Consider the following 110,779-nt stretch of genomic DNA (forward strand, 5'->3'; position numbering starts at 1 on the left):
CTGGTTGCCCATGGGTGGCCTCCCCGGCGTCACATCCGGCTGACGATGAGCTTTTTCCAGAGGGAATAGGCGTTTTTGGTCAGATGGATGCCGTCGTCGGTAAAATTGGAGCCGAGCTTGCCGTCCTCGGCCAGAAACGGATCGTAGATGTCGAGATAGCGCACAAAGCCGTTTTTGCGGTCGCAAAGGGCCCGCAACCGCGCATTGGTGGCCACGATGCCGGCGTTGTCGATGGACTGGCTGCGGGTGGGCAGAATGCTTTGCACGTAAATAAGCGTGTAGGGCGAGATGGTCTGGATGGTGCTTATGATCTTGTCGTAATTGGCCAGGATGCGATCCGGGGCAGCAATTTCGTTGATGCCGATCATGAGAAAGAGTTTGTGCGGCTTTTGGCGGGCAATGGGCTCGATACGTTTGAGCAGGTCGGCGCTGGTGGAGGACTCCACGCCGCTGACGAAGATCTTTTGGGGCTGGTCGAAGAGATTATAGATTTCCCAACCCTTGGTGATGCTGTCGCCGCAAAAGACGATCTGCATGGCGAGCAGGACGGGAAGGGCGGGGTTCACGCTCGGTACCCTCCAACCGATGGCGATGTCGGCCAGTGTTGGTTGCGCAGCTGCGGCGGGCAGGCTGTCGGACACATCCGGTCAAGGCGTGGCGGCGGCCCCAAAGAGAGGCCGCCGCCGACTCATCAGGCCGTGGGATCAGCGTTCCAGGGCAATGAGGTCGTCGTAGCTCTCGCGGCGGCGGGCCACGATGACCTCATCGCCGTCAACCAGAATCTCAGCCGCCCGGGGGCGGGAGTTGTAGTTCGAGGACATGGTGAAGCCGTAGGCGCCGGCCGAGTACACGGCCAGCAGTTCGCCCGGGGCCACGGCCGGCAGATTGCGGTCGCGGGCCAGGAAGTCGCCGGATTCGCAGATGGGGCCGACCACATCCACGTTGAGTTCGGGACGGTGGGCCGGGCGCACCTCGCGGATGGCGTGGTAGGAATCATACAGCGAAGGCCGGATCAGGTCGTTCATACCCGCGTCGACAATGATGAAATCCTTGCTCGGCGTTTTTTTGGTGTAGACCGCCTCGGTGACCAGGATGCCGGCATTGCCGACGATGACCCGGCCGGGTTCGAGGATGAGGGTGATGGGCAGATCGCCGAGCACCTTGGTCAGGGCCTGGCCGAACTCGCTTGGGTGCGGCGGCTCCTCCTCGTTGTACTGGATGCCAAGGCCGCCGCCGAGGTCGAGGTAGGTGGTCTCGATGCCCATGGCGGTCAGTTTGTCCCGGAAGGCCAGGATCTTGTCCAGGGCTTCGAGGAAGGGTGAAATGGAGGTGAGCTGGGAGCCGATGTGGCAGTCAATGCCGATCGGGGTCACACCCGGCAGCTCCATGGCCTTGGCGTAGGCGGCCAGGGAATGCTCGATATCCAGGCCGAATTTGTTCTTTTTAAGGCCCGTGGAGATGTAGGGATGGGTCTTGGGATCCACGTCGGGGTTGATGCGAATGCTCACCTTGGCCGTCTTGCCCAGGCGGGTGGCAATGGCGCTTAACCGCTCCAGTTCGCCGGTGGACTCCACGTTGAACATGAGGATGCCGGCGGTGAGCGCCTCTTCGATCTCCTTGGCCCGCTTGCCCACGCCCGAATAGACGATCTTGGCCGGATCGACGCCGGCGGCCAGGGCGCGATACAGTTCGCCGCCGGAGACAATGTCCATGCCGGCACCCTGGGCGGCCAGGGTTTTGAGCACCGACAGGTTGGAATTGGCCTTGACCGAATAGCAGGTGAGATGCGGCAGACCGGCAAAGGCCGAATCAAAGGCCGTGAAATGGCGGCGCAGGGTGGCAGCGCTGTAGACGTAGAGCGGGGTGCCGTAGGCAGCGACCAGGGTCGAGACAGGCACGTCTTCGGCGTACAGTTCGTCGCCCCGGTACTCGAAATGATGCATGGTGAAAATCTCCTTAGCAGGCATTGCCGCCATAGCGGCCTTTCCAGTCGCAAAGCAGGGTCAGAGCCTCAAGGGGCGTCATCCGGTCTAGTTCGAGGCGCGACAGTTCGTCAAGAAGCAGGCCGGCGGTTTGCGGCATGTCCGGGGTGTGCGGTCCGGCCTCGGCCGGCGGCACGGCAAAAAGTCCGGGCAGCGAGGGTTGGCCCCGTTCCCGCGAGGCCCGGCCATCGCGAGCCGGATCGCGGCTGCGCTCCAGTTCTTCCAGGAGTTCCCTGGCCCGTTTGACCACGTTGCGCGGCACCCCGGCCAGCCGGGCCACTTCCACGCCGTAGCTGCGGTCGGCCGGTCCGGGGAGCAGGCGGCGCAGGAAAATGATGTCGCCCTTCCATTCCTTGACCGCGATATTGAAGTTGCGAAGCCCGGGCAGCCGGCCTTCCAGGGCGGTCAGCTCATGGTAGTGGGTGGCAAAAAGGGTGCGTACGCCCTGGCCGTCGTCGCGGTTGCACAGTTCCTCGACAACGGCCCAGGCCAGGGCCAGTCCGTCGAAGGTGGCTGTGCCGCGTCCGATCTCATCTAAAATGACCAGACTGCGTTTGCCGGCTTGGCGCAGGATGCGGGCGGTTTCCATCATTTCCACCATGAAGGTGGACTGGCCCTGGGCCAGATTGTCCGAGGCCCCGACCCGGCAAAAGACCCGGTCCACCAGACCGATGGCGGCCTTGGCCGCCGGTACGAAGGAGCCGATCTGGGCCAGGATGGCGATGATGGCGGTCTGGCGCAGCACCGTCGATTTTCCGGCCATGTTGGGACCGGTTATGAGGAGCACCTTGGTGGCTTCGTCAAGGCTGACGTCGTTTGGGATGTAGTTGCCAACGCCCTGGACAGCCTCGACCACGGGATGGCGGCCGGAACGGATGGTGATGGCCAGGCCGGTATGGAGTTCCGGCCGGGTCCAGTCGCCAATGACGGCGGCCTCGGCCAGCCCCTGCCAGACGTCGAAACGGGCCACCCGGGCGGCGGTGTCCATGACGCGCTCGCGAAGGGCGGCGATATGGTCGCGCAGTTCACGGAACAGATTGTATTCCAGGGTTTTGCGTTTTTCCCCGGAGGCCAGGATCTTTTCTTCGAGGGTTTTGAGCGTGGGCGTGACGTAGCGTTCGCAGTTGGCCAGGGTCTGGCGGCGCTCGAAATGGGCCGGGGGGTAGCCGGCGGATTTGGTCAGCTCGAAATAATAGCCAAAGACCCGGTTGTAGCCGAGCTTGAGCTTGGGCAGACTGCCGTCGGCCTGTTCCTGGGCCAGGAGCTCCTGGAGCTTTTGCTCTCCGTGCTCGGCCAGATCAAGCAACTCGTCGAGTTCGGGATGGTAGCCGGGCCGAAAAAGTCCACCCTCGGTGACGAGCACCGGCGGCGAATCGACCAGGGCGCGCGCAAGCAGCTGACAGACGTCTTCGAGGTCGTCCCAGCCCGAGAGGAGATCGGTCGTCGCCTTGGGCGCTTGGGCATTGGCCGCGGCCAGCAGCGTGCGCAACCGGGGCAGGGCGGCCAGGGACTGGCGCAGGGCCGTGAAGTCGCGCGGCACGGCCCGGCCGAGAAAGATGCGGGTAATAAGCCGCTCCAGGTCGTAGACCCCGGCCAGGGCTTCGCGGCTCTCCCGGCGAAGGCCCTCGTCCTCGACAAAAAGGGCCACTGCGGCCTGAGTGTCGTGGATGGGGGCCAGATCAAGCCAGGGCTGGCGCAGCATGGTTTCCAGGAGCCGCCCGCCCATGGGCGTCTGGGTCCGGTCCAGGACATGCCATAAGGTGCCCTGGCCCTTGCGGCCGTCCAGGCGGCGAAAGATTTCGAGATTGCGCTCGGTGACCTCGTCAAGGAGCATATGCCGGCCGAGGTTTACGGGCTTAAATGGAGCCAAATGGCCCAGGTCGCGCATGTAGGTGGCGCTTAAAAAGGTCAAAAGCGCGCCCATGGCCCGCACGAGTTGGGGCTTGTCGCTGCAGTCAAGTGCGGCCAGATCGGCCACGGACTGGGCCGAGAGCACCTTGTCGCGGCCGGCGGCGAAATCGAAATGGGGCCGCAGGGGAACGCGGGTGATCTGCACCCCGGAAAGGGGCGTTTCGCGCGGCGGCACAAGACCGTCCGGCAACAGCAGTTCCCGGGGGCCGATCTTGGCCGTCCACTGCCACAACCGGGCGGCGTCGCGGGAAAAGAGCCCGGACCATTCGCCGGTGGAGCAGTCCACCCAGGCCAGTCCGCCGGCCCGTTCGTCGTGGTCATAATACAAAGCGGCCAGGAAATTGTGTTCCTTGGCCTTGAGGTTGCCGTCTTCGACCGCCGTGCCCGGGGTAAGCACCCTGGTGACGGCCCGTTTGACCAGCCCCTTGGCCTGCTTGGGGTCTTCGATCTGGTCACACACGGCCACGGAAAAACCGCGCTCGAGCAGCACGGTCAGATACCCCTCGGCGGCGTGGTGGGGCACGCCGCACATGGGGATCGGGGATTCGGCCCCGGGGTTGCGCGTGGTCAGGGTGATTTGCAGTTCCCGGGCCGCCGTATGGGCGTCCTCGAAGAACAACTCGTAGAAATCCCCCATGCGGTAAAACAGCAGCGCATCCGGATGCTCGGACTTGGCGCGCAGATACTGCTCCAGCATGGGGGTCATCTTGAAATCCCCCACGGCAGACAAGGTCGGGCCGGCCTAGGCTTCGGCCTTTTTGGCCGGCTCGGCCATGGCCGCGGCCGGGCTCACCGTGGGCGCGGCAGCGACGTAGCTCGGCGGCGTGGCAACGGTGGATTTTTTCTGCTGGGCCATCTGTTTTTCCAGGGCGTTGACCTTGTTTTGCAGGCTGCGCATTCCGGCGGCCAGGCGAACCTTCTCGGCCAGGAAGTAGAGGGTGCAAAACAGGCCGCCGGCCACAAAGCTGAGCAGCAGCACGACATAGAAGGGAACCCCGGGGGTCTGGACCTGGTAGCCGAAGGCACCGAGTTTGAGCAGCAGCGGGGTTTCTAAAATGGCGGTGTTCTGCACGAAAAAGAGCATGCAGACGAAGAAGAAAGCCAGCAGGAAAAGCACTTTGATCACGCGCATCGAGGCCTCCTTGTCACGACGTGACGGTTGCGAGGTAATCCGAAAAAAACGGTACGAGCCGGTCGTAAGTGGAAACGAGCAACTGCGGCATGACCCGCGTTTCGCTAAAAACAGCCATGAACGAAGAGTCGCCGTTCCACCGGGGCACCATCTGGTAGTGCAGGTGGGCGGCGATGCCGGAGCCGGCGGCTTCGCCCAGGTTAAGGCCGATATTGATGCCCTGGGGCTTCATGCACTCTTTGATCACCCGGGTGCAGTAGGCAAGGCCCCTGGTCAATTCCAGGTTTTCCTCCCCCGAAAGCTCCGTCAGACAGCGGGCATGACGCAAGGGGGTGACCATGAGGTGGCCGGAATTATAGGGAAATTTGTTCATGATCACGAAGCTGTACCGCCCCCGGGCCAGCACCAGCCGCTCCCGATCCTCGTCCCGGGTCTGGGGCAGGCAGAACACGCAGGCATCGGGCTTGGGTCCGAGAATATAATCCATGCGCCACGGCGCCCACAACACATCCATCAAGACGACCCCGCATGATCCTTGCCGGTCAGAAGGGACTTGACCAGGGAAACCGCCTGCTGCGGTGTTGCGGCCGGCACAACGCCGGCCAGCGTATCGAAATGTCCCAGGACCACGACCGGACGCCCGATCTTAAGCGCCAGCCCGATTTCCGAAAGCGTTCCGGCTCCGCCGGAAACAGCCACCGTTGCCTCGCCGTTTTTGACCACCAGCACGTTTCGGGCGATGCCAAGGCCGGTGACGACAGGCACATCCACAAACGGGTTGGCGGCTGCCGCGTCGTCGCCGGGCAGGATGCCGATGGTGTCGCCGCCGGCCTCTTTGGCCCCCTGGCAAACAGCCGTCATCACGCCGCCAAGGCCTCCGCACACGACCGTAAAGCCGCTGTCGGCCAACAGGGCACCAAGCGTGCGGGCCGTCTCGTAAAGAGCCGGGTCGCAGGTGCCTGCGCCGATGACCGAAACCCGCCTGGGCCGTTGCTCGTTCATGTCCGCCATTGCTTACACGCGTCTTTGTCCAAGAGCAAGGGAGCCTTAGCAGTCAGGTGACAACTCCACGTCCCGGGGCTTGAGTCGACGGGGCCGTCAGGGTAGCATCCCCGCCTATGTTCACCTTTGATCCAAAAAATTTCCCAACGTCCCCAGGCGTTTATTTGATGAAGGGGAGTCGCGGGAAAATCCTTTACGTTGGCAAAGCAAAAAATCTGCGAGCCCGTCTTTCCTCCTATTTTCGAAACGACGCTGGCCACACCGTCAAGACCACGGCCCTGGTGGCGCGCATCGAGGGTGTGGACGTACTCATGACCGCCTCGGAGAAAGAGGCGCTGCTGCTTGAATCGAGCCTGATCAAAAAACACCGGCCCCGCTACAATGTGGTCCTCAAAGACGATAAGAACTACATTCTTTTCAAGCTCGACAAACGCTCGGCCTTCCCGCGCCTGGCCTTTACCCGCCGCGTCGAGCGCGACGGCGCAGCCTACTTCGGCCCGTTCACCTCGGCCTCGGCTGCCCGGGCCACCTGGAAGGAACTGGGCCGGGTCTTTCCCCTGCGCAAATGCGGCGACCGGGCCCTGGCCAACCGGGTGCGGCCGTGCCTGTACCACTTCATCGGCCAGTGTCTGGCCCCGTGCGTGCTGGCTGTGGATGCCGGGGAATACGGGGCGCTGGTGCGCCGGGTGGAAGCGTTTTTAACCGGCCGTTCGGCCGAGGTGCTCAAGGCCGTACAGCGGGAGATGGAGCAGGCGGCCGAGGAACTGGCGTTTGAAAAAGCGGCCGGTTTGCGCGATCTGCTCAGAGCCATGCGCAAGACCGTGGAGGGGCAGGCCACCGTGCTCACCCGGTTGGTGGACATGGATGTGGTCAATCTGGCCATTGCCGATTCCGGGGTCGGGCTTTGCGTGCTGTTTGTGCGCCAGGGGCGGCTCCTTGACCGCAAGACGTTTTTTTTCCCAGGCGTGGAAGCGGGCGAGGCGGTCTCGGCCGCGCTGACGGCCCTCCTGCAGTTCTACCGGCCGGAAAGCTTCATTCCGCCCCGGATCGTGGTTCCCGAAGGCCTGGCTCCGGGCGGCGGCGAAGGCGAGGCGGCCGGCGACGGGCAGGCCCTGGCTGAAATTCTCGAAGAGCGCCGGGGGATGGCCCTTCGTCTGGGACCGGCCCGGGGCCGCGAGGAACGCCAGCTTCTGGAGATGGCCGGGGTCAACGCGGCCCGGGCCGCCGAGGAAGCGGCCAAGGCCGCCGAGAACGATATTTTGCCGACCTTGGCCCGGACTTTCGGCCTGCCCGGTCTGTCGCGCCTGGAAGCCGTGGATGTGTCGCATCTGGGCGGCAAGGGCGTGCGGGTGGGGCTGGTGGTTTTTGAAGACGGCGTGGCGAAAAAAAGCGACTACCGGACCTACGCCTTTGCCGAGGCCGAAGGGACGTCGGATGACTACCTGACTCTGGCCGCTTTTGCCGCGAAACGGGCTGCGGCCGGGCCGCCCTGGCCCGATCTGCTGCTGATCGACGGCGGCAAGGGGCAGCTTGCCGCCGTTGGCCGGGCTCTGGACGAGGCCGGCGTTGGCGGGGCCTTTGCCCTGGCCTCCATCGCCAAAGGCGACCGTCGTTCCCAAAATGAAATGGATGACGTGATATTTGTGCCGGGCCGCAAAAATCCCCTGGCCCTGCGCTCGGGATCGCCGGAGCTGCTGTTTTTGCAGCGGGTGCGCGACACGGTCCACGACTATTCCATCGGCCGCCAGCGTCTGGCCCGGAACAAGGCCGGGCTTGCCAGCGATCTGCTGGCCCTGCCGGGGGTGGGACCGAAGACGGCCAAGCTCCTGTGGGACGCCTTCGGATCGGTGCCGGCCATGCGGGCGGCCTCGCTCGACGACATTCGGGCCGGGACCGGGCTTGGCCCCGGACGGGCGGCTGTGGTCCTGGCTGCCCTGGCCAGTCTTGGCCATTGATTTTTTCAAGTTTGTCAGGAAGTATAGCCGATCTTTTTGGAGTGGAGACCCCATGCCCCTGCAGCAATTCCTGGCCCTGGCCCATGGCATCGAACCCGAGCACCGCTACCGCACGGTCTACGATGCGGATTTCTCCGTGCTTGTCCCCGGCAAGGAAAGCATCGACCCGGATACGCTGGCCGCTTTTTCCCGCATCGACTTCGCCGGCCGCACGGTGGTGGACCTCGGCTGCAACTTCGGTTTCTTCACCTTCCAGGCCAGACGCCTGGGCGCGGCCGAGGTGGTGGGGGTGGACCGCGAGTCCCGGGTTCTTGATGGCTGCGAACTGCTCAAGAGCCATTTTGCCATCGACGGGGTGGCCTTTGCCTGCCACGACATCGACGACCCGGCCTGTTCCCTGCTTTCGCGCCGGTTCGACATTGCCATGCTCGTGGAATTTATCGGCAAAACATTTATTCTGGAAAATCGGGTGGGGCCGGCCCTGGCCTTTCTGGAGCGCCTGTCCGATCGGGAACTGATCGTGTCGGTGCAAAAGATCTACTGGATCAGGAAGGAGCTCGGCACCACGCCCGAGAAGCTCAAAGAACTGTATCCGGCCAAGTACATCGTTGGCGGCGATTTTTTGCTGCTTGACTACGTCTGCGACGCCCTGGGCCCGCGCTGGCGCATGGAGGCTTTGTCCCCCATGGTAGACGGCTACGAAAAACCGCGCAAATTCCTGCGCTTCGTACCGGCCTGACGCCATGGCCGATCCTACCAAACGGGCCGACATCCGGCCCGGGCTGGCCGTGGCCATCGTGCTTAAAAAAGACCAGCGCACCGGAGTGCTCACCCGGGGCGTGGTCAAGGATCTGCTGACCAAGTCCCCGGTCCATACCCGGGGCATCAAGGTGCGCCTCACCGATGGCCAGGTCGGCCGGGTGCACCAGATTCTCGACCAGCCCGCCTGACGGCCGTTTCCCAGCCGCGGTTGCCCATCCCGCCGTCCTGCCGGCGATTCGCGCGGACCGGCCGGGATGGGCCTGTGCCGTCCCGGGCCAAGGCCATGCCGCCAAGGGCCAGGGCAAAGCCGACTGCCTGGAGCGCGTCCAGCCCCGCCTCGAAAAAGACCCAGGACCACACCGCCGCCAGCGGCGGCACCAGAAAGAGCAAGGCCACGGCCCGGGCCGCCTCGCCCTGGCGCACCAGCCACACGAGCAGGGTCGTTGCCCCAAGGGAAAGCCCGGCAACGCTCCAGGCCAGGGCTGTAACAACGGTGGCCGACAGGACGAAACGCTCTTCTCCCCACACGACAGCCAGCACCAGCGTGACCAGGGCTGCGCCGCAATGCTGCAACGCACCGGCCGGACGCAGGTCCGTGGCCGCAAGCCCGGTCTTTTGCGCCAAGGCGCCAAGGGTGGCGGCCAGGACGCTGCCCCCGGCCAGAGCCAGGGCTGCCGGCGGCAGTGGCGTTTCCCCGCTCGCAGCCAGGGCCGGCCAGACCGCCAGCCCGACTCCGGCCAGGGCTGTGCCCATGCCGGCAGCCCGTCGAAACGAGAACGATTCTCCCAGGAACATCGCGGCCAAAAAAGCGGTCAGGGGCGGCTGCAGCGCGCCGGCCAGGGCCATGAGGCCCGGAGACAGCCCGAAGGCCACGGCCTGATAGCCGGCGGCCAGATACAGGCCGTTGGAGAGTCCTCCGGCCGCCAGATGCCCGAGCGTCAGACGCATTCCCGGCCAGGGCAGGCCGAAAGACCGGGCCAGGGCGGCCAGCACCAGGGCGGTTACGGCGAAGCGGGCTGTGAGAAACAGGCAGGGATCGGCCCAGGGGGCGATGGACCGGGCCACGATAAACCCGGTGGACCAGAGGCAGACAAAGACAAGGGGGGCGCAGCGTTTTGGCATGGAGCGGCTTTACGCCAGCCGATCCATAAGGTACAACGAAGACAATTTGTGTCAGGATAAATTCAATTTATGGATAAAAGCCCCTTTGACCTCCAGGCCCTGCGCACCCTGGTGGCTGTGGCCGATACCGGCGGATTCACCAAGGCGGCTTGTGTGCTGCACCGAACCCAGGCTGCGGTGAGCGCTGCCGTGGCCCTGCTCGAACAGGGGGCCGGGTGCCGCCTCTTTGACCGTTCACGCCAGGGTTGCCGGCCAACGCCGGCCGGCGATGTGCTTCTGGGCCATGCCCGGGAGATTTTGCTGCGGGTGGAAGCGGCGGCATCGGCCCTGGCATCGGCCCGGCCGGCCGGCCGGGTGCGCCTTGGCATCCCGGACGACGTGGTTTTGGGACTGGGCCTCCTGTTTGTCCGCCGGCTGGCCGAGGACAACCCGGAGGTCTTGGTCGATTTGCGTTGCGACCTGTCGGTCGCCCTGGAAGCGGCCTTGTGGGCCGGGGAGCTGGACCTGGCGGTGGTGGTGCGGGAGCCGGGGGGGCAGCAAGGGCACTTGCTTTTCCGCGATCCCCTGGTCTGGTGCGTCCCTCCGGGCTGCCGGCCGCACATGGAGCGGCCCTTGCCGGTGGCTCTTTTTGCCGAGGGCTGCCGTACCCGGCCCATGGCGCTTTCCGCCCTTACCAGCGCCGGCATCGCCTGGACTGAAGTCTGCCGCGCCTCCCAGGCGGCCGCATTGACGGCCATGGCTGCCGCGTGCCGGGCCGTGGTCGCCCTGGCTAGGCGGGCCGTGCCCCAGGACTGGCGCATTCTGGCCCCGGGGGAGGCCGGGTTGCCGTGGCTGCCCGATTATGCGGCTGCGCTGCTTTTGCCGCCGCAGCCGACGTCCCTGGCCAGCCTTGTGGCCGGGCTGCTCCTGGCCCTGGCCCGGGAGGGGGAAGACGCCGGGATTACAGCGCCTTCCACAACGTCTGCACCGGGGTGAAGGCCGCGTCCAGGGCCGGGCTTATTTCCACCAGCACCTCGCCGCCAGCCCGCACCACCCGTACATGGGCTTCCCCGTCAACCCCGGCCTCCCGGGCGGCCTCATGCCAGCGGTCCACATCCGCCGCCACGATGGCCTCGAAATCCGCTTCGGTCTGCAGCGGAGCGATAAAGCTTGAAACTGTCACCCAGGCACTCGTCACGACAATTCTCCTTGCAGTTGCGGCCAGTCCGGGCTGCACCGCCATCTATGACCCAGCCAGGGCGTCATGCGCCCGGCAGCCACGGGACAAATTCGATTCGTCATTGGTTGCGCATCCGGTGCATTGCCGGCGTTGCCGGCGCAGGCCGTGTCGCCGGCTTGCCGCGCCAACAAAGGCAGCGTGTCGGCTTCATTGCGGGTCCCGGTCGGCCAGGACGCAGGCCAGGGCGAAATCGTTCCAGGCCGGGGTGTGGGGCTCCAGCCGGCCATCGCCCCGGATATGCACCACCTTGGCCCCCCGGGCCAGGAGTTCCGGCGCGATGCGCCCGGCCCGGTGGCACCGTCTGGGGTCTTCCTCGGCGCACAGCAGAACCAGCCGCCAGGCCTGACGCCAGCAGTCCATGACCCGGTCGACTCCCCGGGAAAATGAGACTGCCGCGGCAATGGGCTCCCCCTGTCCCCGGCCGCCAAGCTCCCGGCCCAGATACACATAGGAAACCCCCCACAGCCCAAGGGAGGCGGCCAGGGCGTCCTTGGAAAATTGCGGCATGTAGCGGGAGACCGGGTGGGAGCGCACGTCGATGACCATATTGACGCCCTGGCGGGCCAGCAGGCTTAAAAACGTGGCCCGTTCATGGCCGCTGTGCCCGATGGTGTAGATGGGCGGGCGGGAAAGCGGTCCCGCCTGCATCAGGCTTCCCCGGCCAGCTCCCGGAACCGGAAGCAGTCGCGCAGGTGGTCGTTGACGAGTCCGGCGGCCTGCAGGAAGGCGTAGACAATGGTGGGGCCGACAAACCCGAAGCCACGGGCCTTGAGGTCGCGGCTGACGGTTTCGGCCAGCGGCGTGACTGCCGGAACCTGGCTGATGTGCTCCCAACCGCCGACCACGGGCCTCCCGTCCACAAAGCGCCATAGGTAGGCGTCAAAAGAACCAAACGCGTCGGCTGTCGCCAGAAAAGCCCGGGCGTTTTTCACCGAGGCCGCCACCTTGGCCCGGTTGCGGATGATGCCGGCGTCGGCGACCAGTTCGGCCATTTTGGCGTCGTCGTAGGCGGCCACGCGGGCCGGATCAAAGCCGTCGTAGGCCAGCCGGTAGCCCTCGCGGCGCTTGAGCACCGTCAGCCACGACAACCCGGCCTGCGCCCCTTCGAGGAGCAGCAGTTCAAAAAGCGCCCGGTCGTCATGGAGGGGCACGCCCCATTCCTCGTCATGATAGCGGACGTAGAGCGGCAACTCGCCGCACCATGGACACCGAAGCGTATCGCGCATCACGCCCATCCCCATCTTCCCCTTTGCAGGGGTCCGGGGGCTACCCTCCCCCGGCCGCCGGAGCAACGGTGGTTCCCGCCAAACGCAACAAGCAATATTCGCGTCTCGACTTGGCAACGCACCCGGTCAAATCAAATTTCCCCCAGGTGGGATTCCAAAGGGCTCAGCCCGTTGGCCGCCGGAGGCATTCTTCCCTCTTACAACCCAAGTTCGCCCCACAGGGCGTCGATGCGGGCCTTGGTGGTCTCGTCCATGGTGAGCGAATCGGGCCAGCCGCGCATGTGGCCTTCCTCGGGACCCTTCTTGGTGGCGTCGATGCCCATCTTGCCGCCATAGCAGGGCATGGGCGCGGCATGGTCCAGGGCGTCGAGCGGCCCGTCCACGATGATGACGTCGCGCCTGGGATCGACGTTGTTGCCCACGCGCCACAGCACCTCGGCCGTGTTTTGCACGTTGACCCCGGCATCCACCACCACGATGATTTTGGTGAACATCATCTGGCCCAGTCCCCAAATGGCGTACATGATCTTGCGCGTCTGGCCCGGGTAGCGTTTGTCGATGGAGACAAAGCAGAAGTTGTGGAACACGCCTTCGACCGGCAGGCTCAGGTCCACGATTTCCGGCAGCTGTTTTTTTATGAGCGGCAAGAACAGGCGTTCGGTGGCCTTGCCCATGTAGGTGTCTTCCATGGGCGGCGGGCCGACCAGGGTGGCCGGATAGACGGCGTCCTTGCGGTGGGTGATGGCGGTCACGTGAAAGACCGGATAGTCGTCGGCCAGGGAATAATAGCCGGTGTGGTCGCCAAAGGGGCCTTCGCGGCGACGCTCGCCCGGCTCGACATAGCCTTCCAGGACAAACTGGCTGTTGGCCGGCACCTGCAGGTCCACGGTCTTGCACTGGACGAGTTCCACGGCTTTCTGGCGCAGGAACCCGGCGAACAGGAATTCGTCGATGTCGTCGGGCAGCGGGGCGGTGGCGGCATAGGTGCAGGCCGGGTCCGGGCCGATGGCCACGGCCACGGGCAGGCGTTCGCCGCGTTTTTCGGCCAGATAGTAGTGGGCGGCGCTGCCTTTGTGACGGTGCCAGTGCATGCCGGTGGTGTTTTTGTCAAACACCTGCATCCGGTACATGCCGACGTTGCGCTTGCCGGACTCCGGGTCCCTGGTCACCACCACGGGGAAGGTGATAAACGGGCCGGCGTCGCCGGGCCAGGTGGTCAGCACCGGCAGGATGGACAGGTCCACGTCGTCGCCGGTCAGCACCACATCCTGGCAGGGGGCGCTGTCCACGGTTTTGGGAAAAATGCCGGCCATCTTGGCCAGCTTGGGCAACAGCTTGAGCTTTTCGATCAGCCCCTCGGGCTTTTCCATCTCCAAAATATCATCGATGCGCTGGCCCAGGCGTCCAGGTCGGTGCATTCCAGGGCCAGATGCATCCGGTCAAAGGAGCCGAAGGCGTTGGTCACCACCGGAAACCGCGATCCTTTGGGATTTTCAAAGAAAAGGGCCGGTCCCACGGCCTTGGAGACGCGGTCGGTGACCTCGGCGATCTCCAGATACGGGTCAAGCGTGGGCTTGATGCGTTTGAGTTCGCCTTTTTTCTCCAGCAGCCGCAAAAATTTCCTGCAAATCCTTGTACGCCATGAGGGAACGCTCCGGGTGTGGTCGATCCGGCAGAGCCTGCCGGTCCGCATATTTATACCCGAAGCCGCAGCCCCGTAAAGGGCCGGGCCGCACCGGCCAAAATCCTGGCCCAGAATCCCGAGGCCGCCTCGGCCGGGAGCCCGCCGGCAAAGAGGCAGACCGGGGCCAGCTCGCGCCGGCCAAAGCGCACCCGGGCCAGGCTGGCGATGACGGTATCGGCCAGGGCCGGGTTTTCCAGCATGAGGCGATAGCCGGCATGGGAGGCGTCCAGGGTGAACACTGCGGCAAGGCGTCCGACTTCCGGCAACCGGCCAAAGAGGCGCAGGGACCAGGACGTGGCGGTGCGCAGGGCCAGGACTTCGGACTGGCCAAGGCCCGGATATATCCAGGGCACATAGAGCGGCCGGCCCTGGGCCTTGGGAATGACCAGCCCGGCCAGTCGGACCAGTTCCCGGACCCGGGCCAGGGCTTGGCCGGCCTCGGGGTCGGCGTGGCACAGAGCCTGAAAGTCCGCCCGGGCCCGGGTGAGGTCCAGAAGCGGGCCGGACGCCGTCCCGGCCGGGCTTCCGGTGACCGCCGCATCAGGTTCGCCGGCAGACGCACCGGGAGCTTGTTCGGGAGAACTGCCGGGAAAAACGTCAGAGGGAAGGTCGGAAGGCGGCGCGTCGACCGGGGGCAACCGATGGAGCAGCGCCTCGAATTTCGACCGGGCGTCGGTCAGGGCCGCCAGCAGCAACACCGGGTCGTCGGCGGCCGACGGCGGCGGGGTGATGTCGCGCAGGAGAAGGTCAGGCTCCAGGCCTTCGATGCGAAAGACCAGTTCCCGGCCAGGGGCAGGCTCGTGGTCCAGGGCGGCCAGCAGCTTATGCCCGGCCACCACCACCCAGAACAGCCCGCCCGGTCCTGGCGAGACAAGCCGGCCGCGCACGATCTGCCCCACCCGCCGGCCGCGCCGGAAGGCCTGGGGATCGGAGCGGTCCTTGCCGCCGCTTGAAGGCTGGCCGCTGCCGCCGTATCCGCCTGTGACCCGCATACGGTCCCTTTATCGTTGACGATGTGGATGTTGGGCTGCCAGCCATGGTACGCCATGCAGCAGTCAAAGGGAGCATTACGAGGAACGGGCTGTTTTACCAATTCAAACAACAGGACGTCCTGCCCCGCTCCATGACCGACCGGATCTCGCGAGAGCGCAAACCCCTGTTTCTCCATTTTCCCCTTTGCAGGGGTCCGGGGGGATCATCCCCCCGGCCGCCGGAGGCATCTTCTCTTTCTTCTCGCCCTCCCGTCTATCGGCCGGTCAGCTCGAAATAGTCGGTGAGGTCGATGCCGGGAAAGACGTGGACCACGGGCGTGCAGGTTCCCTGGCGGATGATGTGGACTTGGCAGGGCACGGCCTTGCCGGGTGCAATGGCGTATTTGGCGATAAATTTCGGCCCGGGCGGCATACTGTTGACCAGGGTCAGGGTGAAGAGCTTGTCGGGCGCGTAGAGTGGTTCGCCGACGATGGGGGTGTCGGGGGTGAACCGGTAGGTGACGGCCAGGGGCGGGTAGGGTGTGGGAATGCCTTCGGTTGGCGAGGACGGCTGCCAGGGAGCCACGGAGACAAAGACGGCGGTGCCGGGAAAGACGTCGTAGCGGCAGGGGCCGCCGCGAACCGGCGACTCGGCGGTGTTTCCCATGGCCGGCAGCAGAAACCCGGCGGCCAGGGCGCACAGGACAATGAGGCGGATGGCGTTGGAGAGCATGGGGAGTCTCCTTTGCTTGGTGTCGAGAGGGTTATTTGGCCAGGAGCCGGAGATAGAGATCGCCGCGCATGGGGCCGATGCGCCGGCCCATGCCTTTGAGGCGGATGGGACGTCCCACGATGAAATCCGGAGGCAGGGTGACTTCCACCATGGTGGGTTTGGCGTTGCCCAGGCCATGGCGGATGCCCACGCGGATTCGGGTTCCCGGGAGCAGGCTGGTGCTTGGCAGGCGCACGGTCTGTTCGTCGTCGAGCTGTTTCCTCAAGTAGTCCTTGAGAGATCCAAAAAATCCCTTGGACATGTCGATAGATACTGCTCTATCCCCCCAGCTGAACGAGACCTCGCGCGCGCCTTTGGCGGCCACTTTCTGCTGCCGTTTCGGGCCATTCTTCACTTGCCGGTAAATGTCCTCGAAGACCTGCCGGGCAAAGGGGTCCTTGAGCAGATCCTGGAGCACTTCCTCGCGGCGGAAATAAAACCCGGCGTCGGCGTTGTCCTTGGAGGCCTTGGTATAGGCCTCTTTGGCTTTTTGCTGGTTGTGGGCCGCGCCGGGTTCGGGTCCCGGAGGCGGGCCGGGGCGGGTGGTGGTGCGGGCCTTGGCCTGCTCGTCCGGACCCTGGGGCCGGCCTGGGCCGGCGGTCCGGGATTCTTCCTTGGCCGAGGGGCCGGGGCCGCGGTCATCCCGGTCGGCCAGGTAGTGGCGCAGGAGGAGATAGGCTTCGTTTAACCGCTGGAACTTGCGTTTGGCGGCGGGATCATCGGGATGCAGGTCCGGGTGGAGCTTGAAGGCGAGCTTGCGATAGGCGGATTTGACGGCCTCAATGCCGTCGCCGGGTGAAACCCCGAGCAGCGAACGCGCCTGGTCAAGACGCATCGAAGCCGGGCCGGCCATGCTCCGCTTCCTCTGGGGTGTCCGGGTTCGTGTCGCTCACCAGGGCTTCGGGAACGTCCTCGCCCCGGGGGCGGCACAGATCATTGGCTACGAGATAGTCCCTGCCCTGGCGGGCAAACTCGGAGTGGGGGGCCTGGCGGTTGATGCCGGGGCAGTCTTCGGCAGCCATGGCGTGGCTGTCGGCGTCGATGATGTTGCCCCGAAAATAGGGCCAGGCCCGACAGACATCCGGCCGGGCCGGATGCACCGCGCAGCCAGCGGCGTAAAAGATGCAGTAGTCATCCGTGCCGGTCACCAGTCGATGGCGGCCGCCGACATGTTCGGTAAAGCGTTCGAGCAGCGTGTTGCGGTCAAGTCCCAGGTGGTCGCCCAGGCGCTTGATATCGAAAGCGGACATGACAATGCCGCCCACTCCTTCACAGCAGTGGCCGCAGCGTTGACAGGCAAAAGCAATGACAGACGGCATTTCCACACCCTATCCCCAAAGGCGACGGTATTCAACCATGATGCAACGATCTTCCACCACGCAGACTCCGGCCGGGGCCAGGGTCTTCCGGGCCTCGGGGCTGGCGATCCCGGACTGCATCCAGAAACAGGCCGGCCGCCGGGGCAGGGCCAGCACTTCATCGGCATGGGCCGGACAGCTGGCCGGGGCGCGGAACAGATTGACGATGTCGATGGGTTCGTCAATTTCCGCCAGGGTCTTGCAGGTGGCAAGGCCCCAGACCGTGGCCCGGGCCGGGTGGACGGGTATGACGCGGAAGCCGGCGTCGATCATGAAACGGCCAACCATGTCGACCTCGGTGCCGGGGCGGTCTTTGGCCCCGACCAGGGCAATGGTTTTGCCTGGGACAAGCAGCGCTTTGAGTGTGGTGTCGGCGTAGAGCATGGTTTCCGGGTGGTTTTCGTTTGCGGCAAAAAAGTGTATCGCCGTGGCGGCATCCCTGCCTGGAGGTCAATAGCACAATGCCAGATCGCGCCATAAGCCGTTTGCGGGTGGATGAGGCCCGGGCCCTGTGGGAGGGCGAGGACGTTTTTTCCCTGGGAAAAAAGGCCCACGCCGCCCGGCTGGCCCTGCATCCCGAACCGGTGGTCACCTATATCGTTGACCGTAATATCAATTATACCAATATTTGCGCCTGCGGCTGTCGGTTCTGCGCCTTTTTCAAGGCGCCGGGACAGCCCGGAGGCTACGTGCTTGGCCCGCAGGAGCTGGCGACCAAGGTGGCCGAGACCGTGGAACTCGGCGGCTACCAGATCCTGCTCCAGGGCGGGATGCATCCTGATCTGCACCTGGATTTCTACACCGGGATGCTGTCCTCGCTGCGGGACGGCTTTCCGGGCGTGGCCGTGCACGGGTTTTCCCCGCCGGAAATTGTCTTCCTGGCCAAAATGGAAGGGCTGTCCATAGCCGAGGTCCTGGCCGAACTCAAGGCTTCCGGACTGGCCTCGCTGCCCGGCGGCGGCGCGGAAATCCTGTCCGATCCCATCCGCAGCCATGTTTCGCCCAACAAGTGCCCGGCCGACCAATGGATCGAGGTCATGGCCACGGCCCATGGCCTGGGGCTTCGCAGCACGGCCACCATGGTCATCGGCCTGGGCGAAACCATCGAGCACCGGCTGGAACATCTCTCCCGGTTGCGCGACCTCCAGGATAAAACCGGCGGATTTACCGCCTTTATTCCCTGGACCTTTCAGCCCGGCAACACGGCCCTGGCCGTGCCCGAGGCCTCGTCCTGGGAGTATTTGCGGATGTTGGCCCTGTCCCGGCTTTTCCTGGACAACATCCCCAACATCCAGGCCTCCTGGGTCACCCAGGGGCCGATGGTGGGGCAGATGGCCCTTTATTTCGGGGCCAACGACTTCGGCTCCACCATGATCGAGGAAAATGTGGTGGCCGCTGCCGGAGTGCGCTTTTCCATGGAAGAGGACGACCTGCGCCGGCTGGTGGTCAAGGCCGGGTTCGAGCCGGTGCGGCGCAACATGGACTATTCCCGGCGCGAGGGCTGAACCCGTTTGGCCGGCCGGGCGCTTACGGCCACGCCGACAAGGGTCGTCGCGCCGCCGAGCCACTGGCCCGGGGTCAGGGTTTCGTCAAGAAAAAAGCGCGACAAGAGGCAGGTCACCACCGGAATGAGATTGATAAAGGCCGCTGCCTTGGCTGCCGGGGCACGGCTTACGCCGTAGTTGTACAGGCCGTAGGCCACGAAGGTGACGCCAAGGCCGAGAAAGACAATGGCCAGGACCGGCCCGAGGGTCAGGCGTTCGGGAAAGGGCGCAAAGACCAGGGCCGGTGAGAAAAAGATCATGCCGAGAAAGCTCTGGGCCGCGGTGAGATAGAGCGGCTTGTGGCGCACGGCCAGGCGCTTGCAGGTGATGATGTAGCCAACAGCACAGCACATGGCCACAAACTCCAGAAAATTCCCCAGGATGGGGCGCGGCGCGGCCGGGCTGTCCTCGCCCGTGACGCTCATGACGGCCACGCCGGCCACGGCCAGGAGCAGTCCGGCCATGGTTCGTTGTTCAAGTTTTTCTTTAAGAAAGAGGGCGGCGGCCACGGCCGTCATCACCGGCAACAGCGACGTGATCATCCCGGCCTGGGAGGCCTGCGTATAGGTCAGGGCCTGGGATTCGAAGATGAAATACAGGCACGGTTCGCAAAAGGCCATGAAGGCAATCCATTTCCAGTCGCCCCGGCCGGCGGCCAGCCCGCCCATGCGCCGCCACAGCAGTCCGAAGACCACCGAGGCCACGGCCATGCGGGAAAAAACGACCAACAGCGGCGAAACCTCGCGCATGGCGATCTTCATGGCGATAAACGAACTGCCCCATAAAATGGTCGCCCCGATAAGGGCGAAAAAAGCGGCCCAGGACAGCTCGCGGCGACTGCTTGGCATGGTCGCAATTCCTTTCCGGAGGGCTGTTTGGCTCGGCTTCGGCGCTGGTTGCCAAAGCTGGCCTGACCGCCCTCGGATGGCCGCTATGCCCGCCCCGGCCGCAGAAAGCAACCCCAACCGGAGTACCCCATGTTTGAAGCGCTTGAACGCCTGCCGGAATCGGAAATGCACGCCCGCCACGAAACCGTGCGGGCCCTGCTGGCCAAAACTGCCCCCGAAGCCGGCGGACTGCTCGTTTTCTCGCGACTGGCGTTGTATTACCTGACCGGTTCCTGGGCCAATGGCCTCCTGTGGCTGCCACTTGCCGGCGAACCGGTGCTGTTGTGCCGCAAGGGCCGGGAGCGGGCGGTCCTGGAATCGCCTTTGCCGACCATCCGCAGCTTTCGCTCCTTCGGCGACATCGCCCCCCTTTGCCGCGAGGCCGGCAGCCCGCTGACCGCGACCTGCGCCGCCGAGCAGGCCGGGCTGCCCTGGAATCTGGCTTCGCTGCTCACGTCCCGGCTGCCGGACACGGTTTTTGTGGCCGGCGACGCCGCCCTGGCCATGGCCCAGGCCTATAAGTCCGAGTGGGAACTGGCCAAGATGCGGTTGTGCGGGGCGCGCCACGCCCGGGGGCTGGCCGAGCTTGTGCCGCAGCGTATCCGGCCGGGCATGACCGAGCGGGAGATCGCCGGGCAGTGCTGGGACGCCTTTTTCGAGCTTGGGCACCAGGGCCAGTTGCGCATGGGCAGTTATGGCGAGGAAATCTTCCTCGGCCATATCGCGGTCGGGGATTCGGCCAACTATCCGAGCGTGTTCAACGGCCCGGTCGGGCTTCGCGGCGAACACCCGGCCCTGCCCTTTTCCGGCTACGCCGGCACGGTCTGGAAAAAGGGGCAGGTGCTCACCATCGACAACGGCTTTTCCCTGGAAGGCTACAGCACCGACAAGACGCAGGTCTATTTTGCCGGCAAGGCGGCCGAGGTGCCGGATGCGGCCAGACGCGGCCATGACCTGTGTGTGGCCGTGCAACAGGCCGTGGCCGAGCGGCTGGTGCCGGGAGCCATTCCCTCCGAACTCTATGCCCTGGCCCTGTCCATGGCCGAGACGGCCGGCCTGTCCGAAGGCTTCATGGGGCTTGGGGAAAATCAGGTGCGCTTTCTCGGCCACGGCATCGGGCTGACCATCGACGGCTGGCCGGTGTTGGCCAAGGGCTTTGACGCACCGTTGGCCGCCGGCATGACCCTGGCCCTGGAGCCCAAGTTCGGCATCCGGGAGTTCGGGATGGTCGGCGTGGAAAATACCTTCGAAGTGACTCCGGCCGGCGGCGTGTGCCTGACCGGCCGGGACTACGACATCATTTGCATCGAGTAGGGCTTGCCTCAGCTGGTCTGGGCACCCGCATCGTCGAGTAAAACGGCCCGGACCGGTGAGGCTTCGGCGTCGGCCACGGCCAGGGGTAGGCAGACCAGTCGGTATCGCCCGGGCCGGACCTGGGCAAGGTCAAGCCCTTCCAGGATGAGAATATCGGCGGCCAGCAACAGATGGTGAACCGGGTAGGCTGGATCGTCGAGGGGTTCGATGCTCATGGCGTCGATGCCGACGAGTCGCAGGTCGCGGGCCGCCAGTTCCCGGGCCAGTTGTGGGGCAAGCGCGGCGAAGTCGGCTGGAAAATCCGGGCCGGCAAAGCGGCGGGTGCGGGAATTACTGGTTTTAAACAGCACGGCGTCGCCGGCAGCGAGGGCCGTGCCGGACAGGACGTCCGGACCAAGGCGCATGGCTTCGCCGCAGTCGATGACCACGGCCGCCAGAAAAAAGGCTGCGGCCGGGTAGTCCCCGGCCCGTTTGCCGCCGGCCAGGAAATGGGCCGGGAAATCAATGTGGGCGGCGCTGTGGGCGCTTAGGTTCAAGGCCGCCACCTCGCACCCGTCGGCCGCCTGGGACAGGACGAGGCGGCGGGTGAAGGGCGGGTCGCCGGGCACGGCCGGCGTTTGGGGAGACAGGGGCAGGGAGATGTCGATGACCGGGGAGGGCGTCTTCATGGGCGCTCCGTAGGGGCATGGCTGGGCCGCGGCCTGAGGATTATCAGGGCCAAGCTGACAAGCGTTGCCCATAAAAAAAACGCCCCCGCGCAGGGCGGGGCGTTTTCAAAGGCGGCGTCCTGCGTACCCGTGGTTACTTCGCGGCCACGTGGCAGCCATTGTTGGAGCAGGGAGCCACGGAAAGGGGCTTCTGGCCCTTTTCCTTGCGAACCACATTCATCTTCATGTGGCAGCCCAGGCAGCTGTTCTCGGAATTCTTGTCGTGGAAAGCGCGGAAGTAGGACGTCGCTTCCTGGCGATCCTTCAGATTGTCGTGGCAGCCGGCATCGGCGCAGCCCTGGATCTCGCCCTTGCCGTCCCACATGTGGTGGCAGGTGACGCAGGCGACGGAAGCGTGTTGCCCGTGGGAAAACTTGACCGGGGCAAAACTGGTTTTGAGCACCCCGGACGGGCGCTTGAACGTGAGTTCGAGGGGGTAGCACAGCGTGGACTTGGCTTCCACGATACTGCTGAACTTGCCGCCCTCGCAAAAAGCCGCCGTGGCCATGGCCAAGCTGCACACCATAACGATCAACCCGGAAAGCATGACCTTGGAACGCATCCAACTCCCTCCTTGAGCTCCAGAAAACGGTGAAAGTGACCTTGCCGCTGCGAATACACAGGCGGCTCCTCAGGCTACTGCCCCGCCGCCGTAATTCAGTAGAAAAGCGTAAAATTTCACAAGCCGGAAGTCAATAGTCTTTTGACAAAAAGCGTTGTCGTTCAAAAGACGGGCAGCCAGCATGTGCGCGCCTTCCCAAGCGAATCGGGCGGTTATTCGTCCTCTTCGGCGCACTCGAGGCGCTCGGAAGCTTCCAGGGCGTCCATGAGTTCAAGGCTCAGGCGAATGAAATCGGAGGCGGTGAGGATGCCGACCAGCTTGCCGCACTCAACCACGGGCAGGCAGCCGTATTTCTGGGTCAGCAGCACTTCGGCGGCCTGGCGCAGGGGCAGCTCCGGAGTGGCCATGGCCACGTCGGAGCGCATGACCTCGGCCAGGGGGATGCCGGCATAGATGTCTTCCTGGGTCTGGGCGTCGATGTCGGCCAGGCGGGACACGGAGGCGGCCAGCAGGTCGCGGTGGGTCAGCAGGCCCACGAACGCCCCGGCTGCGTCCACAATGGGCAGATGGCGGATGCGGGCGTCTTCCATGGTCTGCTTGGCGGCAAGCAGGGTGTCGTCAAGGTGCAGGGCGATAAGGTCTTCGGTCATGAGATCGCGGGTGGTCAGCATGGGAGCCTCCTTTTGTCCCCCAAAGTTCACATTGGGCCGGTTGGCCTGTCAAGGCGCAAGGCGTTGACTTGAAGCGAAAATTCTGTTTTCCAGGTAGGATCGAGCAAGCGTGCAGGTCTTCTTGGGAAACTGGCGCGAAGGGTGCAGATGAACGGATCGGGGCCAAAGACGGATTTGAGGCGCAGCCGCGAACGTATGGTCCGCGACCAGATCGAGGCCCGGGGCGTGAGCCAGCCCGAGGTGCTGCGGGCCATGCGCAAGGTTCCCCGGCACTTGTTCGTGGAAGAGGCCCTCATTCCCCAGGCCTACGAGGACCATCCGCTGCCCATCGGCCACGGCCAGACTATTTCCCAACCCTACGTCGTGGCCTGGATGACGGAGCTTTTGGCCGTGGCCCCGGGCCACAAGGTCCTGGAGATCGGAACCGGTTCCGGCTACCAGGCCGCTGTGTTGGCCGAACTTGGGGCAGACGTGTTCACGGTCGAGCGGGTCAAACCCCTCTACGAACTGGCCCGCGCCCGGATGGACGCCTTGCGCTACCGCCGGGTGCGCCTTAAACTCGACGACGGGACCCTGGGTTGGCCTGAGGAGGCCCCCTTTGACCGCATTCTGGTTGCGGCCGGCGGTCCCAGGATTCCCGCCCCGCTCGTGGGCCAGTTGTCCGAAACCGGGCGTATGGTCATCCCCGTGGGTGCCTCCCGGCGCAGCCAGACGTTGTGTCTGGTCCGTCGGGAAAACGGCCGCGTCATCGTACGCGAACTTGGCGGGGTCATGTTTGTAGACCTCGTCGGCACCCACGGCTGGTAGGCTCAAAGGAACAGGCGCATAGCATGGCACAATCCGATTCCTGCCGCAGTTGCCCGGGCCGGGGCGCGGCTCCCGAAGCGGCCACCAAACCCGATGTCCGCGACGTGCGCATCGGGGAGACGCTGGGGCGCATCCGCTACAAGCTTGTGGTCATGAGTGGCAAAGGCGGGGTGGGCAAAAGCTCGGTGGCCGTCAATGTGGCCTGCGCCCTGGCTGCCGACGGAGCCAGAGTCGGACTCCTCGACGTCGACCTGCATGGCCCGAGCGTCCCGCGCATGTTGGGACTGACCGGGGCCATGGGGGCCGGGGCCGAGGCGGCCATCGCGCCCAAACGGTTTGGCGACAACCTGCTTGTGGTCTCCATGCAGTCGCTGCTTTCCGACCCGGATTCGGCCGTGCTGTGGCGCGGCCCCATGAAAACCACCGCCATCCGCCAGTTCATTGCCGATGTGGACTGGGGCGAACTCGACTATCTGGTGATCGACTCGCCCCCGGGCACCGGCGACGAGCACCTGACGGTCCTTAAAACCGTGCCCGACGCCCTGTGCCTGCTGGTCACCACGCCCCAGGAAATATCCTTGGCCGATGTGCGAAAGACCATCAATTTCCTGCAGTACGCCAATGCCAATATTCTCGGCGTGGTGGAAAACATGAGCGGGCTGGCCTGTCCCTACTGCCACAAAGAGATCGAGCTGTTTAAAAAGGGCGGCGGCGAAGCCATGGCCAGGGACTACGGCCTGGATTTTCTTGGCGCGGTGCCGCTTGATCCGGCCACGGTGGTGGCTGGCGATCTGGGCCGGCCGGTGGTGCTTTTGGAGGGGGAAAGCCCGGCCCGCCAGGCATTTTTGGCCTTGGCCCAGGCCGTGGCCCAGGCCTGCCGCACAAGCCTTGAAGCGGCGGCCTATCCTCGACCCTGAACATGGCCTCTGGCCGCCCGGACCAGGGCATAAGGCTTTGACGCCGGCCGGGTATTGCTTTAATTGCCTGCCTGCGCCGGGAAATCTTCGAAAGGCTTAGTCACGCATGTTTAATCTTGCCAATAATCTGACCCTTGCCCGTATCGGGGCTGTGCCGATCCTCGTGATCCTGCTCTATTTCCCGGGCCGGGGGGCCTGCTTCGCCGCCATGCTGGTTTTTATGGCCGCGGCGGTGACGGATATTGCAGACGGCGTGGTGGCCAGACGCCAGAACCTTGTCACCACCCTGGGCAAGTTTCTCGATCCCCTGGCCGACAAACTGCTCATCTGCGCAGCGCTTATCATGCTCACCCATCTGGGCTGGGTGGAAGCCTGGGTGGCGGTGATCATCATCTGCCGGGAAATCGCGGTTACCGGACTTCGGGCCGTGGCCATCGATTACGGCGTGGTGATTGCCGCCGACCGTTTCGGCAAGCTCAAGACCATTTTGCAGATGATGGCCCTGTGCCCGCTCCTGCTGCATTATCCCATCCAGGGCTTTGACCCCGCGCCGCTTGGCAGCGGGCTTTTGTATCTGGCCCTGGTTTTGACCCTTGTATCCGGCGTCAATTACTTTTATGGATTCGGCAAGAAAGTCATGTGGTCGGACAAGGCGGCCCGGTAACCGGGGACGCGTTGCGGCCGACTATGGGTAACCCCTTTTACGACAAGGCGATATGAAAGCCAAAAACATCTCCAAGCTGGCCAGACGCCGGGTGCGCCCCGCCCGTCCGGGGCTGGGCAAGGGAGCGTGGGCCGGCCAACGACTCGACGACAACCTCGCCGCCCGCATAGAAAACTGCCTGCACACCATTTTGGAACTTGAACCGGATCTGGAACGACTCCAGTTCGGACACTATCTGCTGCGCGATTTCAAGGTCCTCAAGATGTTCCTGTCCCATGTCGAAGACATTGAAGTGGAGGAGCAAGACGTGCTGCGTATCGAGGCCGCCACTGAGAATTTTCTTCGGGAATTGCGGGAGCCCCTGGCCCAGTCCGATTCCAAACGTCCGAAGAAATACGTCGTGCAATGACATGATCTGGCGACGCTTCCTGCTGACGGCGCTGATTTTTTTCAATGTTTTCCTGCTCTACAACCTGATCTGGAGCGATAACGGCATTTTTGCCTATCTCGAACTCAAGTCCCGCCACGAGCAGCTCAAGCAGCGCCTGGAATCCGTCAACGACCGTTCCCTGGACCTCAGCCAGGAAATCCGCTGGCTCAAGACGGATCAGGCCTTTACCGAGAAAATGGCCCGGGCCCAGATGAACTATCTCAAGGAAAACGAGATTCTCTACCAGTTTCCAAAAGACCCTCCAGCCGCCAAGGAGCCGGACCGGGACAAGGAAGGGAAGCGGGCCGATGCTCAGCAAAATTGAACTCTACCGGGAAGTCCTGGAAATTGAGCCGAATTCCAAGGTCTTTTTTCCGCTTGCCCGCCAGTTGGCGACAGAGGAGCGGCGCGATGAGGCCGTTGCCGTCCTGACCCGGGGCATCGGTTTTCATCCCGACCACCTGGAAGCCAAGTTCCTGCTTATCGAACTCTTAAGCCGCCAGGGCCGGGAGGAGCAGGCCGAGGAGATTTTCGCCGATGTCGGGTCCATGCTCGCCCGCTATCCCTCGGTGTGGTTGTTGTGGTCCAAAACTGCGGCCGCCCGTTCCAAAGACCCTTCCCTGGCCATGCTCTTTCTGGCCCATTATTTCCAGGACCAGACCCTGACCTGGGCCGATGTCATGGAACGGGGCCTGAAAAGCCTCACCCAGGCCGGGCTCCCGCCCCAGGTCGAGGATGCGGCCGAGCCGCCCGCGAAGGAGATTCCGATCCCGGCCGTCCCGGAGGCGGGGCCCGTGGTCCGGGCCGAGCAACCGGCTCCGCCGGCGTTTGTCGTTTCCCCGGTTGCGGCGACATCCCCGGCACAAGCGCCGGAAGAACCCGAAACGCCGGCCACCGCCCGAAGCGATGCCAGGGAACCGGCCGACGGCCCGCAATTGCGTGGGGCCAGGGAAGTGCTGGCCCTGGCCGATATTCTCGACGCCCCGCAGGAGCCGGTCGAACGCAGCCGCACCCGCCCGGCCAAGGCCCGGGACCAGGCTGTTCGCACCAAAACCATGGCCGCTGTGCTGGCCGGGCAGGGTGATACGGCCGGAGCCTTGGAAATCTATGAGGATCTTCTGGCCGTCGCCTCGGACGGCCCTGAACGCGAGGAACTGGCCGGACTGATGGCAGCCTTGTCGCCTGCCGCTGCCGGGCCGGGTCCGCAGGAAACCGCCGCCCCTGACCATGACGGGCCCTTGCCCCGGGAGGCCGACGCCACCGGCCCCAAGGGATCGGCCCGGTTGGCAAGCTTTCTGGAAGCCCTGGCCGGACGCCTGGAAGCCCGGGCCGGATCGTGACCTCCCAGGCAACGATGCCTGGAAGATTTCTCCCACAAATCAGGAACAGCAAGAGGATACGGCCTTGAAACGTACTGCCCTCGCGGCCATGACCGCCTTATTGTGCCTTGTCACGCTCACCGGCTGCGGCTCCATGAAAACCAAGTGGCGCGAAACCCGCAAGCTCTACCGCGAATACATCAACACCGACCCCACCATTGATTTCAGCGATCAGGGCATAACCGACAAAGGACTGCAGCGTCTGGCTGCCCTTTTCATGCCCGTGGACGAGCGTCTGCTGGGCATGCTGCGTGTCCTTGGCAGCCAGGATACGCCTCCGGAACAGGAGTGGGCCCAGCAGTTGCTGACCACCCACAACTGGCTCTCCGGCGTGGTCGTGGTGGACACCTCCGGCGTCACCCTTGGGCAGGTCCCGTCGGTGCCCATGCGTCCCCTGGATTTCGCCCCTCTGCTGGAGCAGGCGGAACGCTACAAGGTGCGCAAGATGGGCGCCCGGGTCGTGACCGACGAAATGGGCACCGTGGTCCTGGTGGCCGCGCCCTTTTTCAAGGAAAACGAGTGGGCCGGCCTTGTGGTTGCCTACTTTGATCCGCGAAACCTCGTCCGCTTTTCCTCCGATCCCGGGGCGCTGGTCGTCGTCTCCACCGATGGTTTGGTGTGGCCCGGCGCAAACGGGCAGGGAGAGGCCCTGGCTGCCCTCAAGTGGACGGATATGCTCAAGGATTCCGTGCAGGGCGACATCAATGCCGCTGGCGGCCAGTATGTCTGGCAGGCGCGCTACCTTGGCCAGCTCGAACTGGTCTACTTGACCGATGCCCGGGAAGTGCGCAACCAAAAGCCCGAACCCAAAAAGGAAGCCGCTCCCGAGGCCAAATCCGACGTCAGAATTCCGTCCACCGAGCCGCTCCCGGTTCCGGCTGACCCGACGGCCAATCCCTGAGCAAGCGACGAACCCATGGGCCGGCGGTTTGGGCCGCCGGCTTTTTTTGTTTCCAACCCCGGAAAATCTTGTGGGAATTTTTCACTGATTGTACGATAGTCAAAGGCCGTATGCCCACGAGCCGCACGCCCGGCGTACCCACGCCTTGACGGCGGGAGGAGAAACCTATGCCGCAGATCACCGTCATCGAACACCTGCTGTTGCACCAAAAAGAATCCCCCATGGCCACCGGTCGGTTCACCCGGCTGCTCAATGATCTCATTTTGGCCGCCAAGATCATCTCCCGGGAAGTCAGCAAGGCCGGTCTGGTCGATGTCCTGGGCTTTACCGGCGAGATCAACGTCCAGGGCGAAGAGGTCCAAAAGCTCGACGAGTACGCCAACAAGGTGCTCATTCACCGCATGGAGCGGGCCGGGGTGTTGTGCGCCATTGCTTCCGAAGAAAACGCCGACCTCGTAGCCATTCCGGACCAGTTTCCCAAGGGTGACTACTTCCTCATTTTCGATCCCCTGGACGGGTCCTCGAACATCGACGCCAACGTCAATGTCGGCACCATTTTTTCCATCTACCGCGTGCCTGACGGCTGTTCCGGCGACAACCTGTGCGACCTGCTCATGGCCGGGGCCAAACAGGTGGCGGCCGGCTACTTCCTCTATGGCCCCTCCACCATGATGGTGTATACCACCGGCAAGGGCGTGCACGGCTTCACGCTTGACCCCAGTGTCGGGGAATTCCTGCTGTCCCATCCCGACATCCGCACCCCGGAAACCGGCAAAGTCTATTCCGTCAATGAAGCCTATTGGTCCTACTGGGATGCGCCGACCCGGGAAATCGTCAATGCCTTCAAGGGCACGGACAACCCCCGGGGCAAGCCCTACGGCGGCCGCTACATCGGTTCCCTGGTGGCCGATTTCCACCGCAACCTGCTCTACGGCGGCATCTTCCTCTATCCGGCTGACCGGCGCGACCCGGCCAAGCCCACGGGCAAGCTGCGGCTTTTGTGCGAAGCCAATCCCCTGGCCTATGTCATCACCCAGGCCGGGGGCGCAGCCACCGACGGCGAGCGCGATATCCTGTCCATTGTGCCCGATGATCTGCATCAGCGTGTGCCGCTTTTTATCGGCAGCAAAAATGATGTGGCCAAGGTGATGGAAGTCTACGACCGCGCCCGCAAGTCCTGATCCTGTATGTTGTGTCTCGGCATTGAGACGTCGTGCGACGAGACGGCTGTCGCCCTTTGCGACGACGGCCGTCCGGTCCTGGAGAAGCTGGCTTCCCAGGCCGGGCTGCATGCGGTCTATGGCGGTGTTGTGCCGGAGCTGGCCTCACGCGAGCATTTGCGCCGCATGGGACCGCTGTTGCAAGCGCTGTGGGCCGAGTCCGGGCGTACCATGGCCGATGTGGACGCCGTGGCCGTGGCCCGGGGCCCGGGGCTGCTTGGCAGCTTGCTGGTGGGGCTGGCTGCGGCCAAGGGCCTGTGCCTGGGCGCGGGCAAGCCGCTTATTGGCGTGGACCATCTCCATGCCCACCTGATGGCCGCCACCCTGGGCCATGCGGTCGCCTATCCGGCCCTGGGACTGCTGGTCTCCGGAGGCCACACCCAGATCGTTTCCCTGGCCTCTCCCCTGGAGATGACCGTCCTTGGCCGCACCATCGACGACGCGGCCGGCGAGGCCTTTGACAAGGCGGCCAAGTCGCTCAATCTGCCCTATCCGGGCGGCGTCTATATCGACGTGCTCGGCCGGGGCATCGCACCGGACCGCAGCCTGTTCCCGCGTCCCTATCTGGATAACGAGCACCTCGATTTCAGCTTCAGCGGCCTCAAAACCGCCGTGGCCACCTATGTGGCCGCCAACCCCGGACTGCGCGTGGCGGCCATGCCCGAGTCCGGCGGTCCCATCGACCCGGAGTCCTGGCCCATGGACCTTCGCGTGGTGTGCGCTTCGATCAATTTCGCCATCGCCGACACGTTGCGGGTCAAGCTGGAACGGGCCCTGACCACCGCGTCCAGGCGTCCGGCCTCGCTTTTGGCTGCCGGCGGGGTGGCGGCCAACGGCCCTATCCGGGCCATGCTGGCCGAGCTGGCCGTCCGGCGTCGGTTGCCGCTTTTCCTGCCCGAGCCGGCCCTTTGCGCCGACAACGCCACCATGGTTGCGGCCACGGGCTGCCTGCTGGGCCGGGCCGGCCTGACCCACGACCTGACCCTGGCCCCCATTCCCCGGGGCCGCAAAGTGCCCTGGGATTACCAGGCCGGAGCGCCCCTTGGGCGGGGATCGGTTGACAGCCGGTCCTTGCCGCAATAGGTTTAAACGATTACGGACCCTGTCCACAGGGAACACGCGGTCGGCCATGACCGCCTGCCAAACGGATAAAAACCCGGCCGCTGCGGCGGTCGGCCAAGCCCACGAAAGGAGAGCATCCATGGCCATCCAACTGAGCGACGCGAACTTCGAAGCCGAAGCCCTGCAGTGCGACCTGCCCGTCCTGGTGGATTTCTGGGCGCCCTGGTGCGGGCCGTGCCGCGCCATGGGCCCCGTCATCGATGAACTGGCCAACGAGTATACCGGCCAGGTCAAGGTGGCCAAGATGAACGTGGACGAGAACCCCAGCACGCCGAGCAAGTACGGCATCCGCGCCATCCCCACCCTGATCCTTTTCAAGGGCGGCGAAGTGGTGGAACAGATCACCGGTGCTGTGTCCAAAAGCAGCATCAAGGAAATGCTTACCCAGAAGGCGCTCTAATCCATGAAATGTTTCGACGCTGTCGTGATCGGGGGCGGTCCGGCTGGCATAACGGCCGCCCTGTATCTGGCCCGGTCCGACGTGTCCGTGGCTTTGGTGGAGAAGCTCTCGCCAGGCGGGCAGATGCTCATGACGCATCTGATCGAGAACTATCCCGGCTTTCCGGACGGGATCGAGGGCTGGAAATTGTCCGATGCCATGGCCGCCCATCTCGGGCATTATGCCATTGACCGGATCAATGACGAAGTCACGGCCATTGAGTCTGTCGGCGGCCTTCACCGCGTCCATGTGGGCGGGGAGATCGTCGAGGCCAAGGCCGTGATTCTCTGCACCGGCGCGCGTTACAAACGCGTGGGCATCCCGGGCGAGAAGGAATTCGTCGGGCGGGGTGTGTCCTACTGTGCCCTGTGTGACGGAAACTTCTTCCGGGACCAGACCGTGGCTGTCATCGGCGGCGGCAACTCGGCCCTGGAGGAATCCCTCTATCTGGCCCGGCTGGTCAAAAAGCTCTACCTCATCCACCGCCGCGATGATTTTCGCGGCCAGAAATGTTATCAGAACCGCTGCGCGACCAATTCGGTTATCGAGATATTGCGCTCGACGGTTGTGTGTTCCATCTCCGGCAATGACGGTGTGACCGGCATCGAGGTGCGCGACGTCAAGTCCGGCGATTGCCATACCATTCCCGTCGATGGTGTTTTCGTGTTTGTCGGCTTCGAGCCGCAGGGTGATTTCTATCCCAGGGGGCTTACGCGCGACGATCAGGGATTCATCCTGGCCGATGCGGAGATGCGCACGAGCATCGAGGGCATCTTCGCTGCCGGCGATATTCGTTCAAAGTCCTGCCGCCAAGTGGCCACTGCCGTCGGTGACGGTGCCGTGGCTGCACACGCTGCCTACACCTATATCAGTTCGCGGTTTCCGCAAGACTGACGGCCAAACCCGTTCGACCGGGCTGCCTGGGCAGTGGGTCGGACGGGTTCGGCTTTTTTCCGTTGTGCCCGTCTGGGCCATTTGGTAAGAGGACGCGCATCGAGACGCCGGGAACTGTCGCTGCCAAAGGGCGGTATCCCGTTCGCCGCATGGCGCCCGGCCAGGACCGGGCCATATCCGGGAATATACCATGAATGTGATGTTGCGCCGTTTCCTGCCCTTGGGCTGCCTGCTGCTGTTCCTTGGCGGTTGTGCCGGCTTGGTTGATTACTACTTCCTGCCGCCGCCCGAGGACACTGCCCAGGAGCTCTATGAGGCCGGTCGGCAGTCCATGTCGGAAAAAGACTACTACGGGGCCATCAACTTCTTTATGAAGCTCAAGGACCGCTACCCGTTTAGTCCCTACACCCCAATGGGCACCGTGGCTTTGGCCGACGCCTACTTCCTCACCGAAGAATACGGGATGGCTGCTGAAACCTATAAAGAATTCGAGTCGGTGCATCCGAGAAGCGAAGAAATTCCCTACGTCCTCTATCAGGTCGGCGTCGCCAATTTCAAGCGTTCCGAGTCCATCGACATGCCGCAGAGCAATCTCCAGGAAGCCATCCAGTACTTCTATCTCCTGGAACAGACCTTCCCGGATACCGAATACGGAAAGGAAGCGGCCGACTATATCCGCCGATGCCGCAAGCGTCTGGCCGAGCATGAGCTGTTCGTGGCTGACTTCTACTGGCGCACCAGCCAATACGGGGCGGCCTGGAAACGCTACATGTACACCGTGGAAAACTACAAGGAACTTGAGGAAGTTTTCGAGTACGCCAAGCTGCGTTCCGAACTGTCCTACCTTGAATACCAGAAGACCCTGACCGAGAACGAACGCCAGGCCATCGAAGGCAGCTGGCGTCACTGGGCCAAACGCTGGTTGTAATGAGCCGTCCCGGGACACTGCGGTGTTCCGGGACAATCCGGCAGCAAAACGGGGCGGCTGGCCGCCCCGTTTGCGTTTGCCACAAGGCGCAGCCATGAACCCTCCCTTTGCCCTGTCTGCGGGACAGTGGCCCGAAGTCATGGAACAGGGCCGGGTCGCCGACGAAGCCTTTGCCGCTGCCTATGCCCGTACCGGCGATGGCCGGCGGGCCTGGATCAAAACCGGACTGGCCGCGGTCTATGCCGCCGTGGGCGGTCCCAGGCCGGCAGCCTGCCAACGCCGCGACAGCCTGGGCCATGATCTGCTCCTGACCACCGTGGACGTTCCCCTCGATTTCGTCGTCGTTGTCTGCGGCCGGGATTTCCTGTCGCCGGCGCGGCTGGTGGCTGCCGTTGTGCCGGCCCTGTGCGCCAGGGTGCCGGACGTTGCCGTCGTGCGTCTGGGCGCGTCCTGGCCAGGACCGTTGCTCACCGCCCTGGAACTGTGCGGCGTGGAAATGGCCTGCCGTCTTGGTGTCCGGGGCCTGCCCGGCCTTTTGGCCGGGCTGCCGGCCAAGGGCAGGGGAGCGGTGGTGGTCCTTGGTGAGCTTGCCCTGCCGCCAAGGCTTCCTTTCGACCTGACCGTCTTTTCGGCCCGTATCGCCGGCCGGGCCGGGGTCTTTGGCCCGCCAGAGGCCGGCTTCGACCTTGATGCCCTGGCCTTTGCCCACCCGGACATGGCCTTTGTCCGCCACGGCGGCCCCTGTCCCGACCTGCCGGCCTGGACGGCCGGGCCGGGCGGGCTGGCTGACGCGGCCGGCTGCGGCTACGATGCCGTCTATGTCGCGCCGCAGCCCGGTTTGTCCGACCTTGCCGCTGCCCCGCTGGTCCTTGGCCCTGGCCGGGAAACCTTCTGGCTGTGGCCGCAGCTGCCCTGTGAAGCCTTTCGTGTCCGTCGCCTGGGCGCTGCTGTCGTCCCGTCGCGCCCGGACATCGCCTGATTTTTTATTGCCCGACGCACCCTGCCAACCCACCGGAGCGAGCATGAGCGCCAAAAAGGGCACCAAGAAGAGCCGTCTGGCCAGCCTTCGCAACATCGGCATCATCGCCCACATAGACGCCGGCAAGACCACGCTGACCGAGCGTATTCTCTTTTTTTCCGGCCGCATCCACCGCATGGGCGAAGTCCATGACGGCACCGCCACCATGGATTTCATGCCCGAGGAACAGGAACGCGGCATCACCATCACCTCGGCCTGCACCACCTGCTCCTGGAAAGACCATCAGATCAATATCATCGACACTCCGGGCCATGTGGACTTCACCATCGAGGTGGAGCGCTCGCTTCGGGTGCTTGACGGCGCGGTTGGGGTCTTTTGCGCCGTTTCCGGGGTGGAACCGCAATCCGAGACGGTCTGGCGGCAATCCGTGGACTACGGCGTGCCCAAGCTGGCGGTCATCAACAAGCTCGACCGCCCCGGGGCTGATTTCGAGGCCGTGCTGGCCGCCATGCGTGAAAAGTTGCGGGCCAATCCCGTGGCCGTGTCCATCCCGGTGGACCAGGGGCCGGAACTGGCCGGCATCATTGATCTCGTCAGCCTGGAACGGCTGGAGTTCGACCACGGCGGCGGGGACGTCAGCCGCTTGCCGCTTTCGCCGGCCGAAGCCGAACTGGCCGGCCCCTGGCGGGAGAAGCTGGTCGAGGCGGCCTGCGACTACGACGAGACTGTGCTTGAGGCCTATCTTTCCGGCCAACCCATCGACCCTGTCCGGCTCGTGGCCGCCCTTCGCACCGGCACCATCGCCCACGGGCTGGTGCCGGTCTTTGCCGCCTCGGCCCTAAAAAACGTCGGCATCCAGCCGATTCTCGACGGCGTGCTGGCCTATCTGCCCAGCCCGCTTGACCGCGAAGGCGCGGTTGGCGTTGACCCCGATACCAAGGCCGCGGTCGTCTTTCCCCCGGATGCCGACGCGCCGCTGGCGGCCCTGGTCTTCAAGGTCAGCATGGAAACCGGCCGGCGTCAGGTCTTTGCCCGGGTCTATTCCGGTCGCATCGAAGCCGGCAAGGATGTCTATAACGCCACCCGGGGCGAGATCGAACGGCCGGCCCGTCTTTTCCATCTCCACGCCGGCCACCGCGAAAAGGCCGAGATTGCCGGTCCGGGCGAGATCGTGGCCATTGCCGGGATGCGCCATGCCGCCACCGGCGACACCTTGTGCGTCCGGGAAACCCCGATTTTGCTGGAAACCATAGCCGGCTACAAACCGGTCATCAGTCTGGCCCTGGAGCCGCGAAACGCCGAAGAAACCGACAAGCTCGGTGAGGTCCTGGCCAAGCTGACCGAAGAAGATCCCACCCTGACGCTGACCCACGACGCCGACACCGGCCAGATGATTCTGTCAGGCATGGGCGAACTCCATCTCGACGTGGTGCTGGAGCGGGCGCGCCGGGAATATGGCGTCTCGCCCCGGTCCGGCAAGCCGCAGGTCGTTTATCAGGAGACGGTGACCAGCGAAGCGGCGGGCGAGGGCGAATTCGAGCGGGAACTGGGCGAGCGCTTCCACCATGGCCGGGTGGCGCTTTCGGTCTCGCCGCTGCCCCGCGAGGCCGGGCGCGAGATCGTTTTTGCTATTGACCGGCTGGCCTATCCGCCGGCCTGGAGCGCGGCCATGGCCGAGGGGCTGGAAGACGGGCTGCAAAGCGGGCCGCTTTCCGGCCATCCGGTGCAGGACGTGCTGGTGCGGGTGACAGGCATTTTCCCGGTCGAGGGCAAGACCACGGACGTCGGTTGCCGCATGGCCGCAAGCCAGGCCCTCAAGGCCGCTCTCAGCGCCGCTCGTCCGGCCCTCCTGGAACCGATCATGGAGCTTGAGATCGGCGTGCCCGACGCCTTTATCGGCGATGCCATCGGGCTGCTCGGCTCCAAGGGGGCCAAGATCGAGAACATGGTGGACCGGGGCGGGCACAAGACGGTCACGGCCCTGGCTCCGCTGCGCCAGATGTTCGGCTTTTCCACCGAACTGCGTTCGGCCACCCAGGGACGGGCCGGGATGACCATGCGCTTTCTCAAATTCGACCTGCTGCAATAGCCACGCGAGAGTCCATGTCCACACGTGCCCTGGTTCCTCCTGAAATTTCCAAGCGTTTCGATGTGTTGCGAACGCTCCTGGTGGTCTTTGTCATCGGCATCCATGCCGAGAAGGGGCTGCAGGCCTATTACACCGAGATTCCGGATCTTTTGCGGGCCTATCTGGACTTTTTCCCGCATAATATCTTCCGGCTGGCCGTGCCGCTCTTTTTTTCCATTTCCGGCTATCTGTTCTTCCTCACCTACAAGCCGGACGTCCAGGCCTATGGTCGGATGATCGTCAAAAAAACCAGAACGATTTTAGTGCCGTATCTGCTTTTCAATGCAATAAGCCTGCTGCTTATCCTGGTGTTTAACAAGGTGCCGTATATCGGCGACATCCATATGGTGGAAAAAGACGGCATCCTCCGGCTGTTGCTTGGCGTCTACCGCTATCCTGTGGTCTACACCCTGTGGTTTCTGCGCGACCTGTACGTCTATTTTCTCCTGGCCCCGGTCTTTTACGTGTTTTCCAAGGAGATTCCGCTTCTTGGGCTGGCGGCCTGCTGGGCTGTCTGGATGTTCATGCCCCAGGCCGGCATTCCGGTGGAGCTGAGCGGGCTGCTCTTTTTTTACGGCGGTTGCATGTTGGCCCAGGGCAAGGTCGATCTCGACGGGGCCAGACGCCTGACCCTGCCGGTGGCCGCCGTGTACCTGCTCTTTCTGTTTGCCACCGCCCACTATGAATTCCACTACGGGGCCGAGTCCTATTACCATCTGCTCTATCGCCACAGCATGATTTTCGGGACCATCACCCTGTGGCTGCTTTCCGCCTATCGGCCCCTTCGGGACAACCCGTTGCTGCTCAAGCTCGCTGCAACCTCCTTTTTCGTGTATCTCACCCATGAACCGGTTCTTTCCTACCTGATCTACGGCACCCGGTTCCTATTTAAACCCTCCGGCAGTCTGGTCGGCATCGCCTACATGTTGCTTCTGGTGCTCGTCACCTACAGCCTGTGCCACGGTCTGGCCCGGCTGCTGGAACGCCGTCTGCCACGCCTGTATGCCCTGGCTGTCGGGGCCAGATAAGGAGCCTTATGCGTATTATCGGCGGCCGGCTTGGCGGACGCAGTCTCAAGGTGATTGACGCTCCCGGCCTGCGCCCGGCCACGGGGCGAGTACGGGAAGCGCTTTTTTCCATGCTGACGGCCCGGGGTGTGGTGTTTCAGGGGGCGCAGGTGCTTGACTGCTTTGCCGGGGCCGGGAGCGTGGGCATCGAGGCCCTGTCCCGGGGAGCCGAAGCTGCCGTCTTTATTGAGCGCAGCCCGGCTGTCGCCAAGGTGCTCAAGGAAAACCTGCGCAGCCTGGGTCTTGATGCCCGTATCGGTCAGGTCATCGAGGCCGATGTGGCCAAGGCGCTGCCCCGTCTGGGCCGGCGACGCTTCGACCTTGTGGCCATTGATCCGCCCTATGGCCAGGGGCTGCTGCCGCCGACCCTGGCCAAGCTCGCCTCCCTGGGGCTTGTGGCCGATGGCGGCGTTGTCGTGGCCGAAATCGAAGCCGGAGTGGAACTGGACCCGCAGGCCCTCCCGCCGTCCTTCCTCTGCCTGATCGACCGGGTATACGGTCAAACAAGGATTATCGTATGGACACTGGCAAACCCTGCACAGCCATCTATCCCGGAACCTTCGATCCCCTGACCAACGGCCATGTGTCCCTGGTGCGTCGGGCGGCCATGGTGTTTGGCACCGTGGTCGTGGCCGTGGCCGGAGATTCCCACAAGACGCCGCTTTTTTCCCTGGAGGAACGCATCGCCATTGCCGAGGAGGTCTTTGCCAATGACCAGCGGGTGCTGGTCGAGGGCTTCAACGGCCTGCTCGTCAATTACGTCAAATCGCGCCAGGCCAATGTGATCCTGCGCGGGATGCGGGCGGTGTCTGATTTCGAATTCGAGTTTCAGATGGCGCTCATGAACCGCAAACTCGACCGCACCATCGAGACCGTATTCATCATGACCGACTATAAGTGGCTTTACATCAGCTCAACGATTGTCAAGGAAGTGGCCAAGCACGGCGGCGATATCCGGGGTATGGTGCCGGACCGGGTGCGCGAACGGATGCTGGCCCGCTACGGCCTTGGCGGCGCGCCGCAAAACGGCAAGGAAGGCTGATCGTGTCCAAGATCCAGGTGGTGTGCCTGCTCGGGGCCACGGGCACGGGGAAAACCGCTGCCGCCATCGCCCTGGCCGCTGCCTTTGGCGGGGAAGTGGTCAATGTGGATTCGCGCCAGGTCTATGCCGGCATCCCGGTGCTGACAGCCCAGCCGACACAGCAGGAACAGGCCGTCTGCCCGCATCATCTCTACGGCGACACGCCGCTCGATGTGCCGGTGGCGGCCGGGGACTTTGCCGTGCGGGCCCGGGCCGCTGCCGCCGCCATTGCGGCCCGGGCCCGGCTGCCCGTTTTTGTCGGCGGCACAGGACTGTATTTCCGGGCCATCCTCGGCGGGCTGGCCCCCATCCCGGCCATCCCTCCCGAGGTTCGGGCCGGCATCCTGGCCGATTGGCAGCGCCTGGGGTCGGCGGCCATGCACGCCCGGCTGGTTGCCGCCGATCCGGACTACGCCGGCCGCATCGCCCCGGCCGATCGCCAGCGGGTCACCCGGGCCCTCGAAGTTCATGCGGCCACGGGCCGGGCCTTTTCCGACTGGCACCGGCAGGGCGATCCGGATGCCCCGGATTATGACGCCGTCATGCTCGGCCTGTCCCTGCCCATGGAGGAACTGCTTCCCCGGTTGGCCCGGCGCATCGAGCAGATGGCCTGCGGCGGAGCGGTGGAGGAAGTGCGTGAGGCCTTGTCCCGCTACCCGGCCGACGTCCCGGGGCTGACCGGCATCGGCGGCCCGGAAATCACCGCCCATCTGGCTGGCCGCAGCAATCTCAAGGAGACCAGGGAGGCTTGGTTGTCCAACACCCGCAGCTACGCCAAGCGCCAGATGACCTGGTTTCGCAAGGAACCGGACGTGGCCTGGTTTGCCCCGGACGACTATGCCGGCTGCATCGCCGCCGTGGCCCGGCGTCTGGCGGAGTCCGGCCTGTGAATCGGCGTCAGGCGTTGGCCTTTCTGGCGGCAGCCGGGCTGGTCGCTTGCCGGCCGGGCCTTGCCCTTGCCGACACTGCCGATGAGCTGGCCGGTGCGGCCCAGGCCGAACTGACCGGCGGCAATATTGCCAAGGCCCTGCCGCTGCTCCTGGAAGCCGAGGCCAAGGACCCGCGCAATGACCGGGTCCAGGCCCTGCTTGGCCGGGCTTATTTCCAACAGGGCGACGCCCGGGCCGCCTTGCCCCATTTTACCCTGGCCGTGCGCCTTAACCCCGAAGATACCGTGTCGCGAATGCTGGCCGAGACGATCAGCCAGTTTCCGTTGCCGGCCAAGGGCGGCCAGGGCCAGGGCGGGTCAGTCTCCCGCCCCAGGCCGTCTGCTCTGGCCCGGGAAGCCCAGGCTGAGCGTGAAGCCCTCATCGGCCGCCAGGTCCGGCCAACGCGCCAGGGGCCGGTCCGGGTGCTGCTTGATCCCGGCCATGGCGGCACGGACAGCGGGGCCGGCGCCAGCGGCCTTCGCGAGGCCGATGTGGCCCTGGATCTATCCCTGCGTCTGGCCCGGCTGCTGGCTGCGGCCAAGGACGTGGTGGCCATCCAGCTCACCCGCACCGCCGATGTCTACCTGCCGGGTTGGGCCAGGGCCGGGCTGGTCGGATTCTACGACGCAGACTTGCTCGTATCCCTGCACGCCACCCGCGTAGTCGAGCCGACGGCTGCCGGCATTCACGTCTATGCCTACGCCCGCCAGCCGTCCGATGCTCTGGCCGCCCTGGTTGTCCGGGCTGAAAACGCTGCCCAGGGAATGGGTGCCACCTGGATGGCGCGGGGAGGGGAAGGGCTGTTCGTGTCGGCGGTGCGCGAGGCGGCCGGCCAGGACAGGCACGGACGAAGCCGGGAGCTGGCTACGGCCCTGGTCCGGGCCCTGCCGGCCAACGCCCCCTTGCCGGTGCGGGGAGCGGCGGCCGGACCGCTTGGGTTGCTTGGCGAGGTGGACGCTGCAGCCGTGCTGGTCGAAACCGGTTTTTTGTCCCATCCCGACGATGCTGCGACCCTGGCCATTCCGGACAAGCGGCAGGCCCTGGCCGGCTGTCTGGCCGACGCCATACTGGCCGTTGCCCGGACGCTGGCGCCCGGCCCATAAAAAAAGCCCCGGGGATGCGTCCCCGGGGCCGAAACAGGCAGCGTCCGATCGGCTAGTTTTTGTCCGTCGTGTCGTCTTTGGCCTTGCCCGGAGTCACGTCGATTTCGTCGGGCTCATTGGTGGCCTTCTTGAAGTTCTTGATGGCTTTCCCCATGCCGGCACCGATCTCGGGCAGCTTGTTGGCTCCGAAAATGATGAGCACAATGACCAGGATAATGAGAAGCTCCGGAAATCCTATTCCAAACATGCTGCGCCTCCGCAAGTGGGTTGGCCAAGGCTTTACACGCGGCTTGCCAGCAGGTCAAGAAAGGCAGGCTTTCATGGAAAATCCGTCATGCCCGCCGGTTTGACCCGTCTGCCCGGAGAGGGCTGTCCCCATTGCCGGGCCGGGCGGTGCCTGTATGAAGAACACCTCAACCCCGGTCTTTGCCAGGCCAATCGCTGCGTTGTGCTGCGCCGCCTGTGCCGGGCTTTTGACGACTTCGTGCTGCGGGCCGACAACATGGGCCTCAGTGATGCCACGGCCCAGGCGCTGTGGCAGGCCCGGTTCCCGGCCACCCTGGCCAAAGAAGGGAATTGTCAGGATTACCTGCCCGGTGGTACGACGTCCTTCCCGGACTGCGTCCACGCCGCAGGCGACCTGTGCCTGCAGGCCTTTCCCCGATGTCCGGGCCGATGCCCGCGGTATCTGACGCGCCAGGGCAGGTAAACGGTTTACGCCAAAGGACGGTTTCCATGAACGCGTTATCAGGCGACGCTTCGGTGTTGCTCTATTTTCCCTGCCTCACGCCGGCTGTGGCCGCGACTGCCGTGCCCGGGGTTTTGTTTCTTGATCCCGGGCTGGCCGATGCGTCCGAACCCGGCCGGCTGCGTCCGGCCGGGCTGCCGCTTGCGGATGCGGAGTTGGCGGGATTTTTGCGCGAATTCGAACGGCTGCGTCGCGAGACAAAAAATCCCAAGGATCTGGCCATGCTGGCCGGAGCCTCCAAGGGACATTTTTTCGCCGACACCACCTTTGCCGTGCGCGAGGAACTGGAAGACCAGCTCCATCCCGAGCGCGTGGCCGTCCGGCAGGCCAAGGCTGCCCAACTGGCGCTGTGCCTGGCAGCCATGATCGAACAAAGCGTGGCCGAACTGGCCGAGGCCGGCGGCCTGGACGACCGCTTCCGCCTGGGACTGGCCGAGAGCCTGGGCATCGAACACGGCCTCGATGACGACGATGACGCCCTGGCCCTGACCGCAGCCCTGTCGGCCGCCGGCGGGATACCATCGGCCGCCGCCTTTGCCGACGAATTTCGCCCGCCCTGGCAACAACTCCTGTCGCCATTTTGGGCCTTGGCCCCGAAAGATGCCGGCCTTTTTATCGAAGACCCCGCGCTGGCGGCCACACTGCTGGACGCCGGCCTGGGTCTGGAACCGGCCTCAGGGCAGCAGTTGGCCGCGGCGTTCCCGGACGGCCCCCCGGACATGGCGCTGCTCGTTGCCACGGTGACGGGCTGGCGGCTTCTCGGCAAGACCCGGCCCGATGCCCAATCCCCCTGGCTGGATACGCCCCGACCGGTTTTTGTCGTCAACCCGAGCAGCCCTGAGCAGGTCTAAGGAGGCGCTTCCCGGTGTATGTGTGCAACCCGACTTCTCCGCCGCAGTTTCTTTCCCGGCTGACCGGCGTTATTTTCGACTGCGACGGTGTCCTGGTGGATTCCAGGGACGCCAACCGCATGTATTACAACCTCATCCGCGAGGGCCTGGGGATGCTCCCCATCACCCCGGATGAGGAGGACTACGTGCATATGCATTCGGTCACCGAATGCCTGGTCCGCATCATCCCGGCCAACCGCCTGGAAGAGGCTGAGGTTGTGCGGAAAAATCTCAATTACGAGGCCATTTTCCCGTACATCTTCCTGGAAGACGGACTCGTCGAACTGCTCGACGCCCTGGCCGGACAGGGCATCCGCATGGCCGTGCACACCAACCGCACCAATACCGTGGAGCGATTGCTGGCCCATTTTGAGATCGACCGGTATTTTTCACCGGTCATAAGCGCCGGCAGCCTCAAACGACCAAAACCCGACCCCGAGGGTGTCTATCGCATCCTGGACGCCTGGAATCTGCCCAAAGATACGGTCGCGTATATCGGCGATTCGGCCCTGGATGAACGCTCGGCCGCCGCAGCCGGAATTCCCTTCTGGTCGTATAAAAATCCGGCCTTGGCGGCGGCGATGTTCGTGCCGGACTTCGGGTCGCTGCGCGCCTGTCTGGCCGGGGAGAACGCCGGCTGAGCCGGAGCTGGCGGCCAGGAACCGGATTTGTCTTGATTTATGGCCTGCTCTGTGCCATTTTTCAGGTAAAGCGCGTCGGTTTTTGATTACTGATTGCAAGGAATACGCATGGATATCATTGGCTATTTTTTTGTTGCTCTGGCCAGGGTGCTCGACATTGTCTTTAGCCTCTATTTCTGGGTCATTCTCATTTCCGCCCTTTTGTCCTGGGTGCGTCCCGACCCGTACAACCCGGTGGTCCGCTTTCTGCGCGCCGTCACTGATCCGGTCTTTTACCGGGTGCGGCGCTGGTTTCCATTTCTCACTATCGGCGGCATCGACCTGTCGCCCATTGTGGTGATCCTGGCTTTGCAGTTCCTCCAGTGGTTTCTGGTGCCCACCCTCATGCGCCTTGGCGGCGTGGGCATGGGGCGCATGTAGGGTGGCGGCTGTGGCGGCCGATGCCCGGACATTCGCCGGCAACTGCAGCGGGACGGCAGGCTTTGCCGTCTCCTGTCCGGATGCGTAAGCTGTGACCCTGGACAAGATTGATCTGCTCGACCGGAAATTCTCGCACAGCCTCGTCGGCTATCGCCGCGACGAAGTGGATCGCCTTGTGGCCGAGGCGGCGGATTCCATCGGCCGTCTGGCCGAAGAAAAAATGGCCCTGGCCAGGGCCAACGACGGCCTGACCCGGGAAATTGCCGAATACCGGAGCAGGGAGGCCACCCTTCGCGACACGCTTTTGACCACGCAGCAGATTGTCGAAGATTTGAAAATAAAGGCCCGCCAGGAAGCCGAACGCATCCTTGACGAGGCCCGCGATCAGGCGGCGGCCATGCTGGCCGAAGCCAAGGGACAGGCGGCCGCTTTGGCCCGGGAGATCGATGCCCTGGCTGCCCGCAAGGCCGCCCTGTCCGCCCGGTTCCGGGACATGCTGCTGGCAGCCCTGGACATCCTCGACGCCCAGGAGCAGCCAGCCTCGGGCTCGGATGCCGCTGCGGCCGGCCCGGAGGCGGCAACGGCGACCGGCGAGGAGTTCATCTTTGCCGATGCGTCCGGGGCGCTGCAGGCATCCCCTGCGCCGGAGGCCTCCGAGAGCCCGGATGACCCTGACGCCCCAGGCACGCTGGACCCGTTTGCCCTGGTGAAGCGGTAGGCGGCAATGGCAGCCGGAAAAAGGGCAGGGCGGGCCGGAAGCCGGGCAGGCGAGACAGAACAGGACGAGCGGGGGGGGCAAAGAGGGCAGGGGGCGCAGGCAGAGGAAACGCTGCCGATTTTCGCTGCTGCCGCCGGTCCCGGGGCCTGGACCCTGCGGGTGGCGGTGACCCCGGGCGGGGCCAAGGACGCCCTGGCCGGCTTGGCCGAAGACCGGCTGCGGGTGCGGCTTCGGGCCAAAGCCGTGGAAGGCCGGGCCAATGCCGCCCTGACGGATTTTCTGGCGGTCTGCCTGGGACTCAAGTCCCGGCAGGTGCGCATAGTGTCCGGGGAAAAGTCCCGGAAGAAAACGATTCGTATAGAAGCAGAGTCCGAACCCGACTGGTCTTCAGTGGCCGGGACGGGTTGAGACTAGAACCGTCAACAAGGAGTCTGTGCCATGGATCAACGCGATCTGGATCTCGTCGCCAAGTACGGTGAAGCGGACCCGGAACTCAAAAGTCTCTATGAAGAGCACGTCGCGTTTGAGAAGATTTTGGAAAAGATGGAGTCCAAGCCTTTTCTGACTCCCGCTGAAGACACGGAGCTTAAGGAGATCAAGAAGAAGAAGCTGTCCGGCAAGACTCGCATCGAGAATCTTCTGATGAAATATCGCAAGGCGGAGGACCAATAACATGGAACTCACCGGGGCCCAAATCCTCCTGGAATCCCTGCGCCGCGAAGGCGTGGAAGTCGTCTTCGGCTTTCCGGGCGGTGCGGTCATAGACATTTACGACCAGTTGCCGAACTACCCCCTGCGCCATGTGCTGGTACGCCATGAACAGGGTGCCATCCACGCTGCGGATGGCTATGCCCGGGCCACGGGCAAGGTAGGCGTATGTCTGGTGACTTCGGGTCCCGGAGCGACCAATACCGTAACCGGCATTGCCACGGCCTACATGGACTCCGTGCCGGTCGTCATCATCACCGGACAGGTGCCGACGCCGCTTATCGGCAACGACGCCTTTCAGGAAGTGGACATCGTCGGCATCACGCGTTCGTGTACCAAGCATAATTACCTGGTCAAAGACGTGCGTGATCTGGCTCGTGTCATTAAAGAGGCCTTCTACCTCGCTTCCACGGGTCGGCCCGGTCCGGTGCTGATTGACCTGCCCAAAGATGTGCAGACCCGGCTTACGGAGTACAAGTACCCGAAAACCATCAAGATGCGCAGCTACAACCCCACCTACGCCCCCAACTCCAAGCAGGTGGGCAAGGTGGCGGACGTGGTGCGTCGGGCCAAAAAGCCGATTATTTACGCCGGCGGCGGCGTCATTGCCTCCGAGGCCAGTGCCGATCTGGCCTGGCTGGCCCGGTCCTTCAACATCCCGGTCACCGCCACCCTCATGGCCCTTGGCTGCTTCCCGGCCGAAGACCCGGGCTGGCTCGGAATGCTCGGGATGCACGGGACCTATGCCGCCAACATGGCCATCAGCAATGCCGATCTGATCCTGGCCATCGGCAGCCGCTTCGATGACCGGGTGACCGGCAAGATCAGCGAGTTCGCCAAAAACGCCAAGATCGTGCACATCGACATCGACCCCACCTCGATCCAGAAAAACGTGCCTGTGGACATTCCGGTGGTGGCCGACTGCAAGAGCTTTTTAACTGCCCTGCGCCAGACCCTGGAGCCGACCCTGGCCGAGGAGCCGGCTGCCGGGCTCGAGGCCTGGAACACCAAGGTGGCCACCTGGAAAGCGGAAAAGCCGTTGTCCTACACCCAGGAAGGCACGGTCATAAAGCCCCAGTTCGTGGTGGAAACCATTTCCCGGCTGACCAAGGGCGAGGCCATCATCACCACCGAGGTTGGCCAGAACCAGATGTGGACGGCCCAGTTCTATGCCTTCAACCGGCCCCGGTCGTTTATCAGTTCCGGGGGCCTTGGCACCATGGGCTTTGGTTTCCCGGCGGCCATCGGGGCCCAGATGGCTTGTCCCGACCGGCTGGTCATTGACGTGGCCGGCGACGGCTCCATCCAAATGTGCATTCAGGAGCTGGCCACGGCCGTGTGTTACAATCTGCCGGTCAAGATCGTCATCTTAAACAACGGCTATCTTGGTATGGTCCGGCAGTGGCAGGAGCTTTTCTACAAGAAAAACTACTGCGCCACCTGCCTGGATGTGGCCCCGGATTTCGTCAAACTGGCCGAGGCCTACGGTGCAGCCGGCTTCCGGGTGACCGATCCGGCCAAGGTGGAATCGGTGCTGGCCGAGGCGTTTGCCCTGCCGCGCCCGGTTATTGTTGACGTTGTGGTGGACCGCGAGGAAAATGTCGCGCCCATGGTCCCGGCCGGCAAGTCCATAACCGAGATGATCCTCGTCTAGGAGCACCCCATGCGCCACATTCTTTCCATCCTCGTCGAGAACGAACCCGGGGTGCTTGCCAGGGTGGCCGGCCTTTTCAGCGGCCGCGGCTACAACATCGAAACCCTCAATGTCGCCCCGACCCTGACCGAAGGCCTGTCCATGATGACCATCACCACCACCGGGGATGAGGCCATCATCGAACAGATTGTCAAGCAGTTGCGAAAGCTCGTCACCACGCTCAAGGTCGTGGACCTCACCGACGTCAAGTCCGTCGAGCGCGAGATGATGCTCCTGCGCGTGGACGCCGAAGGCAGCAAACGGGCCGAGGTGCTGCGCATCGTCGATATTTTCCGCTGTAAGGTGGTGGATGTGAGCCCGGATGAACTGGTGCTCGAAGTCACCGGCACCCAGGACAAGCTGACCGCCCTGGTGAGCCTCTTGCAGCGCTACGGCATCAAGGAAGCTGCCCGCACCGGCGCTGTGGCCATGCGGCGTGGAATGCAGGAATAGCGGCGGTTTTTTTCACCGTCGCCGCCCGACATCGAGCGTGCCACTTACCGGCACGATAAAGGAGCTAGGATGAAAATCTATTACGACCAGGACGCCGACCTCTCCCTTTTGGCTGACAAGACCGTGGCTATCCTCGGTTACGGCAGCCAGGGCCATGCCCACGCCCAGAACCTGCGGGATTCCGGCGTCAAGGTAGTCATCGGCCAGCGTCCCGGCGGCCCCAACTGGGATCTTGCCAAGGAAAACGGCTTCACGCCCATGAGCGCGGCCGAAGCTGCCGCCGCGGCCGACGTCATCATGATCCTGGTCCCGGACCAGCACCAGAAGGCGGTCTACGAAAAAGACGTGCTGCCGAGCCTGACCGCCGGCAAGATGCTCCTTTTCGCCCACGGTTTTAACATCCACTATCAGCAGATCGTGCCGCCGGCCAATGTCGACGTGGCCATGATCGCCCCCAAGGGTCCGGGCCATCTGGTGCGCCGGGTCTACACCGAGGGCGCGGGCGTGCCGTGCCTGATCGCCGTGCACCAAAATGCCACGGGCAAGGCCATGGAAATGGGCCTGGCCTACGCCAAGGGCGTTGGCGGCACCCGGGGCGGCGTGTTGACCACCACCTTCAAGGAAGAGACCGAGACCGACCTTTTCGGCGAGCAGGCAGTCTTGTGCGGCGGCGCGGCGGAACTGGTCAAGGCCGGTTTCGAGACCCTGTGCGAGGCCGGGTATCAGCCGGAGATCGCCTATTTCGAGTGTCTCCACGAGCTTAAGCTCATCGTGGACCTCATGTACGAGGGCGGGCTGTCGCGGATGCGCTATTCCATCAGCGACACCGCCGAGTACGGCGATTACGTGAGCGGTCCCCGGGTCGTCACCGACGAAACCCGGGCCGAAATGCGCAAGATTCTGAAAGAGATCCAGGACGGCACCTTTGCCCGGGATTTCATTGTGGAAAACATGTCCGGCCGGGCGCACTTCCTGTCCATGCGCCGCATCAACGCTGAACATCCCATTGAAAAAGTCGGCGCCAAGCTGCGCGAGATGATGAGCTGGCTCAAAAAATAGCTGCCGCCACGCGGCCGGTCCCAGCCGGGGCCGGCCGCTTCTGCAAGGAGACGCCCATGCCCTTACGTATTTCCGGGACAGGGTGGCGACGCCCCGGCGCTGTCGCGTTCCTGGCAATTGTGCTGGCGCTGGCGGCGCTGGCCGGGCCGGGGGCGGCCATTGCGGGCCAACCCCAGGAGTTCCCGCTTGAGCAGGCGGCTGATCCCGTCCCGGGCCAGATGGCTCTGGCGGAAAACGGCGATCCCAAGGCCCAGTGCGACGTCGGCATCGCCTACTTGAATGGACGCCATGTGGCCCAGGACTATCGCCTCGGCCTCCACTGGCTGACCAAATCCTCAGATTCCGGCTTTGCCTATGCCCGGTTCGTCCTGGCCGATGTCTACAACCGGGGGTTTGCCGGCGTGCCGGTCAACGTTGAACTGGCCTATTATTACGCGTCCCTGGCCGCTGCTTCTTCCACCTTGCCCGACAAGATCCGGGATCGGGCCGCCAAGCTGCGCGATGCCGGCGCCAAACGCCTGAGCACGGCCCAGATAACGGGACTGCAGGCCAAGGCCGCCATGGCCCCCCTGGACGCGGCGGTGGGGAATTAACCGGACTGACCGGGGCTGGCCGGGAACGCCCCGTCGCTGCTGCGACGGCTGCACCGGGAGCGCCTTTGCGGATCCTTACCCCCGTCTTCGGGACGCCCAGCCAGAGCCGTCTGCGGCCACGGAGGCTTGCCGATGAGCCTTGGACGCGAAAGAAACAGAGAAACTGGGGCCATGCGGGCCGGGCAGGCAACGGCGCGCCCTCTGCTGTGCCCGGGTCGAGCGGCAGGCAGGCTGGCCGCCCTGGTCCTGGCCATGGGCCTCTGTCTTGTCGCCGCAGCGCCGGGTCTGGCCGCCAAGGCCGACACCAAGACCTTCAACGCCTACTACGCCAGCCAAAGCGCCAGGGTTTATGACCATCTTCTCAAGGTCACGGACTATTACACCTCCCTGACCAAAGAGGGGAATACCGACCGGGTCAAGGATGTGCTGGCCCTTCGGGCTTCGCTTGCCGCTTGCTGGGAACTGGTGCTCAACGCCGGCGATATGGTCTATATCTATGACACCCTTGACCCTGGCTGCACCGGTGCCCTGACCCAGCTCGCGGGAATGATCAAAACGGGCCTTGGCACGGTGGCCGGCAAGCTTGACAAGGAGCTGCAGTGGATGCGGCTGGTGGAAAAAAATGTCGCCGATCTGCCAATCTCCGTGGAACTTTCCCAGTCCTTTCGCGACATAGAGGCCATGGCAGCCTATTTTCGCACCGCCGCCCAGACCTTTGAACCGTCCGCTGCCGGCGAAACCCGGCAGCCGGTCAAAAAATAGCGGCTCTATGACCGGGTGGTCCGATTGGGTCGGGTTTGCCGCCGGCCTGTGCACCACGGCAGCCTTTGCCCCCCAGGTATTCAAGACCCTGCGCAGCCGGTCTGTTGGGGATATTTCGCTTGGCATGTACGCTCTCATGGTGGTGGGCATAGCACTGTGGCTCATCCACGGCCTTGCGGTCGGTTCGGCTCCGGTTGTAGCGGCCAATGCCGTGTCTCTGGTTCTGGTCGGGCTTATGCTCGCCATGAAGCTCCGGTATAAATAGACCGCGCCAGTGTGGCGTTGGGAGGTTGCCATGCGTGTCCTGATCTTCTGCCTGCTGCTTGCCTTGACGAGCCTGCAATTCGGTTGTGGCCGCCATACCTATTATGTCGAGACCATGGATCAAAAGTCCTTTTACGCACAACCGCCACTGGTGCTGGATGCCGACAAGGGCGTCTACTACATGTGGGTCAATGGCCAGCGCCGCACCGTACCCATGGACCAGATCTACCGCATCGATGACAGCGCCCAGATTTGTTACCAGAACGGCCTGACCGACACCTTCACCTGCTACGACAATCTCTACTACTTCTAGTCGCGAAAACCCATGGCAAGCGACGACCTGCGGACCCTGGCCTTGCAGTTGCTGGAGCGCCGGCCGCCCCCGGGACCGGTGGTCCCGGCCCGGATGGTCCTGCCGGGATCGCTGCCGGCCCTCATCGAGACCCTGGCCCGGCCGGGAGCGGCGATCGATCCGCCGGTGCTGGCCGGCCTTTGTCTCAAGTATTTTCACGCCTATGTGCATCCCGAACACCTGGCCGCCGACGTCTCCCTGGACGCGCTCACCGAACTGGCCGGGCAGTTTGTCCGGCGGCGGGGCGGCTGCGCCCAGTTGGCCGGCCAGGGCGGGCTGCGCCGCTTCCTGCTCCACCATGGGTTTGCCCTGCAGATGCTCGTCGATCTGCCCAAAACGGTCCATCTCCTGGCCGCCCTGCTGACGGCCGAGGTGCCTGCCGGCCAGGGGTTTCTCGGCCTGGATATCGGGGCAGGCACAGGCATTTTGCTCCTGGGACAGTATCTTGCGGCCCGCCGGGCCGGCTTTGAGGCCCCGACCCTGATCGGTTTCGAGTGCCAACCCCATGTGGCCGAGCGGGCCCACAGCCTTGTGTCTGCCCTGGGCATCGGCCGGGTGCACCGGGCCGACGCCACCAAGGCCGGGGTGTACGCCGAGTTGCCGGACGGTCCGGTGGCCTGCGTCACCAACGAAACCCTCCCCTCGGCCGGCCGCCGGCTCTACAAGGAGCCGTTTGCGGCCATAAACGAAGCGCTTTTTGCCGCCTTGGGGCCACGGCTGGCCAATACGGTCTTTTTGCCCGAAGCGGTCTGGGCCTGTGACCGCCCGGGGCGGTCCTGGCTGCGTCTGGCTCCGCAAAACGCCTTTGCCGGGGACGGGGGCGGGCAGGGCAAGCCGCTGCGGCTGGCTTTTATGCGCGATGTGGAACTGGCCGGGCAGCGTATCCCGGTCGACCGGGTGGGCGAGGGGCTGGCGGGGCTTGTTTCCCCGCCCTGGCAGGAGAGTCTTTGCCGGCGCTGGTAGAATTTACAAGGCCAGCTCGTAATGGAGTGCGCCGTCAAGGGGCGTGAGGCAGTAGGGGTCGATGCGGCCAAACCCGAGTTTTTGATACAGGGCGTTGGCAGCGGTCATGCTCTCCAGGGTGTCCAGGCGGATGGCGGCAAAGCCGCGTTCCCTGGCTCCGGCCACGGCGGTCTCGGCCAAGGCCCGGCCCAGGCCGTGGCCGGCATGGGCCGGGCGTACATAGAGCCGCTTCATCTCGCAAAGACCGTTCTCCAGGGGGCGCAAGGCCACGCACCCGGCGGCCATTTCGCCGACCCAGGCCAGCCACAGCCCGCCCATGGGCGGCGCGTAGCGGCCGGGCAGTTCGGCCAGTTCCTGGTCAAAATTCTGAAAGCACAGGGAAAATCCCAGGCCCTTGGAATATTCCTCAAACAGGATGCGCACCACAGCCATGTCCGTGGCCGGGACGATGCCCGGAATCTGCCGCGAAAGTCCGTGTGCCGATGTCTGGTTCATGATGCTTGGCGCTCCGTAAACAATACAGGCCCGGGCGAGTCCTGCCGCCGTGTCCGGGACGTGCGGCCGCTCATCCATTTTGGCTGTGACTCCTAACAGCCTTTTGATCGTTCCCCAAGAGAAAAGGGGGAACGTGACTGGGATTTTCGTCGTTGTTACCGAATTTTCGACTGGGCCTATCCGGCCGGATGCGTTAGCACGTCCCATGTACTGGACAACCGCTCCCTGTGTGCCCTCGACATTGGACGTGCCCCCGGCCATCCGGGCCTTTCTTGTCCCCGGCGACCGCATGATCGATCTGGGCTGTGGTCCGGGCCGGACGCTGGCCGCCCTGCGCCAGGCCGGGCTTGGCCGTTTCCATGTCGGTGCCGATGCCAATCCGCCGAGCCTGGCCCTGGCCGCCGGAGCCGGATTTCCCGTGGTGCGCGCCGAGTTGGCCGCCCTGCCCGTGGCCGACGCTGCCTTTGACGTGGGTATCCTGCAGGCCGTGCTGACGACCATACCCGGTCCCGAGGCCCGTCTGGCCGTCTTGCGCGAGGCCCGGCGCGTCGTGACCCGAGTACTGTGCCTCGGCGATTTCCTGCAGAATTGGGACCAGCCCTATTATAAGGCCCGCTACGAGGCCGGCTTGGCCGAGACCGGGCAAGCCGGCAGTTTTCTGGTCCGGGAGGTGGGGCGGTGCTCTATGAGGCCCATCATTTCACTCCGGACGAACTGGTTGGCCTGCTTGGCCGGGCCGGCTTCGCCGTGGCCGAGGCGGTCTATCCGACCGTGCGCACCCGCTCGGGCAATCTGGTCCGGGGGGTGTTCCTGGCTGCCCTGACGCTTTGACTTTTCGGGCCGCAAGGTCTACCAGCCATCTTTTACGTTGCGCATACGTCTGGAGGTTTCGATGAGCGTTGCTGCCGAGATGGAGGGCATGGCCACACGGGCCATGGGAAGCCTCCCGGGCTATGGCTGCCGCCTCTGGTGCGGCCAAGGACGTTTTTTTGGCGGCCCTGGCCGGGCTGCTGGAAACCCGGCGGGACGAGGTGCTGGCCGCCAATGCCGCGGATATCGCCAAAGCGCAGGCCGCCGGCCTGGACGCGCCGCGTCTGGACCGCCTCACCCTGACCCCGGCCGTCATGGACGCCATGGCCAAGGCCTGCCGGGAAGTCATCGGCCTGCCCGATCCGGTCGGGGCCATCGAAGCCATGCGCGCCCGGCCCAATGGCCTGCTTGTCGGCCGGATGCGCGTGCCGCTCGGCGTTATCTGCATGATTTACGAGTCCCGGCCAAACGTCACCATTGATGCCTCCATCCTGTGCCTCAAGGCAGGCAATGCCGTCATTTTAAAGGGCGGCTCCGAAGCCCTGGCTTCCAATCTGGCTTTGGCCGGGTTGCTGCGTTGCGCCCTGGCCGAGGCCGGCCTGCCCGAGGACGCGGCCCAACTCGTGCCCACAACCGACCGGGCTGCCGTGGCCGCCTTGTGCAAGCTTGACGAACTGATCGACGTCATGATCCCGCGCGGCGGCGAAGGGCTTATCCGGGCCGTCGTGTCCCAGGCCACCATGCCGGTGCTCAAGCATTACAAAGGCGTATGCCACGCCTATGTGGACGCCGGAGCCAACGAGGGCCAAGCCGAAACCGTTGTCGTCAATGCCAAAGCCCAACGTCCGGGTGTGTGCAACGCCCTGGAATGCCTCCTTGTCCATGCCACCGCTGCCCCGACCTTCCTGCCGCGGCTGGGCGAGGCCCTGCGCCGGGCCGGGGTGGCCATGCGGGCCTGTCCGCGCTCCCTGCCGCTTCTGGGTGAGGGGGGGGCGGCTGCAGCGCCGGAAGATTTCGGCCATGAATTCCACGACCTCATTTTGGCCGTCAAAGTGGTGGATTCCATGGAAGAAGCCCTGGACCACATCCACCGCTACGGTTCGGGCCACACCGAGGTCATTTTGACCGAGGACCATGGCCGGGCCATGGATTTCCTGCGCCGGGCCGACGCCTCCATGGTCGGCATCAACTGCTCCACGCGCTTTAACGATGGCGGCGAACTGGGCCTTGGGGCCGAGATCGGCATTTCCACATCCAAACTTCATGCCTACGGTCCCATGGGACTGGTGGAACTGACCAGCGCCAAGTTCGTGGTGCTCGGCCAGGGACAAGTGCGCGGCTAACCGAGTTGTGTGCCACATGCCCGGGCCTTTGATCGGTATTTTCGGCGGGACGTTTAATCCCGTCCACATAGCCCACGTGCGCGCCGCTATCGAGGTGGCCGAGGCGCTCGGGCTGGCCGGCGTGGAATTTGTGCCGTCCGCCCGGCCGCCGCACAAGACGGGTGCGGAGTTGCTCGATTTTTCCCTGCGCCTGGCCCTGTGCCGGGCCGCCGTGAGCGGGTTGACGGGGTTTTCCGTCAATGCCCTTGAAGCCGAGCGCCCGGGGCCGTCGTATACCTGCGACACCCTGGCCGAGCTCATTGCCAGTCGCCCGGGACAGCGATTCTGTTTCATCATGGGCATGGGCGACCTGCTTTGTCTGCCTTCCTGGAAAAACGGCCTTGGTCTTGGCCGGTTGGCCCATCTGGCCATCCACTCCCGGGAAGGGCAGGGGATCGAGGCTTTTCGCGCCTTTCTCACTGCCAACGCCCAGGCCATGGGCGCTTCGCCCACGTCCGATCCGGCCGTCTGGGCCTTGCCTGCCGGCCACCTGATCCAGTATGTGCCCATACCCCGGCTCGACATCAGCGCTTCGGACATCCGGGAACGCTGGCGCGGCGGCAGACGTATCGACGGACTGGTGGGCCAGTCCGTATTGGCCGAACTCCTAACCCATGCGGACGCGCTTTTGGCCGGCTGGGGCCGGCCCAAGTCAGCGTGATCCCCGGACGACATCCCTTGCAAAGCCGACTCACCTTCTTTCGTCGTACGATCTCCTGTCTGGCCGCCATCCTGTTTCTGACCATGCTGGCCCTGCCGACCCTTGATCGCGTCTTTCAATTCTCGTCCAAGGGCACGCTGGCCGAGTCTGATACCGCTGCTTTGCCGACATTGACCGCCGAACCGGCCTCCTGGGGCCGCTGGTTTAACACCCTGCGGCGCGGCTACCTCGACCGCCGCTATAATCTGCGCAGCCTGCTTATTACCTGGAACAGCTATATGGACACCTTTGTCCTGGCCTCCACCATGCCCTCGTCCAAGGTTTTGGCCGGCAAGGAGCATTGGCTGTTTTTGTCCCAGGACGGGGCCTTTCGCAGTGTCATCGAAGACGCCCGCTCACCGGATGATTTGCCGGCAGCCTCGCTCAATATCCTGGTTGATGAGCTTGATCGCCGCCAGCGATGGCTCGAGGCCAGGGGCATTCGGTATCTGGTCATCCTGACCCCGAACAAAAATTCCGTCTATGCTGATATGTTGCCCGAATCGTTCCGTCCCCAGCGTACGGAAAGCCACCGGGATCAGTTCGTCAAGGCCGTGCAGGCCAGGACAAAAGTTGATATCGTTGATGTTACTTCTGCCCTTATTGAGGAAAAAAAGAACAACAAAGTCTTTTATATGACGGATAGCCACTGGAATGCCCACGGTGCTTTTGCCGCCTACCGGCGTGTCATGGACAATCTCGTGCGCGATTTCCCGGCCATTACGCCTCTTAATCGCGAGCAGTTCCGGGTGGAGCAATACACCTGGCTGCCGGGTGATCTCGCCTTCATGATGGGACTTTCCGATTATCTCAAAGAAGATCGTGTCATCTTCTTTAATAAAGAATGGTACAAAGCCAGAGGCGTTTCCTACAACGGGCCAGTTGACCCACAATATTTTGAAATTCCCCAGTACTCTGTCACCGGCAACGCCAAGCTGCCCAATGCCGTGATCTTTCACGACTCGTTTTGGTGGGAACTGTTGCCCTTCATGGCCGAGTCCTTTGACAAGGCCCTCTACGTCTGGCTCAAACCCCAGACGGAAACCCAACTGCGTCTGTTTGATTACGCCCTGGTCGAGCGGGAAAAGCCCGACGTGGTCATCGAGGAATTTACCGAACGCTACATCATCCCGCCCTTGCGCGGGGGATTCAAACTCAAAAATGACACGGCGGCGGGACAGAACTAGCGCCCCTGGCCGCTTTACAAGCGCCAGGAAATCCGTATAGAGAAAAAACCACTGTAGTATGTCGCGGCCCAAGGCCACGAGGAGTCTTGCCCTTTCCCATGGAACACGATTCAGCCCCTTCATCCCCGGACGCCGATTTTCCCGCTCCTGCCAGCCCGGCTCCGTCCATTTTGTCTTCAGGGGCCGATAGCCAATGCTGACCTTGATCGTTGCCGTGGCTCTGGCTGTCGTCCTGTCGGCATTTTGTTCGATGAGCGAGGCGGCGCTGTACTCCGTGCCCTGGAGCTGGATCGAACGGCTGCGCAAGGATGGCCGGGCCTCCGGGGAGCTGCTCTATAGCCTGCGCTCCAATATCGAAAAGCCCATCACCGCCATCCTGACCCTCAACACCATCGCCAATACCGCCGGAGCAGCCGTGGCCGGGGCTGCCGCCTCCACGGTCTTCGGTTCCGATGATGTCTGGCTTTTTACGGCCGCCTTTACCGTGGTTATCCTGGCTGTTGGCGAGATATTGCCCAAAACCGTGGGGGTCGCCTATTGCCGCCCGGTGTCTGTGCTGATCGCCGCGCCGATGAAATACATGATCCTGGCTCTGCTTCCCATCATCTGGGCCGGCGGCCTGCTGGCCAGACTGGTGGCCGGCAAACGCCGCGACCCTATGTCGTCGGAAGAGGATTTGCGGGCCGTGGTCAGCCTGACCCGGCGTGAGGGCATCATAAAGCCCCTGGAAGAACTTTCCATCAAGAACATCCTCTCCCTGGACTGCAAGGCCGCCAGCGACGCCATGACCCCGCGCACCGTGGTTTTTTCCCTGCCGGCCCAGATGACCGTGGCCGAGACCCACGCCGAGGGCAAGGGCATGTGGCCCCACAGCCGCATTCCGGTCTATGACGCCGACGACCCGGAAAACATCGTCGGCATCGTCTACCGCCGCGAGGTCCTCGAAGCCCTGGCCAACGACCACGACGACGTCCGCCTGTCCGATCTCATGAAGCCGGTCCGCTTCGTTTTGGATACCATGACCCTGGACCGGGTCTTGGTTAAATTCCTGGAATCGCGTATGCATCTCTTCGTGGTGCTTGACGAGTACGGGGGCGTCTCCGGCGTCATCACCCTGGAAGATGTCCTGGAAGAGATTTTAGGCAAAGAAATCATTGACGAAACCGACCAGGTAGCCGACATGCGCGAACTGGCCCGGACCCGGCGCGAGGACCTTTTGCGCCAGCGTGCCCGGGACGACGCGCCCACGACGTAATCTTCAACCGAATCGGGTTTTGCCATGGCGAAAAAAAAGAATACCCCCATGTATCTTGTGGCTTTGGCCCTGTTTCTCGGTGGCCTCGGCTATTTGCTCTATTCGGGACTGGGCGAAAATACCTCCTATTTCCTCAATGTGTCCGAGGCTTTGGCCATGCAGCCCAAGGAGCTTTCCAAGGCTCGCTTGTTTGGCACCGTGGCTGAGGCCGGTGTGGCCCGTCCTGAAGACGACCTTGGAGTCAGTTTCAATCTCATCGACAAGGATCAGGCCGCCAAGACCATCCGCGTCGATTTCCGAGGCGTGGTTCCCGATACGTTCAAGCCGGGCGTCGAGGTCATTGTGGAAGGGGGGATCAATCCCGCCTCCGGCGTTTTCGCCGCCAGCACCCTCATGACCAAATGCCCGTCCAAGTATCAGAAGGAAAACCGCGGATAATCCATCGGCTCCTTGCCGGGCGCTTGGTGCCGGTCGGAAAGCCTAGCCGACCTGCATCGCCTGTCGCATACCTGCGGCAGGGAAACGGCGGTCCCACCCTGAATCAACTGCTACGAAACTGTCTGGAAGCCCCTTTGCTCGCTGTGGCCTATTGCTGACCGACAAGCAATTGCAGCGTGGAGGGAGGGCTGCACCATAGGAGTCCTGATGCACGTTACGGCATATTTCTCCCTGCTTGCCGCCATGATGCTGTGCCTTGCCGGTTCTGTTACGGCAATGTTCGGTTTGTGGCGACGGGAATACGGACGACTGGCCCTCATTGAAAAGGGACATCTGCTGGCCACGGCCGCTGTGGTCCTGTCCTCGGCCATCCTGGCCGTGGCCCTGTGGCGCCGGGATTTTTCCTTTGTCTATGTGGCGGAATATACCGATACCTTGCTGCCGCTTTTTTACACGCTGACGGCCTTTTGGGCCGGACAGGCCGGGTCGCTGCTCTTTTGGATGCTGGTTTTGGCCCTGTGCGGCGTCTGTTTTGCCTTGTCGCCGGCCTACAAAAGCTTAAGCGTCCCGACCCGCCATGCCTACTGGATGTTTTTTCTGGCTGTTGAAGCCTTTTTCCTGCTGCTCCTGACCGGTCCCACCAATCCGTTCCTGGAAGCCGTGCCGCCGGTGCCCCAGGGCCGCGGCCTCAACCCGCTGCTGCGAAATCCGGGCATGATCTTCCATCCGCCGCTGCTGTTTCTCGGCTATGCCGGATTCGCCATCCCGGCCTGTCTGGCCCTGGCCGCCTGGCTGGTCGGCGAGCAGGCGTCCTTTGCCGTTGCTGCCCGCAACACCACCATCCTGTCCTGGATCTTTCTGTCCGCCGGCATCATTCTTGGTGGCTGGTGGTCGTACATGGAACTGGGCTGGGGCGGCTACTGGGCTTGGGACCCGGTAGAAAACGCTTCGCTTATTCCTTGGCTGGTGAGCACGGCCTTCCTGCACACCTCCATTGTCGAGCGCCGCACCAAGGCCCTGGCCAAGACCAACGTCGCCCTGGCAGTCGTCACCTTTGTCTCCTGCATCCTGGGCACCTATCTCGTGCGCAGCGGGGTGGTCGAATCGCTGCACGCCTTTGGCGAGGGCGGGGTCGGCGGGCCGCTGCTCCTTTTCATGCTTTTCACCCTGGTCATCCTGGCTGCCGTGCTGGTGGCCGGTGCGCCTTTCTTTGCTGATCGCGTCAAGCCCCTGGCCGGGCTTATGAGTGTGCCGGGCTTTCTGGTTGTTTTGGCCTGGCTCATGCTGGCCTTGTCCGCTGTTGTTTTCCTCGGCACCCTGTGGCCGGTCATCAGCAAACTGTGGAGCGCCAACCCGGTCGGCCTGGATGCCGGGTTCTACAACCGGGTATGCCTGCCGCTGTTTGCCCTGGTCACGGCGTTGGTTGCCTTCTGTCCGCTGTTGTCTTGGAGCGAGGGCGTGCGCGACAAGGCAGGCCTTGGCGTGGCCGTAGGCGCTTTTGTCGGTGGCGGCGTCATCCTCTACAGCCTGGGCATCCGTCTGCCGGTGCCGCTTTTTGCCTCGAGTGCCTCCATCGCCGCCATGGCCACGGTAGGGTATGTCTTTCTCCGACAGCGCCATGCCAGAAGCCGGGCCGGAGCCCTTGGCGCCTACAGTGTCCATCTGGGCCTGGCCCTGGTCACCTTGGGCATCGCCTTTTCCGGCCCCTACCAGGTAAGCCAGGAAGCCGTGCTGACTCCCGGGCGCACCATGGAAGTCGGCGGCTTCACGCTCACCTTCAAGGACCTCGAACAGGAACAAAACGAAGCCATGGCCATCAGCCGGGCCATTATCGACGTCAGCCGCGACGGCAAGCCTGTCGGCGTCCTGGCTCCTGAACGGCGCATTTACACCGGTTTTGAACAGCCCTTTGCCGAAGTCTCCACCATCCCGAGCCTTGGCGACGAACTGTATGCCACGCTTATAAGCTCCACCGACAAGAAGGCAGCCAGCCTCAAGGTCAGCGTCAACCCGCTGGTCAACTGGGTCTGGATCGGCGGCACGCTTATGTGTCTGGCCCCGTTCCTGAGCCTTCGCCGCCTGCGGGCCAGGGCCGAGTAGGGCGGGGGTATGGCCGAGGCAGTCCTGACGCTTCGCCGGGTGAGCCGTTTTTACGGCGAGCGGGCGGTGCTCAAAAACATCGATGTGGCTGTGTTGCCCGGGCAGGCCCTGTTGGTGGTCGGTCCCAACGGCGCCGGCAAATCGACCCTGCTGCGCCTGGTGGCCGGACTCCTGCCGCCAAGCGAAGGCGACATCGAATCCGGGCTGGCCCCGGGGGAGATCGGCTACCTCGGCCACAAGACGCTCATTTATCCCAGGCTGACGGCCCGGGCCAATCTGGCCTTCTGGCAGACCATGTTCGGCCTGCCCCGCGACGACGCCCCCATCGAGGCGGTTTTGGCCCGGGTGGGACTGTCCCGGTTTGCCGACGAGGAAGCCGGGGTCTTCTCCCGGGGCATGTCCCAACGCCTGAGTCTGGCCCGGGTGTTTCTGACTGCCCCGCGCCTGCTGCTCCTGGACGAACCGGCCTCGGGGCTTGATCCGGCCTCGGCTGCAATGCTGCGCCGGGAGATCCGGGCGGCGGCCGATGCCGGGGCCTCGGTGGTTTGGGTCAGCCACAATGTGGTTGCCGATCTGCCGGTGTGCGACCGGGTGCTGCTCCTTCGCGGCCATCGGGTGGCCTACGACGGTGCGGCCCGGGACTTCGACGTTTCGGGTCTGGCCGGGGAGGCCACATGCTAGGCGCGTCCGTTGCCATCGCCCGAAAGGACCTGCGTCTGGCCCTGTCCGGGGCGCAGGGTCTGGTCCAGACCGTGCTGCTTGGGCTTTTGCTCATTTTCATCATGAGCCTGTCGCGCGAGCCCGGGGAAATGTCGCCGCCGCTGGCCGCCGCCGCCATCTTCTGGCTGGCCACGGCCTTTGGCCAGGTGCTGGTGTTCAATTTCCTCTATGGCCTGGAAGAGGCCGAGGGGGCGCGGCTCGGCCTGCTTTTGTCGCCGGCCCCGGCCCAGGCCGTGTGGCTCGGCAAGGCGGTTGCCGGCTGGGTGTTGCTTTTTTGCTGCCAGATGGTATTCGCCCCGGCAGCGGTGGCCTTCCTTGGCCAGTCCGTGGCCGGTTCCTTCGGCATGGGCTTGGTCGTCGTGGCGGCTGTCGACTGGGGGCTTTGCGCCCTGGGCTCGCTGCTGGGGGCTCTTTCCGTTGGCCGCTCGTCGCGGGAATCGCTGTTGACCGTGATCCTTTTTCCGCTGCTCATCCCGGCCCTTCTGGCCGGCATCCGGCTGCTGGAAACGGTCATTTCGGGTCGGGGCATGGAAACCGTCGGGGCCTGGACCGGAACCGTGGTGGCTTTTGATGCGGTGTTCACCGCCGCCGCCCTGGTCCTTTTTCCCTTTCTTTATACCGGCGAGGAATAGGCATCCCATGATCCGCATATGCGCCCTGGCCGCTGCAGTCCTGTCGATCCTGGCCCAGTACGCCATCTGGTTTTACGCCCCGGTGGAAGAGACCATGGGCGTGGTCCAGAAGATTTTTTATACCCACATGCCCATGGCCTGGTGGTCACTCGTAAGTTTTTTCGTCGTGTTTGTTGCTTCCATCCTCTATCTGGCCAGACGCCGGGACGCCTATGCCCGGCTGGCCGGGGCAGCCGCCGAACTGGGCGTTTTGATGTCCGGTCTGGCCCTGGCCACGGGCATGTGCTGGGCCAAGCCCATCTGGGGCGTCTGGTGGACCTGGGACCCCCGGCTGACCACCACCCTGGTCATGTGGTTCGTGTACGCAGCCTATCTGCTTCTGCGATCCTCTGACGTCGGCGGGCAGCGCAAGGACACGGTCCTGGCCGTCCTTGGCGTGGTGGCCTTTCTCGATGTGCCCCTGGTCTTTATCTCGGCCCGCTACTGGCGCAGCATCCACCCGGCCGTCCTTGGCTCCCAGGGCGGCGGCATGGAACCGGAAATGTGGCTGGCCATGGCGGCCAACCTCGTGGCCATGGGCCTTTTGTGGCTGGCCCTGCTTGTTGCCCGCACCAAACAACTCGCCGCCGGCGCGGCTGTCACGGCCCTCCTGCGCCACGGCTCCACAAGGAATTAAGTCATGGGGAAGGAAGTCTATCTGTTTGCGGCCAACGTCCTGGTCTGGGTCGGCCTCGGCTGCTACGTGGCTTTTTTGGCAACCTCCCAAAAGCGTCTTGAACGGCGTCTCAAACGCCTGGAGATTTTAAATGACGACAACTGAACAGAGCCAGGGACCCAACGCCTCGGGGCGCATGGTCCTGGCCTTTGTGGCCTTTTCCCTGGTCATCATCTTTGCCGCCTCCTTCATCTACCGCATGGAGCGTCCGTCGCTTGAAGTGCACCAGAAAAAAGGGCAGGGCGGGATGCCCCAGGGCATGGATTCGGCCATGAACGGTCCCATGCGCGAAGTCATGGAACTGATGCAGAAGTTGCAGGAAAACCCGGATGATCCGGGCCTGCAGATGGCCATGGCCGAGCGCTTCATGGCCATGGGATCGTTTGACCGGGCCAAGGCCTTTTTGGACAAATTGGTCAAGGTCCGCCCGGACGACCCAGATGTCTTAAACGCCCTGGGCGTGGTCCGCTACAACGTCAACGACCTGGAAGGGGCCAAGGCCGCCTTCGAGGCCATCCTGGCCAAGGACGCCGAAGACTACCGGGCGCGCTTCAATCTGGGCCTTTTGTACAAATATGCCCTGGGACAGCCGGACAAGGCCAAAGAGGCCCTTTCCGCCGTCATTGCTTCGCCCAAAACCGATCCCGAGACCCGAAAGACCGCCCAAACCGAACTTGAAACGAAACCGGGTTCGTAAGCGAGATTGCTTTTCATGACGTTTTAGTGAATGTTGCCGCGTAACGCGACCGTACCCAATCCGGGCCGGCGAGGCCGTCGCCCGGAAACCGTGCTCCGATAGCCCCTTACAACCATAACGGGAGGAAGACTCGATGTTTGGCAGGAAATTGACCCGGTCAACCCTGTTCGCCGCCGCCCTGGCCCTTGGCCTCTCGGCCGGCCCGGCTGCCGCTGCCGACACCATCAAGATCGCCGTGCCGTCACCCTTTACCGGCAGCGCTGCCGGGTATGGGGAAAACGTCAAGGCCGGCGTCATGCTCAAGCTCGAAGAGATCAATGCCGCCGGCGGCATCGGCGGCAAGAAGCTCGAAGCCGTCTACCTCGATGAGCAGTGCGAACCCCGTGAGGCCGCCACAGTTTCCTCCTCCATCGTCAATGATCCCGAGATCGTCGGCATCGTCGGCCACCTGTGCTCCTCGGCCCACCTGGCCGGCCTGCCCGCCTACGTGCGCGAGGGCATCGCCGCCATCACGCCCACGGCCACCAACACCACCATCTCTTCCAAGAGCAAGGACGAGGCCGGCAAGGCTTGGTCGTTTAGAAACGTCTACCGCGACGATTTCCAGGGCAAGTTCCTGGCTGATTACACCGACAAGGTGCTGGGGCTTAAAAAAGGTCGCCGTGTTCTACGAGAACAACGACTACGGCATCGGCCTGAAAGACGCCTTTATCAAGGAAGCCAAGACCCTGGGCCTGACCATTGTCGGCGAGGAAGCCTACAAGAAGGGTGACCAGGACTACACGCCCCAGTTGACCAAGATCAAGGGCGCGGCTCCCGAGGCCATGTTCATCGCCGGCTACTATCCCGAAGGCGCGCTCATTGCCGACCAGTCCAAAAAGATTGGCCTCAACATCCCCAAAATGGGTGCTGACGGTTTTGACAACGCCGACTACGTCAAGCTTGGCGGCGCGGCCGTGGAAAACACCTACCTGACCGCTCCCTTCCTGGTCGAGACTGCCGGCGCCGACGCCAAGAAGTTCATCGACGCCTTCAAGGCCAAGTACAACCGCGATGTTGACTGGATGAGCGCCAACGCCTATGACGCCGCCGGCATCATGGCCGAAGCCATTGCCAAGGTCGGGGCCGATCGGACCAAGATCCGCGATTATCTGGCCAGCCTTAGCAGCCCCGAAAAAGGCTACAAGGGCGTCACCGGCGTCAACTACTTTGACGCCAACGGCGATTGCTTGAAGCCCGCCTATGTCAAGGTGGTCAAGGACGGCAAGTTCGTCCCCGCCCCCAAACAGATGAACTAGGCGGCCGCTACCGGAAAACCGAACGCGAACAGGCTGGACACCCTCCAGCCTGTTCGCGCTTGAAGGCCCAACCACTTCACGTCAAACCGCCTCGGAGCAGACGTTGCTCGAACAACAGCTCGTTAATGGGTTCACCCTGGGCCTCATATACGCACTCATAGCCGTGGGTTACACCATGGTTTACGGCGTCATTGAGCTTATCAATTTCGCCCACGGCGAAATCTATATGCTCGGGGCTTTTCTGACCCTGTCGTTTATTTCCCTGGGACTGCCGCTGCCTGTCGCCGTCTTGCTGGCCATGTTGGCTGCCGCCGCCATCGGCGTGCTGCTCGACATCGTCGCCTACCGGCCTCTGCGCGAGGCCCCGCGGCTGGCTGCACTCATTACCGCCATCGGCATGTCCATTTTTCTGCAAAACCTGGCCATGATCATCTGGGGCAGCCGGCCGCTGCCGTTTCCCAAACAGGCCATCCCCGCCTTTTTCAATGATCCGGCCCTAACCTTTTCCGACGTGACCATCTCCTGGATGCAGGTGATCATCTACGCCGTGGCCGTGGCCCTCATGGTGGGCCTTAACCTGATCATCACCAAAACCCGCGTGGGCACGGCCATGCGCGCCCTGGCCCAGAACCAGACGGCAGCCGCGCTCATGGGCATCAACGTCAACCGGGTCATCACCTTCACCTTTGCCCTCGGCTCGGCCATGGGAGCCATGGCCGGCATCATGGTGTCCATGTATTACAACACCATGTATCCCACCATGGGCTATCTGGCCGGGGTCAAGGCCTTTGCCGCCGCAGTGCTCGGCGGCATCGGCTCGGTGCCCGGGGCCATGCTCGGCGGCGTGGTGCTCGGCATCGCCGAGACCCTCGGCGCAGGCTATATCTCCTCGCCCTATCGCGACGGCGTGGCCTATGCGGTCATGATCCTGGTCATCATCTTCCGTCCCTCGGGCCTGCTCGGCCGGGCCGTGACGGACAAGGCGTAGCAACCGGCGGCCGGTGCGACCGGCTCCCAGAACAGATCGGAATACACATGCGCGGCGCGGCAAATACACTGAAATACCTGCTTCTGGCGGCGATCCTGACCTACCCGTTGATGCCTTTTCGGGACACCTACGTCCTGCACGTCCTGGTCCTGATCATGGTCTACATGGTCCTGGCCATGGGCCTTAACATCCTGCCTGGATTTTGCGGCCTGCTCGACCTCGGGTTCGTCGGCTTCTACGGCATCGGGGCATACACGGCCGGGCTGCTCACCATCCACTACAACATGTCGTTTTGGCTCATTGTCCCTCTGGCGGTCATCAACGGGGCGCTGTTCGGGATGCTCCTTGGCGCGCCCACCTTGCGGCTGGTGGGGGACTATTTTGCCATCGTCACCTTTGGCTTCTCCGAACTGGTGGTCCTTTTTCTCACCAACGAAATCTGGCTCACCCGGGGGCCGCTTGGCATCCCCGGCATCGCCCCCATTGCCTTCGACGTCACCTGGCTGGCCACGCTGCTTGGCATCAACGAACGCTGGCGCTACGCCTTCCGGGGCGAGATCCCGTATTACTATCTGGCCATGGTCATGGTGGCCCTGGTCTATCTGGTCATGCGCCGGGTGGAGGATTCGCGCCTGGGCCGGGCCTGGCTGGCCATCCGCGAGGATCCCATGGCCGCGGCCTCCTGCGGGGTGAACCTTTTCGCCTACAAGGTCATCGCCTTTGCCGTCTCCACCGGCATCGGTGCCCTGGCCGGAGCCTTTCTGGCCCGGTGGACGCTTTTTATTTCGCCGGACATGTTCAAATTCTGGGAATCCTTCCTGGTCTTGTGCATGGTGGTGCTCGGCGGGCTTGGCAACATCAAGGGCGCGCTCATCGGCTCGGTCATCCTGATTGCCCTGGGCGAGGTGCTGCGGGTGGTCCTGCCCAAGCTCGGACTGCCGGCCGAAACCCGGTTTCTGGTCTACGGCCTCATCATGGTGCTCATCATGCGGTTTCGTCCCAACGGCATTTTCACCCAGGTGGCGGAATCGACCATGCAAAGCCAACTGATAAAGGATCTGCGCGCCCGGTTGGATGCGCGTCGGACGGCGTAATATGGATGCGATACTTACTGTAGACGGTGTGAGCAAACGCTTCGGCGGGCTCATGGCCTTAAGCGACGTCTCGTTTGCCGTGGAGCGTGGGGCGATTACCGGCCTCATTGGCCCCAACGGCGCAGGCAAGACCACGATGTTTAACTGCGTGGCCGGCATTTACACCCCGACCGACGGCCGCATCCTCTTTGCCGACGGAGCCGAAGAGCGCAACGTGGCCGGCAACAAGCCCGAGCGCATGACCATCCTGGGCGTGGCCCGGACGTTTCAGAATATCCGGCTTTTCGGCACACTGACCGTGCTTGACAATGTGCGCATCGCCCGCCACTGCCGCACCTCGGCCAATTTCTTCGGCGCGGTGCTGCGGACCCGGTCCCAGCGGATCGAAGAGCAAGGCATCATTGACGCGGCCATGGACAACCTCGATTTCGTGGGCCTTGGGGAAACGGCCCTGTCCCCGGCCTCGAGCCTGTCCTATGGCGACCAGCGCCGCCTGGAAAATCGCCCGGGCCCTGGCCACCGACCCCAAACTGCTGCTGCTCGACGAGCCGGCCGCCGGCATGAACCCCAGGGAGACCGAAGCCCTGGTCGATCTTATCCACGCCATCCTCGGGCGCGGCGTGACTGTCGTGCTCATTGAACACGACATGAAGCTCGTCATGCGCATCTGCAAGCGCCTGGTGGTCCTGGACCACGGCGTCAAGATCGCCGACGGCTCCCCCCAGGACGTGCGGACCAACCCTGACGTTATCGAGGCCTACCTCGGCAAGGGTGCGGCACATGCTTGAACTGTCCGGCATTGAATCCTATTACGGCAACATTCAGGCGCTCAAAGGCGTCTCCCTGCACATCGCCCAGGGTGAAATCGTCACCCTGATCGGAGCCAACGGCGCAGGCAAAACCACCACGCTGATGAGCATTTCCGGGGTGGTCCAGCCCAGGCAGGGCAGGGTGGCCTTTTTGGGCGATGAGACCACGCGCCTTTCAACCGAGCGCATCGTGTCCCTCGGCATCACCCAGGTGCCCGAGGGCCGCATGATTTTCCCCAGGCTGACGGTCAGGGAAAACCTGCTCATGGGCGCATACCTGCGCAAAGACAAGGCCGGCATCCGGGCGGACGAGGAGCATGCCTATACCCTGTTCCCGGTGCTGCGCGAACGGCGAAACCAGATGGGCGGCACGCTTTCGGGCGGAGAACAGCAGATGCTGGCCATCGGACGGGCGCTTTTGGCCCGGCCCAAACTCCTGCTGCTCGACGAGCCGTCCCTGGGGTTGGCTCCTTTGGTGGTGGAAAACATTTTCGAAATCATTCAGCAGATCAACAAGGACGGCGTAACAGTGCTGCTTGTCGAGCAAAATGCCCAGATGGCGCTGCAGATCGCCCATCGCGGCTATGTGCTCGAAACCGGCCGCGTGACCCTGGAGGGGCCGGCTCGCGACCTCTTAAACGACCCCAAGGTGCGTTCCGCCTACCTCGGCCTGGACTAGGCCGACCCATAACCCGGACGGAGATTGCGATATGGAGAAAGTCATTAATTTCGGCCTCACTTTTGACGATGTGTTGCTTGTACCGGCCTATTCGGAAGTGCTGCCCGACCAGGCCGATGTTTCCTCGTGGCTGACCCCGGACATCAAGCTCAACATCCCCCTGGTCAGTGCCGCCATGGACACGGTCACCGAGTCGCGCATGGCCATTCAGCTGGCCCGAAGCGGCGGGGTGGGCGTGGTGCACAAGAACATGTCCATTGCCCAGCAGCGCCTGGAAGTGGAAAAGGTCAAGAAGTCCGAATCGGGCATGATCATTTCCCCCATCACCGTGGTTCCGACCATGACGGTGGAGCAGGCCCTGCGCCTTATGAGCGAATACAGCATTTCCGGCCTGCCGGTCGTTGACGGCGACACGCTCGTCGGCATCGTCACCAACCGCGACGTACGCTTCATCAAGGACTCCGTCACCACCGTCGGCCAGGTCATGACCAGCGAGAAGCTCGTCACCGTGCCGGTCGGCACCACCCTGGAAGAGGCCAAGCACCACCTGCACGCCAACCGCATCGAAAAGCTGCTGGTGGTTGACGACAACAACAAGCTGCGCGGCCTTATCACCATCAAGGACATCGAAAAAATCCGCAAATACCCCAATTCCTGCAAGGACAGCCTGGGCCGGCTGCGGGTGGGCGCGGCCATTGGCGTTGGCGGCGACCGGGACGAGCGGGTCCAGGCCCTGCTCGATGCCGGCGCGGACTTCCTGGTCCTCGATTCCGCCCACGGCCATTCCAGAAACATCCTGGACTCCATCCGGGCCATCAAGGTCGACTATCCCGACTGCCAGCTCATTGCCGGCAATGTCGGCACCTACGACGGAGCCAAGGCGCTCATTGCCGCCGGAGCCGACGCGGTCAAGGTCGGCATCGGCCCCGGCTCCATCTGTACCACCCGGGTGGTGGCCGGTGTGGGCGTGCCCCAGGTCACGGCCATCATGGAAGCGGCCCGGGCCTGCCGCGAGACCGGCAAGCGCATTGTGGCCGACGGCGGCGTCAAGTTCTCCGGCGACATCGTCAAGGCCATTGCCTCGGGTGGCGACACCGTCATGATGGGCGGTCTTTTTGCCGGCACCGAGGAAAGCCCCGGCGAAACGATTCTCTACCAGGGCCGCACCTATAAGATCTACCGCGGCATGGGCTCCATCGACGCCATGCGCGACGGCAGCTCCGACCGCTACTTCCAGGAAAAAACCAACAAGCTCGTGCCTGAAGGCATCGTCGGCCGGGTGCCGTTTAAAGGCCCGGTCACTGACAGCCTGTACCAGCTCGTCGGCGGCCTGCGTTCCGGCATGGGCTACTGCGGCTGCGCTTCCATCGAGGAATTGCAGCAAAAGGCCCAGTTTGTGCGTATCTCGCCGGCCGGACTGCGCGAAAGCCATGTCCACGACGTGATCATCACCAAGGAAGCCCCCAACTACCGCGTGGAGACCTACTGATATGCTCCAGCCAGACAAGGTCGTTATTCTCGACTTCGGCTCCCAGTACACCCAGCTTATCGCCCGCCGTGTGCGCGAGGCCGGCGTGTATTCGGAAATCCATCCCTGCACCGTCACCGCCGCCGAGGTGGCGGCCATGGCCCCCAAGGCCGTCATTCTCTCGGGCGGGCCGTCCAGCGTCACCGACGCCGACGCGCCGCCCTTTGACCCGGCCGTCTTTGCCCTGGGCCTGCCGACCCTTTGCATCTGCTACGGAATGCAGCTTCTGGCCCACCACCAGCCCGGCGGCACAGTGGCCGCCTCCACGGACCGCGAATATGGCCGGGCCGATCTGGAAGTGCTGGCCGATGTGCCGCTGTTTGCCGGTTTGCCGGAAAAATCCAGCCACATCGTGTGGATGTCCCACGGCGACAAGGTCACTACGCCGCCGGCCGGCTTTGTGGTGGCGGCGCGCACCAAAAACGTGGACATCGCCGCTCTGGCCGACGTGTCCCGGCGCATCTACGCCCTGCAATTCCACCCCGAGGTGGCCCACACCGAGGATGGCGAGCGCATCCTGCACAACTTCCTCTTTGACATCGCCGGCCTGACCACGGGCTGGACCATGTCGAGTTTCCTTGAGACCGAGCTTGCCGCCCTGACGGCCAAGGTCGGCGACGACGAGGTGGTCTGCGCCCTGTCCGGCGGCGTGGATTCCACCGTGGTTGCCGTCATGCTGCACAAGGCCATTGGCAAGAAGCTCCACTGCATCTTCGTCGACAACGGACTTTTGCGCATGGGCGAGGGCGAGGAAGTGGCCGCCTACCTGCGCGAACACTTCGACCTCAATCTCCACTATATCCAGGCGTCCAAGCTCTTCCTCGACAAGCTGGCCGGGGTGACCGACCCGGAGGAAAAGCGCAAGATCATCGGCCGCACCTTTATCGAGGTCTTTGAGGTCGAGGCGGCCAAGCTGCCCAAGGTCAAGTATCTGGCCCAGGGGACGCTTTATCCCGACGTCATCGAGTCCGTGTCCTTCAAGGGCCCCTCGGCCGTCATCAAAAGCCACCACAATGTGGGCGGCCTGCCCGAGATCATGAAACTTGAGCTGATCGAACCGCTGCGCGAACTGTTCAAGGACGAAGTGCGCAAGGTGGCCGTCGAACTCGGGATGCCCGATTTCATCATCTGGCGGCATCCGTTCCCCGGTCCGGGCCTGGCTATCCGCATCATTGGCGAGGTCACCGAGGAACGGCTTGAGATTTTACGGCGAACGGATAAGATCGTGCAGAGCGAGCTTATTGCCTCCGGCTGGTACCGCAAGGTCTGGCAGGGGTTTGCTGTTTTGTTGCCGCTTAAAACCGTCGGGGTCATGGGCGATGGACGGACCTATGAAAACGTGGCCGCCATCCGGGTGGTGGACAGCCTCGACGCCATGACGGCGGACTGGAGCCGGGTGCCTTCGGAGATCCTGGCCGTGATGTCCAACCGCATCATCAACGAGGTCAAGGGCGTCAACCGCGTGGTGTTTGACATTTCGTCCAAACCGCCAGCGACCATCGAGTGGGAATAGTCACGGCGAACGCGTCACAATCCCGGACCGCTTCGGCCCGGCCAAAAGAGTAGTGCTATGTTCGGCATCGGTTCCACGGAGCTTCTGGTCATCTTAGTGGTGGCCCTGATCGTCATCGGCCCTTCCAAGCTGCCTGACCTCATGAAGACGCTTGGCAAGGGCATGGCCGAATTTCGGCGCATGAGCACCGACGTCAAATCCACCCTGGAAGCCGAGGTGGACCGGGCTGATCGGGAGCAGAAACAGGCCGAGGCCAAAAAACAGTTGTATCCCGAAACTGCCGAGACTCCTGACGCAGCCAAACCGGCCCAGGCCCAAGCCGCTGCGCCGGTTTCCAAGGAGGCCCCGGGCGCCTAGGCGTCCGGGGACACAACCATGCCTGATCGTTTTGGAGCTTATTCCCGGGAAACCGGAGAAACCCGTGTGGCCGTCGAAATCACCATCGACGGCGACGGCACGGCAGTGGTGGACACCGGATACGGTTTCGCCGACCACATGCTCAATCTACTCACTTTTTGGGCTGGCTTTGATCTCAAGCTGACCTGCCGGGGCGATTTGGAAGTGGATGCCCACCATTCCCTGGAAGACGTGGCCATCTGTCTTGGCGAGGCTTTTCGCCAGGCCCTGGGGGACCGGGCCGGCATCGCCCGGGTGGGTGATGCCCGGGTCCCCATGGACGAGGCCCTGTGCGAGGTGGTGGTCGATCTGTCCGGCCGCCCCTATCTCGTCTATCGGGAAAACGTGCTGCCTCCGGTCATTGCCGGCGAGGAAAAGGACTTGTGGCGGGAGTTTTTCAAATCCCTGTCCATTTCCAGCCGCATGAACCTGCATATGCATTTCGTTTACGGTCAAAATGGCCACCATCTGGTGGAAGCGGCCTTTAAGGCGTTGGGACTGGCCCTGCGCCGGGCCACGGCCGCGCAAGGATCGAGCAGGGTGCCGAGCACCAAAGGGAGCCTGGACTGATGCGAAGCAAATCAATGGCCTATCTTGGCGTGGCGCTGGTGGGCTTAAGCCTCATGGCCGGTTGCGTGCGTCATAACACGACCTCTGCCAGGCCCCCGGTGGCCACTGATGCCTCTACCTCGGCCGTGGCTTTTCTGGGCAAGACCTTTGCCGTGATTCCCTTCACCATCCCCGCCACGGACGCCGATTTGCTGGCCGGCTATTTGCCCGCCGCCCGGGTCGTGCCGGAAGTCGCCCCGGTGCATCTCGACGCCGCCCTGGACCAGGCCCTGGCCGGCTCCAAACAGACCCTCGCCCCGGCCAATCTGGCGGCTTCCTGCGCCAAATCCGCTCCGCGCGGCGAGGAATCCGGCCGTCTGGCCACGCTTCGCTACTATCAAAACGTCGGCAAGTGTGCCGGTGTGGACTTTGTTGTCGTGCCCATGGTCATTGACTGGCGCGAGCGTGTCGGTTCGGAGATCGGATCGACCAATCCGGCCAGCGTCGATTTCGTGCTCTATCTCATTGACGTGCGCACCGGCGGCCTGATCAAGCAGTACCACTTCGATGAAACCCAGAAATCCTTGTCCGCCAACATTCTGGACGCCCGGAAGTTCGTGGCCAGAAACGGCCGCTGGCTTTCGGCCATGGAACTGGCCCAGGAAGGCCTCAAACAGGGCCTCGCGGAGCTTGGGCTGTGATCGTATTTCCGGCTGTCGACATCAAGGACGGACAATGTGTCCGGTTGCGCCAGGGCGTGGCCGATGCCGTTACCGTGTTTTCGCCCGATCCCGAGGCCATGGCCCGGCATTGGGCCGGCCTTGGGGCCGAGTGGCTGCATCTGATCGACCTGGACGGCGCCTTTAGCGGCAAGCCCCGCAATTTCGATCTTATCGCCCGCATCTGCTCCGGCCTGGACATTCCGGTCCAGCTCGGCGGCGGCGTGCGGGATGCGGCCACGGCTGCCGCCTATCTTGAAGCCGGGGTGCGCCGGCTGATCATCGGCACCCTGGCCCTGGCCGATCCTGCGGCCTTTGCCGCCATTTGCGCCGCCCATCCCGGCCAGGTCGGGGTGTCGCTCGATGCCGTGGACGGCCGGCTCAAGGTCAAGGGCTGGGTCGAGGACTCGGGCCAGACCGTCGAGGACGTGCTGCCCGGGCTGGCTGCGGCCGGTGCGGCCTTTGTGGTCTATACCGATATCAGCCGCGACGGGATGCAGTCCGGGGTCAATTTGCCGGCCTTGGCCCGCTTGCTGACCCTGACCGAGTTGCCGGTCATCGTCGCCGGCGGCGTGGCCACCCTTGCCGACGTCAAGGCGCTCTATCCGTATGGGAAAAAAGGTCTTCAGGGCCTCATTTCCGGCCGGGCCATCTACGAGGGCAGCCTCGATTTTCCGGCGGCCCTGGCCTACATTGCCGCAAAGACCAAGGAGGATGCATGAAAACCATTGAAGTCGGCGGAATGCACTGTGGCAACTGCGCCAATTCCGTGACCAAGACGTTGTCTGCTGTGCCGGGTCTGTCCAATGTTTCCGTGGATCTGGCCAAGGGACTGGTTTCCTTTGAAGGGGAAGCGCCCGAGGACGTCATCAAGGCGGCCATCAACGCCATCGGTTTTGTGCCCGGAGCCATCAAGTAGCCAAGCGGTGTTCTATCGCTGCGGATACGGCCGTCGCGGCAAACGCGGCGGCCGCTTTTTTTGGGGAGGTGGAGCTATGGGCTGTGAAACAGGTCGTAGGGCAGGGAGGCGCTGCGTTGCCGGGCTTTCCTTCTGTCTGGCCCTGGTATGGCTTTGCTTTACAGCGGCCCAGGCCGGGCCGGCCCCGGTGCGGGTGGCTGTAGTCTTTGACGGCGACACCTGCCAGCTGGCCGACGGCCGCCGGGTGCGTCTGGCCGGCATCGATGCCCCGGAAATGGCCCACGAGGGCCGGGCGGCCCAGTATTATGCTGCTGCGGCTGCTGCCTTGCTGCAACGGGTCACCCGGGGCGTGCCGTTGCGGTTCGTTGGAGTCGGGCCGGACAAGGACCGCTTCGGCCGCATGCTCGGCGACCTCCTGCTCCCGGACGGTGCTTCGGTCGCCGCACTCCTGGTTGGCGAGGGGGCGGCCTTTTTCTTCTGGTTTGACGACGTGCCTGCTGAACTGGCCGAACGGCTGCTTTTGGCCCAGCGCCGGGCCATGGCGGCGGGCCGGGGCGCGTGGCCGCGTTTGCTCGCCCTGCCAAGGCCGGGTGCACCCTATGTCGGCAATACCGCTTCCCATCGCTTTCATGCGCCCGACTGCCCGGATGCGGCCCGTATCGGCCGGCGCAACCGGGTGCTTTTGCCGACCCTTGCTGAGGCCTTTGGCCGGGGATTTGCCCCGGCCAGGGGATGCACACCCTGGCCCGAGGCGCGATAATCCGGCCTTCCCGGCCGGCCCGAACGCAATTGAACCTTGACGTGACGGCTTTTTTGGACCATCCATTTTGGCGCGATAGACTCGTTCCGAGCCCTGCATCGTCTTGCGGATGTTGCCGCGAGACGGTCTTTCGGACGCTACCACCATCTCAACTGGAGGCATCATGCTTTTTCCGAGCTTGGCGCACGCCATGGGCGCCGCTCCCGGCGGCGACGCTGCCGGGGGCAACCCCATCACCGCCTTTCTGCCGCTGATCCTTATGTTCGCCATCTTCTATTTTCTGCTTATCCGTCCCCAGCAGAAAAAGGCCAAGCAGCACCGGGAATACCTGGGCGGCCTCAAGCGCGGCGACTACATCCTGACCGGCGGCGGCATCTACGGCCGCATCATGGAAGTTCATGGCGACAAGCTGACCGTTGAAATTGCCAAAGACCTCAATATCGAGATCAATCGCAGTTTTGTGTCCGGTCCCGGCGACGCCGCGACTCCGGCCGCCAAGGCCGAGCCCAAGGCCAAAGACAAGTCCAAAGACTAAGGATATCCCACTTCGGGCCGCGTGACGCCCGAAGCGACGACGAAGGGCTGCTCGCGCAGTCCCTTCGTTTTGTCGTTGCACACGAAGTGTTAGCCTCCCAAGGAGAGCCTCGCCCATGACTGGAACTCTGCGTTGGCGACTGGCCGTGATCAGTCTCGTGGCCTTTCTGGGCCTCATCTACATGTTGCCCTCCCTGGGGTCGGTCAAGCAGACTTTTTTGGGCAAATTCCTGCCCGATGACGTCATCAATCTGGGCCTTGACCTCAAAGGCGGCATCCACCTCACCCTCGGCGTTGATGTTGACAAGGCCCTGACCACCTCCCTGGCCCAGATGGGTCGCGATATCCGCGACCAGGCCAAGGAAGAGGGCATTGTCATCCAGCGTCCGGCGACCACGGCCGACGGCAAACAGCTGGAATTCGTCCTGGCCACCCCGGAAAAGCGCGATGCGCTGGGGAGCTTTCTGTCCAGCCATTTTTCAGTGCTTCACGTGGACAGCGTGAACAGCGCCGCCGAAGGCCGCTTCGTCTACAAGCTGTCGTTCACCCAGCGCTACAGGGACGACCAGGCCCGCATGACCGTGGATCAGGCCGTCAAGACCATCCGCAACCGCATTGACGAATTCGGCGTGACCGAACCCGACATCCGCAAGCAGACCGACAACCGCATCCAGATCCAGTTGCCGGGCCTACAGGACCCTGAACGGGCCATCAAGCTGATCGGCAAGACCGCCCACCTGGAGTTCAAGGTCGTGGATGACACGGCCGATCTGGAAAAAGCCCAGAAGGGCATCGTGCCCCCGGGTGATGAATTGTCCGTGCTGCGCCACAGAAATCCTGACGGCTCCTATCTGGAACGGCCCATTGTGCTCAAGGCCGACGCCGTCATGACGGGTGAGAACATTGCCGATGCCCGGGCCAACTTCGATCCCAACAATCAGGCCTACGTGGCCCTGACCTTCACCCCCGGCGGCTCGCGCCAGTTCGAGCGGGTCACCGGCGAAAACGTCAAAAAGCAGCTGGCCATTGTCCTGGACGGCAAAGTCTATTCGGCCCCCACCATCCAGGAGAAAATCGGCGGCGGCCGGGCCAGCATCACCGGCCGGTTTTCCACCGAGGAAGCCCGCGATCTGGCCATTGTGCTGCGCGCCGGCGCGCTGCCGGCCCCGGTCAATATCTTGGAACAGCGCACGGTCGGCCCATCCCTTGGACAGGAATCCATTGAGAAGGGCGTCTATTCGGCTGTGGTCGGCGGCATCATCGTCATTGCCTTCATGATCATTTACTACGGCGTGGCCGGAGCCGTGGCCGACATGGCCCTGCTGTTCAACCTCGTTCTTATTGTGGCCGGTCTGGCCGGGTTCGGGGCCACCCTGACCCTGCCGGGCATCGCCGGCATCATCCTGACCATCGGCATGGCCGTTGACGCCAACGTCATCATCTTCGAACGCATTCGAGAAGAACTGCGCCGGGGCCTGACCGCCCGGTCAGCCGTGGACGTCGGCTACAGCCGCGCCACCCTGACCATCCTCGATGCCAACGTGACCACGGTCATTGCCGCCGTGGTCCTGTATCAGTTCGGCACCGGCCCCATTCGGGGCTTTGCCGTGACCCTGATCCTTGGCATCGTGGCTTCGATGTTCACGGCCATTTTCTTCACCAGGTTCCTCTTCGATCTGTGGCTGTCTAAACGGCCGGCTGACGCGACAATTCACATCTAGGTTCCACGGCCCCCGCAAGGGGGCCTTTCTTGTTGGGGATTTGACCGCCAGGCCAACCGATCGTACAGTGGCGGCCACTGTTTGAAACGAGGTCCTTTGTGCCCCATTTTGCCGTCCGACGTCTGCTGACCGGCCTTGTCGCCCTGGCGCTCCCTTGGTTTGCGACCTGGACTGCCGCGGCCGAGTCGGGGAAAGCCTTCGACATCGACGACATGTTGCGCGTGGCCATGGTCAATGACGTGCGCGTGGCTCCCGATGGCCGGCGAGCCGCCTTTGTCGTCACCCGCAGCGCCATGCAGGGCGATGCCGGGGAACTCTCCTCGCGCATCTATCTGGCCGACCCGGCCAAAGGAACCGCCAAGCCCGTCACGCCGGAAAAAGAGACCTGCGACAAGCCGCGTTTTTCTCCGGACGGCTCAAAATTGGCCTATACCGTTGCCGGCGAAAACACCCTTGACCTCTACATCCTTCAGACTGCCACGGGCCAGACCCGCCGCCTCGCCGGCAGCTACGAAGATATCCTGGACCTGGCTTTTTCCCCGGACGGCAAGTCCCTGGCCCTGTCTGTGACCACGGCCGGCAAGACGACCGAGGCGCGGCAATCCGGCTGCGATGCCGAGGTGGAGGTGTTCGACAGCGACGTCGGGGTGGCCAGTCTCGCCCTCCTGCCCCTGGGATCGGGCGGCCAGCCCCGTCCCCTGGTCACCAACCGTGATGTGGGGGCCTTCGCGTTCTCCCCAGACGGCCGGCACATTGTCTTTGAGACCACCGATCCGGCCACACCGCCCCGGGGGCGGCACAGCACCTCCCCGATCAGCCGTTCCGACCCGGTCGATGCCGCCAATACCGACATCGCAGTGGTTGATGTGGCCCGTGGAACGGTGCGCCTGCTGGCTGCCACCGAGGCCTCGGAAAATACCCCCTGTGTTTCCCCGGATGCCGCGACAGTGGCCTATGTCGCAACCGCGGCACCCGGTTTTTATTACAGCGCCGGCCGGGTCATGGTGGTGCCCCTGGCCGGAGGCCAGCCTCGGGCCTTGGCCCAGACCCCCAATGCCCGCCCGGAACTCCTGGGCTGGGCCAGTGACGGCCAAAGCCTTCTGGTTCGCGAGGCCGAGGGAACAACCTCCGTGCTCTACGCCCTGCCGGCAAGCGGCGAGGCCCCGCAGCGTTTTTCCGACACCCCCCATGTTGTCGCCCAGGCCGCGCTGTCCCCCGGCGGCCGCCATCTTGGACTGGTTCTGACCGACACCGATCTGCCGCCCGAAGTCTTCCTGACCCCGGCCGACCGGTTTGCCCCCCGGGTGATTTCTTCGGTCAACAGCGCCTTTGCCACATTTCGGACTGCCCGTTCCGTCGTCGTGCACTGGCAGTCTGCCGACGGCACACCCATCGAAGGCCTGTACATCCCGCCGGTGGCAGCCGCCAAAGGCCCACCGCCGCTTTTGATCGAACTGCACGGCGGCCCGGCCCAGGCCGCGCAGCGGATCTACGTTGGTGCTCTGGACAGCTACCCCCTGGCTGTTTTTTCCGAGCGCGGCTACGCCATTTTCCAGCCCAATGTCCGTGGCTCCGATGGCTATGGGCCGCAGTTTCGCCGGGCCATCGTCAGCGATTGGGGGGGCAAGGATTTCGAGGACCTGCAGACCGGGATTGATGCGCTCATTGCCCGCGGACTGGCCGACCCCAACCGCCTGGGCATCATGGGCTGGAGCTACGGCGGCTATCTGACCGCCTGGGCCATCGGCCATACCGACCGCTTCGCCGCGGCCTCCATCGGGGCAGGCATCACCAACCTGACCAGCCTGTGCGGCAGTATGGATCTGCCGGATTTCATTCCGCTGTATTTCGGCGGCGAGGCCTATGAGCGATTCGACTTCCTGTTTGACCGCTCACCGCTCAAATACGCCGCCTCGATCAAGACACCGACTCTCTTCCAGCATGGCATAAGCGACGAGCGGGTCCCTTTTACCCAGGCCCTGGAACTCTATACCGCCTTGTCGCGGCGCGACGTCGTCACCCGTCTGGCCGCCTATCCCCGAAGCGGCCACGACATCACCGAACCGGGCCTGCTGCGGGACCTCATGGTGCGAAACCTTGACTGGTTCACCAAATTCGTGCCGGTTGGCGGCCAGGCCTCTCCCGGTGCCCCTGCCGCCGCACCGGCTGCCGGGCCACCGGGCAACGGCTAGCGGGCATGGCCGTGCCTGGGCAGAGCCTGCCGCGCCGGACCGGGGGTCGCCTGTTGTGGCTGGCCTGTCTGCTGCTGCTCGTAAGCGGTGTGGCTGCGGCCGAGGACGGACCGTTTGAAATGTCGGCCACGGTGCGTTCCCTGGGCTACCGGGACATGCGTGAGCCGGTTTCCTTTACGCCTTCAGCCGCTTATGTGCCCCAGCACGGCGGCTGGACCCGTAGTTGGACCGAGCAACGGGCCTACGCCGGCGTATTGTATCGGGTGCTCGACCGGCGGCATGTCGTGGTGTCGGTCGGTGGGCATCTTGGGACGGCGGCGGGCGTTTTTGAAGCCAAGAACGTCGGCCAGGGCTTTGCCGAGTTGTGGCAGACCCGGCCGGCGTTCCTGTGGGGACCTTGCGCCCGGGTGGTCGTTCGGGAGGGCCCGGGGGAGGGGGTGTTTGCCCGGCTGGACTATGCCTTTTTTTCCGCTGCCGCAGCCGAAACCCGGGAAGAGGTGTCCAGCCCTTCCGGCGTCGGGACACCCCCTGCGGCCCGGGACGCTTTTTTTGCCTGGACCAGCCATGAAGCGACCGCTGCCCTCGGCTACGACTTTGGCCGCGTCAGCGCCAGCGCCGGTCTGTCCCTGATCGCCTTTCGCCTGGACAAGCGGCTCACCCACCACGTCGATCCCACCGGGGCCACAGGCAATGCCCTGGCTGCCATCCTGGCGCTCAATGCCTTCCCCAGCCACTACGTCTACCAACCCCGATGCCTTCTGGCTCCGGTCCTTGGCTTGGCCTTTCGTCCGACCGCCCGGCTGGCCCTGGAAGGGAGCATCCGGCCAACGGACCAGCCCGACGTGGCCCTGCGCCTGATGCTTGCCTTCTAGATAGCGGGCATCTGCTTGTCGACGCGGGCTGGACTAAATTGTCATCTTTGCGTGTTACTATATTGAACATCGTCTGAATTTGGGGTACCTTTCTGGTGCGTCGTGCTGGATACTGACGCTAAAACATGGAAAGGAGACTGCATAATGCGCCTATCCCGTCTTCCCCTGGCCCTGGCCGCCCTGGCCCTTTCCGCCAGCCCGGCCCTGGCCCACTTCGGCATGATCATCCCGTCGGCGGACGTGGTCAGCGACAAAAGCAAGGCCAAGGTGGAGCTTGCGATCTCCTTTTCCCACCCCATGGCAGGCAACGGCATGGACATGGCCAAGCCCAAGGCCTTTGGCGTCAAGGACGGCGACCAGAAAACCGACCTGCTCCCCACGCTCAAGCCCGCCAAGATCATGGACCATGCCGCCTGGACCGGGGAGTTCACCTTCAAAAAGCCCGGTGTCGGCACCTTTTTCCTTGTTCCGGAACCGTATTTTGAGCCGGCCGAGGACAAGTTCATCGAGCACCTGACCAAGGTGGTGGTGCCGTCCTTTGGCGAGGAAGAGGGCTGGGATGCGCCGGTCGGGTTGGCCGCCGAGATCGTGCCGCTCACCCGTCCTTTCGGCAATTATGCCGGCAACGTCTTTACGGGCAAGGTGCTCATTGACGGCAAGCCGGCCGCCGATGTTGCGGTGGAAGTGGAATTTTACAACAAGGACAAGGCTTACGAGGCACCCAATGACTATCTGGTCACCCAGGTGGTCAAGACCGATGCCAACGGCGTGTTCAACTACGCCGTGCCCTTTGCCGGCTGGTGGGGCTTTGCCGCCCTGACTGATGCCCCGGAAACCATGCAAAAGGACGGGGCCGACAAGAAGATCGAGCGCGGAGCGGTTTTGTGGACCAAGTTCGTTGAACCCAAACGCAAGAAGAAGTAGAACAAACCGCCTTGCCGGGGACAGCGGGACCGTACCTGTCCCCGGCTGCTCGGACCTTCTACCCCGGGACGACCAATGCATATCTCCGAAGGCGTACTCTCCGGGCCGGTTCTGGCCGGCGGCTGGGCCCTGGCCGCTGTCGGCACGACCCTGGGGCTCAAACGCCTGGACTACGATCGCCTGATGACCGTGGCCATTTTGTCGGCCGCTTTTTTTGTGGGGTCGCTTATCCATGTGCCCATCGGCCCGGTGAGCGCCCACCTGATCCTAAACGGTCTGCTCGGGGCCATCCTCGGACTTGCCGCTTTCCCGGCCATCTGCGTAGCCTTGCTGCTCCAGGCCGTGCTGTTTCAGTACGGCGGTCTTGTGGTCCTCGGTGTCAATACCTTTGACATGGCCTTTCCGGCCGTGGCTTGCTCCCTGATCTTTGGACCATGGTTGCGCAGCACCGGAACCATGCGCACGGTGGGCGCGTTTTGCTGCGGCTTTTTCGCCGTGCTCCTGGCCGCGCTGTTGACTGCCGGTGCGCTGGCCCTGTCCGGCGAGGCCTTCATGACCACGGCCACGGCCATTTTCCTGGCCCACCTGCCCATCATGGCCGTGGAAGGGGTCATCACCGCCATGGCCGTGGGCTTTTTAGCCAAAGTGCGGCCCGAGTTGCTGGCCATCCGTCTGGCCGGCTGAGGACTGCCAAGGAGCCCTTATGTCCCGTTTGTTTCCGCGTCTCCCGGCCTTTGTCTGGGCGGCGATCCTCTTCGTCGTCTCGGCCGGGCCGGCCCAGGCCCACCGGGTCAACGTGTTTGCCTATGTCGAAGGGGATGACGTGGTGGTGGAGTGCAGCTACAACCGCACCGACCGTGTGCGCTTTGGCGACATCGAGGTTGCCAACGCGGCCACGGGTGCGCTGTATCTGACCGGAAAAACCGACGAGAAGGGCTCTTTCCGTTTCCCGGTGCCGCTTGCAGCCCGGGCGGCCAAGGCTGACCTGCGCATCGTTTTGCGGGCCGGCGAGGGCCATCAAAACGAAGGGGTGGTCAAGGCTGCGGAATACCTGGCCGTAGCGCCGGTTGCAGTTGTGACGACGCCAGCCACGGTTGCGGCATCACCGGTCCCAACCACCAGCCCGGATGCGCCTACCGTTGCCGGGAAACCGGCCCAGACCCCGCCGGCCGCAGCGCCTGTCGCCCTCCAGGCCGGCCCGCCGGTGGTCGCCCTGGATCCGGCCGCCCTGGAAGCCATCGTCGAAGCGGCGGTCGAAAAAAAAATCGCGCCGCTTCGGGCCATCCTGGTGCGTGAAGAGGAGAAAGGACCTGGGCTGACGCAAATCATTGGCGGTATCGGCTGGCTGGTCGGTCTGGCCGGCATTGCCGCCTATTTCGGCAGCCGGAGACGTCCCGGCGCATGATCGACGACCAACTTGCCACTGGAACCTCGCCCATCCACGGGCTGGACGCCCGCTGCCGGCTGGCGGCCTGCCTGCTCCTGTCCGTTGTTGCCGCGCTGGCCCAAAACCAGCAGACCGCGCTGGTCATTCTCGCCGCCGGGCTGCTCCTGACCGCCCTGTCCGGGGCCTCGTTTGGGGCTGTGCTGCGCCGGGCGGCAGCCATCAATGTCTTCATCCTGTTTCTCTGGCTCTTTGTTCCGCTTTCCACCCCCGGGGTGCCGCTGTGGCAAGGGTTTGGCCTGACCATCAGCCGGCAGGGCGTCTCCCTGGCCTGGCTGGTGACGCTCAAGGCCAATGCGGTTTTTTTCTGCGTCCTGTCACTGTTGGCCACCATCCCGGCCCCGGCCCTGGGGCGGGCCATGACCGCCCTTGGGGTCCCGGCCAAATTTTCCTTTCTGTTTGTCTTTACCTACCGCTATCTCCACGTCATTGCAGAGGAATATGACCGGTTGGTGACTGCGGCCCGCTTGAGGGGCTTTGTCCCGGCAACGGACGGGCGCACCTATCGCACCTATGCCGCCCTGGTCGCCATGGTTCTGGTGCGCAGCTACGACCGGTCCCAGCGCGTCTATCAGGCCATGCTGCTGCGGGGGTTCACCGGGCTTTTTCCGTGCCTCAACCGGTTTCGGGCCGGTCGCCGGGATATGCTCTTTCTTCTTGCCGCCGGGGCCGTGGCCGGGCTTGCGGCCTTTCTCGAAGTACGGGCCAGGAGTGGGAATGTCTGAACCGTTACTTGAACTGTCGCAGGTGTCTTTCACCTATCCGGGAGCGGCGGGCGCCGTGCTGGAAGCGTTGGATTTGCGCTTCGAGGCCACGCAGCGCATCGGGCTTTTCGGACCAAACGGGTCGGGCAAGACCACGCTGCTCCATGTGATCATGGGGCTTTTGCGCCCCCAGTCCGGCATGGTGCGGCACAAAGGGCGGGAAGTGGCGACCGAGCGTGATTTCCGGGAGGTGCGGCGCAGCATCGGCATGTTGCTGCAAAACGCCGACGATCAGATTATTTACCCGACCGTCCTTGACGACGTGGCCTTCGGACCCCTCAACCGGGGCCTGCCCGGCGAGGCTGCCCGGGAATTGGCCGAACAGACCCTGGCCATGCTCGGCCTTGAGGGCTTCGGCGACCGGCTGGCCCATCGCCTGTCCGGCGGCGAAAAAAAACTGGTGTCCCTGGCCGGGGTCCTGGCCATGGAGCCTGATGCCCTGCTTCTGGACGAACCGACCGGGGGGCTTGATCCCGCCACCCGGGAACGGCTGGTCGAAATTCTGGAGCGTCTCGGCAAACCCATGATCATTATTTCCCACGATTGGGATTTCCTGGCCCACGTGACCGACACCTACTATTCCATCGGAAACGGCCGCCTGATCCGCAACCCGGATCTCATCCTGCACCGCCATGTCCACGGCCACCCCATGGGCGACCACGAGCATCATCATCACTAGAGCGATCTGTTTTCCCGGTTTCGTCTTCGCCGGCCATGTCCCCTCTGCCGCGGCCAGCGGCAGGGCAGGGGGAAAGATACCAAAACGGTCCTGTGCTTGGCTTGGCGCCTGAAGCGGGAGCAAAGCGCGAGGCAGGCACCGGATGGGACATTCCGGACGCAGGGATACCAACGCAAAGGGCGCGCTGCCGGGAAAAGCCACGGCAGCGCGCCCTTGAGGCACGGGGTCAGGGTTGCCGGACCGCTGCGCTAGTCCAGGCCGAGCTGGGCCAGCAGATCGTCCACCGAGCCCTGCTGGGTGTCCATTTGCGGTCCCTTGAGGTCGGAGACCTTCTGCCTGGCTTCGGCCTTGAGGTCTTCGATGTCGCGATCAGGCGCTTCGGCTTGGGCCCGGATTTGCAAGCCGGTGGAGAGATAGAGCTCAAGAACGATCTGTTCGACCTTCTTGATGGCCGAAATGATGCGCTTGATACGCTGTCCGGTCAGGTCCTGGAAGCTCAGCGTGGTCATGATGCGCATCAGGTCTTCACCCAGGGCATCGTTGGCCGCCTGCAGCTTGGCCACATCTTTGGGGCCGGCATAACCGCCGGGGAGTCCGGCCAGCACCGAGGCCGATTCGGCTTGCAGGTCCATGTGCTTCTCGACGATGTCCATGATCTCGGTGGTGGCCGATTCCGTGGTCTGCAGAATGTTGTCGAGTTGCTGGGCGGCTTCCTGAAAGAGCTGGTCAGCCTGCTGCCTGTCTCCGGCGCTCGGTTCGCTGTCGTGCTTGGCCGCCTGCATGATTTCTTTGTAGATATCCTGCAGGCCGGTGCGCATTTCATCGTTTAAGCGTTTGTGAAACTCGCTTTCCAGAAGGGCCCGGGAGAGTGTCCGGGCCACTTCCCGTTCGATGGTGGCACCGATGCTTTCCCGCAGGTCGGGCACCACTTCCTGGACGATTTTTTCAAGCAGCCGGTCGAGCAGTTCGTCGTCATTAACCATACGGCATCAGTCCCACTTTTTTCCGCGAAGATCGTCGCGTTGGCTTTGGAAGACGAATTGCACGATGCTTTCCAGGTCGCGTTCCCGGATGCGCGTGAAATCAAGAGCGTAAATGGCCGTGCCGTCAACCTCGTCGCAGCGGATGATCCGCCCCATGGCCCCGGACAGACGCATGGGAAAGCGCGACAGTACAATAACGGCTTCCACCGGCTGATCCAGGGGCAACTCGTTTGGAGTCGAAAACCGCACTCCGGCTCCGCTTATCTCCACGATATCCATGAGGACTGGAAAGTCAGCTTCGAGCAGATCGCGGTTTTGTATGGACAGCAGCATGTCGAGCTTGGAATTGATGGTGCTCAGCATCGCATAGAGCGGTTCGCTCATGCCGGTGTCGCGTGGGTCCACACTGCAAATCGTCGACCCCATAGGTGGCGAATCCCGATAGAGCGGTACTTCTTCGGTGTCTGGCAAGAGTCGCAGATGGCCGCGAAGGCGCGTGGGGATGCGCATGTAGGAGCGTTTTTCTTCCACGGCAGACACCTCGTTGTTACATGACGCCGTTTTCGAGCAACATCTCCATGGCCTTTACCGGACAGACCTTGGTGCACATGCCGCAGGCCGAACAGGTTTCGCTGTCAAACTCCACCAGTCGGGTTTCGATGTTAAGCGACAGGGCTCTGGTCGGGCAAAGGGCCGTGCACATGCCGCAATGAAAGCAGCTGTCTTCATCGCGGGAGATGCGTTGGGCCACCGGGGCCACGCCGATGCCGTGCTCCTTGAGGTAGTCGACGCCGCGCTGGTAGGCATCCCTGGGACCGGTGATCTCAATGGTCATCTGTCCTTCCTGGCGCGGCGTGATCTGGGCGCGCAGGATGCTGAAACCCAGGCCGTGCAGCCGGGCCAGATCGCAGACCAGCGGCTTGCCCGAGGCTTCGGGAGGAAAGGTCAGATAGACAACCTTGCGGTATTGCTTGTCTTGTGTCGTATCCATGAAAACGGTCGCTCCTGGCCGGCGCTACTTGGGCATCATGGTTTTGGCCCGGGCAGCGAAGGCGGAATCCGGGTATTTGTCGATGACTTCCTTAAACGACAACTTGGCCGCGCCGGCATTGCCGAGCTTGGAGAAGGCCACGCCGCGTTTGAACAGGGCGTCGGCATGTTTGGCGCTCTTGGGATATTTCTCGATGACTTCCTGGTAGGCCAGGGCGGCATTGGCGAAATCCCCGAGCTGGAAATAACATTCCCCGGTCCAGAACATGGCATTGGGCATCAGCGGGCTGGTCTTGAAGTTGCGGGCGAACTCCTGAAAAATTCCCAGCGCCTGCTGGTACTGGCGGGCATTGAAGCTGGTGAGGCCCTTGGCATAGACCGCGTCGGCCGGGCTTTGCGCTTCAGACACGGCCGGCGGGGCGATGTTGCCGCTTGGAGCCGGCGGCGGGACCTGGGCCGGAGCCTGGGGGGCTGCGGCATAGCCCGAGGGATTGTACGGCGGAATGGGTTCATCCGCATCGTCGCCGCCCTGGGCGGCTTGGCCGCCGTAACCGGCTTGGGGCTGGCCGTATCCGGGCTGGGGAGCGGCGGCGTACCCGGTCTGCGGTGCCTGGGCTCCATAGCCGGCCTGGGGGGCCATGGCCCCTTGGCCGTAGCCGGGCTGGGCCGCCGGGGCGGCTGCGCGGGCACCCCCGGCGTCAATGTCAATGGCCAGCTGGGAGGCCATGCGGCTGACCTGGCCTTCCAGGCGGGAGACGCGGCCGGACAGTTCCGGGTCCTGCCGGTTGTGCTCCACCTGCTGGGTCAGCTCCTCGATCTTGGCATTTAAGCGACGAACTTCACCCTTGGTATTTTCCAGTTCGGCCCACATGTCGGCCGGGGTATTGAGCGGTGACGGGGCCTTGGGAGCCGGCGCGCAACCGCCGATCAGCGCTGCGAGCAGGGCGGCGGCCAGGGCCGCGGGTTTGGCGTGACAGGGCTTCATGACAGCTTGCGACCTCGCTTGCGTCCCCAGATAAAGTAGATAACCCCTCCCAGCACGGGCACGAAAATGGCCAGGAGGAACCAGAACATCTTCTCCAGGTGAGTGGGAAACTCCCTGTGGAAGCTGTGCCATATCGCAATGAAATTGGGAAGGATAGGCAGGGCCAAAAGTCCGAAGAGAAGAGCCAGCTGACCCGGCGTCATGGCCGGCAATTCAGGCAGAATCATGTGCGTCCTCGCGAAGTTAGGAGCCGGCCATCGGGCGGCGCAGGCGATAAAAAGCCACCAGAAGACCAAGCGACCCCAGGAATATGGCAATGTCGGCCACGTTAAAGGCCGGCCAGTGGTAACTTTTCCAGTAGAAGTCCAGGAAATCGACCACCTCGCCGGTCTTGATGCGGTCAATGAGGTTGCCGATGGCCCCGCCGAGGATAAGCCCAAGGCCGATGATAAGCAGCTTGTCGTCGTCCCGGGCCATGCGCAGCAGATGCATGATGATAAGCACGGCCAGGGCCGTGGCCGCGAAGAAGAAGTAGGTCTGCCACTGGATGTCCGAGCGGTTGAGAAAGCCAAAGGCCGCACCGCGGTTGAGCACATGGACAATGTTGAAAAAGCCCGGAATGACCGTTCTGGTCGTATAAAGCACCAGATGGTCCTGTATCCAGAGCTTGGTGACCTGATCGAGCAGGATGATGGCAGCGGCCACAGGCAGCGCCAGTTTATAGCTCAAACGCATGGTCTACATACCCTCTGCGGCCAAAACCGCGGCGCAACGCGGACACAGGTCGGGTGACTGCGGTCCGGCCATTTCTTCACTGTACAACCAACACCGGGCGCACTTTTCCCCAGCGGCCCGGGATACCCCGACAAAGGCCTTGGCAATGGTTTCGCAGGCCACGGCATCGGCCGGGGCAGCCGCAGCCGGCATAAGCGTCACCTTGGACACAATGAACACTTCGCGCAGATCCATGCCGAGGCTTGAAACGGCCTCCAGCACGTCGTCCGGCAGATACAGGACCACGGTCGTCTCCAGCGAATGGCCCACCTCGCCGGCCTTGCGCCGGGGTTCGATGGCCCGGGTGACCTCGCCGCGAAGGGCCAGGACCATCTCCAGCCGTTCCCGGCTGGCCTCGTCCAGGAGCCAGGAACCGGCATCGACCGGAGGCAGGGTGAAGACCGAATCCCCATCGCCGCGCTGGCACACCGGGGTGTGGCGGAACACCTCTTCCGCGGTAAACGACAGGATCGGGGCCATGTCCCGCAACAACAGCAGCAAAATACGCCACAGGGCCGACTGGGCCGAGCGGCGTTCCAGCGAGTTCGTCGCTGAAACGTAGAGGCGGTCCTTTAAGATGTCGAGATAAAAGGCGGACAAATCCGTGACGCACTGGTTGTGCAGCGTATGGAAGACCTTGTGGAACTCATAGAGGCCATAGGCTTCGGCCATACGGGCATGGCCCCGGGCCACGATGTCCAGGGCAAAGCGGTCAAGGGGCAGCATGGCCTCGGGCGCGATGGCGTTTGCCGCCGGATCGAAGTCGGCCAGATTGCCGAGGATGAACCGGCAGGTGTTGCGGATGCGGCGATAGGCCTCGACCAGACGGGCCAGGATCTCGTCGGAAATGCGGATATCGTCGCGGTAATCCACCGCCGACGTCCACAGGCGAAGGACCTCAGCCCCATGCTTGTCGATGATTTCCTGGGGTTCCATGCCGTTGCCAAGGGACTTGGACATCTTGCGGCCATCGCCGTCGACCACGTAGCCGTGGGTCAGAACCTGGCGGTAGGGGGCCTGTCCGCGTGTGCCCATGGCAGCCAAAAGCGAGCTGTGAAACCAGCCCCGGTGCTGATCCGAGCCTTCCAGGTACATGTCGGCCGGAAATCCCAGTTCCGGCCGTTTTTCCAGCACAGCGGCAAAGCTCGTACCGGAATCGAACCACACGTCCAGGATGTCGGTTTCCTTGCGAAAATGGCTGCCGCCGCACTGGGGGCAGGTCAGCCCGGCCGGCACGATGTCGGCCAGTTCGGCCTCGAACCAGTAATCGCAGCCGCGCTCGTGGTCGGCGAACTTCCCGGCCACCGAATGCATCCAGGCTGCGTCGTTGTAGGCCGCGTCGCAGGACTCGCAGATAAGGGCCAAAATCGGCACGCCCCAGGTCCGCTGGCGCGAGATGCACCAGTCCGGGCGAAAAGCGATCATGTTGTGGATGCGTTCCTTGCCCCAGGCCGGAATCCACTCCACATCGTTTTCAATGGCGGCAAGGGCCTTCTGGCGCAGTTCGCCGGCGTCCATGGAAATGAACCACTGGGTGGTGGCCCGGAAAATCACCGGTTCCTTGCAGCGCCAGCAGTGGGGATAGGAGTGCTTGAGTTTTTTTAATGCCAGCAGATGCCCGACTTCGGTGAGCTTCTCGATCACTTTCGGATTGGCTTCCCAGACCGTGAGCCCGGCGAAATAGGGCACCACGTCAAGAAAGCGGCCGGCGTCGTCCATGGGCGAGAGGATGTCCAGGCCATAGCGCAGGCCGGTGTCGTAGTCCTCGCGGCCGTGGCCCGGGGCGGTGTGGACCAGGCCCGTGCCGGTGTCCAGGGTGACATAGTCGGCGGTGACGATGGGAGACGGGCGGTCGTAAAAGGGATGGCGGGCAGCCAGGCCTTCCAGGGACGCACCCGGAGCCTCGCCCAGGATGGCGGCATCGGTCCAGCCGAACAGTTCGCGAACATTTTCAAGGAGCTCCCGGGCCAGGATATACTGCCCGTCGCCGGCCGCAACCAGGACGTAGTCGAACTCCGGGTGCACGGCCACGGCCATGTTGTCCGGCAGCGTCCAGGGCGTGGTGGTCCAGATGACGGCATAGGTTTTGGCCGGGTCGGCCATGGGGAAAACGTCTTTCACCTTGGGATCGGGCAGGGGAAAACGGACAAAGACCGATGGCGAGGTTTCGTCGGCGTATTCCACCTCGGCCTCGGCCAGGGCGGTCTGGCAGGACAGGCACCAGTGGATGGGCTTTTTGCCCCGGTAGACCGAACCGCGCTCCACGAAATCGCAAAGGGCTGTGGCCGTGGCCGCCTCATAGGAGGGGCGCATGGTCAGATAGGGATCGTCCCAGTCGCCAAAGACCCCCAGGCGTTTGAATTCCTTGCGCTGGATATCGACGAATTTCGTCGCGTAGTCCCGGCACAGCCGGCGCACGGTGACGGCCGGCAGGTTGGTCTTGCCCTTGGCCTTGAGCTCCTGGGACACCTTGTGCTCGATGGGCAGCCCATGGCAGTCCCAGCCGGGCACGTAGGGGGCTTGAAAGCCGGCCATATGGCGCGACTTGACGATGATGTCCTTTAAAATCTTGTTGAGCGCATGGCCCATGTGCAGGTGGCCGTTGGCATAGGGCGGGCCGTCGTGCAGGATGTAGCGGGGGGCGCTTTCCCGGTCGGCGACCATGCGGCGGTAAATGTCGCTTTCGGCCCAGAATTTGAGGGTTTCCGGCTCCTTTTCCTTGAGATTGGCCTTCATGGGAAAGGAGGTCTGGGGAAGCTTGAGGGTCTTTTTATAATCGCTGCTCATGGAGTGTCCTTGCGCTATTTCCGGCTTCCGAACGACGCCGGAGAAACAGGCTTTTTGAAACAAGGCGGGCGGGAAGTCAAGAAAGGGAGCCGGCCTGGCTCCTGCAGCTGGCCTGTCCGAAACCGGCGGCTGCCCGGTCTCGGTGCAAAACCCTTGCCCAATGGGGCGAAGTGGCATATCCCTGTGCGGTTCCGCTTACATCGTTTCACCCTCTAAAAAAACACACCCACGCCCATGCCCAAACGGACGGACATTAAAAAAATCATGATCATCGGCTCGGGGCCCATTGTCATTGGACAGGCCTGCGAGTTCGACTATTCCGGGTCCCAGGCTGCCAAAGCCCTCAAAGAAGAGGGCTACGAAGTGGTCCTCGTCAATTCCAACCCCGCCACCATCATGACGGACCCGGGACTGGCCGATCGCACCTACATCGAGCCGATCGAGCCGGGGACCGTGGCCCGGATCATCGCCCGGGAAAAGCCTGATGCGCTCTTGCCGACGCTCGGCGGGCAGACGGGCCTCAATACGGCGGTGGCCCTGGCCGAGTCCGGCGTTTTGGCCGAACACGGCGTGGAGCTTATCGGCGCGTCCCTGGACGTGATTAAAAAGGCCGAATCCCGGGATCTGTTCCGCAACGCCATGGCGAATATCGGGCTGAAGATTCCGCAAAGCGGCATCTGCCACACCATGGACGACGTGCGTGAGTGGGGCAAGAAGATTCCCTTCCCCATCATTGTGCGCCCGGCCTTTACCCTGGGCGGCACCGGCGGCGGCGTGGCCTACAACCAGGAAGACCTGGAAACGATTTCCGCAGTCGGTCTGGCCGCCAGCATGAAAAGCGAAATCATGCTGGAACGCTCGGTCATCGGCTGGAAGGAATTCGAGCTCGAGGTGATGCGCGACCGGGCCGACAACTGCGTCATCATCTGCTCGATTGAAAACATCGATCCCATGGGCGTGCACACCGGCGATTCCATCACCGTGGCCCCGGCCCAGACCCTCACCGACGACGAATATCAGATGATGCGAAACGCGGCCATCGCCATCATGCGCGAGATCGGCGTGGAAACCGGCGGCTCCAACGTCCAGTTTGCCGTCAATCCGGCCGACGGCGAGATGTTCATCATCGAGATGAACCCCCGCGTGTCGCGCTCCTCGGCCCTGGCCTCCAAGGCCACCGGCTTTCCCATCGCCAAGATCGCGGCCAAGCTGGCCGTCGGCTATACCCTCGACGAGATTCCCAACGACATCACCCGCGAGACCATGGCCTCCTTCGAGCCGACCATCGACTACTGCGTGGTCAAGATTCCGCGGTTCACTTTTGAGAAATTCCCCGGCTCGGAAGACTATCTCACCACGGCCATGAAGAGCGTGGGCGAGGCCATGAGCATCGGCCGCAATTTCAAGGAAGCCATGCAAAAAGGCCTGCGCTCCCTGGAAATCGGGGCCACGGGCTTTTCCGCGCTGACCGGCGTGTGCGAGGCCGACCGGGAGCAGGTGCTGGCCGATCTGCGCAAGCCCAATTCCCGCCGGCTCTTCCAGGTGCGCGAAGCCATGCGCTGTGGCGTCTCCCTCGAAGACATCTTCGATGCCACCTGGATTGATCCCTGGTTTTTGCGCCAGCTCAAGGAAATCGTGGACATGGAAGGGCAGTTGGCCGTTTTCCCGAAAGAGAAGATCGCCGCGACCAATGCCGAGTGCCGCGAACTGGTCCTGGCCGCCAAGAAAAACGGCTTTTCCGATCCGCAGATTGCCTCCCTGTGGGGCATGGCCTCAAGCCTGGAGGCCCGCAAGCTGCGAAAAGACATGGGCATCAATCCGACCTACTATCTGGTTGATACCTGCGCCGCGGAATTTGAAGCCTACACTCCGTATTACTATTCGACCTACGAAACCGGCCGCGAAGTGGCTCCCAAGGCCGCCCGCAAGGTCGTCATCCTCGGTGGCGGCCCCAACCGCATCGGCCAGGGCATCGAGTTCGACTACTGCTGCTGCCACGCCTCCTACGCGCTGCGCGAGATGGGCGTGGAATCCATCATGGTCAACTCCAACCCCGAAACCGTGTCCACCGACTACGACACCTCCGACCGCCTGTATTTTGAGCCGCTGACCTTTGAAGACGTGCTCAACATCATCGAGGTCGAAAAGCCCGAAGGCATCATCGTCCAGTTCGGCGGGCAGACCCCGCTCAATCTGGCTGTGCCGCTGTTAAATGCCGGGGTGCGCATCCTTGGCACCTCGCCGGACAGCATCGACCGGGCCGAGAACCGGGAACGCTTCCAGGCCATGCTGCAAAAGCTGGGACTGCGCCAGCCGGCCAACGGCACGGCCTTTACCGTGGAAGACGCTGCCGTCATTGCCGACAAGATCGGTTATCCCGTGGTGGTGCGCCCCTCCTATGTGCTCGGCGGCCGGGCCATGGAGATCGTCTACGACCGGGCCGACCTTGAGAACTACTTCAAGGTGGCCGTGGTGGCCTCGGGCAAGCACCCCATCCTCATCGACAAGTTCCTGGTCAACGCCATCGAGGTGGATGTGGACGCCGTGTGCGACGGCACCGACACCTACGTGGCCGGCGTCATGGAACACATCGAAGAGGCCGGCATCCACTCCGGTGATTCGGCCTGCGTCCTGCCGCCCCACAGCCTTGATCCGGCGCTTATTCAAGAGATCGAACGCCAGACCCAAGCCCTGGCCAATGAGCTTGCGGTCGTTGGGCTCATGAACATCCAGTTCGCGGTCAAAGACGGCGACATCTATATCCTGGAAGTCAATCCCCGGGCCTCGCGCACCTCGCCCTTCGTGTCCAAGGCTACGGGCGTGCCCCTGGCCAAGCTCGCCACCAAGGTCATCATGGGCGGCAAGCTCAAGGACATCAATCCCTGGGCCGAGCGCAAATCCGGCTACTATTCGGTCAAGGAATCGGTGTTTCCGTTTAACCGCTTCCCGGGCGTGGACGTGCTGCTCGGACCGGAAATGCGTTCCACCGGCGAAGTCATGGGCATCGACAAATCGGTCGGCCTGGCTTTCATGAAAAGCCAGCTCGGCGCGGGCCAGAACCTGCCCCAGTCCGGGACGGTGTTCATCTCCGTTGCCGACAATGCCAAGGACGACGTCTTGCCCGCCGCCCAGATTCTGAGCGAAGTGGGCTTCCGCATCATGGCCACCAAGGGCACGGCCGCCTACCTTGGCAGCAAGGGCATCGCCGTCACCCCGGTCATGAAGGTCTTCGAAGGCCGGCCCCACGTGGTCGACCATATGAAGAACCGGGAGATCGACCTCGTTATCAATCTCGTTTCCGACAAGCGCACCGTGCGCGATTCCATGACCATCCGTCAGACGGCCCTGCTGTACGGCATCCCGTACACGACCACGGCGGCCGGCGCCAAAGCCATGGCCCAGGCCATCCGCGAGATGGACGGGACAGGACTTACCGTCAAAAGCCTTCAGGAGTATTACGGGGACAACTAGCCCCGGGCGACGCACCATGAAAAAGGAATACTGCGGACTGTTCGGCATCTACGGCCACCCCGAGGCGGCCCGGATGACCTACTTCGGACTGTATGCCCTGCAGCATCGCGGGCAGGAGTCGGCCGGCATCGTCACCTGGGACGGCACCCGTATCCGCGAACAGCGCGGCATGGGGCTGGTGGCCGACGTGTTCAGCGAACGCCACCTGGGCAAGGAACTCAAGGGCACGGTGGCGGTGGGGCATATCCGCTATTCCACCACCGGCGCTTCGCTTTTGCGCAACTGCCAGCCGTTTCTGGTGCGCTTTGGCGACTACCATTTGGCCATCGCCCATAACGGCAACCTGGTCAACACCATGGAACTGCGTCAGGAACTGGAAGCCTCCGGCTCCATCTTCCAGACCACCATCGACTCCGAGGTGTTCGTCCACCTCATTGCCAAGTACTTAAACGGCCATTCCCTGGAGGAAGCCGTCATCATGGCCTGCAACAAGGTCAAGGGCGCGTACTCCATCCTGCTTCTGGCCAATGACAAGATCATAGCCGTGCGCGATCCCCACGGCATCCGGCCGCTCATGCTCGGCCGCATGGGCGACGCCTACGTGCTGGCCTCCGAGACCTGCGCCTTTGACCTCATGGAGGCCGAGGCCATCCGGTCGGTGGCCCCGGGCGAGATGCTCGTCATCCAGGACCGCCGGCTCCAGTCCTATCGCATCTGCGATCCCCAGCCCGTTCGCCAGTGCATTTTCGAGCTGGTTTACTTTGCCCGGCCCGATTCGGAAGTCTTTGGCGAGGTGGTCTACGAACGGCGCAAGCATATGGGCTCCATCCTGGCCCAGGAAGCGCCGGTCGACGCCGACTACGTCATGCCGTTCCCGGACTCCGGGTTCTATGCCGCCATCGGCTATTCCCAGGCCTCGGGCCTGCCCTTTGAAATGAGCATGGTGCGCAACCATTACGTGGGCCGCACCTTCATCCAGCCCTCCCAGGACATGCGCGATTTCAGCGTGCGGGTGAAGCTCAATCCGGTCAAGAGCATGATCAAGGGCAAGCGCATCCTCATTGTCGAGGATTCCATCGTGCGCGGCACCACGATCCGCACCCGGGTCAAGCGTCTGCGCGAACTCGGCGCCCGCGAGATCCACATGCGCGTCTCCTGCCCGCCCATTCGCTTCCCGTGTTTTTACGGCATTGATTTCTCCTCCAAGGGAGAACTCATCGCCGCCCACCAGTCCGTGGACGATATCGCCCGCTTCATCGGCCTTGATTCGCTCCATTACCTGAGCATCGAGGGCCTGCTTGAAGCCGTGCATTGCAAAAGCGGCCAGGAGCCGCCGTACTGTCTGGCCTGTTTCGACGGCCAGTACATTATCCCGCCGTGCGGCGAGGGCCTGAAGACGTGCCTCGACGATGTGTCGGTGGCCCTTTCCTGGTAGATCGCCCATGGCTTTTGACATCAACAATACCCTGGCGTCGGCCAAAGACAAGTCGCTGTCCAAGCTGCTCTTGTCCGCTGCCAAGCCGTTTCTGCGCGAATACGGCGAAGTGGTGGCCCTTTGTATCGACAGCAGCGCCCGGACGCTCACAATGGAAGTGCTCCCTGTGGGCGAGCGCGAGACCATTGGGGTGGAGTTGACCGGCTACAAGCTTGTCACCGACGAGACCGGACGCGGCTGGCTCACCTTTGAGCGGTTTTCCACCACCCGCCAGTGGCTGACCCTTGTGGCCGAAAAAGCCTTGCCCGAACGGCGGCTCAAGCTGCCTTCGGCCACGCCCATGGCCTTGCTCCAGACTATGTTGTAGACGGTTGGGGAGCATTGCGGAAAAAATGCCAAGGCGCATCGGGATACCCGGTGCGCCTTTTTTGTCGCCGTCTCGGCCGGACGCAACCGGTCACGAAGTGGCCAACGGGCGTGTCTGCCGGGAGCACTCTGCCGGCCGGCGCAGGCGCGTATTTTTATTTCCCCCATTTTCTTCCGTAAATTCAATCCGATTGCCCTTGTCCAGCCAAAGGGGCTGTCAATTGGCAATTTTAATTTAGTTTCCCGTATGTTAAGAATCCGTATCGGCGGATGTCAAGACCTGGAAAGAGACGTTCCGACACTGCTTTCCTCACGAAACCATTGGTGGCAGCAGACATCGGCCGACCCGGTCCTGGTGTCACTCTTTTTGCCGTCCCGGCCCGCAACGCCCAAGGAGACCGTCTGCCATGGAGCCTTTGGAACTCGCCGTCGCCTCGCCGGAGCCTAGAGACCGGCTGCAGGCCCTCGACGTCCGGTCGTGTCTCGGCTGCGGGGCCTGCGCCAGCGGCTGTCCCATTCCCGGCACGCCCGGCATGGAGGGCTTTGACCCCCGGGTGGCGGTGCGGCTTATAGCCATGGGCCGCGAGGCGGAAGTGGCGGCCTCGCCGTTTCCCTGGGTCTGCACCAGCTGCGGCCGGTGTTCCCATGTCTGTCCCATGGGCATCGACCTCACGGCTGTTTTCAGCCTGCTGCGCGGGCTGGTTCCCCGGTCCAAGGTCCCGGGGACGCTTGAGAAGGGCGTGGCCTCGGTGCTGGAGACCGGCAACACCCTGGCGATCCCCCTGGAAGACTTCCTCGATACCTTAAGCGACATCGGCGGCGAATTGGCCGAAGAGGAATGTCCCGGCTTTTACGTGCCCGTGGACAGCCCCGGAGCCGATCTGCTCGTGTTTCTCAATTCCAAGGAAGTGTTCGGCGATTTCGATGACCTCAAATGGTGGTGGCGCATCTTTTACAATGCCCGGGAGCGCTGGACCGTGCCGTCGCGTAACTGGGAGGCCGAGGACTGGGGACTTTTCACCGGCAATCCCGACGTCTCCCTGGTGCTGGCCCGGCGCAAGCTCGATCTCATGCGCAGCCTCGGGGCGGCCAGGCTGCTCATCCCCGACTGCGGCGGCGGTTCCTACGGCTGCCGCATGGGCCTGAAAACCTGCGCCCTGGAAGACCCTTCGCGCCAGGTCGATTCCCTGTATTTCTACGACTATCTGCTGGGACTGATCGATTCGGGCCGCATCCGTCTCGATCCGGCCCGCAATGCCGGGCGCACCTACGTCTGGCACGACGCCTGCAAACACGGCCGCGAACTGGAACGCCATTTCGGCAAAGGCTATTACGACGAGCCGCGCGCCATCCTCACGGCCTGCGTCGGACCGGACAATGTCGTGGCCATGGCTCCCGACCGGGCCAACAACTACTGCTGCGGGGCCGGCGGCGGCAACTGGCCCATGCCCTTTGAAAAGGAATCGGCTGCCCACGGCCGGTTCAAAGTGGCCCAGCTTGAAGCCTGCCGGGCCGATGTGGTGGTGGTCGGCTGCGCCAACTGCCGCGACCAGCTGCAAAAACGCCTGCCCCGGTTCTTTCCCGGCCGCTGTAACTACGAGGTCAAATACCTCTGGCAGCTCGTGGCCGAAACCATGATCGCCACTCCCTGGACCCCGGCCGAAATTGCCGCGGCCAAGGAACGCAGCCGGTTGCAAAACCAGCATTTTGAAGCCGAACTGGACGGAGGCTTTTGATGGACGCCAGCCAGCCTCTCCCCATCCTTGTGGCCGGCGGCGGCATGGCCGGCCTGCGGGCGGCCCTTGATCTGGCCGCGGCCGGCGGCAGCGTCGTTCTTGTTGAGGCCGGCACACGCCTGGGCGGCAGCCTGTCCCATGTCGCCACCCTGGCCCAGACCGGCCGGCCCATCCGGGATGAGCTCGACGCCCTGGTCGCAGACGTGCTGGAGAATCCGGGCATCACGGTCCGGCTGGGCCAGCGCCTGGAGTCCTTTGCCGGCCAGCCAGGGGAATTTCGCGCCGTGCTTGGCCGGCCAGGGGAGCAGGGCAGGGAGGAGGTCGCGGCCTCGTGCCTCATCCTGGCCATGGGCAGTGTTCCGTTTCATCCCGGCGGGCTCGATTTTCTGGGCCATGGCCTTATACCCGACGTGGTCACGAGCCTTGACGTGGAAGCCATGGCGGCTGGGGCAGGCGGCATCGTGCGTCCCTCCGACGGGGGGAGACCGCTGTCGGTTGCCTTCATCCAGTGCGTGGGGTCGCGAATGCTTGCGCCGGTCGAACGTCCGGTCTGCTGTGCGGCCTGCTGCGCCGTGAGCGTGCGCCAGGCCCTGGCCATGCCCCAGGCCCGGCGCACCATTTGCGCCATTGATCTGCGCACCCATGTGCCCGGCACCCAGGAGGCGCTCAATCAGGCCGAATCCGAGGGGCTGGCCGTGCGCTACGTCCGACCCCACACCCTGGAATCGGGTCCGGACGGTCGCGGGGTCAGCTTCCGTTTTGTCGATACGCAGGGCCTGGAATGCCGGGAGACCGTCGATCTGGTCGTCCTGGCTGTTGGCGTCGGGCTTTCCGCCGCAACTCGGGCCATGCTTGAGGCCTCGGGAGTGGCCACGGGGCGGCATGGCTTTGTGGCGACGCAACCGTTTGCTCCGGTGGCCACCAGCCGGCCCGGCGTGTTTGCGGCCGGCACGCTGCGCGGCCCGGCCGAGGCCTCCCTGGCTGTTGTCCAGGGATCGGCCGCCGCCCGGGAAGCCCTGGCTGCGGCTGGCCCCAAGACGGGGCAGGCCGGGGTGAAAACTGCCTTGGTTGTTGGCGGCGGAACAGCCGGTCTGGCCTGCGCCCTGAGTCTGGCCCGGTGCGGCCTGCCCGTGGCCCTGGTCGAGGCCACCGACCGCCTGGGCGGCAATCCGCGCAAGCATCCGACGGTCTGGAAGGGCCAGGAAACCCGGCAGGCCGTTGCCGCCATGGCCCAGGCAGCCCTGGATCACGCAAGCATCACGGTGTTGACCGGGACGCGGCTGGTTGGCCTGTCCGGCCAACCGGGCCTTTGGACCGGGAGCCTCGACACGCCGCAAGGCCGTTGCGACCTGGCCTTTGGCGCGGCCGTATTGGCTCTGGGCGGCAACGAAGCCAGGCCCGACGAGTATCTTCTCGGACGCGATCCCCGGGTCATGACCCAGCTTGAATTCGAGAACTGGCGGCGCTCCCATCCTGCGCCCGAAGACGCGCCGCAGTCCGTGGTTTTCATCCAGTGCGTCGGGTCGCGGCAACGCCACGGCTACACCGCCTGCGCCCGGGTGTGCTGCTCCCAGGCCCTGTGCGCCGCCGTGGACGTCAAGAAAAGCCGCCCCGACGCCCAGGTGGCTGTTTTCTACCGCGACATCACCGCCTACGGCGAGGCCGAGGACATCTACACCGAGGCCAGACGCCTGGGCGTGCTCTTTTTCCGCTATGATCCCCTTTGTCCTCCTCGGGTTGAGCGCTTGGGCACTGATCTGGCGGTGACCGGCGAGGACAGCCTCCTTGGGCGAGCGGTGCGGCTTCGTCCGGACCGGGTTGTCCTGGCTGTGCCGCTTGTGCCCACCGGCGTGGCTGAAATGGCGGCCCTGTTTGCCCTGCCGACCGATGGACTGGGATTTCTGTCGCCGGTCCATCCGGTGCTGTATCCGGTCGATCTGCCCCGGCCCGGCCTGTTTGCCGCCGGCCTGTGTCTTGGTCCCAAGCCCTTGGACGAGTCCGTGGCCGAAGCCCAGGCTGCAGCCATGCGGGCGGCGGTGTTTCTGGCCGGACGCACCTGAGGTCTGTCTGGGCAGGGGGGGGAATCCGTGCTAGAGCGGGGGAGAAGCGCGTCTCAAAACTGCAACGCACGGAATCCCGCCCATGAATCGCCCCAAGACTTTTGCCAAGGCCATTGTCCTTGGCATCGACGGACTCGATCCGGTGCTGTGCCGCCGGCTCATGGCCGCCGGCCGGCTGCCCCATCTGGCCCGGCTGGCCGCAACCGGCCGGTTCGCCGCCCTGGCCACGGCCAACCCGGCCCAGAGCCCGGTGGCCTGGACCTGCCTGGCCACCGGAGCCAACCCCGGCCAGCACGGCATTTTTGATTTTATCGTGCGCGCTCCGGGAACCTATCTGCCCCGATTGTCGCTCACCCGCCCCGGTCCGGGCGGCCAGCCCCAGCCGGCCTATACCTGCGAAACCTTTTTTGAAGTCGTTGCCAAGGCCGGACTGCCGGTGACCGCCGTCCGCTGGCCGGTCACCTATCCGCCGGCCTTTGCCGGGGTGACGACCCTGGCCGGCCTTGGCGCGCCCGACGTCAAGGGACGCCTGGGCAATTACGTGCACTATGCCGAGGAGGCCGGGGCTGCCGGGGGGGGCGCGGCAAGTTCGTGCCGGTGCGCTTGGCCGACGGTCGGGCCGTGGTGACCGTGGAAGGCCCCCTGGCTGTGGTGGCCGGCCAGAAGACGCCGGCCGTCGTGCCCTTGGAATTATTCGTGGACGAGGGCCGGCTGGCCTATGCTGTGTGCGGCCAGTCCGGCAGCCTTGAACCGGGAAGCTGGTCGCCGTATCTGACGCTCGATTTCGACGCCGGGGAGGGCCGCCGGGTGCGCGGGCTCACCCGGCTGTGGCTGGGAAGGCTCAGGCCGCTTGAACTCTACCTCGGCCCGGTCCAGGTCGATCCCGGCGCGCCCAACCTGCCCATTGCCGCGCCGGCCGGGTATGCGGCCGAACTGGCTGCCGCCCTGGGCGGGCCGTTTTCCACGCTCGGGATGCCCGAGGAAACCAAGGGGCTCACCGATGGGGTCATGACCGATGAGGCCTTTTTGGCCATGTGCGAGGATGTGACGCGTGAGCGCGAGGCCATGCTGGATTTTGAACTGGGCCGGTTCCGGGAAGGGCTGTTGTCTGTGGTTTTCGACACCTCCGACCGCATCCAGCACTGTTTCTGGCGGCTGGCCGATCCCGGCCACCCGCTCTATGACCCGGTCGAGGCCGCCCGCCTGGGGCCGGTTATCGACGACCACATGGTCCGCATGGACGCGGTGGTCGGCCGGACCATGGCCGCAGCCGGCGACGATACAGCCCTTTTTGTCTGCTCGGACCATGGTTTTTGTTCCTACACCCGGTCCTTGAATCTCAATGCCTGGCTGGTCAGCGAAGGCTACATGAAGCTCTCACCCCACGATCCGGCTGACAGCGGCGAACTCTTTCGCCATGTGGACTGGACAGGCACCCGGGCCTTTGCCCTGGGCTTTGGTTCGATCTGCCTCAATATCGCCGGCCGGGACCGGCAGGGCGTGGTGCCGCCGGAGAGGGCCGACGCCCTGGCCGGGGAGATCGCCAGCCGCCTGGAAGCGCTCAGCGATGGCGGGAACTCCCCGGTGGCCGCCGTCCATCGCAAGGCCGGCCTCTACCATGGGCCCCTGGCCGGGCAGGCTCCGGAGTTGGTCGTCGGCTGCCGCCCGCCCTACCGCGTGGCCTGGACATCGGCCATTGGCGGCACAGGGGGCGAGATTTTTACGGACAATCGCCAGAAATGGTCGGGCGATCACTGCGTGGACGCCTCGTTTGTGCCGGGTTCGTTGTTTGCAAACCTGCCCCTGGCCGCATCCGACGGGGTGGCCCAGACCCGGCTGGCGGCTACTGTCTGCCGCTCCCTTGGCCTGACGCCGGCGGCGCATATGGATGACGACTTGCTTGGGTAATGCAGCCATGCCCTTGACGCGACGCTTTTCCAGCCCTACTGTTTCGAAAACTAACTATTAGCGGTAAGGGTACTGCCATGGCCGACTCCCTAGACATCTGCGCCCGCGAATTGCTCGACGTCATGCCGCTGGTCATGCAGGATTTACGACGTACCATGCGCAGCCAGAGTGCGCCCGATCTGCGGGTGCCGGAACTGCGTAGTCTGGCCTTTTTGCGGCACAATCCCGGCTCCAATCTGACGGATCTGGCAGAGTACATCGGCGTTTCCCTGCCCTCCATGTCCAAACTGGTCGATACCCTGACCTTTCGCGGCTTTATCGAGCGCACCCCGGACGCCCAGGATCGGCGGCGGGTGCGCCTGGGGCTCACCGAGTCCGGGCTGGCCATATTGGCCAAGGCCCGGGAAGCGGTCAAAGCCTCCTTTGTCGCCAAATTGGCCAAGCTTGAGCCGCAGGATGTCGAACGCATCACGACCGGCATGAAACTGCTGCATTCCCTCTTTGCCCTTGCCCCGGACACCGACGTGGCAAACGGCTAACTATCCCCGACCAACCATACCGCCGCGGCAGCCCCCTGGCTGCCGCAGGTTTTACGAGCCATGGCCATCTCCCCGAACCCGACCGGCAGTCTGCTTTTACGGTCTTTTCGCCACCGCAACTTCCGGCTGTTTTTTGCCGGCCAGTTTATCTCGCTCACCGGCACCTGGATGCAGTCGGTGGCCGTGTCCTGGCTGGTCTACCGCCTGACCGGATCGAGCATGGCTCTGGGGCTGGTGGGCTTTGCCAGCCATATTCCGGTCTTCCTGTTCGGTCTTTTCGGCGGCTGTCTGGCCGATCGCGGCAACAAACGGGCCATTCTCATTGCAGCCCAGGCTGCGGCCATGCTGCAAGCCCTGGCCCTGGCCGCCCTGACCCTGTCCGGAACCGCCAACGTCTGGCTGGTTGTCTCGCTGGCCACGTTTCTGGGGCTGGTCAATGCCGTGGACATGCCCACCCGCCAGGCCTTTGTGGTGGATATGGTGGGACGCGAGGATCTGCACAACGCCATTGCGCTGAATTCCTCCATGTTCAACAGCGCCCGGGTCGTCGGCCCGGCCCTGGCCGGAGTGCTGGTAGCCGCCATTGGCGAGGGCTGGTGCTTTCTGGTCAACGGCCTCAGTTATCTGGCCGTCATCGCCGCCCTGGCCGCCATGCGCCTGCCCCCCTCCCAACCATCCTGCGGGTCCGGCTCGGTCTCGGGCCATGTCCGCCAGGGGCTGGCCTATGCCTGGGGCGACCGCAGCGTGCGTTCGATCCTGGGCAGCCTTATCATCACGAGCCTTTTCGCCTCGTCCTACATGGTGTTGTTGCCTGTGGTCGTTAATACGGTGCTCGGCCATGGGGCTCAGGCTCTCGGGTTTCTTATGGCTGCAACCGGGGTTGGCAGCGTGGCGGCCGCCTTGCTGCTGGCCCTTCGCCAGAAAAGCCGGGGGCTTTCGCGGTGGCGGATCGTTTCCGGCCTGGGCGTGGGACTGGTCATGGTGGCTTTCGCCTTTTCGCAGACGTTCTGGCTCTCGGTGTGCCTGTCAATGATCATGGGGTTCTGCCTGATCTTTTTCTTCGCCGCCTCCAACACGATGCTGCAACTGCGAAGCCCCGACGCCATGCGGGGCCGCATCATGTCCCTGTATTCCGTCACCCTGGTCGGCATGGCCCCCTTCGGTTCGCTGCTGGCCGGGGCCGCTGCCAGTCTTTTGGACGCGCCGACCACCATTGCCCTGGCCGGCGGCTTGTGCGTGGCCGGGGTGGCGCTTTCCACCATCCTGGACCGAGAGCCGGGGCAGGAGCGCCCGGCCTGACGCCCTGTTGACAACCACGCCATAGTGCGGCCAGACAACGGCTGGCACGCACAGCCGCTTCCACGCGGCAAAGGAGACGGACAATGCAGACGCGGACCCTGGGAAACACCGGCCTTGCCACCTCGGCCGTCGGCTTTGGCGGCATCCCCATCATCCGGCTGGGGCGCGACGAGGCAGCCGCCTTGCTGCGCCATGCCGTGGAGCGGGGCATCACCTTTTTCGATACCGCCAATCGGTACATGGACAGCGAAGAGAAGATGGGGCAGGCCTTTGCCGGCATCCGCGACAAGGTGGTCATTGCCACCAAGACCGGGATGCGCGGGGCCAAGGAAGCCCTTGAAGAGTTGGAACTGAGCCTTACGCGCCTCAAAACCGACTACATCGACCTGTACCAGCCGCATCAGGTCTCCAACCCCGAGGAATTTGCCACCTTGATGGGCCCTGGCGGAGCCATGGATGCCCTGGTCAAGGCCCGGGAACAGGGGAAGATCCGCCATATCGGCATCACCTCCCACAGCCTGGAAATGGCCCGCAAACTCGTGGCCACGGGTCTTTTCGCCACCATCCAGTTTCCCTACAACATCGTTGAGACCGAAGCGGCGGCGGAACTGTTTCCCGAGGCCCTGGCCAGGGACATGGGCATCCTGGTCATGAAGCCCTTTGCCGGCGGGATGCTCGACGACGGCGATCTGGCCCTGCGCTTTTTGCGCCGCCACCCCGACCTGCTCGTGCTGGCTGGTTGCGACACGGCGGAACAGGTGGATCAGGCTGTGGACGTCTTTTCCGGCGACTCGGTCTGGACCGAAGCGGATGCGGCCAAAGCCGAGGGCTATCGCCAGGAGTTGGGATCGCGGTTTTGCCGGCGTTGTGAATACTGCCAGCCCTGTCCCCAGGGCGTGCGCATCACCTACGCCATGATGTACCGGGTGGTGGCCAAGCGGATGTCTCCGGCCAAGGCCGTGAATTTTGCCGGCGCGACCATGGAGACGGTGCGCGAGTGCGTGGACTGCGGCGAATGCGCCACGCGCTGTCCCTACAATCTGCCCATCCCGGAGATGTTGCGGGAGTATCTGGCCCTGTACGACAGCCATCGGCAGGAGGCTCAGTGACCCCGGCCGGGCCGGCGCTGGCCGAACGTCTCTGGCAGGCCGGGGCGGTCACCGTCTCGGCCGAACCCATCACGCTCAAATCCGGGCGGGTGAGCCATGTCTATGTCTCACTGCGCCATTTCGTGTGCAATCCTGGCAATCTGAAGGGGCTTGGCGATGTGTTCGGGACGTGGCTTGGAGAGCGGCGACTGGCCCTTGGCAGTGTGTCGAGCCTGCTCTCGCCGGTCCTTTGCGGGGCCTTTGCGGCCCGCTTCGGCCTGCCGCTGGCCCTTTTCAGACCGGACACAGCAGAGAAAGGGCTGGCCGGGCAGGTGTTTGGCGGCGAGGCCGGGCTGCCGGTCGTGTTGCTCGACGACGTGCTCACTTCCGGCGGCACGGCCCTGGCTGCGGCCCGGGCCTTTGCCGGCCAGGGCCTGGGCGAGGTCTCGCTGTATGTCTTCGTGGACAAGCGGCCAACCGGAATGCGGGCGGCATTTACCCTGCCTGTGGCCGGGCTGCTGACGCTGACGGAACTGCTCGGCCACGGTCTGGCCGCCGGCCATATCACTGGTCCGGCCGTGGCCTGGGCTGAAGAGGAATTGGCTTTTTTGGAAGGGTGAGCGTGCCTTCGCAAGACTATTTCAGTGTTGCGAAGGGTTGCTTAATGCAGTGCCTTGCCTTTTGCAAATCCAAGGAAATGCCGCCAAAGGCCGCATACGGGCAGGAAAAATAAAAAAGCGCGAGTTGCCTCGCGCTTTCAAGGGAAGCCGGACACCCGGCTCCAACCGTTACCGCTGCTTCCTTTCGGACCTGACGGGGTTGGCGGCGAAACCGCCATCCGACTTCCCCAAAAATCGTGGCGGAGAGGGAGGGATTTGAACCCTCGGTACCCGTTAAGGTACATACGATTTCCAATCGTACTCCTTCGGCCGCTCGGACACCTCTCCGCGAAGCACTGCTATCTAGCCAAGACCCTTGACCTTGGCAAGTGAAAAATGCTGCCTAGGCCAATTTTTTTCCGGTCAGCACTTCGTAGGCCGTCAGATACTTTTCCTGGGTCCGGGTCATGACGTCCTCAGGCAGGCGCGGCGCCGGCGGCTGCTTGGAAAAACCGACAGAGGTCAGCCAGTCGCGCAGATACTGCTTGTCGTAGCTCGGCTGGGACTTGCCGGCCACGTAGCCCTCGGCCGGCCAGAAGCGCGAGGAGTCCGGGGTAAGGACCTCGTCGATCAGAATCAGCTCGTCGCCGAGCAGGCCGAATTCAAACTTGGTGTCGGCGATGATGATGCCGCGCTCCCGGGCAAAGTCCCGGGCCTTGGCGTACATGGCCAGACTGACTGCTTCAACCTTGTCGAAAAGAGCGGTTCCCAGGAGCTTCCTGGCCGCGTCCCGGGTGATGTTCTCGTCATGGGACCCGAGTTCGGCTTTGGTCGACGGCGTGAAAATGGGTTCGGGCAGGATCTGTGATTCCACCAGCCCGGCCGGCAGGGCGTGGCCGCAGACGGTGCCGGTGGCCTGATAGTCCTTAAGCCCCGAGCCGGTGATAAAGCCGCGCACGATGCACTCGATGGGCAGCGGCTTGGCCTTTTTGGCCACAACCGCCCGCCCGGCCAGATCGTCGGCATAGGGGGCAAGCGGGGCTGGAAATTCGGCCGTGGTCGTGGCCAGCAAATGGTTCGGGATCAGGTCCTTGAACATTTCCATCCAAAAAAGGGTGATCTGGTTGAGGATCACGCCCTTAAGCGGGATGGGGTCGGGCATGATGACGTCGTAGGCCGAGATGCGGTCGGTGGTGACGATTAAAAGGCTTTCCGGGGACAGCTCGTAGATGTCGCGGACCTTGCCGCGCGAGAGCAGGGGATAGGCCTTGATGTCGGTTTCAATGACGGCGTGCATGATGACTTCCTCGCTTAGGCTTTGAAGCGGCATTCCACGCTGCGGGCGTGGGCTTCGAGATTTTCAAGCCGGGCCAGCCGGGCGATCTTGGCGCCATGGGCGGCGACATAGCCCGGCGCGGCGGCAATGAGGCTGGTTTTCTTGGTAAAGGTCGCGACCGACAGGGCCGAGGAGAACCGGGCCGTGCCCATGGTCGGCAGCACATGGTTGGGGCCGGCAAAGTAATCTCCAACCGGTTCCGGGCAGTGGTGGCCCATAAAGACCGCCCCGGCGTGGCGTATCTGGCCCACATGCGCCCAGGGATCGGCCACGCACAGCTCGAAGTGTTCCGGCGCGATGGCGTTGATCAAGTCCATGCCGACGGTCATGTCCGGCACGGCCACCAACGCCCCGAAGTGGCGAAGCGAGGCTGCGGCAATGTCGTTACGCGGCAGATCGGCCAACTGGCGGGAAAGGGCCGCGCACACGGCGTCGAGCAGGGCCGTATCGTCGCTCAGGCACACGGCCGCAGCCATGGGGTCGTGCTCGGCCTGGGAGAGCATGTCGGCAGCCAGCCAGTCCGGGTTGGCCGTGGCATCGGCCAGGATGGCGATTTCACTTGGCCCGGCAATCATATCGATGCCGATGCGGCCGATCAACAGCCGCTTGGCCGTGGTGACGTAGATGTTGCCCGGCCCGACCACCACGTCCACCGGAGCGATGGAGGCCGTGCCGTAGGCCAGGGCGGCAATGGCCCAGGCGCTGCCCACCCTGTAGACTTCGGTGACGCCGCACACAGCGGCCGCGGCCAGGATGTACGGATTGAGCGTGCCGTCGGCCCGGGGCGGGGAGACGACCACAATGCGCGGCACGCCGGCCACCCGGGCCGGGATGGTATTCATGAGCAGGCTGGAAATAAGCGGGGTTTCGCCGCCGCGCCCGCCCGGGACGTAGCAGCCGGCCGCATCCACCGGGGTGACGATCTGGCCGAGCATGGTGCCGTCGGCAGAGGGCACCCACCAGGATTGTTCCTTCTGGCGTTCGTGGAAGGACCGGATATTGGCGGCGGCTTCCTCGATAATGGCCAGATCTGCGGCCGGGATGGCCTCGCGGCCGGCCAGGATGTCGGCCTCGGCCACGCGCAGGCAGTCGGTGGCAAAGCCTTTGCAGTCGAAATCGCGGGTCAGGTCCACCAGGGCGTCATCACCGCGGGCGGCCACGTCGGCCAGGATGCGCTCGACTTTCTGGGCAGCGTCGCCGGCAGCTTCCTCGCGTGTGGCGAGCAGGGAGCGAAGGGGTCCGAAGTCGCCAGGACCCGTGACGGTAAAACGGGGGCAGGGCATGGGAGTATCCTTGGACTTGGCATTGATTGAAGGTGACGGGTGAAGCGACCCAATTTAGGCCCAAGCGCAGCAAATGTCGAGACACGTCCCGGCCGGGGAAGTGCAAGAAGAGAAGACAGAAGATGCCTCCGGCGGCCGGGGCCTGAGGCCCCCGGACCCCCCAACGGGAAAAGTTTTTAGGGGGTTTGGGCGCTGGGCGGCAATCCGGTCGGCCGTTGGCAGGGACAGCCGAAGCACGCGCTTGGCGGGAACCACCGTTGTTCAGGCTGCTTTCATGATCAACTCCCGGAGGACGCAGGTTCCTCGGGCAACTGACAGCGCTCCCCGCCCGCAGGACGCTCCAGGATGGGAGCGATCGGTTCGCCCCGGGCCAGACGCCTGGCCAGTTCGAGTTGCTCGGCCCGGCACACGGCCTGGCCGTCAATGGCCGCCCCAAGCACCCGGTGCAGGATGTCGGCATAGCGGGGGCCGGCTTCGACGCCGAGCTTCTTGAGGTCGTTGCCCGTCACCTCCACCCGCTTGTGGCGCAGCGTGGTCAGGTGCATGGACACATATTTCTGGAGCGGCTCCCGGGGATTTCGGGCCATGAGATAGAGCGCGCCCTCCAGGGGCAGCGGCTCGAGCAGGAAATAGAGCTCGGACAACGGCCCCTTGTGGTATTCCCAGTTGAAAATACCCTGGGCCGTGTCGCGAATCTGCTGGCGCAGGGCTGCGATGTCGCCGGCCACGCGCTTGGAGAAGTTGAGCCGCCGGGCAATAATGGCGAACTGTTCCGGGTCAAGGCCGGTGCAAAGGGCCAGGAAATAGAGCAGCCAGACTTGCGGCTGGGGCTCGATATAAAGCAGGCGGTACCAGTTGACCACGTTTTCCACTTCCAGGAGCACGGCTTCCTTGGACGGGGTCAGCGCCAGCAGCGGATGGACGGCGGCCAAGAGCTTGTAGTCCTGCATCCGGCGCAGGCAGGACAGCGGGGTCTTCTCTTCGAAAATAATCCGCAATTCATGCATGACCCGGGAACCGGACAGCTTGTGGAAGAAGCTGTGGCGCACGGCGTTTTTGATCAGCCGGTCGGTCTGGCCGCCGATACGGAAGCCGAAGCGCTCGCTGAAGCGGATGGCCCGCACGATGCGGGTCGGGTCTTCGACAAAGCTCAGGGAATGGAGCACCCGCAGCACCCGGTCCTTGATGTCGCGCTGGGCACCGAAGAAATCCACCAGATCGCCGAAAACGGTCCGGGGACAGATGCACGGCCAGGGCATTGACCGTGAAGTCCCGGCGGTAGAGGTCCATCTTGATCGAGGAAAGCTCGACCGTGGGCAACGCGGCCGGGTATTCGTAGTATTCGAGCCGGGCCGTGGCCACGTCCACGCGCTGGCCGTCGGGCAGGATGATGACAGCGGTCTTGAACTTGGGATGGGCCTTGTAGCGGCCGCCGTAGACCCGGGCCATTTCGGCGGCAAAGGCGATGCCGTCACCCTCGACCACCAGATCCACGTCGAAATTGGGGAGCTTGAGCAGCAGGTCCCGGACAAAGCCGCCGACGACATAGACGGCCTGGCCGCGCTCGTGCCCCAGGGCACCGGCCTTCTGGAGGAGTTCCAGAAGTTTTTTGGGCAGCCGTTCGCGCAAAATACCGCCGATATTGCGCTCTTTTTTGCGCTCGGGCAGCAGGGCCTCGGGGATGCGGGCCGGCTCCTTGACCAGGGTGTTGACCAGATCCGTGCGGGTGACGACGCCGGTCAGCTTGCCGTCTTCCACCACCGGGGCCAGGCGCTGGCGGCGGCCGAGGATGATCTCCATGACGGCGTAGAGATCGGTGTCCGGGGTGATCACGGCCGGGTCGCGGATCATGTAGTCGCCGACCGGCACCTCGCCGAGGCCATGGTTGATGGCCTTGTCCATGATGTCATGCTCGATGACCCCGACACAGCGCCGGCTGCCCTTGGCTACCACGGGCAGGGCTTTTAGGCCGTAGCGGGTCATGATCTCCTCGGCCCGGCGCATGGTGGCGGTATCCTCGATGGACACGGCCGGCTTGCTCATGAGCTGTCTGGCGTGGACCTGCGGATTGATCTGGGAATAGAGCAGGCCGAAGAGTTCCTCGCGCACCTGGGTCAGGGTCATATTCTTGATGGAGGCCGAGGCGGCGTAGGGATGGCCGCCGCCGCCGAGCGAGGCGCAAATCTTGCCCACGTCCACGTCCGGGGTGCGCGAGCGGGCGACAAGATGCACCCGGTCGTTCATAAGCCCGATGGCGAAAAGGACGCGCAGGTTTTCCATGTCCAGGAACTTGTGCACGAGCAGGGCGAAATCGCCGATGTACTGATCAGACGTGGCCTCGGCAATGACCACTTCCACGCCGTTTATGTCGTGGGTCTGGGCCGTCTCGATGAGCTGGCTCATGATGGTGATCTGCTCCGAGGACAATTCCCGGGTCATGAGGTCGGCAATGACCCCGACGTCCATGCCCCGGGCCCGCAACCAGGCGGCGGCAGCCAGATCGTGCTCGGTGGTGGAGGCGAAGGTGAACGAGCCCGTGTCCTCATACATGCCAAGGCCGAGGATGGTGGCCTCATCCGGGGTGAGCGTCAGGTCGCGCTCCATGATCTCGGCCATGAGGATGGCCGTGGTGGAGCCCCAGTTCTTGACCACGGAGGTTTCGGCGGCCACGTCCTCGTCGGTGTCGGGATGGTGGTCGTAGCAGTGGATGACAAGCCCCGGGGTGTCAAAGACCGGTTCGATATGGGGCACCCGGGAACGCTGGCGGGTGTCGACCATGACGAGCGTGCGCACACTGTCCGGATCGATTTCCTTGAAGTTCTTGAAATTGAACATGTAGGTGGCGCTTTGGATGAAAAAGTGCCGGAGATTTTTTTCCTGGCTGCCCGGGAAAATCAGGGTCGCGCCGGGGTAGAGCTTGCCGGCGGCGATGATGGCGGCCAGACAGTCGAAATCGGCGTTGGCGTGGCCGGTAATGATCGTGGGCGCAACGAGCAGGTCGGGTTTGGACGGGGAACTCATAGATAAAGTATCGCTTTAACCTTTGTCCCGTTCACGGGACCTGGGGTGATGGGCGCGGTGGACGGCGAGCAGACGGCCGGCCTGGACATGGGTATAGATTTCCGTGGCGCTGATGTCGGCATGGCCAAGGAGCATCTGCACGGTGCGCAGGTCGGCCCCGCCGTCAAGCAGATGGGTGGCAAAGGAATGGCGCAGGCTGTGGGGCGAAATGCGGGTGGAGACGTTTGAGGCCAGGGCGTAGCGTTTGATGCCCTTCCAGACCGCCTGCCGGGTCAGGCCCCGGCCGGAGCGGTTGAGGAATACATGCTGGTCCTTGGGGGAAAACGCGCCGCGCACCGTGGCTATATAGGTGGAAAGAAACTCCATGGCCAGGGCGTGGATGGGGGTCAGGCGTTCCTTGGCCCCCTTGCCGAAGACTCGAAGCAACCCGGCCTGGGCGTCAAAATCGCCCAGGGTCAGGCCAACCAGCTCCGAGACGCGAAGCCCGGCGGCATAGAGCAGCTCAAGCATGGTCCGGTCGCGGTAGCCAAGGGGTGTGGTCGTGTCCGGTGCATCGAGCAGGCGCGCCACTTCCTCGCGGGACAGCACGTCAGGGAGCAGGCGCGGCAGCTTGGGATTCTCGATAAGCGCCGCCGGGGAGCCGGGCAGCCAGGACTCGTCTGCGGCAAAGGCGAAAAAGCCGCGCAGGGCCGAAAGATGCCGGGCCAGGGAACGACTGGCCAGCCCCCGGGACCGCAGATGCATGAGATAGAGCAGCACGGTCTCGTCGCTGGTGCCCTCCAGCGTTCCGGCGTGGTCGTTTAAAAAAGTTAAAAAACCTGTAATGTCGGTTGAATAGGCGAGTATGGAATGTTCGGACAGTCCCTTGGACACCACCAGATGTTCCAGGTAGCGGTCGACCCAGGGATGGGCCGGCCGGGGTGGGACAGGGGGCGTGTCGTGGGTGGTCATGGGAGCGATTAAATACCTTGGCACGGTTTTGCCCGGCCGCAAACGGGCGGCCGGGCCGGGTCAGACGGCTTGACACGGGCTTTTGCTCTTCATTACTGTAACCGGCCTGCCGCCGCAAGGCGGGGACACACGCCCAAAGGAGCCGTCATGATCGAATTTCCCATGGCCGACCGCGTGGCCGCGCTGCCTCCGTATCTGTTTGCCGAGATCGACCGCGTCAAGGCCGAAGTCAGGTCCCGTGGCGTGGATATCATTTCCCTTGGCATCGGCGATCCGGATCTGCCCACCCCGGAATTTATCGTCGAGGCCCTGTGCGCCGGGGCTAAAAAGCCCGAAAACCACCAGTATCCCGACTACGTCGGCCTGCTCGCCTTCCGGGCGGCCGTGGCCGACTGGTACAAGGCCCGCTTTGGCGTGACCCTTGACCCGGCCCGCGAAGTGGTGAGCCTCATTGGTTCCAAGGAAGGCATTGCCCATTTCCCGCTGGCCTTTGTCAACCCCGGCGATCTGGTCATCGTCTGCTCGCCCAACTACCCGGTGTACCCGGTCGCCACCGGCTTTTGCGGCGGCGAGGTCAAGGTGCTGCCGCTGACCGACGCCAACGACTACCTGCCGGATCTCGACAGCCTGACCGAGGCCGAATGGGCCCGGGCCAAGATGATCTTCGTCAACTATCCCAATAATCCCACCTCGGCCGTAGCCCCGCGCGCCTTCTATGAAAAGCTCGTGGCCAAGGCCAGGGCCACCAAGACCATCGTCGTTTCCGATGCCGCCTACACCGAGATGTACTACGACCCGGCGGAAAAGCCCATGTCGATCCTGGAGATCGAGGGCGCGCGCGAGGTGGCCATCGAATTCCACTCCCTGTCCAAGACCTACAACATGACCGGCTGGCGCATCGGCATGGCCGTTGGCAACGAACAACTGGTCAAGGGCTTGGGCAAGATCAAGGAAAACGTGGACTCCGGCATCTTCCAGGCCGTGCAGGAAGCCGGCATCGCCGCCCTGGCCAAGGGCGAACCCTTTGCCGAGCAGTTTCGGGGCATCTACAAGGAGCGCCGGGATGTGGCCGTGGCTGCCCTGGCCAAGATGGGCATTGCCTGCCGCACGCCCAAGGCCTCGTTTTACCTGTGGTGCAAGACTCCGGCCGGCCACACCTCGGCCGCCTTTGTCACCAAGGTCCTCCAGGAGACCGGCGTGGTCCTGACCCCGGGCAACGGCTTCGGCGTGCCCGGCGAAGGCTTTTTCCGCATCGCCATGACGGTCCCGGTGGCCCGTCTGGAGGAGGCCCTGTCACGCATCGCCAAACTGTAGTCGCCCATATCGGTCTCGGCTCCAACCTCGGAGACCGGCTGGCCACTCTTCAAACGGCCCGGGAGCGTCTTGCTGCGCTCCCGGACGCCGTGCTCACGGCCGTAAGCCCCGTCTACGAGACCCCCCCCTGGGGAGATGCCGCCCAGCCGGCCTATTACAATCAAGCCGTGGCCCTGGCTTTGGGGCCGTCCTGGTCGCCACGCCAGCTCCTTTCGGCGCTTTTGGCCATCGAAAGCAGCCTTGGCCGGGTGCGTGACCCGAAACGCCCGTTTGGACCCCGCACGCTCGATCTCGACATCCTGCTTTTC

At 63.9% G+C, this 110,779-nt stretch carries 119 protein-coding genes, 1 tRNA gene, 1 other RNA gene and 3 pseudogenes (1 of these 124 cut by a window edge); 88 read left to right on the forward strand and 36 right to left on the reverse strand.

Going from position 1 to position 110,779, the window contains the following annotated elements; genetic code table 11:
• Positions 1-29: 29 nt before the first annotated feature.
• The 6 genes from DVDV_RS00600 to DVDV_RS00625 form a co-directional block, all read right to left on the reverse strand.
• Positions 30-566, reverse strand: a complete 537-nt coding sequence (locus tag DVDV_RS00600) for a GDSL-type esterase/lipase family protein (RefSeq protein WP_075352803.1) — start codon at positions 564-566, stop codon at positions 30-32.
• Between the two features lie 138 nt (positions 567-704).
• Positions 705-1,943, reverse strand: coding sequence for a diaminopimelate decarboxylase (gene lysA / locus DVDV_RS00605; protein WP_075352804.1), 1,239 nt, complete (start codon positions 1,941-1,943; stop codon positions 705-707).
• Positions 1,944-1,956: 13 nt separating this feature from the next.
• Positions 1,957-4,599 (reverse strand): DNA mismatch repair protein MutS, encoded by a 2,643-nt coding sequence (gene mutS, locus DVDV_RS00610; RefSeq protein WP_075352805.1) that lies wholly within the window; start codon positions 4,597-4,599, stop codon positions 1,957-1,959.
• 36 nt (positions 4,600-4,635) lie between these two features.
• Positions 4,636-5,025, reverse strand: a complete 390-nt coding sequence (locus DVDV_RS00615; RefSeq protein WP_075352806.1) for a LapA family protein — start codon at positions 5,023-5,025, stop codon at positions 4,636-4,638.
• A 13-nt stretch (positions 5,026-5,038) separates the two neighbouring features.
• Positions 5,039-5,539 carry an HIT domain-containing protein gene (locus tag DVDV_RS00620; RefSeq protein ID WP_075352807.1) on the reverse strand — a complete coding sequence of 167 codons (501 nt, stop codon included), beginning with the start codon at positions 5,537-5,539 and terminating at the stop codon, positions 5,039-5,041.
• Positions 5,539-6,027, reverse strand: coding sequence for a TIGR00725 family protein (locus tag DVDV_RS00625; protein ID WP_075352808.1), 489 nt, complete (start codon positions 6,025-6,027; stop codon positions 5,539-5,541). The genes DVDV_RS00620 and DVDV_RS00625 overlap by 1 nt, the downstream gene beginning before the upstream one ends.
• Before the next feature lie 116 nt (positions 6,028-6,143).
• Between DVDV_RS00625 and uvrC the strand changes: the two genes are divergently transcribed.
• The 3 genes from uvrC to DVDV_RS00640 are packed head-to-tail and all read left to right on the forward strand — an operon-like array spanning position 6,144 to position 8,932.
• Positions 6,144-7,982 carry an excinuclease ABC subunit UvrC gene (gene uvrC / locus DVDV_RS00630; RefSeq protein ID WP_075352809.1) on the forward strand — a complete coding sequence of 613 codons (1,839 nt, stop codon included), beginning with the start codon at positions 6,144-6,146 and terminating at the stop codon, positions 7,980-7,982.
• A 52-nt stretch (positions 7,983-8,034) separates the two neighbouring features.
• Entirely contained in the window at positions 8,035-8,721 is a 687-nt protein-coding gene (locus tag DVDV_RS00635; RefSeq protein WP_075352810.1) for a bifunctional 2-polyprenyl-6-hydroxyphenol methylase/3-demethylubiquinol 3-O-methyltransferase UbiG, read from the forward strand.
• Between the two features lie 4 nt (positions 8,722-8,725).
• Positions 8,726-8,932, forward strand: a complete 207-nt coding sequence (locus DVDV_RS00640) for a YwbE family protein (RefSeq protein WP_075352811.1) — start codon at positions 8,726-8,728, stop codon at positions 8,930-8,932.
• Here the strand turns inward: DVDV_RS00640 and DVDV_RS00645 are convergent.
• Complete coding sequence (locus DVDV_RS00645) at positions 8,880-9,866, reverse strand: DMT family transporter (protein ID WP_075352812.1); 987 nt, start codon at positions 9,864-9,866, stop codon at positions 8,880-8,882. The two genes, DVDV_RS00640 and DVDV_RS00645, sit on opposite strands and share 53 nt — an antisense overlap.
• Before the next feature lie 69 nt (positions 9,867-9,935).
• Between DVDV_RS00645 and DVDV_RS00650 the strand changes: the two genes are divergently transcribed.
• Entirely contained in the window at positions 9,936-10,841 is a 906-nt protein-coding gene (locus DVDV_RS00650) for a LysR family transcriptional regulator (protein ID WP_075352813.1), read from the forward strand.
• Here DVDV_RS00650 and DVDV_RS00655 read toward each other — a convergent pair.
• The 10 genes from DVDV_RS00655 to DVDV_RS00695 form a co-directional block, all read right to left on the reverse strand.
• Entirely contained in the window at positions 10,807-11,043 is a 237-nt protein-coding gene (locus DVDV_RS00655; protein ID WP_075352814.1) for a hypothetical protein, read from the reverse strand. The genes DVDV_RS00650 and DVDV_RS00655 overlap by 35 nt on opposite strands.
• 189 nt (positions 11,044-11,232) lie before the next feature.
• Entirely contained in the window at positions 11,233-11,733 is a 501-nt protein-coding gene (locus DVDV_RS00660; protein WP_075352815.1) for a DUF488 family protein, read from the reverse strand.
• Positions 11,733-12,311: a DNA-3-methyladenine glycosylase I gene (locus DVDV_RS00665; RefSeq protein ID WP_075352927.1), complete on the reverse strand. Its 579-nt coding sequence runs from the start codon at positions 12,309-12,311 to the stop codon at positions 11,733-11,735. The genes DVDV_RS00660 and DVDV_RS00665 overlap by 1 nt, the downstream gene beginning before the upstream one ends.
• A 197-nt stretch (positions 12,312-12,508) precedes the next feature.
• A complete protein-coding gene (locus tag DVDV_RS00670; protein ID WP_254845171.1) occupies positions 12,509-13,729 on the reverse strand; it encodes a menaquinone biosynthesis decarboxylase in 1,221 nt (406 codons plus the stop codon).
• Entirely contained in the window at positions 13,660-13,926 is a 267-nt protein-coding gene (locus DVDV_RS23070; RefSeq protein WP_254845172.1) for a UbiD family decarboxylase domain-containing protein, read from the reverse strand. The genes DVDV_RS00670 and DVDV_RS23070 overlap by 70 nt, the downstream gene beginning before the upstream one ends.
• Before the next feature lie 80 nt (positions 13,927-14,006).
• Positions 14,007-14,987, reverse strand: coding sequence for a hypothetical protein (locus DVDV_RS00675; protein ID WP_075352816.1), 981 nt, complete (start codon positions 14,985-14,987; stop codon positions 14,007-14,009).
• A gap of 253 nt (positions 14,988-15,240) precedes the next feature.
• The gene (locus DVDV_RS00680) at positions 15,241-15,699 is read right to left on the reverse strand and encodes a hypothetical protein (RefSeq protein ID WP_075352817.1); all 459 of its coding nucleotides are present in this window, start codon (positions 15,697-15,699) and stop codon (positions 15,241-15,243) included.
• A gap of 31 nt (positions 15,700-15,730) precedes the next feature.
• The gene (locus DVDV_RS00685; protein ID WP_083634526.1) at positions 15,731-16,591 is read right to left on the reverse strand and encodes a J domain-containing protein; all 861 of its coding nucleotides are present in this window, start codon (positions 16,589-16,591) and stop codon (positions 15,731-15,733) included.
• Positions 16,563-17,057 carry a YkgJ family cysteine cluster protein gene (locus DVDV_RS00690; protein ID WP_075352818.1) on the reverse strand — a complete coding sequence of 165 codons (495 nt, stop codon included), beginning with the start codon at positions 17,055-17,057 and terminating at the stop codon, positions 16,563-16,565. Before DVDV_RS00690 ends, DVDV_RS00685 begins: the two co-directional genes overlap by 29 nt.
• A 9-nt stretch (positions 17,058-17,066) precedes the next feature.
• The gene (locus DVDV_RS00695) at positions 17,067-17,480 is read right to left on the reverse strand and encodes a CoA-binding protein (protein WP_075352819.1); all 414 of its coding nucleotides are present in this window, start codon (positions 17,478-17,480) and stop codon (positions 17,067-17,069) included.
• 77 nt (positions 17,481-17,557) lie between these two features.
• Between DVDV_RS00695 and mqnC the strand changes: the two genes are divergently transcribed.
• Positions 17,558-18,601 (forward strand): cyclic dehypoxanthinyl futalosine synthase, encoded by a 1,044-nt coding sequence (mqnC, locus tag DVDV_RS00700; protein ID WP_075352820.1) that lies wholly within the window; start codon positions 17,558-17,560, stop codon positions 18,599-18,601.
• Here the strand turns inward: mqnC and DVDV_RS00705 are convergent.
• Positions 18,580-19,488, reverse strand: coding sequence for a DMT family transporter (locus DVDV_RS00705; protein WP_075352821.1), 909 nt, complete (start codon positions 19,486-19,488; stop codon positions 18,580-18,582). The two genes, mqnC and DVDV_RS00705, sit on opposite strands and share 22 nt — an antisense overlap.
• A gap of 129 nt (positions 19,489-19,617) precedes the next feature.
• Here DVDV_RS00705 and DVDV_RS00710 point away from each other — a divergent pair, with 129 nt between their 5' ends.
• Positions 19,618-20,841 (forward strand): Xaa-Pro peptidase family protein, encoded by a 1,224-nt coding sequence (locus DVDV_RS00710; RefSeq protein ID WP_075352822.1) that lies wholly within the window; start codon positions 19,618-19,620, stop codon positions 20,839-20,841.
• Between the two features lie 8 nt (positions 20,842-20,849).
• On the opposite strand, the gene DVDV_RS00715 is transcribed toward DVDV_RS00710, so the two are convergent.
• The 3 genes from DVDV_RS00715 to DVDV_RS00725 all read right to left on the reverse strand — a co-directional run bounded on the left by DVDV_RS00715 (position 20,850) and on the right by DVDV_RS00725 (position 22,781).
• Positions 20,850-21,509, reverse strand: a complete 660-nt coding sequence (locus DVDV_RS00715) for a cyclase family protein (RefSeq protein WP_075352823.1) — start codon at positions 21,507-21,509, stop codon at positions 20,850-20,852.
• 133 nt (positions 21,510-21,642) lie between these two features.
• Positions 21,643-22,110 (reverse strand): cytochrome c3 family protein, encoded by a 468-nt coding sequence (locus tag DVDV_RS00720; RefSeq protein WP_075352824.1) that lies wholly within the window; start codon positions 22,108-22,110, stop codon positions 21,643-21,645.
• A gap of 212 nt (positions 22,111-22,322) precedes the next feature.
• Entirely contained in the window at positions 22,323-22,781 is a 459-nt protein-coding gene (locus DVDV_RS00725) for a CBS domain-containing protein (protein ID WP_075352825.1), read from the reverse strand.
• A 147-nt stretch (positions 22,782-22,928) separates the two neighbouring features.
• On the opposite strand from DVDV_RS00725, the gene DVDV_RS00730 reads away from it, so the two are divergent.
• The 19 genes from DVDV_RS00730 (at position 22,929) to DVDV_RS00820 (ending at position 39,769) form a co-directional block, all read left to right on the forward strand.
• A complete protein-coding gene (locus tag DVDV_RS00730; RefSeq protein WP_075352826.1) occupies positions 22,929-23,588 on the forward strand; it encodes a protein-L-isoaspartate(D-aspartate) O-methyltransferase in 660 nt (219 codons plus the stop codon).
• A gap of 23 nt (positions 23,589-23,611) precedes the next feature.
• Complete coding sequence (locus tag DVDV_RS00735) at positions 23,612-24,505, forward strand: Mrp/NBP35 family ATP-binding protein (RefSeq protein ID WP_075352827.1); 894 nt, start codon at positions 23,612-23,614, stop codon at positions 24,503-24,505.
• A 106-nt stretch (positions 24,506-24,611) separates the two neighbouring features.
• Positions 24,612-25,169: a CDP-diacylglycerol--glycerol-3-phosphate 3-phosphatidyltransferase gene (gene pgsA / locus DVDV_RS00740; RefSeq protein ID WP_075352828.1), complete on the forward strand. Its 558-nt coding sequence runs from the start codon at positions 24,612-24,614 to the stop codon at positions 25,167-25,169.
• Between the two features lie 52 nt (positions 25,170-25,221).
• Complete coding sequence (locus DVDV_RS00745; protein WP_043630294.1) at positions 25,222-25,578, forward strand: hypothetical protein; 357 nt, start codon at positions 25,222-25,224, stop codon at positions 25,576-25,578.
• 1 nt (position 25,579) lies between these two features.
• A complete protein-coding gene (locus DVDV_RS00750) occupies positions 25,580-25,924 on the forward strand; it encodes a septum formation initiator family protein (RefSeq protein ID WP_075352829.1) in 345 nt (114 codons plus the stop codon).
• On the forward strand, positions 25,908-26,939 hold the full coding sequence (locus DVDV_RS21980; protein WP_075352830.1) for a tetratricopeptide repeat protein: 1,032 nt from the start codon (positions 25,908-25,910) through the stop codon (positions 26,937-26,939). The genes DVDV_RS00750 and DVDV_RS21980 overlap by 17 nt, the downstream gene beginning before the upstream one ends.
• A 64-nt stretch (positions 26,940-27,003) precedes the next feature.
• Positions 27,004-27,879, forward strand: a complete 876-nt coding sequence (locus tag DVDV_RS00760) for a hypothetical protein (RefSeq protein WP_075352831.1) — start codon at positions 27,004-27,006, stop codon at positions 27,877-27,879.
• Positions 27,880-28,046: 167 nt separating this feature from the next.
• Positions 28,047-29,060 (forward strand): class 1 fructose-bisphosphatase, encoded by a 1,014-nt coding sequence (gene fbp / locus DVDV_RS00765; RefSeq protein WP_075352832.1) that lies wholly within the window; start codon positions 28,047-28,049, stop codon positions 29,058-29,060.
• Between the two features lie 6 nt (positions 29,061-29,066).
• Positions 29,067-30,182, forward strand: coding sequence for a tRNA (adenosine(37)-N6)-threonylcarbamoyltransferase complex transferase subunit TsaD (gene tsaD / locus DVDV_RS00770; RefSeq protein ID WP_075352833.1), 1,116 nt, complete (start codon positions 29,067-29,069; stop codon positions 30,180-30,182).
• Positions 30,183-30,300: 118 nt separating this feature from the next.
• Positions 30,301-30,621, forward strand: coding sequence for a thioredoxin (gene trxA, locus DVDV_RS00775; protein WP_005990356.1), 321 nt, complete (start codon positions 30,301-30,303; stop codon positions 30,619-30,621).
• 3 nt (positions 30,622-30,624) lie between these two features.
• Complete coding sequence (gene trxB, locus DVDV_RS00780) at positions 30,625-31,554, forward strand: thioredoxin-disulfide reductase (protein ID WP_075352834.1); 930 nt, start codon at positions 30,625-30,627, stop codon at positions 31,552-31,554.
• A 190-nt stretch (positions 31,555-31,744) separates the two neighbouring features.
• Positions 31,745-32,482: an outer membrane protein assembly factor BamD gene (locus DVDV_RS00785; protein WP_075352835.1), complete on the forward strand. Its 738-nt coding sequence runs from the start codon at positions 31,745-31,747 to the stop codon at positions 32,480-32,482.
• 94 nt (positions 32,483-32,576) lie between these two features.
• Complete coding sequence (locus tag DVDV_RS00790) at positions 32,577-33,461, forward strand: hypothetical protein (RefSeq protein ID WP_075352836.1); 885 nt, start codon at positions 32,577-32,579, stop codon at positions 33,459-33,461.
• A 43-nt stretch (positions 33,462-33,504) separates the two neighbouring features.
• Positions 33,505-35,550 carry an elongation factor G gene (fusA, locus tag DVDV_RS00795; RefSeq protein WP_075352837.1) on the forward strand — a complete coding sequence of 682 codons (2,046 nt, stop codon included), beginning with the start codon at positions 33,505-33,507 and terminating at the stop codon, positions 35,548-35,550.
• Between the two features lie 14 nt (positions 35,551-35,564).
• Positions 35,565-36,617, forward strand: coding sequence for an acyltransferase (locus tag DVDV_RS00800; RefSeq protein ID WP_075352838.1), 1,053 nt, complete (start codon positions 35,565-35,567; stop codon positions 36,615-36,617).
• An 8-nt stretch (positions 36,618-36,625) separates the two neighbouring features.
• Positions 36,626-37,228, forward strand: coding sequence for a 16S rRNA (guanine(966)-N(2))-methyltransferase RsmD (gene rsmD, locus DVDV_RS00805; protein WP_075352839.1), 603 nt, complete (start codon positions 36,626-36,628; stop codon positions 37,226-37,228).
• Positions 37,174-37,698: a pantetheine-phosphate adenylyltransferase gene (gene coaD / locus DVDV_RS00810; RefSeq protein ID WP_075352840.1), complete on the forward strand. Its 525-nt coding sequence runs from the start codon at positions 37,174-37,176 to the stop codon at positions 37,696-37,698. Before rsmD ends, coaD begins: the two co-directional genes overlap by 55 nt.
• Positions 37,698-38,627: a tRNA (adenosine(37)-N6)-dimethylallyltransferase MiaA gene (gene miaA / locus DVDV_RS00815; protein ID WP_139311470.1), complete on the forward strand. Its 930-nt coding sequence runs from the start codon at positions 37,698-37,700 to the stop codon at positions 38,625-38,627. The genes coaD and miaA overlap by 1 nt, the downstream gene beginning before the upstream one ends.
• A complete protein-coding gene (locus DVDV_RS00820; protein WP_075352842.1) occupies positions 38,624-39,769 on the forward strand; it encodes an N-acetylmuramoyl-L-alanine amidase in 1,146 nt (381 codons plus the stop codon). Before miaA ends, DVDV_RS00820 begins: the two co-directional genes overlap by 4 nt.
• Positions 39,770-39,821: 52 nt before the next feature.
• On the opposite strand, the gene DVDV_RS00825 is transcribed toward DVDV_RS00820, so the two are convergent.
• Positions 39,822-40,016, reverse strand: a complete 195-nt coding sequence (locus tag DVDV_RS00825) for a twin-arginine translocase TatA/TatE family subunit (protein WP_075352843.1) — start codon at positions 40,014-40,016, stop codon at positions 39,822-39,824.
• A gap of 87 nt (positions 40,017-40,103) precedes the next feature.
• Between DVDV_RS00825 and DVDV_RS00830 the strand changes: the two genes are divergently transcribed.
• The 15 genes from DVDV_RS00830 (at position 40,104) to DVDV_RS00900 (ending at position 50,033) form a co-directional block, all read left to right on the forward strand.
• Positions 40,104-40,478: a hypothetical protein gene (locus DVDV_RS00830; protein WP_075352844.1), complete on the forward strand. Its 375-nt coding sequence runs from the start codon at positions 40,104-40,106 to the stop codon at positions 40,476-40,478.
• A 26-nt stretch (positions 40,479-40,504) separates the two neighbouring features.
• On the forward strand, positions 40,505-41,368 hold the full coding sequence (locus DVDV_RS00835) for a hypothetical protein (RefSeq protein WP_075352845.1): 864 nt from the start codon (positions 40,505-40,507) through the stop codon (positions 41,366-41,368).
• 14 nt (positions 41,369-41,382) lie between these two features.
• Entirely contained in the window at positions 41,383-42,048 is a 666-nt protein-coding gene (locus DVDV_RS00840; protein WP_075352846.1) for an HAD family hydrolase, read from the forward strand.
• Positions 42,049-42,156: 108 nt separating this feature from the next.
• A complete protein-coding gene (locus tag DVDV_RS00845) occupies positions 42,157-42,468 on the forward strand; it encodes a YggT family protein (protein ID WP_043630329.1) in 312 nt (103 codons plus the stop codon).
• Between the two features lie 91 nt (positions 42,469-42,559).
• Complete coding sequence (locus DVDV_RS00850) at positions 42,560-43,186, forward strand: DivIVA domain-containing protein (protein WP_083634530.1); 627 nt, start codon at positions 42,560-42,562, stop codon at positions 43,184-43,186.
• 159 nt (positions 43,187-43,345) lie between these two features.
• Positions 43,346-43,594 carry a DUF167 domain-containing protein gene (locus DVDV_RS23075; RefSeq protein ID WP_254845173.1) on the forward strand — a complete coding sequence of 83 codons (249 nt, stop codon included), beginning with the start codon at positions 43,346-43,348 and terminating at the stop codon, positions 43,592-43,594.
• Positions 43,595-43,624: 30 nt separating this feature from the next.
• The gene (locus DVDV_RS00860) at positions 43,625-43,858 is read left to right on the forward strand and encodes a DUF465 domain-containing protein (RefSeq protein ID WP_075352847.1); all 234 of its coding nucleotides are present in this window, start codon (positions 43,625-43,627) and stop codon (positions 43,856-43,858) included.
• A gap of 1 nt (position 43,859) precedes the next feature.
• Entirely contained in the window at positions 43,860-45,548 is a 1,689-nt protein-coding gene (gene ilvB / locus DVDV_RS00865; protein ID WP_075352848.1) for a biosynthetic-type acetolactate synthase large subunit, read from the forward strand.
• Positions 45,549-45,557: 9 nt separating this feature from the next.
• Complete coding sequence (gene ilvN, locus DVDV_RS00870; protein WP_075352849.1) at positions 45,558-46,040, forward strand: acetolactate synthase small subunit; 483 nt, start codon at positions 45,558-45,560, stop codon at positions 46,038-46,040.
• Between the two features lie 30 nt (positions 46,041-46,070).
• Complete coding sequence (ilvC, locus tag DVDV_RS00875; protein WP_368482902.1) at positions 46,071-47,099, forward strand: ketol-acid reductoisomerase; 1,029 nt, start codon at positions 46,071-46,073, stop codon at positions 47,097-47,099.
• 56 nt (positions 47,100-47,155) lie between these two features.
• Positions 47,156-47,692 carry an SEL1-like repeat protein gene (locus DVDV_RS00880; protein WP_075352851.1) on the forward strand — a complete coding sequence of 179 codons (537 nt, stop codon included), beginning with the start codon at positions 47,156-47,158 and terminating at the stop codon, positions 47,690-47,692.
• A 132-nt stretch (positions 47,693-47,824) separates the two neighbouring features.
• Positions 47,825-48,454 (forward strand): hypothetical protein, encoded by a 630-nt coding sequence (locus tag DVDV_RS00885; RefSeq protein ID WP_254845174.1) that lies wholly within the window; start codon positions 47,825-47,827, stop codon positions 48,452-48,454.
• 7 nt (positions 48,455-48,461) lie between these two features.
• Positions 48,462-48,719 carry a SemiSWEET family sugar transporter gene (locus DVDV_RS00890; protein WP_075352852.1) on the forward strand — a complete coding sequence of 86 codons (258 nt, stop codon included), beginning with the start codon at positions 48,462-48,464 and terminating at the stop codon, positions 48,717-48,719.
• Positions 48,720-48,749: 30 nt separating this feature from the next.
• The gene (locus DVDV_RS00895; RefSeq protein WP_075352853.1) at positions 48,750-49,031 is read left to right on the forward strand and encodes a hypothetical protein; all 282 of its coding nucleotides are present in this window, start codon (positions 48,750-48,752) and stop codon (positions 49,029-49,031) included.
• Positions 49,032-49,043: 12 nt separating this feature from the next.
• The gene (locus DVDV_RS00900; protein ID WP_075352854.1) at positions 49,044-50,033 is read left to right on the forward strand and encodes a hypothetical protein; all 990 of its coding nucleotides are present in this window, start codon (positions 49,044-49,046) and stop codon (positions 50,031-50,033) included.
• Positions 50,034-50,036: 3 nt separating this feature from the next.
• On the opposite strand, the gene DVDV_RS00905 is transcribed toward DVDV_RS00900, so the two are convergent.
• Positions 50,037-50,528 (reverse strand): GNAT family N-acetyltransferase, encoded by a 492-nt coding sequence (locus DVDV_RS00905; RefSeq protein ID WP_075352855.1) that lies wholly within the window; start codon positions 50,526-50,528, stop codon positions 50,037-50,039.
• A 205-nt stretch (positions 50,529-50,733) separates the two neighbouring features.
• Between DVDV_RS00905 and DVDV_RS00910 the strand changes: the two genes are divergently transcribed.
• The 35 genes and pseudogenes from DVDV_RS00910 to DVDV_RS01075 all read left to right on the forward strand — a co-directional run bounded on the left by DVDV_RS00910 (position 50,734) and on the right by DVDV_RS01075 (position 81,546).
• Positions 50,734-51,351 carry a class I SAM-dependent methyltransferase gene (locus DVDV_RS00910; protein WP_254845175.1) on the forward strand — a complete coding sequence of 206 codons (618 nt, stop codon included), beginning with the start codon at positions 50,734-50,736 and terminating at the stop codon, positions 51,349-51,351.
• A gap of 69 nt (positions 51,352-51,420) precedes the next feature.
• Positions 51,421-52,681, forward strand: a pseudogene (locus DVDV_RS00915) (glutamate-5-semialdehyde dehydrogenase).
• A 16-nt stretch (positions 52,682-52,697) separates the two neighbouring features.
• Positions 52,698-53,381: a nicotinate (nicotinamide) nucleotide adenylyltransferase gene (gene nadD / locus DVDV_RS00920; RefSeq protein WP_075352857.1), complete on the forward strand. Its 684-nt coding sequence runs from the start codon at positions 52,698-52,700 to the stop codon at positions 53,379-53,381.
• 17 nt (positions 53,382-53,398) lie between these two features.
• The gene (locus DVDV_RS00925; protein WP_075352858.1) at positions 53,399-54,607 is read left to right on the forward strand and encodes a hypothetical protein; all 1,209 of its coding nucleotides are present in this window, start codon (positions 53,399-53,401) and stop codon (positions 54,605-54,607) included.
• 193 nt (positions 54,608-54,800) lie between these two features.
• Positions 54,801-55,862: a hemolysin family protein gene (locus tag DVDV_RS00930; protein WP_075352859.1), complete on the forward strand. Its 1,062-nt coding sequence runs from the start codon at positions 54,801-54,803 to the stop codon at positions 55,860-55,862.
• A gap of 24 nt (positions 55,863-55,886) precedes the next feature.
• Positions 55,887-56,300, forward strand: coding sequence for a cytochrome c maturation protein CcmE (locus tag DVDV_RS00935; protein ID WP_075352860.1), 414 nt, complete (start codon positions 55,887-55,889; stop codon positions 56,298-56,300).
• A 207-nt stretch (positions 56,301-56,507) separates the two neighbouring features.
• On the forward strand, positions 56,508-58,400 hold the full coding sequence (locus DVDV_RS00940; protein ID WP_075352861.1) for a heme lyase CcmF/NrfE family subunit: 1,893 nt from the start codon (positions 56,508-56,510) through the stop codon (positions 58,398-58,400).
• Between the two features lie 9 nt (positions 58,401-58,409).
• Positions 58,410-59,081 carry a heme ABC exporter ATP-binding protein CcmA gene (gene ccmA / locus DVDV_RS00945; RefSeq protein WP_075352862.1) on the forward strand — a complete coding sequence of 224 codons (672 nt, stop codon included), beginning with the start codon at positions 58,410-58,412 and terminating at the stop codon, positions 59,079-59,081.
• Positions 59,075-59,752, forward strand: coding sequence for a heme exporter protein CcmB (locus tag DVDV_RS00950; RefSeq protein ID WP_075352863.1), 678 nt, complete (start codon positions 59,075-59,077; stop codon positions 59,750-59,752). Before ccmA ends, DVDV_RS00950 begins: the two co-directional genes overlap by 7 nt.
• 7 nt (positions 59,753-59,759) lie before the next feature.
• Positions 59,760-60,428 (forward strand): cytochrome c biogenesis protein, encoded by a 669-nt coding sequence (locus DVDV_RS00955; RefSeq protein WP_254845176.1) that lies wholly within the window; start codon positions 59,760-59,762, stop codon positions 60,426-60,428.
• Positions 60,429-60,431: 3 nt separating this feature from the next.
• On the forward strand, positions 60,432-60,572 hold the full coding sequence (locus tag DVDV_RS00960) for a CcmD family protein (protein ID WP_075352865.1): 141 nt from the start codon (positions 60,432-60,434) through the stop codon (positions 60,570-60,572).
• Positions 60,559-61,164: a tetratricopeptide repeat protein gene (locus DVDV_RS00965; RefSeq protein ID WP_075352866.1), complete on the forward strand. Its 606-nt coding sequence runs from the start codon at positions 60,559-60,561 to the stop codon at positions 61,162-61,164. The genes DVDV_RS00960 and DVDV_RS00965 overlap by 14 nt, the downstream gene beginning before the upstream one ends.
• Before the next feature lie 133 nt (positions 61,165-61,297).
• Positions 61,298-61,936 (forward strand): ABC transporter substrate-binding protein, encoded by a 639-nt coding sequence (locus DVDV_RS23080; protein ID WP_254845177.1) that lies wholly within the window; start codon positions 61,298-61,300, stop codon positions 61,934-61,936.
• The gene (locus DVDV_RS23085) at positions 61,827-62,462 is read left to right on the forward strand and encodes an ABC transporter substrate-binding protein (RefSeq protein ID WP_254845178.1); all 636 of its coding nucleotides are present in this window, start codon (positions 61,827-61,829) and stop codon (positions 62,460-62,462) included. The genes DVDV_RS23080 and DVDV_RS23085 overlap by 110 nt, the downstream gene beginning before the upstream one ends.
• A gap of 103 nt (positions 62,463-62,565) precedes the next feature.
• Complete coding sequence (locus DVDV_RS00975) at positions 62,566-63,450, forward strand: branched-chain amino acid ABC transporter permease (RefSeq protein WP_075352867.1); 885 nt, start codon at positions 62,566-62,568, stop codon at positions 63,448-63,450.
• 47 nt (positions 63,451-63,497) lie between these two features.
• Positions 63,498-64,544 carry a branched-chain amino acid ABC transporter permease gene (locus tag DVDV_RS00980; RefSeq protein ID WP_075352868.1) on the forward strand — a complete coding sequence of 349 codons (1,047 nt, stop codon included), beginning with the start codon at positions 63,498-63,500 and terminating at the stop codon, positions 64,542-64,544.
• Between the two features lies 1 nt (position 64,545).
• Positions 64,546-65,332 (forward strand): annotated as a pseudogene (locus DVDV_RS00985) (ABC transporter ATP-binding protein).
• Entirely contained in the window at positions 65,325-66,032 is a 708-nt protein-coding gene (locus tag DVDV_RS00990; RefSeq protein WP_075352869.1) for an ABC transporter ATP-binding protein, read from the forward strand. Before DVDV_RS00985 ends, DVDV_RS00990 begins: the two are co-directional and overlap by 8 nt.
• Before the next feature lie 31 nt (positions 66,033-66,063).
• Positions 66,064-67,521, forward strand: a complete 1,458-nt coding sequence (guaB, locus tag DVDV_RS00995; protein ID WP_075352870.1) for an IMP dehydrogenase — start codon at positions 66,064-66,066, stop codon at positions 67,519-67,521.
• 1 nt (position 67,522) lies between these two features.
• The gene (guaA, locus tag DVDV_RS01000) at positions 67,523-69,073 is read left to right on the forward strand and encodes a glutamine-hydrolyzing GMP synthase (RefSeq protein WP_075352871.1); all 1,551 of its coding nucleotides are present in this window, start codon (positions 67,523-67,525) and stop codon (positions 69,071-69,073) included.
• A 57-nt stretch (positions 69,074-69,130) separates the two neighbouring features.
• A complete protein-coding gene (gene tatB, locus DVDV_RS01005) occupies positions 69,131-69,430 on the forward strand; it encodes a Sec-independent protein translocase protein TatB (protein WP_075352872.1) in 300 nt (99 codons plus the stop codon).
• 18 nt (positions 69,431-69,448) lie between these two features.
• On the forward strand, positions 69,449-70,039 hold the full coding sequence (gene hisB / locus DVDV_RS01010; RefSeq protein WP_075352873.1) for an imidazoleglycerol-phosphate dehydratase HisB: 591 nt from the start codon (positions 69,449-69,451) through the stop codon (positions 70,037-70,039).
• On the forward strand, positions 70,039-70,719 hold the full coding sequence (locus tag DVDV_RS01015) for a hypothetical protein (protein ID WP_075352874.1): 681 nt from the start codon (positions 70,039-70,041) through the stop codon (positions 70,717-70,719). The genes hisB and DVDV_RS01015 overlap by 1 nt, the downstream gene beginning before the upstream one ends.
• On the forward strand, positions 70,716-71,459 hold the full coding sequence (hisA, locus tag DVDV_RS01020; RefSeq protein WP_075352875.1) for a 1-(5-phosphoribosyl)-5-[(5-phosphoribosylamino)methylideneamino]imidazole-4-carboxamide isomerase: 744 nt from the start codon (positions 70,716-70,718) through the stop codon (positions 71,457-71,459). Before DVDV_RS01015 ends, hisA begins: the two co-directional genes overlap by 4 nt.
• Positions 71,456-71,656 (forward strand): heavy-metal-associated domain-containing protein, encoded by a 201-nt coding sequence (locus tag DVDV_RS01025; RefSeq protein WP_075352876.1) that lies wholly within the window; start codon positions 71,456-71,458, stop codon positions 71,654-71,656. The genes hisA and DVDV_RS01025 overlap by 4 nt, the downstream gene beginning before the upstream one ends.
• Positions 71,657-71,849: 193 nt before the next feature.
• Complete coding sequence (locus DVDV_RS01030; RefSeq protein ID WP_254845179.1) at positions 71,850-72,416, forward strand: thermonuclease family protein; 567 nt, start codon at positions 71,850-71,852, stop codon at positions 72,414-72,416.
• Between the two features lie 163 nt (positions 72,417-72,579).
• Positions 72,580-72,951 carry a preprotein translocase subunit YajC gene (yajC, locus tag DVDV_RS01035; RefSeq protein ID WP_075352878.1) on the forward strand — a complete coding sequence of 124 codons (372 nt, stop codon included), beginning with the start codon at positions 72,580-72,582 and terminating at the stop codon, positions 72,949-72,951.
• Positions 72,952-73,066: 115 nt separating this feature from the next.
• A complete protein-coding gene (secD, locus tag DVDV_RS01040) occupies positions 73,067-74,671 on the forward strand; it encodes a protein translocase subunit SecD (RefSeq protein WP_075352879.1) in 1,605 nt (534 codons plus the stop codon).
• A 98-nt stretch (positions 74,672-74,769) separates the two neighbouring features.
• Positions 74,770-76,863 (forward strand): S9 family peptidase, encoded by a 2,094-nt coding sequence (locus DVDV_RS01045; protein ID WP_075352880.1) that lies wholly within the window; start codon positions 74,770-74,772, stop codon positions 76,861-76,863.
• Between the two features lie 5 nt (positions 76,864-76,868).
• On the forward strand, positions 76,869-77,735 hold the full coding sequence (locus DVDV_RS01050) for a hypothetical protein (protein ID WP_075352881.1): 867 nt from the start codon (positions 76,869-76,871) through the stop codon (positions 77,733-77,735).
• A 144-nt stretch (positions 77,736-77,879) separates the two neighbouring features.
• On the forward strand, positions 77,880-78,659 hold the full coding sequence (locus DVDV_RS01055; protein WP_075352882.1) for a DUF4198 domain-containing protein: 780 nt from the start codon (positions 77,880-77,882) through the stop codon (positions 78,657-78,659).
• A 75-nt stretch (positions 78,660-78,734) separates the two neighbouring features.
• A complete protein-coding gene (gene cbiM / locus DVDV_RS01060; protein WP_075352883.1) occupies positions 78,735-79,343 on the forward strand; it encodes a cobalt transporter CbiM in 609 nt (202 codons plus the stop codon).
• A gap of 19 nt (positions 79,344-79,362) precedes the next feature.
• Positions 79,363-80,064, forward strand: a complete 702-nt coding sequence (locus tag DVDV_RS01065; protein ID WP_075352884.1) for a hypothetical protein — start codon at positions 79,363-79,365, stop codon at positions 80,062-80,064.
• Complete coding sequence (gene cbiQ, locus DVDV_RS01070) at positions 80,061-80,828, forward strand: cobalt ECF transporter T component CbiQ (RefSeq protein WP_075352885.1); 768 nt, start codon at positions 80,061-80,063, stop codon at positions 80,826-80,828. Before DVDV_RS01065 ends, cbiQ begins: the two co-directional genes overlap by 4 nt.
• The gene (locus tag DVDV_RS01075) at positions 80,821-81,546 is read left to right on the forward strand and encodes an energy-coupling factor ABC transporter ATP-binding protein (RefSeq protein WP_075352886.1); all 726 of its coding nucleotides are present in this window, start codon (positions 80,821-80,823) and stop codon (positions 81,544-81,546) included. The genes cbiQ and DVDV_RS01075 overlap by 8 nt, the downstream gene beginning before the upstream one ends.
• 248 nt (positions 81,547-81,794) lie before the next feature.
• Here DVDV_RS01075 and DVDV_RS01080 read toward each other — a convergent pair whose 3' ends face one another.
• The 7 genes from DVDV_RS01080 to ileS are packed head-to-tail and all read right to left on the reverse strand — an operon-like array spanning position 81,795 to position 88,065.
• The gene (locus DVDV_RS01080; protein WP_075352887.1) at positions 81,795-82,529 is read right to left on the reverse strand and encodes a protein phosphatase CheZ; all 735 of its coding nucleotides are present in this window, start codon (positions 82,527-82,529) and stop codon (positions 81,795-81,797) included.
• 6 nt (positions 82,530-82,535) lie between these two features.
• Complete coding sequence (locus tag DVDV_RS01085) at positions 82,536-83,060, reverse strand: PilZ domain-containing protein (protein WP_075352931.1); 525 nt, start codon at positions 83,058-83,060, stop codon at positions 82,536-82,538.
• Positions 83,061-83,076: 16 nt separating this feature from the next.
• Positions 83,077-83,520 carry an NIL domain-containing protein gene (locus tag DVDV_RS01090; RefSeq protein ID WP_075352888.1) on the reverse strand — a complete coding sequence of 148 codons (444 nt, stop codon included), beginning with the start codon at positions 83,518-83,520 and terminating at the stop codon, positions 83,077-83,079.
• A gap of 24 nt (positions 83,521-83,544) precedes the next feature.
• Positions 83,545-84,504, reverse strand: coding sequence for a tol-pal system protein YbgF (ybgF, locus tag DVDV_RS01095; protein WP_075352889.1), 960 nt, complete (start codon positions 84,502-84,504; stop codon positions 83,545-83,547).
• Positions 84,501-84,731 carry a PLDc N-terminal domain-containing protein gene (locus tag DVDV_RS01100; RefSeq protein WP_075352890.1) on the reverse strand — a complete coding sequence of 77 codons (231 nt, stop codon included), beginning with the start codon at positions 84,729-84,731 and terminating at the stop codon, positions 84,501-84,503. The genes ybgF and DVDV_RS01100 overlap by 4 nt, the downstream gene beginning before the upstream one ends.
• Positions 84,732-84,747: 16 nt before the next feature.
• Positions 84,748-85,239: a signal peptidase II gene (lspA, locus tag DVDV_RS01105; RefSeq protein WP_075352891.1), complete on the reverse strand. Its 492-nt coding sequence runs from the start codon at positions 85,237-85,239 to the stop codon at positions 84,748-84,750.
• Positions 85,240-85,242: 3 nt separating this feature from the next.
• On the reverse strand, positions 85,243-88,065 hold the full coding sequence (gene ileS / locus DVDV_RS01110; RefSeq protein ID WP_075352892.1) for an isoleucine--tRNA ligase: 2,823 nt from the start codon (positions 88,063-88,065) through the stop codon (positions 85,243-85,245).
• Positions 88,066-88,299: 234 nt separating this feature from the next.
• Between ileS and carB the strand changes: the two genes are divergently transcribed.
• From carB to DVDV_RS01160, 11 genes are all read left to right on the forward strand, one after another.
• Entirely contained in the window at positions 88,300-91,536 is a 3,237-nt protein-coding gene (gene carB / locus DVDV_RS01115) for a carbamoyl-phosphate synthase large subunit (protein ID WP_075352893.1), read from the forward strand.
• 16 nt (positions 91,537-91,552) lie between these two features.
• The gene (gene purF, locus DVDV_RS01120) at positions 91,553-92,971 is read left to right on the forward strand and encodes an amidophosphoribosyltransferase (RefSeq protein ID WP_075352894.1); all 1,419 of its coding nucleotides are present in this window, start codon (positions 91,553-91,555) and stop codon (positions 92,969-92,971) included.
• A gap of 7 nt (positions 92,972-92,978) precedes the next feature.
• Entirely contained in the window at positions 92,979-93,338 is a 360-nt protein-coding gene (locus DVDV_RS01125) for a hypothetical protein (RefSeq protein ID WP_075352895.1), read from the forward strand.
• 406 nt (positions 93,339-93,744) lie between these two features.
• Positions 93,745-95,073 carry a (Fe-S)-binding protein gene (locus DVDV_RS01130; RefSeq protein ID WP_075352896.1) on the forward strand — a complete coding sequence of 443 codons (1,329 nt, stop codon included), beginning with the start codon at positions 93,745-93,747 and terminating at the stop codon, positions 95,071-95,073.
• Positions 95,073-97,133, forward strand: coding sequence for an FAD-dependent oxidoreductase (locus DVDV_RS01135; protein ID WP_075352897.1), 2,061 nt, complete (start codon positions 95,073-95,075; stop codon positions 97,131-97,133). The genes DVDV_RS01130 and DVDV_RS01135 overlap by 1 nt, the downstream gene beginning before the upstream one ends.
• Before the next feature lie 82 nt (positions 97,134-97,215).
• Positions 97,216-97,761, forward strand: a complete 546-nt coding sequence (locus tag DVDV_RS23090) for an alkaline phosphatase family protein (RefSeq protein WP_254845180.1) — start codon at positions 97,216-97,218, stop codon at positions 97,759-97,761.
• Entirely contained in the window at positions 97,725-99,041 is a 1,317-nt protein-coding gene (locus DVDV_RS01140; protein ID WP_254845181.1) for an alkaline phosphatase family protein, read from the forward strand. Before DVDV_RS23090 ends, DVDV_RS01140 begins: the two co-directional genes overlap by 37 nt.
• A 77-nt stretch (positions 99,042-99,118) precedes the next feature.
• Positions 99,119-99,580, forward strand: a complete 462-nt coding sequence (locus DVDV_RS01145; RefSeq protein ID WP_075352898.1) for a MarR family winged helix-turn-helix transcriptional regulator — start codon at positions 99,119-99,121, stop codon at positions 99,578-99,580.
• A 60-nt stretch (positions 99,581-99,640) separates the two neighbouring features.
• Positions 99,641-100,879 carry an MFS transporter gene (locus DVDV_RS01150; protein ID WP_075352899.1) on the forward strand — a complete coding sequence of 413 codons (1,239 nt, stop codon included), beginning with the start codon at positions 99,641-99,643 and terminating at the stop codon, positions 100,877-100,879.
• Positions 100,880-100,962: 83 nt separating this feature from the next.
• Positions 100,963-101,988 carry an aldo/keto reductase gene (locus DVDV_RS01155; RefSeq protein ID WP_075352900.1) on the forward strand — a complete coding sequence of 342 codons (1,026 nt, stop codon included), beginning with the start codon at positions 100,963-100,965 and terminating at the stop codon, positions 101,986-101,988.
• Positions 101,985-102,587 (forward strand): phosphoribosyltransferase family protein, encoded by a 603-nt coding sequence (locus tag DVDV_RS01160; RefSeq protein ID WP_075352901.1) that lies wholly within the window; start codon positions 101,985-101,987, stop codon positions 102,585-102,587. Before DVDV_RS01155 ends, DVDV_RS01160 begins: the two co-directional genes overlap by 4 nt.
• Positions 102,588-102,722: 135 nt before the next feature.
• On the opposite strand, the gene ffs is transcribed toward DVDV_RS01160, so the two are convergent.
• From ffs to xerD, 6 genes and pseudogenes are all read right to left on the reverse strand, one after another.
• Positions 102,723-102,818: signal recognition particle sRNA small type (gene ffs, locus DVDV_RS01165), an RNA gene on the reverse strand.
• 6 nt (positions 102,819-102,824) lie between these two features.
• Positions 102,825-102,914: transfer RNA gene (locus tag DVDV_RS01170), tRNA-Ser, on the reverse strand.
• Positions 102,915-102,969: 55 nt separating this feature from the next.
• Positions 102,970-103,863 carry a phosphoribosylaminoimidazolesuccinocarboxamide synthase gene (locus DVDV_RS01175; protein WP_075352902.1) on the reverse strand — a complete coding sequence of 298 codons (894 nt, stop codon included), beginning with the start codon at positions 103,861-103,863 and terminating at the stop codon, positions 102,970-102,972.
• Positions 103,864-103,877: 14 nt separating this feature from the next.
• A complete protein-coding gene (hisD, locus tag DVDV_RS01180) occupies positions 103,878-105,185 on the reverse strand; it encodes a histidinol dehydrogenase (protein WP_075352903.1) in 1,308 nt (435 codons plus the stop codon).
• A gap of 278 nt (positions 105,186-105,463) precedes the next feature.
• A pseudogene (locus DVDV_RS01185) lies at positions 105,464-108,206 on the reverse strand (CBS domain-containing protein).
• A 15-nt stretch (positions 108,207-108,221) separates the two neighbouring features.
• A complete protein-coding gene (gene xerD, locus DVDV_RS01190) occupies positions 108,222-109,157 on the reverse strand; it encodes a site-specific tyrosine recombinase XerD (protein WP_075352904.1) in 936 nt (311 codons plus the stop codon).
• Positions 109,158-109,304: 147 nt separating this feature from the next.
• Here xerD and DVDV_RS01195 point away from each other — a divergent pair, with 147 nt between their 5' ends.
• Complete coding sequence (locus DVDV_RS01195) at positions 109,305-110,471, forward strand: pyridoxal phosphate-dependent aminotransferase (protein ID WP_075352905.1); 1,167 nt, start codon at positions 109,305-109,307, stop codon at positions 110,469-110,471.
• Between the two features lie 8 nt (positions 110,472-110,479).
• Positions 110,480-110,779, forward strand: the 5' portion of a protein-coding gene (folK, locus tag DVDV_RS01200; RefSeq protein ID WP_075352932.1) for a 2-amino-4-hydroxy-6-hydroxymethyldihydropteridine diphosphokinase. The gene runs 195 nt beyond the window's last position; 300 of the gene's 495 nt are visible here — the first part of the coding sequence; its start codon is at positions 110,480-110,482; the stop codon falls past the right edge of the window.

Source organism: Desulfovibrio sp. DV (assembly GCF_001936595.1).
Lineage (GTDB): Bacteria > Desulfobacterota > Desulfovibrionia > Desulfovibrionales > Desulfovibrionaceae > Solidesulfovibrio.

Bases quoted from the DNA above. Each gene is read 5' to 3' on its own strand.
- lysA (WP_075352804.1), bottom strand. From the start codon at position 1,943: ATGCATCATTTCGAGTACCGGGGCGACGAACTGTACGCCGAAGACGTG.
- mutS (WP_075352805.1), bottom strand. From the start codon at position 4,599: ATGACCCCCATGCTGGAGCAGTATCTGCGCGCCAAGTCCGAGCATCCG.
- DVDV_RS00615 (WP_075352806.1), bottom strand. From the start codon at position 5,025: ATGCGCGTGATCAAAGTGCTTTTCCTGCTGGCTTTCTTCTTCGTCTGC.
- DVDV_RS00620 (WP_075352807.1), bottom strand. From the start codon at position 5,539: ATGGATGTGTTGTGGGCGCCGTGGCGCATGGATTATATTCTCGGACCC.
- DVDV_RS00625 (WP_075352808.1), bottom strand. From the start codon at position 6,027: ATGAACGAGCAACGGCCCAGGCGGGTTTCGGTCATCGGCGCAGGCACC.
- uvrC (WP_075352809.1), top strand. From the start codon at position 6,144: ATGTTCACCTTTGATCCAAAAAATTTCCCAACGTCCCCAGGCGTTTAT.
- DVDV_RS00635 (WP_075352810.1), top strand. From the start codon at position 8,035: ATGCCCCTGCAGCAATTCCTGGCCCTGGCCCATGGCATCGAACCCGAG.
- DVDV_RS00640 (WP_075352811.1), top strand. From the start codon at position 8,726: ATGGCCGATCCTACCAAACGGGCCGACATCCGGCCCGGGCTGGCCGTG.
- DVDV_RS00645 (WP_075352812.1), bottom strand. From the start codon at position 9,866: ATGCCAAAACGCTGCGCCCCCCTTGTCTTTGTCTGCCTCTGGTCCACC.
- DVDV_RS00650 (WP_075352813.1), top strand. From the start codon at position 9,936: ATGGATAAAAGCCCCTTTGACCTCCAGGCCCTGCGCACCCTGGTGGCT.
- DVDV_RS00660 (WP_075352815.1), bottom strand. From the start codon at position 11,733: ATGCAGGCGGGACCGCTTTCCCGCCCGCCCATCTACACCATCGGGCAC.
- DVDV_RS00665 (WP_075352927.1), bottom strand. From the start codon at position 12,311: ATGCGCGATACGCTTCGGTGTCCATGGTGCGGCGAGTTGCCGCTCTAC.
- DVDV_RS00670 (WP_254845171.1), bottom strand. From the start codon at position 13,729: ATGCACCGACCTGGACGCCTGGGCCAGCGCATCGATGATATTTTGGAG.
- DVDV_RS00675 (WP_075352816.1), bottom strand. From the start codon at position 14,987: ATGCGGGTCACAGGCGGATACGGCGGCAGCGGCCAGCCTTCAAGCGGC.
- DVDV_RS00680 (WP_075352817.1), bottom strand. From the start codon at position 15,699: ATGCTCTCCAACGCCATCCGCCTCATTGTCCTGTGCGCCCTGGCCGCC.
- DVDV_RS00685 (WP_083634526.1), bottom strand. From the start codon at position 16,591: ATGGCCGGCCCGGCTTCGATGCGTCTTGACCAGGCGCGTTCGCTGCTC.
- DVDV_RS00690 (WP_075352818.1), bottom strand. From the start codon at position 17,057: ATGCCGTCTGTCATTGCTTTTGCCTGTCAACGCTGCGGCCACTGCTGT.
- DVDV_RS00695 (WP_075352819.1), bottom strand. From the start codon at position 17,480: ATGCTCTACGCCGACACCACACTCAAAGCGCTGCTTGTCCCAGGCAAA.
- mqnC (WP_075352820.1), top strand. From the start codon at position 17,558: ATGCCAGATCGCGCCATAAGCCGTTTGCGGGTGGATGAGGCCCGGGCC.
- DVDV_RS00705 (WP_075352821.1), bottom strand. From the start codon at position 19,488: ATGCCAAGCAGTCGCCGCGAGCTGTCCTGGGCCGCTTTTTTCGCCCTT.
- DVDV_RS00710 (WP_075352822.1), top strand. From the start codon at position 19,618: ATGTTTGAAGCGCTTGAACGCCTGCCGGAATCGGAAATGCACGCCCGC.
- DVDV_RS00715 (WP_075352823.1), bottom strand. From the start codon at position 21,509: ATGAAGACGCCCTCCCCGGTCATCGACATCTCCCTGCCCCTGTCTCCC.
- DVDV_RS00720 (WP_075352824.1), bottom strand. From the start codon at position 22,110: ATGCGTTCCAAGGTCATGCTTTCCGGGTTGATCGTTATGGTGTGCAGC.
- DVDV_RS00725 (WP_075352825.1), bottom strand. From the start codon at position 22,781: ATGCTGACCACCCGCGATCTCATGACCGAAGACCTTATCGCCCTGCAC.
- DVDV_RS00730 (WP_075352826.1), top strand. From the start codon at position 22,929: ATGAACGGATCGGGGCCAAAGACGGATTTGAGGCGCAGCCGCGAACGT.
- DVDV_RS00735 (WP_075352827.1), top strand. From the start codon at position 23,612: ATGGCACAATCCGATTCCTGCCGCAGTTGCCCGGGCCGGGGCGCGGCT.
- pgsA (WP_075352828.1), top strand. From the start codon at position 24,612: ATGTTTAATCTTGCCAATAATCTGACCCTTGCCCGTATCGGGGCTGTG.
- DVDV_RS00745 (WP_043630294.1), top strand. From the start codon at position 25,222: ATGAAAGCCAAAAACATCTCCAAGCTGGCCAGACGCCGGGTGCGCCCC.
- DVDV_RS00750 (WP_075352829.1), top strand. From the start codon at position 25,580: ATGATCTGGCGACGCTTCCTGCTGACGGCGCTGATTTTTTTCAATGTT.
- DVDV_RS21980 (WP_075352830.1), top strand. From the start codon at position 25,908: ATGCTCAGCAAAATTGAACTCTACCGGGAAGTCCTGGAAATTGAGCCG.
- fbp (WP_075352832.1), top strand. From the start codon at position 28,047: ATGCCGCAGATCACCGTCATCGAACACCTGCTGTTGCACCAAAAAGAA.
- tsaD (WP_075352833.1), top strand. From the start codon at position 29,067: ATGTTGTGTCTCGGCATTGAGACGTCGTGCGACGAGACGGCTGTCGCC.
- trxA (WP_005990356.1), top strand. From the start codon at position 30,301: ATGGCCATCCAACTGAGCGACGCGAACTTCGAAGCCGAAGCCCTGCAG.
- trxB (WP_075352834.1), top strand. From the start codon at position 30,625: ATGAAATGTTTCGACGCTGTCGTGATCGGGGGCGGTCCGGCTGGCATA.
- DVDV_RS00785 (WP_075352835.1), top strand. From the start codon at position 31,745: ATGAATGTGATGTTGCGCCGTTTCCTGCCCTTGGGCTGCCTGCTGCTG.
- DVDV_RS00790 (WP_075352836.1), top strand. From the start codon at position 32,577: ATGAACCCTCCCTTTGCCCTGTCTGCGGGACAGTGGCCCGAAGTCATG.
- fusA (WP_075352837.1), top strand. From the start codon at position 33,505: ATGAGCGCCAAAAAGGGCACCAAGAAGAGCCGTCTGGCCAGCCTTCGC.
- DVDV_RS00800 (WP_075352838.1), top strand. From the start codon at position 35,565: ATGTCCACACGTGCCCTGGTTCCTCCTGAAATTTCCAAGCGTTTCGAT.
- rsmD (WP_075352839.1), top strand. From the start codon at position 36,626: ATGCGTATTATCGGCGGCCGGCTTGGCGGACGCAGTCTCAAGGTGATT.
- coaD (WP_075352840.1), top strand. From the start codon at position 37,174: ATGGACACTGGCAAACCCTGCACAGCCATCTATCCCGGAACCTTCGAT.
- DVDV_RS00825 (WP_075352843.1), bottom strand. From the start codon at position 40,016: ATGTTTGGAATAGGATTTCCGGAGCTTCTCATTATCCTGGTCATTGTG.
- DVDV_RS00830 (WP_075352844.1), top strand. From the start codon at position 40,104: ATGCCCGCCGGTTTGACCCGTCTGCCCGGAGAGGGCTGTCCCCATTGC.
- DVDV_RS00835 (WP_075352845.1), top strand. From the start codon at position 40,505: ATGAACGCGTTATCAGGCGACGCTTCGGTGTTGCTCTATTTTCCCTGC.
- DVDV_RS00845 (WP_043630329.1), top strand. From the start codon at position 42,157: ATGGATATCATTGGCTATTTTTTTGTTGCTCTGGCCAGGGTGCTCGAC.
- DVDV_RS00860 (WP_075352847.1), top strand. From the start codon at position 43,625: ATGGATCAACGCGATCTGGATCTCGTCGCCAAGTACGGTGAAGCGGAC.
- ilvB (WP_075352848.1), top strand. From the start codon at position 43,860: ATGGAACTCACCGGGGCCCAAATCCTCCTGGAATCCCTGCGCCGCGAA.
- ilvN (WP_075352849.1), top strand. From the start codon at position 45,558: ATGCGCCACATTCTTTCCATCCTCGTCGAGAACGAACCCGGGGTGCTT.
- DVDV_RS00880 (WP_075352851.1), top strand. From the start codon at position 47,156: ATGCCCTTACGTATTTCCGGGACAGGGTGGCGACGCCCCGGCGCTGTC.
- DVDV_RS00885 (WP_254845174.1), top strand. From the start codon at position 47,825: ATGAGCCTTGGACGCGAAAGAAACAGAGAAACTGGGGCCATGCGGGCC.
- DVDV_RS00890 (WP_075352852.1), top strand. From the start codon at position 48,462: ATGACCGGGTGGTCCGATTGGGTCGGGTTTGCCGCCGGCCTGTGCACC.
- DVDV_RS00895 (WP_075352853.1), top strand. From the start codon at position 48,750: ATGCGTGTCCTGATCTTCTGCCTGCTGCTTGCCTTGACGAGCCTGCAA.
- DVDV_RS00900 (WP_075352854.1), top strand. From the start codon at position 49,044: ATGGCAAGCGACGACCTGCGGACCCTGGCCTTGCAGTTGCTGGAGCGC.
- DVDV_RS00905 (WP_075352855.1), bottom strand. From the start codon at position 50,528: ATGAACCAGACATCGGCACACGGACTTTCGCGGCAGATTCCGGGCATC.
- DVDV_RS00910 (WP_254845175.1), top strand. From the start codon at position 50,734: ATGTACTGGACAACCGCTCCCTGTGTGCCCTCGACATTGGACGTGCCC.
- nadD (WP_075352857.1), top strand. From the start codon at position 52,698: ATGCCCGGGCCTTTGATCGGTATTTTCGGCGGGACGTTTAATCCCGTC.
- DVDV_RS00930 (WP_075352859.1), top strand. From the start codon at position 54,801: ATGCTGACCTTGATCGTTGCCGTGGCTCTGGCTGTCGTCCTGTCGGCA.
- DVDV_RS00935 (WP_075352860.1), top strand. From the start codon at position 55,887: ATGGCGAAAAAAAAGAATACCCCCATGTATCTTGTGGCTTTGGCCCTG.
- DVDV_RS00940 (WP_075352861.1), top strand. From the start codon at position 56,508: ATGCACGTTACGGCATATTTCTCCCTGCTTGCCGCCATGATGCTGTGC.
- ccmA (WP_075352862.1), top strand. From the start codon at position 58,410: ATGGCCGAGGCAGTCCTGACGCTTCGCCGGGTGAGCCGTTTTTACGGC.
- DVDV_RS00950 (WP_075352863.1), top strand. From the start codon at position 59,075: ATGCTAGGCGCGTCCGTTGCCATCGCCCGAAAGGACCTGCGTCTGGCC.
- DVDV_RS00955 (WP_254845176.1), top strand. From the start codon at position 59,760: ATGATCCGCATATGCGCCCTGGCCGCTGCAGTCCTGTCGATCCTGGCC.
- DVDV_RS00960 (WP_075352865.1), top strand. From the start codon at position 60,432: ATGGGGAAGGAAGTCTATCTGTTTGCGGCCAACGTCCTGGTCTGGGTC.
- DVDV_RS00965 (WP_075352866.1), top strand. From the start codon at position 60,559: ATGACGACAACTGAACAGAGCCAGGGACCCAACGCCTCGGGGCGCATG.
- DVDV_RS23080 (WP_254845177.1), top strand. From the start codon at position 61,298: ATGTTTGGCAGGAAATTGACCCGGTCAACCCTGTTCGCCGCCGCCCTG.
- DVDV_RS00980 (WP_075352868.1), top strand. From the start codon at position 63,498: ATGCGCGGCGCGGCAAATACACTGAAATACCTGCTTCTGGCGGCGATC.
- DVDV_RS00990 (WP_075352869.1), top strand. From the start codon at position 65,325: ATGCTTGAACTGTCCGGCATTGAATCCTATTACGGCAACATTCAGGCG.
- guaB (WP_075352870.1), top strand. From the start codon at position 66,064: ATGGAGAAAGTCATTAATTTCGGCCTCACTTTTGACGATGTGTTGCTT.
- guaA (WP_075352871.1), top strand. From the start codon at position 67,523: ATGCTCCAGCCAGACAAGGTCGTTATTCTCGACTTCGGCTCCCAGTAC.
- tatB (WP_075352872.1), top strand. From the start codon at position 69,131: ATGTTCGGCATCGGTTCCACGGAGCTTCTGGTCATCTTAGTGGTGGCC.
- hisB (WP_075352873.1), top strand. From the start codon at position 69,449: ATGCCTGATCGTTTTGGAGCTTATTCCCGGGAAACCGGAGAAACCCGT.
- DVDV_RS01015 (WP_075352874.1), top strand. From the start codon at position 70,039: ATGCGAAGCAAATCAATGGCCTATCTTGGCGTGGCGCTGGTGGGCTTA.
- DVDV_RS01025 (WP_075352876.1), top strand. From the start codon at position 71,456: ATGAAAACCATTGAAGTCGGCGGAATGCACTGTGGCAACTGCGCCAAT.
- yajC (WP_075352878.1), top strand. From the start codon at position 72,580: ATGCTTTTTCCGAGCTTGGCGCACGCCATGGGCGCCGCTCCCGGCGGC.
- secD (WP_075352879.1), top strand. From the start codon at position 73,067: ATGACTGGAACTCTGCGTTGGCGACTGGCCGTGATCAGTCTCGTGGCC.
- DVDV_RS01050 (WP_075352881.1), top strand. From the start codon at position 76,869: ATGGCCGTGCCTGGGCAGAGCCTGCCGCGCCGGACCGGGGGTCGCCTG.
- DVDV_RS01055 (WP_075352882.1), top strand. From the start codon at position 77,880: ATGCGCCTATCCCGTCTTCCCCTGGCCCTGGCCGCCCTGGCCCTTTCC.
- cbiM (WP_075352883.1), top strand. From the start codon at position 78,735: ATGCATATCTCCGAAGGCGTACTCTCCGGGCCGGTTCTGGCCGGCGGC.
- DVDV_RS01065 (WP_075352884.1), top strand. From the start codon at position 79,363: ATGTCCCGTTTGTTTCCGCGTCTCCCGGCCTTTGTCTGGGCGGCGATC.
- cbiQ (WP_075352885.1), top strand. From the start codon at position 80,061: ATGATCGACGACCAACTTGCCACTGGAACCTCGCCCATCCACGGGCTG.
- DVDV_RS01075 (WP_075352886.1), top strand. From the start codon at position 80,821: ATGTCTGAACCGTTACTTGAACTGTCGCAGGTGTCTTTCACCTATCCG.
- DVDV_RS01080 (WP_075352887.1), bottom strand. From the start codon at position 82,529: ATGGTTAATGACGACGAACTGCTCGACCGGCTGCTTGAAAAAATCGTC.
- DVDV_RS01090 (WP_075352888.1), bottom strand. From the start codon at position 83,520: ATGGATACGACACAAGACAAGCAATACCGCAAGGTTGTCTATCTGACC.
- ybgF (WP_075352889.1), bottom strand. From the start codon at position 84,504: ATGAAGCCCTGTCACGCCAAACCCGCGGCCCTGGCCGCCGCCCTGCTC.
- DVDV_RS01100 (WP_075352890.1), bottom strand. From the start codon at position 84,731: ATGATTCTGCCTGAATTGCCGGCCATGACGCCGGGTCAGCTGGCTCTT.
- lspA (WP_075352891.1), bottom strand. From the start codon at position 85,239: ATGCGTTTGAGCTATAAACTGGCGCTGCCTGTGGCCGCTGCCATCATC.
- ileS (WP_075352892.1), bottom strand. From the start codon at position 88,065: ATGAGCAGCGATTATAAAAAGACCCTCAAGCTTCCCCAGACCTCCTTT.
- carB (WP_075352893.1), top strand. From the start codon at position 88,300: ATGCCCAAACGGACGGACATTAAAAAAATCATGATCATCGGCTCGGGG.
- purF (WP_075352894.1), top strand. From the start codon at position 91,553: ATGAAAAAGGAATACTGCGGACTGTTCGGCATCTACGGCCACCCCGAG.
- DVDV_RS01125 (WP_075352895.1), top strand. From the start codon at position 92,979: ATGGCTTTTGACATCAACAATACCCTGGCGTCGGCCAAAGACAAGTCG.
- DVDV_RS01130 (WP_075352896.1), top strand. From the start codon at position 93,745: ATGGAGCCTTTGGAACTCGCCGTCGCCTCGCCGGAGCCTAGAGACCGG.
- DVDV_RS01135 (WP_075352897.1), top strand. From the start codon at position 95,073: ATGGACGCCAGCCAGCCTCTCCCCATCCTTGTGGCCGGCGGCGGCATG.
- DVDV_RS23090 (WP_254845180.1), top strand. From the start codon at position 97,216: ATGAATCGCCCCAAGACTTTTGCCAAGGCCATTGTCCTTGGCATCGAC.
- DVDV_RS01145 (WP_075352898.1), top strand. From the start codon at position 99,119: ATGGCCGACTCCCTAGACATCTGCGCCCGCGAATTGCTCGACGTCATG.
- DVDV_RS01150 (WP_075352899.1), top strand. From the start codon at position 99,641: ATGGCCATCTCCCCGAACCCGACCGGCAGTCTGCTTTTACGGTCTTTT.
- DVDV_RS01155 (WP_075352900.1), top strand. From the start codon at position 100,963: ATGCAGACGCGGACCCTGGGAAACACCGGCCTTGCCACCTCGGCCGTC.
- DVDV_RS01175 (WP_075352902.1), bottom strand. From the start codon at position 103,863: ATGCACGCCGTCATTGAAACCGACATCAAGGCCTATCCCCTGCTCTCG.
- hisD (WP_075352903.1), bottom strand. From the start codon at position 105,185: ATGCCCTGCCCCCGTTTTACCGTCACGGGTCCTGGCGACTTCGGACCC.
- xerD (WP_075352904.1), bottom strand. From the start codon at position 109,157: ATGACCACCCACGACACGCCCCCTGTCCCACCCCGGCCGGCCCATCCC.
- DVDV_RS01195 (WP_075352905.1), top strand. From the start codon at position 109,305: ATGATCGAATTTCCCATGGCCGACCGCGTGGCCGCGCTGCCTCCGTAT.